The sequence below is a fragment of the Streptomyces sp. NBC_00344 genome (assembly GCF_036088315.1).
In the GTDB taxonomy this organism is placed as follows: domain Bacteria; phylum Actinomycetota; class Actinomycetes; order Streptomycetales; family Streptomycetaceae; genus Streptomyces.
The window spans coordinates 2,768,650-2,883,992 of sequence record NZ_CP107996.1 but is presented as its reverse complement, the minus strand read 5'-3'; the positions used below and the strand labels follow the sequence as shown (position 1 = coordinate 2,883,992).

At 68.9% G+C, this 115,343-nt stretch carries 101 protein-coding genes and 2 pseudogenes (1 of these 103 running past the window's edge); 65 read left to right on the top strand and 38 right to left on the bottom strand.

Annotated elements, in window-relative coordinates:
- From OHS16_RS13030 to ccsB, 6 genes are all read left to right on the top strand, one after another.
- Window positions 1–116, top strand: the final stretch of a protein-coding gene (locus OHS16_RS13030; RefSeq protein WP_328537349.1) for a histidine phosphatase family protein. 592 nt of this gene lie to the left of the window's left edge; the window shows 116 of its 708 coding nt (coding positions 593–708); its start codon lies off the left edge, out of view; the stop codon is at window positions 114–116.
- Between the two features lie 103 nt (window positions 117–219).
- Complete coding sequence (locus tag OHS16_RS13025) at window positions 220–1,470, top strand: hypothetical protein (RefSeq protein ID WP_328537348.1); 1,251 nt, start codon at window positions 220–222, stop codon at window positions 1,468–1,470.
- Window positions 1,471–1,537: 67 nt separating this feature from the next.
- A complete protein-coding gene (locus OHS16_RS13020) occupies window positions 1,538–2,158 on the top strand; it encodes a TlpA family protein disulfide reductase (protein WP_328537347.1) in 621 nt (206 codons plus the stop codon).
- Between the two features lie 7 nt (window positions 2,159–2,165).
- Window positions 2,166–2,936, top strand: coding sequence for a cytochrome c biogenesis CcdA family protein (locus OHS16_RS13015; RefSeq protein ID WP_328540826.1), 771 nt, complete (start codon window positions 2,166–2,168; stop codon window positions 2,934–2,936).
- 5 nt (window positions 2,937–2,941) lie between these two features.
- Window positions 2,942–4,657, top strand: coding sequence for a cytochrome c biogenesis protein ResB (resB, locus tag OHS16_RS13010; protein WP_328537346.1), 1,716 nt, complete (start codon window positions 2,942–2,944; stop codon window positions 4,655–4,657).
- Window positions 4,654–5,736, top strand: coding sequence for a c-type cytochrome biogenesis protein CcsB (ccsB, locus tag OHS16_RS13005; protein WP_328537345.1), 1,083 nt, complete (start codon window positions 4,654–4,656; stop codon window positions 5,734–5,736). Before resB ends, ccsB begins: the two co-directional genes overlap by 4 nt.
- A gap of 171 nt (window positions 5,737–5,907) precedes the next feature.
- Here ccsB and OHS16_RS13000 read toward each other — a convergent pair whose 3' ends face one another.
- Window positions 5,908–6,246 (bottom strand): MerR family transcriptional regulator, encoded by a 339-nt coding sequence (locus OHS16_RS13000; RefSeq protein ID WP_328537344.1) that lies wholly within the window; start codon window positions 6,244–6,246, stop codon window positions 5,908–5,910.
- Between the two features lie 663 nt (window positions 6,247–6,909).
- Between OHS16_RS13000 and OHS16_RS12995 the strand changes: the two genes are divergently transcribed.
- Complete coding sequence (locus tag OHS16_RS12995) at window positions 6,910–7,416, top strand: hypothetical protein (protein ID WP_328537343.1); 507 nt, start codon at window positions 6,910–6,912, stop codon at window positions 7,414–7,416.
- Here OHS16_RS12995 and OHS16_RS12990 read toward each other — a convergent pair.
- The 4 genes from OHS16_RS12990 to OHS16_RS12975 all read right to left on the bottom strand — a co-directional run bounded on the left by OHS16_RS12990 (window position 7,386) and on the right by OHS16_RS12975 (window position 12,066).
- Window positions 7,386–8,975 carry an ABC transporter substrate-binding protein gene (locus tag OHS16_RS12990; RefSeq protein WP_328537342.1) on the bottom strand — a complete coding sequence of 530 codons (1,590 nt, stop codon included), beginning with the start codon at window positions 8,973–8,975 and terminating at the stop codon, window positions 7,386–7,388. The two genes, OHS16_RS12995 and OHS16_RS12990, sit on opposite strands and share 31 nt — an antisense overlap.
- Window positions 8,972–11,038, bottom strand: a complete 2,067-nt coding sequence (locus tag OHS16_RS12985) for a hypothetical protein (RefSeq protein ID WP_328537341.1) — start codon at window positions 11,036–11,038, stop codon at window positions 8,972–8,974. Before OHS16_RS12985 ends, OHS16_RS12990 begins: the two co-directional genes overlap by 4 nt.
- Window positions 11,039–11,230: 192 nt before the next feature.
- Window positions 11,231–11,683: a nucleoside deaminase gene (locus OHS16_RS12980; protein WP_328537340.1), complete on the bottom strand. Its 453-nt coding sequence runs from the start codon at window positions 11,681–11,683 to the stop codon at window positions 11,231–11,233.
- Window positions 11,683–12,066 carry a PLD nuclease N-terminal domain-containing protein gene (locus OHS16_RS12975; protein WP_328537339.1) on the bottom strand — a complete coding sequence of 128 codons (384 nt, stop codon included), beginning with the start codon at window positions 12,064–12,066 and terminating at the stop codon, window positions 11,683–11,685. Before OHS16_RS12975 ends, OHS16_RS12980 begins: the two co-directional genes overlap by 1 nt.
- Before the next feature lie 141 nt (window positions 12,067–12,207).
- Here OHS16_RS12975 and OHS16_RS12970 point away from each other — a divergent pair, with 141 nt between their 5' ends.
- From OHS16_RS12970 to OHS16_RS12960, 3 genes are all read left to right on the top strand, one after another.
- Complete coding sequence (locus OHS16_RS12970; protein WP_328537338.1) at window positions 12,208–13,668, top strand: menaquinone biosynthesis decarboxylase; 1,461 nt, start codon at window positions 12,208–12,210, stop codon at window positions 13,666–13,668.
- Window positions 13,665–14,588: a menaquinone biosynthesis prenyltransferase MqnP gene (gene mqnP, locus OHS16_RS12965; RefSeq protein ID WP_328537337.1), complete on the top strand. Its 924-nt coding sequence runs from the start codon at window positions 13,665–13,667 to the stop codon at window positions 14,586–14,588. The genes OHS16_RS12970 and mqnP overlap by 4 nt, the downstream gene beginning before the upstream one ends.
- Before the next feature lie 117 nt (window positions 14,589–14,705).
- Window positions 14,706–15,401 (top strand): UbiX family flavin prenyltransferase, encoded by a 696-nt coding sequence (locus OHS16_RS12960; RefSeq protein WP_328537336.1) that lies wholly within the window; start codon window positions 14,706–14,708, stop codon window positions 15,399–15,401.
- Between the two features lie 63 nt (window positions 15,402–15,464).
- Here OHS16_RS12960 and OHS16_RS12955 read toward each other — a convergent pair whose 3' ends face one another.
- On the bottom strand, window positions 15,465–15,587 hold the full coding sequence (locus OHS16_RS12955; RefSeq protein WP_328541062.1) for a hypothetical protein: 123 nt from the start codon (window positions 15,585–15,587) through the stop codon (window positions 15,465–15,467).
- A 106-nt stretch (window positions 15,588–15,693) separates the two neighbouring features.
- On the opposite strand from OHS16_RS12955, the gene OHS16_RS12950 reads away from it, so the two are divergent.
- The 5 genes from OHS16_RS12950 to OHS16_RS12930 all read left to right on the top strand — a co-directional run bounded on the left by OHS16_RS12950 (window position 15,694) and on the right by OHS16_RS12930 (window position 19,196).
- On the top strand, window positions 15,694–16,149 hold the full coding sequence (locus tag OHS16_RS12950) for an Lrp/AsnC family transcriptional regulator (RefSeq protein ID WP_328537335.1): 456 nt from the start codon (window positions 15,694–15,696) through the stop codon (window positions 16,147–16,149).
- 94 nt (window positions 16,150–16,243) lie between these two features.
- Window positions 16,244–17,422: an aminofutalosine synthase MqnE gene (gene mqnE, locus OHS16_RS12945; protein ID WP_328537334.1), complete on the top strand. Its 1,179-nt coding sequence runs from the start codon at window positions 16,244–16,246 to the stop codon at window positions 17,420–17,422.
- 96 nt (window positions 17,423–17,518) lie between these two features.
- A complete protein-coding gene (locus tag OHS16_RS12940) occupies window positions 17,519–18,043 on the top strand; it encodes a GNAT family N-acetyltransferase (protein WP_328537333.1) in 525 nt (174 codons plus the stop codon).
- 71 nt (window positions 18,044–18,114) lie between these two features.
- On the top strand, window positions 18,115–18,411 hold the full coding sequence (locus OHS16_RS12935) for a DUF4229 domain-containing protein (protein WP_328537332.1): 297 nt from the start codon (window positions 18,115–18,117) through the stop codon (window positions 18,409–18,411).
- A 140-nt stretch (window positions 18,412–18,551) separates the two neighbouring features.
- The gene (locus tag OHS16_RS12930) at window positions 18,552–19,196 is read left to right on the top strand and encodes a TetR/AcrR family transcriptional regulator (RefSeq protein ID WP_328540825.1); all 645 of its coding nucleotides are present in this window, start codon (window positions 18,552–18,554) and stop codon (window positions 19,194–19,196) included.
- Here OHS16_RS12930 and OHS16_RS12925 read toward each other — a convergent pair.
- Window positions 19,186–20,004 (bottom strand): MaoC family dehydratase, encoded by an 819-nt coding sequence (locus tag OHS16_RS12925; protein ID WP_328537331.1) that lies wholly within the window; start codon window positions 20,002–20,004, stop codon window positions 19,186–19,188. The genes OHS16_RS12930 and OHS16_RS12925 overlap by 11 nt on opposite strands.
- 126 nt (window positions 20,005–20,130) lie before the next feature.
- Entirely contained in the window at window positions 20,131–21,438 is a 1,308-nt protein-coding gene (locus OHS16_RS12920; RefSeq protein ID WP_328537330.1) for a 3-oxoacyl-ACP reductase, read from the bottom strand.
- Window positions 21,439–21,509: 71 nt separating this feature from the next.
- Between OHS16_RS12920 and OHS16_RS12915 the strand changes: the two genes are divergently transcribed.
- Both OHS16_RS12915 and OHS16_RS12910 read left to right on the top strand, forming a co-directional pair.
- Complete coding sequence (locus OHS16_RS12915) at window positions 21,510–22,760, top strand: acetyl-CoA C-acetyltransferase (RefSeq protein ID WP_328537329.1); 1,251 nt, start codon at window positions 21,510–21,512, stop codon at window positions 22,758–22,760.
- A 97-nt stretch (window positions 22,761–22,857) separates the two neighbouring features.
- Entirely contained in the window at window positions 22,858–24,699 is a 1,842-nt protein-coding gene (locus tag OHS16_RS12910) for an AMP-dependent synthetase/ligase (protein WP_328540824.1), read from the top strand.
- A 211-nt stretch (window positions 24,700–24,910) separates the two neighbouring features.
- Here OHS16_RS12910 and OHS16_RS12905 read toward each other — a convergent pair whose 3' ends face one another.
- Window positions 24,911–25,114: a cold-shock protein gene (locus OHS16_RS12905; RefSeq protein WP_003967102.1), complete on the bottom strand. Its 204-nt coding sequence runs from the start codon at window positions 25,112–25,114 to the stop codon at window positions 24,911–24,913.
- A gap of 259 nt (window positions 25,115–25,373) precedes the next feature.
- Here OHS16_RS12905 and OHS16_RS12900 point away from each other — a divergent pair, with 259 nt between their 5' ends.
- The 3 genes from OHS16_RS12900 (at window position 25,374) to OHS16_RS12890 (ending at window position 33,323) form a co-directional block, all read left to right on the top strand.
- Entirely contained in the window at window positions 25,374–26,279 is a 906-nt protein-coding gene (locus OHS16_RS12900) for a menaquinone biosynthetic enzyme MqnA/MqnD family protein (RefSeq protein ID WP_443042608.1), read from the top strand.
- A 185-nt stretch (window positions 26,280–26,464) separates the two neighbouring features.
- Window positions 26,465–28,732 carry a serine/threonine-protein kinase gene (locus tag OHS16_RS12895; protein WP_328537328.1) on the top strand — a complete coding sequence of 756 codons (2,268 nt, stop codon included), beginning with the start codon at window positions 26,465–26,467 and terminating at the stop codon, window positions 28,730–28,732.
- 100 nt (window positions 28,733–28,832) lie between these two features.
- A complete protein-coding gene (locus tag OHS16_RS12890) occupies window positions 28,833–33,323 on the top strand; it encodes an FtsK/SpoIIIE domain-containing protein (RefSeq protein ID WP_328537327.1) in 4,491 nt (1,496 codons plus the stop codon).
- Window positions 33,324–33,432: 109 nt separating this feature from the next.
- Here the strand turns inward: OHS16_RS12890 and OHS16_RS12885 are convergent, their stop codons facing one another.
- The 3 genes from OHS16_RS12885 to OHS16_RS12875 form a co-directional block, all read right to left on the bottom strand.
- Entirely contained in the window at window positions 33,433–33,693 is a 261-nt protein-coding gene (locus OHS16_RS12885) for a WXG100 family type VII secretion target (RefSeq protein ID WP_328537326.1), read from the bottom strand.
- 767 nt (window positions 33,694–34,460) lie between these two features.
- Window positions 34,461–35,876: a hypothetical protein gene (locus tag OHS16_RS12880; protein WP_328537325.1), complete on the bottom strand. Its 1,416-nt coding sequence runs from the start codon at window positions 35,874–35,876 to the stop codon at window positions 34,461–34,463.
- A complete protein-coding gene (locus OHS16_RS12875; protein WP_328537324.1) occupies window positions 35,869–36,198 on the bottom strand; it encodes an SAV_915 family protein in 330 nt (109 codons plus the stop codon). The genes OHS16_RS12880 and OHS16_RS12875 overlap by 8 nt, the downstream gene beginning before the upstream one ends.
- A 122-nt stretch (window positions 36,199–36,320) precedes the next feature.
- On the opposite strand from OHS16_RS12875, the gene OHS16_RS12870 reads away from it, so the two are divergent.
- The 5 genes from OHS16_RS12870 (at window position 36,321) to OHS16_RS12850 (ending at window position 39,996) form a co-directional block, all read left to right on the top strand.
- Complete coding sequence (locus OHS16_RS12870) at window positions 36,321–36,623, top strand: hypothetical protein (RefSeq protein ID WP_328537323.1); 303 nt, start codon at window positions 36,321–36,323, stop codon at window positions 36,621–36,623.
- Between the two features lie 98 nt (window positions 36,624–36,721).
- Entirely contained in the window at window positions 36,722–36,982 is a 261-nt protein-coding gene (locus OHS16_RS12865) for a hypothetical protein (RefSeq protein ID WP_328537322.1), read from the top strand.
- A 42-nt stretch (window positions 36,983–37,024) separates the two neighbouring features.
- Window positions 37,025–37,858 (top strand): hypothetical protein, encoded by an 834-nt coding sequence (locus tag OHS16_RS12860; protein WP_328537321.1) that lies wholly within the window; start codon window positions 37,025–37,027, stop codon window positions 37,856–37,858.
- Between the two features lie 89 nt (window positions 37,859–37,947).
- On the top strand, window positions 37,948–39,417 hold the full coding sequence (locus OHS16_RS12855; RefSeq protein WP_328537320.1) for a PE-PGRS family protein: 1,470 nt from the start codon (window positions 37,948–37,950) through the stop codon (window positions 39,415–39,417).
- A 294-nt stretch (window positions 39,418–39,711) separates the two neighbouring features.
- Window positions 39,712–39,996 (top strand): hypothetical protein, encoded by a 285-nt coding sequence (locus OHS16_RS12850; RefSeq protein ID WP_328537319.1) that lies wholly within the window; start codon window positions 39,712–39,714, stop codon window positions 39,994–39,996.
- Between the two features lie 539 nt (window positions 39,997–40,535).
- Here OHS16_RS12850 and OHS16_RS12845 read toward each other — a convergent pair.
- From OHS16_RS12845 to OHS16_RS12835, 3 genes are all read right to left on the bottom strand, one after another.
- Entirely contained in the window at window positions 40,536–41,966 is a 1,431-nt protein-coding gene (locus tag OHS16_RS12845) for a PE-PGRS family protein (RefSeq protein ID WP_328537318.1), read from the bottom strand.
- Window positions 41,967–42,102: 136 nt separating this feature from the next.
- Window positions 42,103–42,747 (bottom strand): hypothetical protein, encoded by a 645-nt coding sequence (locus OHS16_RS12840; protein ID WP_328537317.1) that lies wholly within the window; start codon window positions 42,745–42,747, stop codon window positions 42,103–42,105.
- A 181-nt stretch (window positions 42,748–42,928) separates the two neighbouring features.
- The gene (locus OHS16_RS12835; protein WP_328537316.1) at window positions 42,929–43,456 is read right to left on the bottom strand and encodes a hypothetical protein; all 528 of its coding nucleotides are present in this window, start codon (window positions 43,454–43,456) and stop codon (window positions 42,929–42,931) included.
- 147 nt (window positions 43,457–43,603) lie between these two features.
- Between OHS16_RS12835 and OHS16_RS12830 the strand changes: the two genes are divergently transcribed.
- Window positions 43,604–44,104, top strand: coding sequence for a hypothetical protein (locus OHS16_RS12830; protein WP_328537315.1), 501 nt, complete (start codon window positions 43,604–43,606; stop codon window positions 44,102–44,104).
- A gap of 31 nt (window positions 44,105–44,135) precedes the next feature.
- Here OHS16_RS12830 and OHS16_RS12825 read toward each other — a convergent pair whose 3' ends face one another.
- The 5 genes from OHS16_RS12825 to OHS16_RS12805 form a co-directional block, all read right to left on the bottom strand.
- Window positions 44,136–45,419: a hypothetical protein gene (locus tag OHS16_RS12825; RefSeq protein WP_328537314.1), complete on the bottom strand. Its 1,284-nt coding sequence runs from the start codon at window positions 45,417–45,419 to the stop codon at window positions 44,136–44,138.
- The gene (locus tag OHS16_RS12820; protein WP_328537313.1) at window positions 45,409–47,631 is read right to left on the bottom strand and encodes a hypothetical protein; all 2,223 of its coding nucleotides are present in this window, start codon (window positions 47,629–47,631) and stop codon (window positions 45,409–45,411) included. The genes OHS16_RS12825 and OHS16_RS12820 overlap by 11 nt, the downstream gene beginning before the upstream one ends.
- A 95-nt stretch (window positions 47,632–47,726) precedes the next feature.
- A complete protein-coding gene (locus OHS16_RS12815; protein WP_328537312.1) occupies window positions 47,727–48,296 on the bottom strand; it encodes a hypothetical protein in 570 nt (189 codons plus the stop codon).
- A 496-nt stretch (window positions 48,297–48,792) separates the two neighbouring features.
- The gene (locus OHS16_RS12810; RefSeq protein WP_443042606.1) at window positions 48,793–49,851 is read right to left on the bottom strand and encodes a hypothetical protein; all 1,059 of its coding nucleotides are present in this window, start codon (window positions 49,849–49,851) and stop codon (window positions 48,793–48,795) included.
- Window positions 49,839–50,495 (bottom strand): hypothetical protein, encoded by a 657-nt coding sequence (locus OHS16_RS12805; RefSeq protein WP_328537310.1) that lies wholly within the window; start codon window positions 50,493–50,495, stop codon window positions 49,839–49,841. The genes OHS16_RS12810 and OHS16_RS12805 overlap by 13 nt, the downstream gene beginning before the upstream one ends.
- Window positions 50,496–51,270: 775 nt before the next feature.
- Between OHS16_RS12805 and OHS16_RS12800 the strand changes: the two genes are divergently transcribed.
- The 9 genes from OHS16_RS12800 (at window position 51,271) to OHS16_RS12760 (ending at window position 57,860) form a co-directional block, all read left to right on the top strand.
- Window positions 51,271–52,002, top strand: coding sequence for a hypothetical protein (locus tag OHS16_RS12800; protein WP_328537309.1), 732 nt, complete (start codon window positions 51,271–51,273; stop codon window positions 52,000–52,002).
- Between the two features lie 30 nt (window positions 52,003–52,032).
- Window positions 52,033–52,860 carry a hypothetical protein gene (locus tag OHS16_RS12795; protein WP_328537308.1) on the top strand — a complete coding sequence of 276 codons (828 nt, stop codon included), beginning with the start codon at window positions 52,033–52,035 and terminating at the stop codon, window positions 52,858–52,860.
- Window positions 52,857–54,167, top strand: a complete 1,311-nt coding sequence (locus OHS16_RS12790) for a CpaF family protein (RefSeq protein ID WP_328537307.1) — start codon at window positions 52,857–52,859, stop codon at window positions 54,165–54,167. Before OHS16_RS12795 ends, OHS16_RS12790 begins: the two co-directional genes overlap by 4 nt.
- Before the next feature lie 10 nt (window positions 54,168–54,177).
- Window positions 54,178–55,164, top strand: coding sequence for a type II secretion system F family protein (locus tag OHS16_RS12785; RefSeq protein ID WP_328537306.1), 987 nt, complete (start codon window positions 54,178–54,180; stop codon window positions 55,162–55,164).
- Entirely contained in the window at window positions 55,161–56,096 is a 936-nt protein-coding gene (locus tag OHS16_RS12780; protein ID WP_328537305.1) for a type II secretion system F family protein, read from the top strand. Before OHS16_RS12785 ends, OHS16_RS12780 begins: the two co-directional genes overlap by 4 nt.
- A 38-nt stretch (window positions 56,097–56,134) precedes the next feature.
- Window positions 56,135–56,380 (top strand): hypothetical protein, encoded by a 246-nt coding sequence (locus OHS16_RS12775; protein WP_328537304.1) that lies wholly within the window; start codon window positions 56,135–56,137, stop codon window positions 56,378–56,380.
- 138 nt (window positions 56,381–56,518) lie between these two features.
- On the top strand, window positions 56,519–56,893 hold the full coding sequence (locus tag OHS16_RS12770; RefSeq protein WP_443042605.1) for a TadE family protein: 375 nt from the start codon (window positions 56,519–56,521) through the stop codon (window positions 56,891–56,893).
- A gap of 89 nt (window positions 56,894–56,982) precedes the next feature.
- On the top strand, window positions 56,983–57,405 hold the full coding sequence (locus OHS16_RS12765; protein ID WP_328540822.1) for a TadE/TadG family type IV pilus assembly protein: 423 nt from the start codon (window positions 56,983–56,985) through the stop codon (window positions 57,403–57,405).
- A complete protein-coding gene (locus tag OHS16_RS12760) occupies window positions 57,402–57,860 on the top strand; it encodes a TadE/TadG family type IV pilus assembly protein (protein WP_328537302.1) in 459 nt (152 codons plus the stop codon). Before OHS16_RS12765 ends, OHS16_RS12760 begins: the two co-directional genes overlap by 4 nt.
- An 83-nt stretch (window positions 57,861–57,943) precedes the next feature.
- Here OHS16_RS12760 and OHS16_RS12755 read toward each other — a convergent pair whose 3' ends face one another.
- Window positions 57,944–58,996, bottom strand: coding sequence for a hypothetical protein (locus OHS16_RS12755; protein ID WP_328537301.1), 1,053 nt, complete (start codon window positions 58,994–58,996; stop codon window positions 57,944–57,946).
- The gene (locus OHS16_RS12750; protein WP_328537300.1) at window positions 58,993–59,637 is read right to left on the bottom strand and encodes a hypothetical protein; all 645 of its coding nucleotides are present in this window, start codon (window positions 59,635–59,637) and stop codon (window positions 58,993–58,995) included. Before OHS16_RS12750 ends, OHS16_RS12755 begins: the two co-directional genes overlap by 4 nt.
- A gap of 375 nt (window positions 59,638–60,012) precedes the next feature.
- Between OHS16_RS12750 and OHS16_RS12745 the strand changes: the two genes are divergently transcribed.
- From OHS16_RS12745 to OHS16_RS12725, 5 genes are all read left to right on the top strand, one after another.
- A complete protein-coding gene (locus tag OHS16_RS12745; protein ID WP_328537299.1) occupies window positions 60,013–62,958 on the top strand; it encodes a LysM peptidoglycan-binding domain-containing protein in 2,946 nt (981 codons plus the stop codon).
- A 154-nt stretch (window positions 62,959–63,112) separates the two neighbouring features.
- Complete coding sequence (mqnC, locus tag OHS16_RS12740; protein ID WP_328537298.1) at window positions 63,113–64,327, top strand: cyclic dehypoxanthinyl futalosine synthase; 1,215 nt, start codon at window positions 63,113–63,115, stop codon at window positions 64,325–64,327.
- A gap of 7 nt (window positions 64,328–64,334) precedes the next feature.
- Window positions 64,335–64,838: an imidazolonepropionase-like domain-containing protein gene (locus OHS16_RS12735; RefSeq protein WP_328537297.1), complete on the top strand. Its 504-nt coding sequence runs from the start codon at window positions 64,335–64,337 to the stop codon at window positions 64,836–64,838.
- A gap of 350 nt (window positions 64,839–65,188) precedes the next feature.
- Window positions 65,189–65,887: a demethylmenaquinone methyltransferase gene (locus OHS16_RS12730; RefSeq protein WP_328537296.1), complete on the top strand. Its 699-nt coding sequence runs from the start codon at window positions 65,189–65,191 to the stop codon at window positions 65,885–65,887.
- 143 nt (window positions 65,888–66,030) lie between these two features.
- Window positions 66,031–66,996, top strand: a complete 966-nt coding sequence (locus OHS16_RS12725; RefSeq protein WP_328537295.1) for a zinc ribbon domain-containing protein — start codon at window positions 66,031–66,033, stop codon at window positions 66,994–66,996.
- Between the two features lie 47 nt (window positions 66,997–67,043).
- Here OHS16_RS12725 and OHS16_RS12720 read toward each other — a convergent pair whose 3' ends face one another.
- Window positions 67,044–67,583 (bottom strand): GNAT family N-acetyltransferase, encoded by a 540-nt coding sequence (locus OHS16_RS12720; RefSeq protein ID WP_328537294.1) that lies wholly within the window; start codon window positions 67,581–67,583, stop codon window positions 67,044–67,046.
- A gap of 50 nt (window positions 67,584–67,633) precedes the next feature.
- Here OHS16_RS12720 and OHS16_RS12715 point away from each other — a divergent pair, with 50 nt between their 5' ends.
- Complete coding sequence (locus OHS16_RS12715; protein ID WP_328537293.1) at window positions 67,634–68,992, top strand: geranylgeranyl reductase family protein; 1,359 nt, start codon at window positions 67,634–67,636, stop codon at window positions 68,990–68,992.
- A gap of 134 nt (window positions 68,993–69,126) precedes the next feature.
- On the opposite strand, the gene OHS16_RS12710 is transcribed toward OHS16_RS12715, so the two are convergent.
- On the bottom strand, window positions 69,127–69,924 hold the full coding sequence (locus OHS16_RS12710; RefSeq protein ID WP_328537292.1) for a C40 family peptidase: 798 nt from the start codon (window positions 69,922–69,924) through the stop codon (window positions 69,127–69,129).
- A gap of 709 nt (window positions 69,925–70,633) precedes the next feature.
- On the opposite strand from OHS16_RS12710, the gene OHS16_RS12705 reads away from it, so the two are divergent.
- From OHS16_RS12705 to OHS16_RS12635, 15 genes and pseudogenes are all read left to right on the top strand, one after another.
- On the top strand, window positions 70,634–70,993 hold the full coding sequence (locus tag OHS16_RS12705; RefSeq protein WP_250299117.1) for an NADH-quinone oxidoreductase subunit A: 360 nt from the start codon (window positions 70,634–70,636) through the stop codon (window positions 70,991–70,993).
- A gap of 19 nt (window positions 70,994–71,012) precedes the next feature.
- Window positions 71,013–71,567 carry a NuoB/complex I 20 kDa subunit family protein gene (locus tag OHS16_RS12700; RefSeq protein WP_328537291.1) on the top strand — a complete coding sequence of 185 codons (555 nt, stop codon included), beginning with the start codon at window positions 71,013–71,015 and terminating at the stop codon, window positions 71,565–71,567.
- A pseudogene (locus OHS16_RS12695) lies at window positions 71,495–72,310 on the top strand (NADH-quinone oxidoreductase subunit C); the annotation flags it as partial. The gene OHS16_RS12700 and the pseudogene OHS16_RS12695, both read left to right, overlap by 73 nt.
- On the top strand, window positions 72,310–73,647 hold the full coding sequence (locus tag OHS16_RS12690; RefSeq protein WP_328537289.1) for an NADH-quinone oxidoreductase subunit D: 1,338 nt from the start codon (window positions 72,310–72,312) through the stop codon (window positions 73,645–73,647). The pseudogene OHS16_RS12695 and the gene OHS16_RS12690, both read left to right, overlap by 1 nt.
- A gap of 26 nt (window positions 73,648–73,673) precedes the next feature.
- The gene (gene nuoE, locus OHS16_RS12685) at window positions 73,674–74,486 is read left to right on the top strand and encodes an NADH-quinone oxidoreductase subunit NuoE (protein ID WP_328540821.1); all 813 of its coding nucleotides are present in this window, start codon (window positions 73,674–73,676) and stop codon (window positions 74,484–74,486) included.
- The gene (gene nuoF, locus OHS16_RS12680) at window positions 74,486–75,877 is read left to right on the top strand and encodes an NADH-quinone oxidoreductase subunit NuoF (RefSeq protein WP_328537288.1); all 1,392 of its coding nucleotides are present in this window, start codon (window positions 74,486–74,488) and stop codon (window positions 75,875–75,877) included. The genes nuoE and nuoF overlap by 1 nt, the downstream gene beginning before the upstream one ends.
- Window positions 75,874–78,444: an NADH-quinone oxidoreductase subunit G gene (locus OHS16_RS12675; RefSeq protein ID WP_328537287.1), complete on the top strand. Its 2,571-nt coding sequence runs from the start codon at window positions 75,874–75,876 to the stop codon at window positions 78,442–78,444. Before nuoF ends, OHS16_RS12675 begins: the two co-directional genes overlap by 4 nt.
- A gap of 32 nt (window positions 78,445–78,476) precedes the next feature.
- Window positions 78,477–79,799 (top strand): NADH-quinone oxidoreductase subunit NuoH, encoded by a 1,323-nt coding sequence (nuoH, locus tag OHS16_RS12670; RefSeq protein WP_328540820.1) that lies wholly within the window; start codon window positions 78,477–78,479, stop codon window positions 79,797–79,799.
- On the top strand, window positions 79,792–80,448 hold the full coding sequence (nuoI, locus tag OHS16_RS12665) for an NADH-quinone oxidoreductase subunit NuoI (RefSeq protein ID WP_328537286.1): 657 nt from the start codon (window positions 79,792–79,794) through the stop codon (window positions 80,446–80,448). The genes nuoH and nuoI overlap by 8 nt, the downstream gene beginning before the upstream one ends.
- The gene (locus tag OHS16_RS12660; RefSeq protein WP_328537285.1) at window positions 80,445–81,326 is read left to right on the top strand and encodes an NADH-quinone oxidoreductase subunit J; all 882 of its coding nucleotides are present in this window, start codon (window positions 80,445–80,447) and stop codon (window positions 81,324–81,326) included. The genes nuoI and OHS16_RS12660 overlap by 4 nt, the downstream gene beginning before the upstream one ends.
- Complete coding sequence (nuoK, locus tag OHS16_RS12655; protein WP_250299134.1) at window positions 81,323–81,622, top strand: NADH-quinone oxidoreductase subunit NuoK; 300 nt, start codon at window positions 81,323–81,325, stop codon at window positions 81,620–81,622. Before OHS16_RS12660 ends, nuoK begins: the two co-directional genes overlap by 4 nt.
- A 14-nt stretch (window positions 81,623–81,636) precedes the next feature.
- Window positions 81,637–83,532: an NADH-quinone oxidoreductase subunit L gene (gene nuoL, locus OHS16_RS12650; RefSeq protein WP_328537284.1), complete on the top strand. Its 1,896-nt coding sequence runs from the start codon at window positions 81,637–81,639 to the stop codon at window positions 83,530–83,532.
- 5 nt (window positions 83,533–83,537) lie between these two features.
- Complete coding sequence (locus tag OHS16_RS12645) at window positions 83,538–85,157, top strand: NADH-quinone oxidoreductase subunit M (RefSeq protein ID WP_328537283.1); 1,620 nt, start codon at window positions 83,538–83,540, stop codon at window positions 85,155–85,157.
- The gene (nuoN, locus tag OHS16_RS12640) at window positions 85,154–86,806 is read left to right on the top strand and encodes an NADH-quinone oxidoreductase subunit NuoN (RefSeq protein ID WP_328537282.1); all 1,653 of its coding nucleotides are present in this window, start codon (window positions 85,154–85,156) and stop codon (window positions 86,804–86,806) included. The genes OHS16_RS12645 and nuoN overlap by 4 nt, the downstream gene beginning before the upstream one ends.
- Window positions 86,807–86,960: 154 nt before the next feature.
- Window positions 86,961–87,314: a VOC family protein gene (locus OHS16_RS12635; protein WP_328537281.1), complete on the top strand. Its 354-nt coding sequence runs from the start codon at window positions 86,961–86,963 to the stop codon at window positions 87,312–87,314.
- Between the two features lie 72 nt (window positions 87,315–87,386).
- Here the strand turns inward: OHS16_RS12635 and OHS16_RS12630 are convergent, their stop codons facing one another.
- The 6 genes from OHS16_RS12630 to OHS16_RS12605 form a co-directional block, all read right to left on the bottom strand.
- Entirely contained in the window at window positions 87,387–90,104 is a 2,718-nt protein-coding gene (locus OHS16_RS12630) for a fumarate reductase/succinate dehydrogenase flavoprotein subunit (RefSeq protein WP_328537280.1), read from the bottom strand.
- Window positions 90,105–90,178: 74 nt separating this feature from the next.
- Complete coding sequence (locus tag OHS16_RS12625; protein ID WP_328537279.1) at window positions 90,179–90,949, bottom strand: ABC transporter ATP-binding protein; 771 nt, start codon at window positions 90,947–90,949, stop codon at window positions 90,179–90,181.
- Window positions 90,950–90,952: 3 nt separating this feature from the next.
- Window positions 90,953–91,888: an ABC transporter permease gene (locus OHS16_RS12620; protein ID WP_328537278.1), complete on the bottom strand. Its 936-nt coding sequence runs from the start codon at window positions 91,886–91,888 to the stop codon at window positions 90,953–90,955.
- Window positions 91,885–93,246, bottom strand: coding sequence for an ABC transporter substrate-binding protein (locus tag OHS16_RS12615; RefSeq protein WP_328537277.1), 1,362 nt, complete (start codon window positions 93,244–93,246; stop codon window positions 91,885–91,887). The genes OHS16_RS12620 and OHS16_RS12615 overlap by 4 nt, the downstream gene beginning before the upstream one ends.
- 15 nt (window positions 93,247–93,261) lie before the next feature.
- Window positions 93,262–93,489, bottom strand: coding sequence for a 4Fe-4S dicluster domain-containing protein (locus tag OHS16_RS12610; RefSeq protein ID WP_328537276.1), 228 nt, complete (start codon window positions 93,487–93,489; stop codon window positions 93,262–93,264).
- 32 nt (window positions 93,490–93,521) lie between these two features.
- Window positions 93,522–94,292 carry a GntR family transcriptional regulator gene (locus OHS16_RS12605; protein ID WP_328537275.1) on the bottom strand — a complete coding sequence of 257 codons (771 nt, stop codon included), beginning with the start codon at window positions 94,290–94,292 and terminating at the stop codon, window positions 93,522–93,524.
- A gap of 256 nt (window positions 94,293–94,548) precedes the next feature.
- Here OHS16_RS12605 and recQ point away from each other — a divergent pair.
- Window positions 94,549–96,423 (top strand): annotated as a pseudogene (gene recQ, locus OHS16_RS12600) (DNA helicase RecQ); the annotation flags it as partial.
- Window positions 96,424–96,546: 123 nt separating this feature from the next.
- Here the strand turns inward: recQ and OHS16_RS12595 are convergent.
- Window positions 96,547–97,188 carry a GOLPH3/VPS74 family protein gene (locus OHS16_RS12595; RefSeq protein ID WP_328537273.1) on the bottom strand — a complete coding sequence of 214 codons (642 nt, stop codon included), beginning with the start codon at window positions 97,186–97,188 and terminating at the stop codon, window positions 96,547–96,549.
- Window positions 97,185–98,411 (bottom strand): fumarylacetoacetase, encoded by a 1,227-nt coding sequence (gene fahA / locus OHS16_RS12590; protein WP_328537272.1) that lies wholly within the window; start codon window positions 98,409–98,411, stop codon window positions 97,185–97,187. Before fahA ends, OHS16_RS12595 begins: the two co-directional genes overlap by 4 nt.
- A 176-nt stretch (window positions 98,412–98,587) precedes the next feature.
- Between fahA and OHS16_RS12585 the strand changes: the two genes are divergently transcribed.
- On the top strand, window positions 98,588–99,844 hold the full coding sequence (locus OHS16_RS12585) for a carboxylate--amine ligase (RefSeq protein ID WP_328537271.1): 1,257 nt from the start codon (window positions 98,588–98,590) through the stop codon (window positions 99,842–99,844).
- Window positions 99,845–99,883: 39 nt separating this feature from the next.
- On the top strand, window positions 99,884–101,083 hold the full coding sequence (locus tag OHS16_RS12580; protein WP_328537270.1) for an FAD-dependent oxidoreductase: 1,200 nt from the start codon (window positions 99,884–99,886) through the stop codon (window positions 101,081–101,083).
- 24 nt (window positions 101,084–101,107) lie between these two features.
- On the opposite strand, the gene OHS16_RS12575 is transcribed toward OHS16_RS12580, so the two are convergent.
- Window positions 101,108–103,117 carry a CocE/NonD family hydrolase gene (locus OHS16_RS12575; protein WP_328537269.1) on the bottom strand — a complete coding sequence of 670 codons (2,010 nt, stop codon included), beginning with the start codon at window positions 103,115–103,117 and terminating at the stop codon, window positions 101,108–101,110.
- Window positions 103,118–103,294: 177 nt separating this feature from the next.
- Between OHS16_RS12575 and OHS16_RS12570 the strand changes: the two genes are divergently transcribed.
- The 5 genes from OHS16_RS12570 to OHS16_RS12550 all read left to right on the top strand — a co-directional run bounded on the left by OHS16_RS12570 (window position 103,295) and on the right by OHS16_RS12550 (window position 108,628).
- Complete coding sequence (locus OHS16_RS12570) at window positions 103,295–104,305, top strand: polyprenyl synthetase family protein (RefSeq protein WP_328537268.1); 1,011 nt, start codon at window positions 103,295–103,297, stop codon at window positions 104,303–104,305.
- A 399-nt stretch (window positions 104,306–104,704) separates the two neighbouring features.
- On the top strand, window positions 104,705–105,925 hold the full coding sequence (locus tag OHS16_RS12565) for a LolA family protein (protein ID WP_328537267.1): 1,221 nt from the start codon (window positions 104,705–104,707) through the stop codon (window positions 105,923–105,925).
- Window positions 105,926–106,045: 120 nt separating this feature from the next.
- Window positions 106,046–107,014 (top strand): ABC transporter ATP-binding protein, encoded by a 969-nt coding sequence (locus OHS16_RS12560; protein ID WP_328537266.1) that lies wholly within the window; start codon window positions 106,046–106,048, stop codon window positions 107,012–107,014.
- Complete coding sequence (locus OHS16_RS12555) at window positions 107,001–107,885, top strand: ABC transporter permease (RefSeq protein WP_328537265.1); 885 nt, start codon at window positions 107,001–107,003, stop codon at window positions 107,883–107,885. The genes OHS16_RS12560 and OHS16_RS12555 overlap by 14 nt, the downstream gene beginning before the upstream one ends.
- 161 nt (window positions 107,886–108,046) lie before the next feature.
- Complete coding sequence (locus tag OHS16_RS12550; protein ID WP_328537264.1) at window positions 108,047–108,628, top strand: TetR/AcrR family transcriptional regulator; 582 nt, start codon at window positions 108,047–108,049, stop codon at window positions 108,626–108,628.
- A gap of 1 nt (window position 108,629) precedes the next feature.
- On the opposite strand, the gene rarD is transcribed toward OHS16_RS12550, so the two are convergent.
- Together rarD and OHS16_RS12540 are read right to left on the bottom strand one after the other, a co-directional pair.
- On the bottom strand, window positions 108,630–109,685 hold the full coding sequence (gene rarD, locus OHS16_RS12545) for an EamA family transporter RarD (protein WP_328537263.1): 1,056 nt from the start codon (window positions 109,683–109,685) through the stop codon (window positions 108,630–108,632).
- A 131-nt stretch (window positions 109,686–109,816) separates the two neighbouring features.
- On the bottom strand, window positions 109,817–110,671 hold the full coding sequence (locus tag OHS16_RS12540; protein WP_328537262.1) for an SDR family oxidoreductase: 855 nt from the start codon (window positions 110,669–110,671) through the stop codon (window positions 109,817–109,819).
- 107 nt (window positions 110,672–110,778) lie between these two features.
- On the opposite strand from OHS16_RS12540, the gene OHS16_RS12535 reads away from it, so the two are divergent.
- Complete coding sequence (locus OHS16_RS12535) at window positions 110,779–111,153, top strand: winged helix-turn-helix transcriptional regulator (protein WP_328537261.1); 375 nt, start codon at window positions 110,779–110,781, stop codon at window positions 111,151–111,153.
- A gap of 68 nt (window positions 111,154–111,221) precedes the next feature.
- Here OHS16_RS12535 and OHS16_RS12530 read toward each other — a convergent pair whose 3' ends face one another.
- The 3 genes from OHS16_RS12530 to OHS16_RS12520 all read right to left on the bottom strand — a co-directional run bounded on the left by OHS16_RS12530 (window position 111,222) and on the right by OHS16_RS12520 (window position 115,164).
- A complete protein-coding gene (locus OHS16_RS12530; RefSeq protein ID WP_328537260.1) occupies window positions 111,222–112,271 on the bottom strand; it encodes a 2-oxoacid:ferredoxin oxidoreductase subunit beta in 1,050 nt (349 codons plus the stop codon).
- Window positions 112,264–114,219 (bottom strand): 2-oxoacid:acceptor oxidoreductase subunit alpha, encoded by a 1,956-nt coding sequence (locus OHS16_RS12525; protein ID WP_328537259.1) that lies wholly within the window; start codon window positions 114,217–114,219, stop codon window positions 112,264–112,266. The genes OHS16_RS12530 and OHS16_RS12525 overlap by 8 nt, the downstream gene beginning before the upstream one ends.
- Before the next feature lie 285 nt (window positions 114,220–114,504).
- Window positions 114,505–115,164, bottom strand: a complete 660-nt coding sequence (locus tag OHS16_RS12520) for a response regulator transcription factor (RefSeq protein WP_328540819.1) — start codon at window positions 115,162–115,164, stop codon at window positions 114,505–114,507.
- Window positions 115,165–115,343 lie beyond the last annotated feature (179 nt).

Sequence of the window (115,343 nt, the reverse complement as noted above, 5' to 3'; positions counted from 1 at the left end):
AGGGTGACCGGATCGTTTCCGTCGGTTACTCGGAACCGGCAAGGGACCTCGTGCCGTCACACCTTCTGGCAGGTGCGAAGCCTGTCAAGGGCAAAGCGAAGGCTTTTGGTGCATAGGGTGAAATATTACGCCAGTTAGCCGGAACCAACGTGTTAATCACACCATCTGACTTGTTGGCCGCTTGTATGAGCGGTAGCCAACGAACGGATGGGTGGCGCAATGCGCAACATGAGCCGGAGGAGCTTGCTGGGACTTGGAGCCGGAGCGGCGGCAGCGGCGGGACTTGCGGGCTGCGGCTCCGGGTCCGCCGGCAAGGCCGGTACCGCGCACAACACGAAGGACAAGGGCAACCAGGGCGCCGGCGCCGGCCCCGACAAGTCCAGGCCGGTCCGGCTCATCGGGGACGGGTCCACCGCCGACACCGGTCCGCAGCCGCATCAGCCGGCCAAGCCGGTCCCGATGCAGCCCGGTGAGACCCCTCCGCAGTTCGTGATCTTCTCCTGGGACGGTGCCGGCGAGGTCGGCAACGGACTCTTCCCCCGGTTCCTCCAGCTCGCCAAGGAACACAACGCGGGGATGACCTTCTTCCTCTCCGGCCTCTATCTGCTGCCGGAGTCGAAGAAGACGCTCTACCACCCCCCGAACAATGGCGTCGGCGCCTCGGCCATCGGCTACCTCAGCGATGAGCACATCAAGGCGACGATGAAGTACACCCGGCAGGCCTGGCTCGAGGGCCATGAGATCGGAACGCATTTCAACGGCCATTTCTGCGGCACCACTTCGGGCTCCGTCAAGTACTGGTCCGCGGCCGACTGGCAGAGCGAGATCGACCAGGCCGTCTCCTTCGTCACCGAGTGGCGCACGAACACCGGCTGGCAGGACGAGGACCCGCTGCCCTTCGACTACCGCAAGGAACTCGCCGGCAGCCGTACGCCCTGTCTGCTGGGCCAGGACAATCTGCTGCCGACCGCGGCGAAGCTCGGCTGGCGCTACGACGCGAGCTCGCCCGGTGGCCGGCAGACCTGGCCGGTCAAGCGCGGCGGGCTGTGGGACCTGCCGCTCCAGCAGATTCCGTTCCCGGGCCACAGCTTCGAAGTCCTTTCGATGGACTACAACATGCTGGCCAATCAGTCGAAGAATTCGACGAAGGGTATGACCTCGCATTACGCCTATTGGCGCGCACAGGCAGCCGGCTCGTATTTCTCCGGATTCCAGCGCGCCTATGAGACGAATCGCGCCCCGATGTACATCGGGAACCACTTCGAGGAGTGGAACGGCGGCATTTACATGGATGCCGTGGAGGAAGCACTGAAGAAGATCGCTGGTCACCCCGGTGTAAGGCTGGTCTCCTTCAGGCAGTTCTGCGACTGGCTCGATGTACAGGATCCCGCGGTGCTCGCCAAGCTGCGCACGCTCGATGTCGGGGAGAGCCCGGCCGGCGGGTGGAACAGTTTCCTTAGGGCGGCTTGACAACGGGCGTTCCGGGCAGTGAGGGGGGTGGCCAAGATCCGTGAAACGGGCATGCGAAACTTTTCACATGGCTCTTACCCGCCCCCTCCTCCGCAGCAGCCGGATCCGACGCGTCGCCCAGCTGGGCACAGCCGTCGTCGCCTGCGGGCTTGTCCTGTCGGCGTGCGACTCCGGGCAAAAGGTGAGCAGCTCCAAGGACTCCCGGTATGTGACCAGTTCCAGCGGAATCGTCACGGTGGCCAAGAGCAGCCGGCAGGCGGCCCCTGACGTGTCGGGCACCACTGTCGACGGCAAGAAGCTCGATGTGGGGACGGCCGACAAGGGCAAGATCGTCGTACTGAACGTCTGGGGTTCCTGGTGCCCGCCCTGCCGCGATGAGACCCCTCATCTGGTGAAGGTCGCCAAGGCCCTGAAGGCCAGGGGTGTGGAGTTCGTCGGAATCAATACGCGTGACGCCTCGCGTGGCCCGGCAAAGGCATTCGAAAGCGATTACGACGTTCCGTATCCGAGCCTCTACGACCCGACCGGAAAGCTTCTTCTGCGTTTCCCCAAGGGCAACGTGAATCCGCAGACCGTTCCCTCGACCGTCGTTGTCGACCGCGACGGGAAGATCGCCGCGCGGAGGACCGGCGGTGTCGACGAGGAGATGCTGCACAAGATGATCGACCCGCTGATCGCGGAGAGGTGATCCGGTGATCGCCTTCGCCGCCGCGGCCGCCGTCTCCGGCCAGAACGACACGGTCCTCGACGGAGCGCTGCTGGTCGCCCTGCCGATCGCCGTGCTCGGCGGGCTGGTCTCCTTCTTCTCGCCGTGCGTGCTGCCGCTGGTGCCCGGCTATCTGAGTTACGTCACCGGGGTGAGCGGCTCCGATCTCGCCCAGGCCAGACGCGGACGGATGGCCGCGGGCGCCAGTCTCTTCATCCTCGGGTTCACCGCCGTCTTCGTCTCCGGCGGTGCGCTCTTCGGCTACTTCGGCTCCACACTCCAGGAGTACCGGGACACCATCAGCAAGGTGCTCGGCGTCCTGATGATCCTGCTCGGGCTGTTCTTCATGGGGCTGATGCCCTGGCTGACCCAGCGCGAGTTCCGGCTGCACAAACGGCCGGTGACCGGCCTTGCCGGCGCTCCGCTGCTCGGCGCGCTGTTCGGTGTCGGCTGGACGCCCTGCCTGGGCCCGACGCTCACCTCGGTGAACGCCCTCGCCCTGGAGCAGGCGACCGCCGGCCGCGGGGCCATACTGACGGTCGCGTACTGCCTCGGTCTCGGGCTGCCGTTCGTGCTGGCGGCCGTGGCGTTCCGCAAGGCGCTCGGTGCGTTCGGCTGGGTCAAGCAGCACTACGCCTGGGTGATGCGTATCGGCGGGATCATGATGATCGCGACCGGGGTGCTGCTGGTCACCGGTGCGTGGGACCACATCATCCAGGCGATGCAGGGCTGGACAAGCGGCTTCACGGTGGGGATCTGAGTTCCATGAGCAAGACCGAAACGACGGACGCCGGGAACACGGCCGCAGCCGAGAACGCCGAGAACGAGGCCGATCTCGGAGCCGCCGGGTCCCAGTTGTCCACCGCTCCCAGGGAGGAGCCGGCGGCCGGCCTCCCCGCCATGGGCGTGATCGGGTGGGCCCGATGGTTCTGGCGGCAGCTGACCTCGATGCGGATCGCGCTGCTGCTCCTTCTGTTGCTGTCGCTCGGCGCCATCCCCGGTTCGCTGATCCCGCAGGCCAGCAAGGACCAGGGCAAGGTCGACGACTTCAAGGCCAAGCACGATGTGGTCGCGCCGGTCTACGACAAGCTCGGCCTCTTCCATGTCTTCAGCTCGGTGTGGTTCTCCGCGATCTACATCCTGCTCTTCATCTCCCTCATCGGCTGCATCGTGCCGCGCACCTGGCAGTTCGTCGGCCAGCTGCGCGGGCGGCCGCCGGGCGCGCCCAAGCGGCTGACCCGGCTGCCCGCGTACACGACCTGGCGTACGGACTCCGAGCCGGAGGCCGTACGGGAGGCCGCGCTGGCGATGCTCAGGAAGCGCCGCTTCCGTGCGCACGTCACGGGCGACGCCGTCGCATCCGAGAAGGGCTTCCTGCGCGAGACCGGGAACCTGCTCTTCCACATCGCGCTGATCGTGCTGCTGGTCTCCTTCGCCACCGGGCAGCTGTGGAAGTCCGAGGGCGGCAAGCTGATCGTCCAGGGTGACGGCTTCTCCAACACGCTCACCCAGTACGACGACTTCACACCCGGCACGCTCTTCGACACCGACAGCCTCGCCCCGTTCAGCTTCACCCTGGACAAGTTCGTCGGGACGTACGAGCACAGCGGCCCCAACCGCGGTACCCCGCGGCGGTACGAGGCGCAGGTCACGTACTCCGAAGGTGCCGACGGCAAGGAGAAGAAGGACGTCATCAAGGTCAACGAGCCGCTCGAGGTCGACGGCTCGAAGGTCTATCTGATCTCGCACGGCTACGCCCCCGTCGTCTCCGTCAAGGACGGGCGCGGCAAGGAGGTGTACCGCGACGCGGTGCCGATGCTGCCGCTCGACTCCAACGCCACATCGACCGGTGCGATCAAGGTCATGGACGGCTACCGGGACGCCAAGGGCAAGAAGGAGCAGCTCGGCTTCAACGCGCTGTTCGTGCCGACGTACGCCGGCAAGGGCAAGGGCAACATGTTCTCCACCTACCCGGGCCTGGACTTCCCGGTGATGGCGTTGTCCGGTCTGCACGGCGACCTCGGGGTCAATGCCGGGTTCCCGCAGAGCGTGTACCAGCTGAACTCCAAGCACATGACGCCGTTCAAAAACAGCTCGGGCCAGAAGCTCGCGAAGCTGCTGCTGCCCGGCGAGACGATGAAGCTGCCGAACGGCGCGGGGTCCATCCAGTTCGTCGGCGTCAAGCAGTGGGCCAGCTTCCAGATCTCGCACCAGCCCGGCAACGGCTTCGCGCTGGCCGGTGCGCTGACGGCCATCGCCGGCCTCGCCGGATCGCTGTTCATCCAGCGCCGGCGGGTCTGGGTCCGAGCCGTGCGAGGAGAGGACGGGGTCACCGTCGTCGAGATGGCGGGGCTGGGGCGGAGCGAGTCCGCGAAGCTCCCCGAGGAGCTGGCCGACCTCGCCGCAACGCTTCATTCCATGGCGCCGTCGGCGCCTGATTCCGCAGCAACCGCAGAAACTGCCGAAGGGGCCGAGAAGTGAATCTCGCCGCCGCAACCAATGAGAACCTGGCGCACATCAGCAATGTGCTCGTCTATTCGTCGATGGCCGTCTACACCCTGGCCTTCTTCGCGCACATCGCGGAGTGGACCTTCGGCGCACGCAGCAAGGTGGGGCGTACCGCTGCCGCGCTGACGTCCACCGTCGCCGCGGCGCCCGCCCCGGTGGTCCAGGTGAGGAAGCAGGGCGGGGGCACCGGCGTACTGGACCGGCCGAAGATCATCACCCGGTCGGCGGTCGGCTCCCGTGACGTCCCCGACGGCCCCGGCGCGGCCGGCGGCACCGAGAAGGGCGACCTCTACGGGCGGATGGCGATCTCGCTGACCGTTCTGGGCTTCCTGATCGAGGCGGGCGGTGTGGTCGCCCGCGCCACATCGGTGCAGCGGGCCCCGTGGGGCAACATGTACGAGTTCTCGCTGACCTTCTCCACGGTCGCGGTCGCGGCGTACCTGATCCTGCTGGTCCTGGGCAAGAACGTCCGCTGGATCGGCCTCGCCCTGGTCACCACGGTGCTGCTCGACCTCGGGGTCGCCACCACGGTGCTCTACACCAAGAGCGACCAGCTCGTCCCCGCACTGCACTCGTACTGGCTGTGGATCCACGTCTCGACCGCGATCATCTGCGGTGCGATGTTCTACATGGGCGCGGTCGGCACGCTGCTGTACCTCTTCAGGGACAACTACGAGGCGAAGCTGGCCCGTGGCGAGGAGCCCGGCGCCTTCGCCGAATCCGTGCTCTCCCGGCTGCCGTCTGCGGCCTCGCTCGACAAGTTCTCGTACCGCATCAATGCCGCGGTCTTCCCGCTCTGGACGTTCACGATCATCGCGGGTGCGATCTGGGCGGGAGACGCCTGGGGCCGCTACTGGGGCTGGGACCCCAAGGAGACCTGGTCGTTCATCACCTGGGTCGTCTACGCCTGCTATCTGCACGCCCGCGCGACGGCGGGATGGAAGGGCCGCAAGGCCGCCTACCTGGCTCTCTTCGCCTTCGGCTGCTGGATCTGGAACTACTACGGCGTCAACATCTTCATCTCGGGCAAGCACTCGTACGCGGGAGTCTGATCACCGGTGGTACGGGTGGACCGGCGGCTTCGGCCGCCGGTCCTTCGCGTTGTGGACCGAGCTCCGGTCCTGGCGTCACGGTGGCCACCCGGGCGGGGTGGGCGGGGCCGCGCGTGGCGGCCCTGCCGGCCACCGGGCGGTGGCCGGCGCATCAGATCAGCGGCAGGAGATTCAGGCGTCGGCCCCGTCGCGGGAATCGGCGCTGGGGCGGCGCAGCTCTTCGTTGATGCGCAGGGCTTCTTCGAGCTGATCCTCAAGGATGACAATGCGGCACGCGGCGTCGACGGGCGTGCCCTGGTCGACGAGCTCGCGGGCGCGAGCGGCGATCTTCAGCTGGTAACGCGAATAGCGGCGGTGTCCGCCCCCCGAGCGCAGCGGGGTGATGAGGCGGGCCTCGCCGATGGCCCGCAGGAAGGCGGGGGTGGTGCCGATTATTTCCGCGGCACGGCCCATCGTGTAGGCGGGGTAGTCGTCGTCGTCGAGACGACCGAGGGAGCTTTCTGCGGTCATTTGCACCTCTGGTAGGGGAACGCATCGAGGGGCCCTGGTGCCGTACGGCACCAGGGCCCCGAGGGATTGAACACCACCTTCCGGCTTACTGCTCTGCCGGACTTCTCTTTCCGCACCGTCTCCCGGATGAGGGGTGAGTGTGCGGGGATCGCGGATGCGTGACCGTGGGACCACCTTTCGTTCCGGGGCCTGCGGTACCCGGGCGGATCTGCGTTCCGGCCCGGGCGATCCTGATGGCGTCTGCCTCCTTCTTTCTCTGCTGGTCGAACTGCCGGCCACTGCGGGCCTGCGTTTCTGCCGACGGCCCCTGGTGGGCCGCCAGGCCCGGCAGTCAGCGAGGGGACCCCGAGAGCCTTCCGGCCCCGCCACTCCACTGCCGTGCCACAACACAGGCTTTCTGCGTGCGCGGCATTCGTCTGCCGTGCCTTTTTCGATCTCTTGGCTACGAACACGACACTAACCCTGTGGAGCCCGCATGTCTACTCTCGTCAGGACAGATTTCTTGTGAGGAGAAGTGCTGGGCTTCTGTAGTCCACGCCACCCGGAAAGCTGCACCGCGGTGCACTGCCCGGGGAGGGCCGGGGACGGGGGCTGATCCGACACGCCTCGGCGCAGTCCTCCGCTTCCGGTGCGGAACCGGGCGCTCCGGGTGAGGCTGGTTGCATGAGCAAGGCGATCGCGCAGGGCACGAGCACCAGCCACGGGGACACCCTTGTCCTGCGATTCGCCCTGTATCTGCCCCACGGCGTGGAGAAGGTGTGGGGCGCCGTGGCCACCCCGGTGGGGCTGCCGGGGTGGCTCGCAGCCGTGGACGTCTTCGAATCGCGGCTCGGCGGCCGCATCGCGCTGCGCCGGCCCGGTGATCCCGCGGCCTCCGGAATCGTCACGGCCTGGGACGTCGGGCACGTCGCCGAGTACACCGTTTCGGTGCACGGCCGGATCCGGTTCCATCTGGAGTCGGTGGGGCCCGAAGCCAGTGTGGTGCGGTTCACCAACGAGCGCGCCGTGGCCCGGGAGCTCCGGCCCGATCTGCTCGCCTGCTGGCACCAGCGCTTCGAGTTCCTCCACGACGCGCTCGACGGCAACCCGAGGGACTGGTCGGTCCCGGGCCGCGAGCGCCGGCGGGAACTGCGTGAGCTCTACGAGTCGGTGTGCGTCAGGCAGTCCTGATCCGGCAGCTTCTTCGTCGGCCAGGCGATCTTCACGAAGACCGGGGAGCCGTCCTTGCCGAGCTTCACTATCGGCACGGCCTTGTCGTACGGATTCCCGTACTTGTCCAGGCAGATCCATCCGCTCACACCGTTCACCCGGTGGGTCCTGCCCTGGACGTAACGCCACTGGGAGCCCACCTGGGAGAGCGTCGGAAGCTTCCCGTCGGCCGCTGTCCTGATGCCCTGCACGGCGGTCGCCATGGCGTCGTACGCCACGATCGCCTGCCCGTCCGTGAGCGGCTTGCCGTCCGCCGCTCCGATGGGCCCGACCTTGGAGCCCGCGGCCTTGACGATCAGGTCGTGGAAGGGCTTGAAGGTGGTCTCGTCCCCGCCGGTCGCCGGGGGATGGACGTCCTTGCCGCCGCTCCGTGCCTTCACGGCCTGCCAGGCGTCGGGGTGTGCGAGAGCGGCGTACCGGACGGTGACCGTGCTCTTTCCGTTCCTGCTGTCGAACGCGGACCTGTCCAGCTTTGTGTCGCGGCTCAGATAGGAGCCCTCGTCCCCGGTGATGACGGTCATCGGCCGGTCGTTGCACCTCAGCCTGCCCAGCTGGTTCACGAACTGCCTGAGCTGGGTGTGCCGTCCGGCGAAGTAGACCGTGTCGGTGCTCCGCATGTCGTCGCAGACCAGAGCGGCGATCTTCGCGAGGGGGACCGCGGTGTCACCCTCCTGGGAACGGTCGGCGGGCGAGGTGAAGGACTGCGAGTCGTTGGGGGTGCCCTTCAGCATCCGGACGAAGGCCTTCTTGAGGGTGGTGATGTAGTTGTCGTCGGTGCCGTCGTCGTACACCAGGACGGCCTTCTCGGGGGCGACCGCGGAGTAACCGGCCAGCGCGGCGGCCTCGTCGGTGTTGGTCGGAGAAACCCGCGCGAGACCGGGGAACGGATTGCCCGGGCCGTTCGCGAGGTCATCGGCGCTGATCGTGGAGCCCACCACCGGGATGTGGTGACCTGTCAGCTCCCTCACCGCGGCCTTGGTGGCCCTGTCGCTGGTGGCCACACCGGAGACCGCGCGCAGCCGGTCGGGATCGCCGGTCATCCGCTCGAGCCGGCGGACCACGTCGTCGGCGTGTGCGTTGCCCGTGCCGCTGTTGGCGAGCACCAGACGTATCTTCGGCAGCCGGCCGTCGGTGGGATCCTCATTGGCCCGGTACTGCTCCAGGAAGGCTCCCTGCACATCGTGCAGCACCTTGTCCTGCATGGAACCGTCGGCCGTGGTCAGTGGCAGCAGCAGAGCGACCGTCGCGTACTTCGTCCCGGCGACCCGCTTGTTCTCGCGCTGGATGGCTCGCGCCACATCGGTCAGCGCGGGCATCCCGAAGTCGTACCCCTCACCGTTGACGCCGATGCACTCGGCGCCCTTCTCAGGACGGTCGACCCCCTTGGCGCAGTGCAGATCCGGGGTGTAGAGCGCATACCCGGCCACGCCCGCCGCGGCGAGCAGAACCAGCACCACCACCGAGGTCACGATCCTGCGCAGCGCGGTGTACCAGAAGAATTCACGGAACCAGTCGATCACGGTGCGTTGCTCCCCGAGTTGCTTGTGATCCGGTCCGGGCTGCGCCACTCCCTTGCTGCGAGCGGCCAGGTGCGTGAGGCGTGCCAGAACACTTCGTTGCCGGTGGGATGCAGCGCCGAGAGCTGCCCCAGCTCGTCGCCCATCTTTTCGGCCACATCCAGGTCGGGCTGTGCGAGCAGGTCGGTCAACTGCCAGACGCAGTACAGCAGTCGGCGAATCCGCAGATGAACGATCCGGTCAGCGCCGTCCGGCGCGGGCTGGACGGCGTCGGTCCTGCCGAGTGCCACGGCGCGCCGCTCGTCGGGTGTGTCGAAGAGCGGGGCCGACGCGATGAAGCGCAGCTCTTCGAGCCACGCAGCGGCATCGGCCGCCGGAAAGGTGTCGCGCAGATGCGTCACGGCGTTCTCGGTGGTGCCGAGCGCCAGTTCATGGTGGAGCCGCCGCCGGTCCCCGGCCGGATAGTGGTCGCGCATCGTCTCCTGGACATCACGCCAGTCGCCCTGGCGCAGCCTGTGCAGCAGCAGGGTGCGCAGGAACGGGTCGCCGATGAAGTGGTCGGGCGCGGCGGGCCAGTGCTCATCGGCCAGCAGGTCGCGCATCGGCAGTACGCCGGCCCTGCCGCCGTCGTGGTCCAGCCGGGCCGCGGCGAGCGCCTCGGCGTCCTCCGTTCCGTGCGCCGCGGCCAGCACCGCGAGCCGGTCGAACCGGGCGGCATGCACCAGGCTGTTCAGCAGCTCGGTCGCCACCGGCCTCCCGGGCTCGTCCTCGCGCAGCACGACCGGCATCGAAAGCAGTGCGCCGGGGGTGAGACCTCCTGGACCACCGCTGACCGGCGGGGTGGGACCTGCGGCCCTGACCGCCTGACCCGCGGTCTTCGTCAGCAGGGCCGCCCCCAGCGGGCGCCCGCCGGTGAGCCGGTGGATGGAGCGGGCGAGCAGCGGGGGTGTACGCATCTGCGGATCCTCGCGGTCGAGCATCTGCCGTACGTGCTCCGGTGTCAGCGTCGTGAGCTGCACCGCGAGTGCGCCCGCCGCGATGTCCGTGGAGCGGGTCCAGGGGGTGGTGTGGGTGACTTCGGGGAGAGCGCAGCGGTGGGCCGTCCGCAGCGCCGGATGGTCGTGACCCCGCAGTGCGCCGACGATGACGACCGGGTCGAGCCGGCCCGCCGCACGGTCACGCAGCACCGGCTCGATCAGCCGACGGCCCAGCGGGGCCTGGACGTTGTCCAGCAGCACCAGGGGCCTGCCGACGCGGCGGAGTCTGCCCATACCCTGGTAGGCGGCTCTCAGATCGGCGCGCAGCGCGCCGACGAGATGGCGCTCGGCAAGTGTACGGGCGTCGGTGTCGCGCTCCCGGTGGAACTGCAGAGCCAGCAGATTCAGGCCCCGCTTGGCCTGTCCTCCGGCTCCGGGATAGTCCCCGTACCAGTTGGCCGCGGTGCGCTGACCGCGGTTGAACAGATCCTCGAGCAGCGACTCCACGGTGGTCTCCACCACCACATCCAGGCCGGGCGCCCCCGCCGCCCACAGCGAGGCGAACTTCGCGGTGATCTTCACCAGCCAGCCCCGGCTGAGGCTCCGGAGCCGTGATCCCGACTCGACGAGCAGGCCGAGCCGTAATGCCTCGTCGTGGACCTGCTGCCGGTTGTTGGGGTCCCACCCGGTGGATGCGATGGCCATCAACCCGGCTGCCAGGCGCGGGAATTCGATGGCGCCCGCGCCACGCACCGCGGGGCCCAGCTGCTCTCCGAGGGTGGACAGCGCCTCGGTGACGGGCGACCAGAAGGGCGCGCGGGGGTCGGTGGACGGGATTCCCGCGAAGCCGGCATGCTCACAGTCGATCAGCGCGACGGGTGTACGGCCGCGGTAGTGGGTGCGGAGCTGCTTGAGCGCCACGGTCTTGCCCATGCCGCGACCGCCGGTGAGCACGACCACCGGCAGATCGTCCCGCCGGCCGCCGAACTCCTCGAGGGTGGTCTGCTGGAAACCGCTGGGCGGCAGCCCGATGAGCCGTGGAGCGAGCCCGTCGAGCAGTGCATCGCGTCCGAACAGCTCCCTGTCCACAACATCTCCTGCCACGCGGCGCGGCAGCTGTCGCTGCATCAACATCAGCTTAGCTAGGGGGTGTTGATACAGGTGCGGACAATCCGTGGCGAGAATTGGATCGTCTCAATCGCGTCGAAGCGGCTGAAACGTGTCGGCTTGATGGTGCGGGTGGCGCGGCCCGGGCGGCACGTGGCCCTGTACGCCTCCGGCTCACTCGTCGCCGATGTCCTCGTTCCACAGCTCCGGACTGCGCGCGATGAACCCGCGCATCAGATCGGCGCACCCGGCGTCCTCCAGCACCAGGATCTCCACCCCGTGCCCGGCCAGCCACTCGTGCCCGCCGTGGAAGGTGGCTGCCTCGCCGATCACCACCCGGGAGATACCGAACTGCCGGACGAGCCCGCTGCAGTACCAGCAGGGCGAGAGCGTGGTGACCATGGTGGTGCCCCGGTAGGACCGCTGCCGCCCGGCCGCGCGGAATGCCGCCGTCTCGGCGTGCATCGACGGATCGCCGTCCTGGACCCGCCGGTTGCGCCCGCGGCCGAGGAGCTCGCCGCGGGCACCGTACAGCGCGGCGCCGATCGGGATCCCGCCCTCGGCCAGACCCGCGCGGGCTTCCACGACGGCGGTGGCAAGCCACTGCTCCGCCAGGGCGCGCTCCATCAGGCCTCGTCCTCGCTGCGGCGTCGCAGTTCGTCCTCGCGGCGGCGCAGATCCGCCTCCCAGTCCCTGAGCATGGTCTCGTCCTTGGTGTTCTCTTCCCTGAGGGTCCTGAGGAACTCGGGGTTGTCGTCCGGCGCCGTCCAGGTGGTCCGCTGGTTCCGGTGCCACTGCGACGGGGCCGAACCCCGGCCGGCGCCGCGCCGGTTGCGGCCGGCCACCAGCCAGGCGACCGGCCCGACCAGTACCTCGCCGAAGAGCAGGATGATGATGACCCACACCACCTTCGGCAGGCCGCGGACCTCTTCCTCAGGGGTGTTCAGGCAGTCGATGAAGGCGTAGATCCAGAGCGCCAGGACCAGCAGAAACGGCAGATACCTGAGCATGGTCGAACGTTCCCCCCGGGGGCGGTGACGGGGCGCGCGGGCGCGCCCGATGACGCGCACAGGTTAGCGGTCGGGCGCCTCCCAGGTGTGAGGACAAGGCTCCCGGCCGGTCCTCCGCGCGAGGATGACAGACTGGACGGCATGGCTTACGACGATCTTCGCTCGCTGCTCAGGGCGCTGGAGCGCGACGGCGACCTCAAGCGCATCAAGGCAGAAGTCGACCCCTACCTCGAGGTCGGGGAGATCGTCGACCGCGTCAACAAGGCCGGCGGCCCCGCGCTGCTCTTCGAAAACGTCAAGGGGTCCTCGATGCCCCTGGCGATGAATGTCTTCGGCACCGACCGCCGGCTGCTCAAGGCGCTCGGCCTGACGTCATACGACGAGATCAGTGGCCGGATCGGCGGCCTGCTCAGGCCGGAACTGCCGCAGGGCTTCGTCGGCGTACGGGAAGCCTTCGGCAAGCTGGGCACGATGGTGCACGTACCGCCGAAGAAGGTGAAGTCCGATGCCGCCCCCGTCCACGAGGTGGTCCTCACCGGCGACGACGTGGACCTGGACCGGCTCCCGGCCCTCTTCACCTGGCCGGAGGACGGCGGCTCCTTCTTCAATCTGGGCCTCACGCACACCAAGCACCCGGAGACCGGGATCCGCAACCTCGGCCTCTACCGTCTCCAGCGTCACGACAAGCGCACCGTCGGCATGCACTGGCAGATCCACAAGGACAGCCGCAACCACTACGCGGTGGCGGCCGCCAGGGGCGAGCGGCTGCCGGTGGCCATCGCCTTCGGGGCGCCTCCCGCGGTGACCTATGCCTCCACCGCCCCGCTTCCCGAGGACATCGACGAGTACCTCTTCGCCGGCTTCGTGCAGGGCAAGCGGATCGAGATGGTCGACTGCAAGACGGTCCCGCTCCAGGTCCCCGCCCAGGCAGAGGTCGTGATCGAGGGCTGGCTCGAACCCGGCAGGACCCTCCCCGAGGGCCCCTTCGGCGATCACACCGGCTTCTACACGCCGCAGGAACCATTCCCCGCGCTCACGATCGACTGCGTCACCATGCGGGAACGCCCGCTGCTCCAGTCGATCGTCGTCGGCCGTCCGCCGACGGAGGACGGCCCGCTGGGCCGTGCCACGGAACGTTTCTTCCTGCCGTTGCTCAAGATCATCATTCCGGACATCGTGGACTACCACCTCCCCGAGTCGGGCGGCTTCCACAACTGCGCGATCGTCTCGATCGACAAGAAGTACCCGAAGCACGCCCAGAAGGTGATGCACGCCGTCTGGGGCGCTCACATGATGTCGCTGACCAAATTGATCGTGGTCGTGGACGCCGACTGCGATGTGCACGATCTGCACGAGGTCTCCTGGCGGGCCCTCGGCAACACGGACTACGCGCGCGACCTCACGGTCGCCGAGGGGCCCGTCGACCATCTGGACCATGCCTCCTACCAGCAGTTCTGGGGCGGCAAGGCAGGGATCGACGCAACCGGGAAATGGCCCGAGGAGGGCTACACGCGGGACGGCGGCTGGCCGCAGATGGTCGAGTCGGACCCGCGGACGGCGGCGAAGGTCGACCGCCGTTGGAAGGAGTACGGGCTTTCGTGAGCGCCGATTCAGTAACGCCGGATCTCTTCGGACCCCAACCCGCACCACCGGGCAAGGTCAAGGCCTTTCTGCGGCTGGTGATGATCGAGCACTCGGTCTTCGCGCTGCCCTTCGCCTACATCGCCGCGCTGACCGCGATGTACCGGCTCGACGGCAACATCCATTGGGGGCGGCTGCTCCTGGTCACTCTCGCCATGGTCGGGCTGCGTACCTTCGCGATGGCCTGCAACCGGATCATCGACCGTGAGATCGACGCCCGGAACCCGCGTACCGCGACCCGGGAGCTGGTGACCGGTGCGGTCTCGGTGCGGTCGGCGTGGACCGGGGCGCTGGTTGCCGTGGTGGTCTTCCTGGGTGCCGCGGCCGCGCTGAACATGCTCTGTCTGGCGCTGGCCCCCATCGCGGTGATCCCGATGGTGGTCTATCCGTACGGGAAGCGGTTCACCAACTTCCCGCACGCCATCCTCGGTCTGGCGCAGGCGATCGGGCCGGTCGGTGCCTGGATCGCCATCACCGGCGCGTGGTCGTGGGACGCGGTCATCCTCGGTCTCGCGGTCGGCGTCTGGATCGGCGGCTTCGACCTGATCTTCGGCTGCCAGGACGTCCAGGCGGACCGCGCGCACGGTGTGCTGTCCGTGCCGGCCCGTTTCGGTATCCCGGCGGCGCTGTACGGTGCCCGCGCCTGCCATGCGGTGACGACCGCGCTGCTGGTCTGGTACGCGCTGGCTACCGGCGCCGGAGCGTTCTTCTGGATCGGCCTGGTGATCGTCGCGGCGGCCTTCGTCTACGAGCACAACGTCGTGAAGCCGCACGATCTGTCCCGGCTGAACCGGGCCTTCTTCTCGGTCAACGGATTCATCGGGATCGCGCTGTTCGTGTGCGCCCTGCTGGACCTGCTGGTGCGGGGACTGACCGTCTGAGCGCGGACCTGCCCGGGACGTGCGACGGCCGCGGAGCCGGGCACCGGGCGGGTGCCGTCCGCGGCCGGGCCAACCTGGCTCCCTGCCGGTCCGGGGCCGCCGGATAGGCTCGGATACGTGGAGCACGGACACGTACACAGTCAGCAGCCCCGGCGACCCTGGGTCGTCGGAGTCTCGGGCGCGTCCGGCACGCCGTACGCGGCAGCGGTGCTGCGCGGCCTGCTGGACGCGGGCGAGGACGTGGACCTGGTGGTCAGCAGGGCCTCGCGGCTGACGCTCCTCGACGAGACCGGGATCGCCTTCAGGGACGCGCACTGGGAGACGGACCTGCGGACCTGGCTCGCCAGGGGCGCGGACGGGAAGCCGGGAACCTTCACGGTCGGCGGCGAACGCGTGCGAGGCGCGGTGCGGCACTGGGCCGCCGGGGATCTGGCTGCCGGACCCTCGTCCGGCTCGTATCCCGTCAAGGGCATGCTGATCGTGCCGGCGTCCACGGCGTGTGTGGCCGGAGTGGCGCTGGGGCTCTCGAAGGATCTGCTGCAGCGGGCGGCGAGCGTGACGCTCAAGGAGCGGCGCCGGCTGGTGGTCGCGGTGCGGGAGACCCCGCTGAACGCGTCGACGCTCAGGCATCTGGTGACCCTGGACGAGGCGGGCGCTGTGGTGCTGCCCGCCTCTCCGGCGTTCTACGCGGGAGCGACGCATATCCAGGATCTGGTGGATTTCGTCGCGGGGCGGGTGCTGGACGCGGCGGGGGTGCCGCATCAGCTGTACCGCCGCTGGAAGGGGGAGCTTGGTGGCTCCCGTACGGACTAGTGACGCCCCGGGTGGTGGCCCGGGGCTGATGCTGCCTGCCGCAGCGCCGGCGGACCGGCCGGGTCAGCGCTTCTTGGCGTGGCGCCCGGTGCGGCGCTCGGCGGGCGCGGGCCGGTGGTCACGCGAACGGTTGGCCAGGTCCTGCAGCTCACGCATGCGGGCGTAGGCCATCTCGATCGTGTACACGGTGAAATCCACTCCTGATGAAAGATTCGCAGGGTTTTTTCCCTGCACGCCTTAGATTCTACACTTAGACTCGCGTTATCGCTGAATAATGGAAGGCTTCATCCCTATGGACGCGGTGGACAGGCAGCTCATCCAGGCGCTTCGAGAGAACGGCCGGGCCTCCTACGCCGAGCTCGGCAGGCTCGTGGGGCTCTCCGGCCCCAGCGTCACCGACCGCATCAACAGGCTCGAGACGGCCGGAGTCATCACGGGCTACCGCGCCACCGTCGATGCGAAGTCGCTCGGCCTCGGGGTGACCGCACTCATCGGCATCTCGCTCTCCGACGCAGCGGACCACGAGGACGTGGCACACCGGCTGAAGGACCTCGCCGAGATCGAGGACGCCTGGTTCATCGCGGGCGACGACTCGTACATGCTCAAGGTCAGGGTCGGTGACGTGGACGGCCTGGAGCGCACGATCCGGCGGCTCAGCGGCACCAAGGGCGTCTCGCGGACCCGCACCACCATCGTGCTCTCGACCAAGTGGGAGAACCGGGTGGGCGACCTGCCGGACGAAGGGTGACGCGTGGCGTCACAGGGGGTCCCCCCGCCCGGCGGGCGGGGGCGGCGTACGGTTGGCTGGGTTTGTACGTACTGAATTGGGAGGCGGCCGCCACATGACTGCATCTGTCGACGATGTCGGCTTCAAGCGCGAGCTTGAGCAGAAGGTCAGGGCCGGTGAGCGGCTGAGCCGTGAGGACGGGATCGCCCTCTACGAGAGTGACGACCTGGCCTGGCTGGGCGGTCTGGCCCATGAGGTGCGTACCCGCAAGAACGGTGACGTCGTTCACTTCAACGTCAACCGCCACCTCAACATGACCAATGTGTGCACCGCCTCGTGCGCCTACTGCTCGTTCCAGCGCAAGCCGGGCGAGAAGGACGCGTACACGATGCGCATCGAGGAGGCCGTCCGCCTCGCCCAGGCGATGGAGGGCGAGAACCTCACCGAGCTGCACATCGTCAACGGGCTGCACCCGACGCTGCCGTGGCGCTACTACCCCCGTTCGCTCAGCGCGCTCAAGGAGGCCCTCCCGCAGGTCGCGCTGAAGGCGTTCACCGCCACCGAGATCCATCACTTCGAGACGATCTCCGGGCTCACCGCGTCCGAGATCCTCGACGAACTGATCGAGGCCGGTCTGGAGTCGCTCACCGGTGGCGGCGCCGAGATCTTCGACTGGGAGGTCCGGCAGCACATCGTCGATCACCGGACCCACTGGGAGGACTGGTCGCGCATCCACCGCCTCGCGCACGAGAAGGGTCTGAAGACCCCGGCGACGATGCTGTACGGCCACATCGAGGAGCCGCGCCACCGGGTGGACCATGTGCTGCGGCTGCGTGAGCTGCAGGACGAGACCGGTGGTTTCCAGGTCTTCATCCCGCTGCGCTACCAGCACGACTTCGTGGACATGAAGGACGGCAAGGTCCGCAACAGGCTTCAGGCGCGGACGACGATGGCGACCGGCGCCGAGGCGCTGAAGACCTTCGCGGTCTCGCGGCTGCTCTTCGACAACGTCCCGCACGTCAAGGTCTTCTGGGTGATGCACGGTGTGCAGACATCGCAGCTCGCCCTGCAGCACGGCGCCGACGACATGGACGGCTCGGTCGTCGAGTACAAGATCACGCATGACGCCGACAACTACGGGACGCCGAACAAACTGGGCCGCGAGGACCTGCTCGAGCTGATCCGCGACGCGGGCTTCCGCCCGGTCGAGCGCAACACGCGCTACGAGATCATCCGCGAGTACGAGGGCCCGGACGCGGACCGCAGGGAATCGCCTCAGCTGATGCGCTTCTGAGGCCGCCGCCGGGGATCCCCGGCGCAGGCCCCCGGCACGCAGCCGGTCCGGAGCCCCGGTCACCGCCGGGGCTCCGCCCCTTTCTACGCTGGATTCATGAGCCTCACGTTTCAGCTCGACCCGCCGATGGACCCGGCCCTGCGGGACGGTGTCGTCGCGCTCTGGACAGATGTGACGAACGCGGGCGGCGCCGTCGGCTTCATACCGCCGGTCACGCCGGACGACGTACGCCCCGAGCTGGTCAAGCACCTGGCGTCGATGGCCGATGGCCGTACCCGGCTGCTGGTCGGACGGGAGGACGACGGCACGGTCGCGGCGACCGCTTTCCTGATGCACAACACCCACCGCCTGATGCGGCACTGGCTCTGGCTGTACACGGTGATGGTCCACCCGTCCCACCAGGGCAAGGGCTACGGCCGCGATCTGATGGCCGCCGCGGCCGGTGCGGCCCGTTCGATCGGCGGTATCGAGGCGGTCCGGCTGACCTGCCGGGGCGGCACCGGCGTGGACCGCTTCTACGCGTCCTGCGGTTACAAGGAAGTGGGCCGGGTGCCCGACGCGATCCGCGTCGCCCCAGGTGACGACCGGGACGACATCACGATGCTGCTCCCGCTGAGCTGATCACAAGTGGGGCGTGCTTCACTTGTCGGACAGGATCCGATGCCGAGCACACGAAGAGAAAGGCCTCAGCCGTGTCTGTAGCCAAGCCGGGCGCCACGATTCGTTACACCGCGATGCGGATCGGCATCTTCATGGGGTCCCTCGTCTTTGTCGCACTGCTCATCCACTTCGGTGTGCTGCCCAAGGGCCTCGGCGGATCCAACTTCATCTGGACCATCCTGCTCGCGCTGGTGATCTCCGCCCCGCTCAGCTTCGTGCTGCTGCGCAACCAGCGGGATCAGATGTCCCAGCAGCTGGTCGGCAGGGTCGACCGCGCGAAGGCCAAGCTGGAGGCCAGCCGTACCCAGGAGGACGGCATCACCCAGTAGGTCCGGTCGCACACTTCGCGCCACCGTCCCGGCTCCGTGCGAACGGCATGGGCGGGAGCCGTACTCTTGCCGATGAGTACGACCGACCGGCGGAAGGGACCTCTCAGGTGGGTGCAGTCAAGGCAGCCAAGGCCAAACGGATGCCTCGCGCCGTACGTGAGCAGCAGATGCTGGATGCTGCTGTGCGGACCTTCGGGCAGCGTGGCTACCGGGCCGCCTCGATGGACGAGATCGCCGAACTGGCCGGTGTGTCCAAGCCCTTGGTCTACCTGTACCTGAACTCCAAGGAAGACCTCTTCACCGCCTGCATCCGGCGTGAGGCCCAGTCGCTGGTCGACGCGGTGCAGGCCGGTGTCGAGTCCGGAGTGCCGGCCGACCAGCAACTCTGGCACGGACTCAGGGCGTTCTTCGAGCACACCGCGGGGCACCCCGACGGCTGGAATGTGCTGCACCGGCAGGCGCGCACGCACGGTGAGCCGTTCGCGGCCGAAGTGGGCGTCATGCGCGAGGAGATCACGAAGTTCGTGACCGGTCTGATCGGTGAAGCGGCCCGTGAGGCGCACCACGACCCGGCCCTGCCGGACCGCGACGTGGCCGGCCTCGCCCAGGCCCTGGTCGGCGCCGCGGAGTCGCTGGCCGGCTGGGCGAACGACACCCCTGGCGTTTCGGCCAAGGAGGCGGCGGGGACGCTGATGAACTTCGCGTGGGCCGGCCTGGAGAACCTGATGAACGGCGAGCGCTGGTCGCCGTCCCTCCGCCGCGGAGCGCCGGCCGCTACCCGCTGATCTCTCCGCTCAGATGGATCCGGTCCTTGCTGCGCAGCTGGAACGCGCCGCCTCCAGCCGCATGGGTGACCGTGCAGGGAAGCAGCACCGGCGCCCTGAACTCGGCTCGTGCACGGGCCGGTTGACCGCCGGTGTCGGCCTCGGCCAGGCAGCGGGCGAAGGTCCACATCCCGTGAGCGACCGTGCGGGGAAACCCGAAGAGCTTCGCGCCGAGCGGATGCAGATGAATGGGGTTCCGGTCGCCGGACGCGGCCGCGTACCTCCGGCCGAGGTCGCCGGGCAGTGACCACACGGCGGTGGCAGGCAGCAGCCCGGTGTCGCGGGCCGGTGGCCGTGTCCCGGCGTCGCCCACCCGGTGGCGGGCCAGATAGCCGCTCCGTGATTCCCACACCGTCTCCCCTTCCAGCCGGGCCTCGGTCACGATCGTCACCTCGGTCCCGCGCCGGTGCGCGGCCAGCCCCTTCGCGTAGACGGTGAGTTCCAGCGGGTCCGTCGGGTGCAGCCGCCGGTGGGCCTCGATGTCGATCCAGGTGTGCACCAGTCCCGGCAGCGGCAGCGGGAAGCCCCGGCCGGCCATCAGCCGCATGGCCAGCGGGAAGCCGAGCACGTGCGGATAGGCGAGGGGGAGCGGGTCGGTCGTGGGGCAGCCGCAGACCTCCGCGTAGGCGGCCAGGCGCGCCGGGTCGGCCGGGGCCGCGGGTGCGGTCAGGCGGGTCGCGGGGAGCGCCGATTCGGGGGTCGGACGGCGGCGGAGCGGAGAGGCGAGGGCCGCGCGGGCAAGAGTGAGCGGGAGCGGGCTGTGGGGCATGGGTGCCTCCTGGGGTAGGGCGGGTGAGCCGGCGGCCGGGGGATTCACACCCGGTTCCGGGCGGGCCCGAGCCGGGCGGGATCGAGCCGGCCGGGTCGGAGGGGGGTGGGGGGCGTACGGCCCCGGTCACGCCCCCAGCAGGCTCTGTCCGCACACCCGCACCACCTGTCCCCGGACCCCGCCCGACGCGGGATTCGCGAACCACGCCGTGGTCTCGGCCACGTCCACCGGGAGGCCGCCCTGTCCCAGCGAGTTCATCCGCCGGCCCGCCTCCCGGATGAACAACGGCACGGCAGCCGTCATCTTCGTCTCGATGAAGCCGGGAGCCACGGCGTTGACGGTGATGCCCTGATCGGCGAGCCGGGTGGCCAGGACCCGTACCAGCCCGATGATCCCCGCCTTGCTCGCCGCGTAGTTGGTCTGGCCGGTGTTTCCGGCGATACCGGCGATGGATGCCGTGGCGATGATCCGCCCGCCCGCCCGCAGAGCGCCCGACTCCAGCAGCGTGTCGGTGGTCCGCAGGACGCTGTCCAGATTGACGTCGAGCACACTCGCCCAGCGGTCCGCCGGCATGTTGGCGAGGCGGCGGTCGCGGGTGATGCCCGCGTTGTGGACCAGGACGTCCAGGCCGTCGGGGAACGCCTCGGCCATGCGGTCTGCGGCATCTGCGGCCGTGATGTCCATGGGGAGTGCGGTCGCGCCGATACGGGCCGCGGTTCCGGCCAGTTCGTCGCCCGACTGGGGGACGTCCAGGCAGAAGACCTGGGCGCCGTCCCGTGCCAGCGTCGCGGCGACCGAGGCGCCGATACCGCGTGCGGACCCGGTGACCAGCGCGTTGCGTCCGGCGAGCGGGAGGTCCCAGGTCTCCGGGGAGGCCGGTTCGACATCCGCGATCTCGATGACCTGGCCGCTGACGTAGGCGGACTTCGGCGACAGCAGAAAGCGCAGGGTCGACTCGGCCGCGCGCGCCGACGCCGACCGGACCAGCTGTACCGTGCGGCCCCGCCCGACCTCTTTGCCCAGCGACCGTACGAAGCCCTCCAACGCCTGCTGCGCCGCGGCCTGATGGTGGTCCTCCACGGAGAGCGGCGAACCGAGCACCACGAACCGGCCGCCGGACGCCACCGACCGTACGACGGGGTGCAGCGCGGCATGGACATCCGCGAGCCCGCTCACCGTCGTCACCCCGGTCGCGTCCAGCACCACGCCGGCGGGCCGTTCGGCCTTCCCGGCGATCTCGTGACCGGTGCGGCCCAGCAGGCCGGCAAGCCCGGAGAGCGGTGTGCCGCCCGCCGTCAGATGGAGCAACGGGCCGTCGAGGGAGGGGTGTTCGACCGACCATCGGCGCAGTTCAGCGGGTTGCGGGAGGCCGAGCCTGCTGGTCAGGAAACGGCCGGGTGCTGTGCTCGTGAAGTGCAGATAGCGATCGGCCATTGTCCGGACTCCCTGTGGCATCGTAGATTTACTCTTGAGTAAGGTTACTCAAGGGTCAGGAGTTGGTCGAGATGATGCCGCTCAAAGTCGCTGTGATCGGCGGCAGTCGTATCCCCTTCGCGCGCTCCGACGGCCCGTACGCCACCGCGTCCAATCAGGACATGCTGGCTGCGGCACTGGACGGACTGGTCGGGCGGTTCGCTCTGGAGGGCGAGCGGATCGGGGAGTTCGTCGCGGGCGCCGTGCTCAAGCACAGCCGCGATTTCAACCTCGCACGGGAGACGGTCCTGGGCTCACGCCTGGACCCCCGGACCCCGGCGTACGACATCCAGCAGGCCTGCGGGACGGGCCTCCAGGCGGTCATCGCCACCGCCAACAAGATCGCCCTCGGCGCGATCGACTCCGCGATCGCCGGCGGCTCCGACACCGCGAGCGACGCCCCGCTCGGCGTCAACGACCAGCTCAGGCGGATTCTCCTGGAGGCCCGCCGGGCGAAGACCACCGCAGGGCGGCTCCGGGCACTCGGCCGGGTGCGTCCCCGGCATCTGGTGCCGGACATCCCGCGCAACGCCGAACCGCGTACCGGACTCTCGATGGGCGAGCACGCGGCGGTCTCCGCCCGCGAGTGGGGGGTGAGCCGCGAGGCGCAGGACGCACTGGCCGCCGCCAGTCACCAGCACCTGGCCGCGGCCTATGAGCGCGGCTTCCTGCGGGACCTGGTGGTGCCCTTCCGCGGGCTTCATCGCGACCAGAACCTCCGACCGGGATCCACTGCCGGGAAACTCGCCGCGCTGAAACCGGTGTTCGGCGTCGAGCACGCGAACGCGACAATGACAGCGGGCAATTCGACCCCGCTGACCGACGGCGCGGCCACCGTGCTGCTGGCGAGCGAGGAGTGGGCGCAGGAACGCGGACTCCGGCCGCTCGCCTACCTGACCCTGTACGAGGCCGCGGCGGTGGACTACGTCCACGGCGACGACGGGCTGCTGATGGCCCCCGCCCACGCCGTGCCGCGGATGCTGGAGCGCGCAGGTCTCACCATCGGCGACTTCGACCTCTTCGAGATCCACGAGGCCTTCGCGTCCCAGGTGCTGGCCACCCTCGCCGCCTGGGAGAAACAGGGCCTTGCCCCGGTCGACCGCGCGAAGCTCAATGTCGCGGGCTCCTCGCTCGCGACCGGTCACCCCTTCGCCGCCACCGGCGCCAGGATCGTCGCCACGCTCGCCCAGCTGCTGGCGGAGCGGGACGCCCCGGGGCGGGGCCTGATCTCGATCTGCGCGGCGGGCGGTCTGGGAGTGACCGCGGTGCTGGAACGACCCTGACCCCGCGGTGCACCACGGCCGCGTACGACGACATGAGGAGCCGCAAGTGACCGTGTCAGTGCAGCAGGTTGAACCGCACAAGCGGTGGGTGGACGGAATGGTGCGGGAAGTGTCCGTACCGCCGCTGGTACCCCCCGTCGAGCACGGATCGCTGGCCGACATCCCTTTCGACAACGCCCATCAGGCCCCCGATGAGCCGGTGATCAGCAGGAAGCGGCCGGACGACAGCTGGCAGGACGTCTCCGCCCTGGAGTTCGCCGCCGATGTCCAGGCCGTGGCGAAAGGACTGATCGCCGAGGGCCTGCAGCCCGGCGACCGTGTCGCGATCATGGCACGCACCACCTACGAGTGGACCCTGCTGGACTTCGCCGCCTGGGCGGCGGGCCTGGTCACCGTGCCCATCTACCCGACGTCCTCCGCGTTCCAGGCCCGCTGGATACTCCAGGACTCGGGTGCGGTCGCCTGCGCCGTGGAGAACAAGGAACAGGCGCGGATCATCAGCTCGGAGCGCCGTCAGCTTCCGGGGCTGGCCCAACTGTGGGAGTTCGACACCGGCGCGATCGGCGTGCTGAAGGACGCCGGGCGGCACGTACCGGACCAGGTGGTCGCGGACCGGCGGGCCGGTCTCTCGCCCTCCCATGTCGCGACGCTCATCTACACCTCGGGCACCACGGGGCGGCCCAAGGGCTGTGTCCTCACCCACGGCAACTTCTTCGCCGAGGTGGACAACGCGATCGAGCTGCTGCACCCGGTGTTCAAGTCGGTGAGCAAGGACCCGGCGTCCACCCTGCTCTTCCTGCCGCTCTCCCATGTCTTCGGCCGGATGGTCGCGATCGGCTGTCTGCGGGCCCGGGTACGCCTGGGCCACGCCCCCAGCATCGCCACCGATGATCTGCTCGCCGATCTCGCCGGCTTCCGGCCGACGTTCCTGCTGGCGATCCCGTACGTGCTGGAGAAGGTCTACAACACCGGCCGGGCGACCGCCGAGAAGATGGGCCGGGCCTCGTCCTTCGACCGGGCGGCCAGGATCGCCCAGCGTTACGGACAGGCCCTTGAGGCCGTCGAGCACGGCACGGGCCGCGGCCCCGGCGTGGGCCTGCGGCTGGCCCACGCGCTGTACGACCCGCTGGTCTACCGGCGGATCCGGGCGGCACTCGGCGGCAGGGTGAAGTACGCGATCTGCGGCGGTTCCCCGCTCGGTCACCGCCTCGCGGCGTTCTACGCCGGCGCCGGCATCCAGATCTTCGAGGGGTACGGCCTCACCGAGACCACCGCGGCGGCGACCGTCACGCCCCCGTTGAAGCCGCGGCTCGGCACGGTGGGCTGGCCGCTGCCAGGCACCGCGGTCCGTATCGCGGAGGACGGCGAGGTGCTGCTCAGCGGTGGCCAGGTGTTCAGCGGCTACTGGGACGCGCAGCACGACGCGGCTGCCAGGCCGGTACCCGACCGGTGGTTCCCGACCGGGGATGTGGGCGCGCTGGACGGGGACGGCTATCTGACGATCACCGGACGCAAGAAGGACCTGATCATCACCTCCGCCGGCAAGAACGTCGCGCCGGCCCCCCTTGAGGACTGGCTGCGGGCGCATCCGCTGGTGGGGCAGTGCATGGTGATCGGCGACAACCGCTCGTACATCACGGCACTGATCACCCTGGAACCCGACGGGCTCGCCCACTGGCGCCGGATGCGGAACAAGACGGACCTCTCGATGCGCAGACTCGTGGAGGACGAGGACCTGCTGGCCGCCCTCCAGCGTGCCGTGGACGAGGCCAACCGGCTGGTCTCACGGGCCGAGTCCATCCGCAGGTTCACCGTCCTGCCGGTGGAGTTCACGGAGGAGAGCGGGCATCTGACGCCTTCGCTGAAGCTGAAGCGGGCGGCGATCGAGAAGGACTTCGCTGCGGAGATCGAAGGGCTCTACGACCGCAGGACCCGCTGAGGACCCTCCCGAGGACCGAGCGCTGCGTCCCGGGCCGGGGCCGTCACGGGACCGTGGGCGGTCACCCGGCCACGGGCCGTTACGGGGCAAGGGTGCGGCCGCCCGGGCCGGCCGGCCCGTCACAAGGCAGGAGCCCGCTCCGCACGAAAACGTGCGGAGCGGGCTCCTTGGGTGGTGCTATTCCCGACCGCGATCCGATCGGCCCGGGCAACTAGGCCGGGGTGACGTTCTCCGCCTGCGGACCCTTCGGGCCCTGCGTGACGTCGAAGTTCACGACCTGGTTCTCCTCGAGTGAGCGGAAACCAGACGCGTTGATCGCGGAGTAGTGGACGAAGACATCCGGGCCGCCGCCGTCCTGGGCGATGAAGCCGAAGCCCTTTTCAGCGTTGAACCACTTGACGGTTCCGGTAGCCATAAGCCCTCCTTGGGCCAAAGGGTTGCCCTGCTCCAGAACCTGCTAAGAAGTCTGAAAACTACAAAAGCCTGCGGGTCACATGCTCCGCAGGCTCTGTACTGCAAGGGAAACCAAACTGCAACTTGCGGCGAGCCTAGCATGGGCTCGCGCGCCCGCGGTAGAGGTGAAGATCACTTCACCGGGACGTTTGCCGAGCGGCTCGCGGGCCGCCGGGCGACCCTGAGTTCTTCACCGTACAAGGCAGGTCTAGCCTCACGATGTGGACAATTCATACGCCGAAAATTCCGCCGCCCCCGTCACCGGGACCGCCGCCGAAGCCGACCACCGTCGCAGCAGGCCCCGGGTCGGACACATCCAGTTCCTGAACTGTCTGCCCCTCTACTGGGGGCTGGCCAGGACCGGAACGCTGATCGACCTCGAGCTGACCAAGGACACCCCGGAGAAGCTCAGCGAACAGCTGATCCGCGGCGAGCTCGACATCGCGCCCGTCACCCTTGTCGAGTTCCTCAAGAACGCCGACGACCTGGTGGCCTTCCCCGACCTCGCGGTCGGCTGCGACGGCCCTGTCATGTCCTGCGTGATCGTCTCCAAGAAGCCGCTGGACCAGCTCGACGGAGCACGAGTGGCCCTCGGTTCCACCTCGCGGACCTCCGTACGCCTGGCCCAGCTGCTGCTCGCCGAACGGCACGGCGTCACGCCCGACTACTACCAGTGCCCGCCCGACCTCCGGGTGATGATGCTGGAGGCCGACGCCGCCGTCCTGATCGGGGACGCCGCGCTGCGCGCGAATCTGCACGACGCCCCCAAGCTGGGCCTCGAGGTGCACGACCTGGGCCAGATGTGGAAGGAGTGGACCGGGCTGCCGTTCGTCTTCGCGGTGTGGGCCGCGCGCAAGGAGTACGTGGCCCGGGAGCCCGAGGTCGTCAGGGCGGTGCACGAGGCGTTCCTGTCCTCCCGTGACGTGTCGCTCGAGGAGGTCGCCAAGGTCGCCGAACAGGCCTCCCACTGGGAGGTCTTCGACGCGGCGCTGCTGGAGCGCTACTTCACCACCCTGGACTTCCGTTTCGGAGCGGACCAGCTCGAAGGCGTCCGTGAATTCGCCCGCCGGGTCGGCGACACCACGGGCTTCCCCGCCGATGTGAACGTCGAACTGCTCACTCCCTGAAGCCGGTTGCCACCCGGCCCGGGTACCCGGGGCCCGAGTACTCCGGGCCTGCGTGCTCCGCCTGTCGGGTGAGCGCCTGCGGGGGCGGCCGTCGTGGTCCCGCGGCGTGCCGGCGGAACCGGTTCTCTACTGTGGCGTAGTCAACGTGCACACGTCAGCAAAGCACCAGTGGGGGATTGTCAGTTATGGACCCGTTGCAGCCGGATGATCCGCAGACGCTGGGAAACTACCGGCTGTTGGGGCAGCTCGGAGCCGGCGGCATGGGCCGGGTCTATCTGGCACGCTCCCCCGGCGGGCGCACCGTCGCGGTGAAGGTGGTGCGCCAGGACCTCGCCGCCGACCCGGCGTTCCGGCAGCGGTTCCGGCACGAGGTCGAGATAGCCAAGGCGGTCTCGGGCCGCCACACCGCTCCCGTCGTCGACGCCGACCCGGAAGCGCCGCTGCCCTGGCTGGCGACGGCGTACGTCCTCGGCCCGGACCTCACCGATGTGGTCGCGGCCCACGGAGCACTGCCCGAGCACACGGTGCGCGCGCTCGGTGCGGGCCTGGCTGCGGCGCTGCAGGAAATCCACGGGGCCGGTCTGATCCATCGCGACCTCAAGCCGTCCAACGTCCTCCTCGCCGCCGACGGCCCCCGCGTCATCGACTTCGGCATCGCACGAGCGGTGGACGGAAGTCGTATGACGCAGAACGGAGTTGTGGTCGGCTCGCCCGGTTACATGCCCCCGGAGCAGGCGCTCGGCCGGGATGTCGGGGTGTCGGGAGACGTCTTCTCGCTGGGCGCCGTCCTGGCCTTCGCGGCCACCGGGCGCAATGTCTTCGGCGATGCGGTCGCCCCGGCGGCCATGCTCTACCAGGTGGTCCACACGGAGCCCGATCTGACCGGTACGCCCCAGATGCTGACCGGCCTGATCCGCGCCTGCCTGGCCAAGGACCCGGCGCACCGCCCGACCCCGGCGGAGATCCTCCGGTCACTGACCCCCGGGGACAACGGCGCCGTCCTCGCCGACTGGCTGCCATCGGCGGTCTCGTCGACGATCGCCACCCATGCCTCGCGGATACTGGACCTGGAGACGCCTGCGGGGGGCAACGTCCCGGTGCCGGCGGACGCGGCGCCCCCAGCGACTCCTGGCGCCAACCCCGCCTTCCCGGCCGCCGCGACTTTCCCGACCGCGGCCTCCCAGGGCTTCGGTCCGGTCCCGACGGTCCTGGACAATCCGGGCGCCACCGGCGCGCCCGCGGCCCCCTCCCGCCGTCGTTTCCTCGGCATCGCGGCCGGCGGCGTCGTCGGCGTCGGGCTGCTGGGGGGCGGAGCGGCGTGGATGGCCGGCCCCGGCGGCAAGGCCGCGGACGACAAGGCCCGGCAGAACACGCAGGCCGGTACGGGCCGGGGCGGAGACACGTTCACCACCCCGCCTCCCGGCACAGCACCGCAGGTGCTCTGGCACACACCGGTCTCGGTGGACACCATCAGCCCCGACCAGCGGCTCCTGGTCCATGACGGCACGCTGCTGATCAGCGGCGACCCGTTGATCGCGTACAACGCCGGGACCGGCAAACCGGTGTGGACCCGGCCCGGCGTGGCCCCGCCGGGCTCACCGCTGGCAGCCGCCGGGGGAAAGCTCTTCCTGCTCAGCACGGAGTACGACGGCGACGTCATCGGCCTCGACCTGAAGAGCGGCAATGAAGCCTGGCGCAGCCGTCTGGGCAAGGCGATGACGGCCTCCGCCGTCATCGCCGCCGATGAGCGGAACGTCTATGTGGTGGCCTCCGTCAACGACGGCAGGATCCGTGACGGGCTGACCGCGGTGGCCGCGATCAGCCACCGGACAGGCAAGGTGATCTGGAAGCAGACCCGCGACAAGGGGACCGACGACTACGACGTCATGGGCACCGCCGTGGCGGGGCGGCTCGTCTACACGGACTCCAACGACAACCTCACCGTGCGCGAGACCGGGAAGGGCAGGCAGCTCTGGTCCCGGAAGATCGGTGGCGACCTCGAATGGACTCCCGAGGTGCACGGCGGGCTTGTCTTCGTCCCGGGGGAGACCCTGCTCGCGGTCGACGTCGAATCCGGCCACAACCGGTGGACGCTGCCTGCCAACGGCCGTCGCGGCTTCAAGGAACCGAGAGTCGTCGGCGAGGTGCTCTACGCCGCCGACTACGAACAGGGTCTCTGGGCCATCAATCCCAGGAGTGGCAAGAAGGTATGGCTCTGTGAGGAGACCGGAGCGCGAAGCGCTCCGACGGAGTACGCCCGCGTCGGGCAGACCCTCTACGGTGCGTCGTACAACGACGACGGCGGGATCTTCGCCCTCGATCCGAGGACCGGTAAGTCCCGCTGGACTTACAACGACAACAAGGGCACCGAGGAGCAGTGGCACATCGCCGTGTCGGGGCAGCGGTTGCTGGCCACCCACGGCGGCGAGATCTACGCCCTCCCGGCAGTCTGAAGGGCGAGGGGCGCCTGTTCCGGCCCGCGTTCGCACCCATTAGCCTCAGTGCATCCATGGACGATGTGGCCAGCGCGGGCCGGCAGGGAGGAAGACGAGCATGCGAGTGCTGGTGACCGTCGTGCGGGAGGGGGAAGAGCCCCAGGACGTACTGGTCAATACGGATGATGCGGCCACCGCGGGGGACCTCGCGGAGGTACTCGCGGCCACCCGGCAGGGACCACAGCAGCCCGGCTACGGCCCCGGGCACGCCGTGATGCCGTCCGTTGTCGTCCCCATGCCGGGGACCACCCTGGACCCGCGGTTCAGCTACGGCAACCAACCCGTCCAGGGTCCCACCCTCTGGGCCGACGGACACCGCTGCGACCCGCGTACACCGGTGGCGTCCGTACTGCGTGACGGCATACGGATCTCCGTGGACGACTCGATCGGCCCGCTGCTGCGCCGCGGTGAACCTCTCGGCCGCTACGAACTCCGGGTGGCCGCCGGGTCTGCCTCCGGGCGGGTCGTCCGGCTTGCCGCCGGAACCGCCACCATCGGGTCCGCGCCCACCTGCACACTTGCCGTCGCCGACCCCCAACTGCCTCCGGTGGCAGCGCGGCTGGCGATCGACGTGCAGGGCAGAGCGACCCTCGCTCCACAGCCCGGCGCCGCCGTCCAGCTCGACGACGTACCGGTCGGCGCGGAGCAGCCCTGGCCGCTCGGCGGGGTCGCCCGCATCGGGGACTCCCTCTTCATACTCGACGAGGCCGGCGAACCGGACGCCCATCTCTCCGACACCGGTGAGGGCGGGCTCGCCTACAACAGGCCCCCGCGCCTCTCACCGCTCCGGCCGCGCCCGCGACTTGTCGTGCCCGCACCCCCGTCGAAGAGCGAACGCGCCCGCTTCCAGATGATCGCCGCGCTGATGCCGATGGCTTTCGGCCTCGCGATGTACTTCGTCACCAAGCAGATCTACATGCTGATGTTCTGCCTGATGAGCCCGGTGATGATGCTCGGCCAATGGCTGAGCGACAACCGTGAGGGCAAGAAGAAGAACAAGACATCGGTCAAGCAGTACAAGAAGGACGTCGCCGCCCACGAGGCCGATCTGCTCAGAGTGGCCAAGGAGGAGCAGCGCAGGCTGCGCACCGGGAACCCGGACCCGGCCGAGATCCTGCTCTTCGCCACCGGACCCCGCCGCCGGCTCTGGGAGCGCAGGCTCACCGATCCGGACGTACTGAAGCTGCGGATCGGAGTGGGCAGTCTGCCCGCCGACATCGAACTCGTCATGGGACGCGGATCGCAGTTCGACGACGAAGGACCCGAGCCGCCGAGGCTCCCCGACGTACCGATCACGCTGCCCTTCCCCGAACTGGGCGTGGTGGGCATCTCGGGCGACCGCCCGCGTACCCTCTCCACCGCCCGCTGGCTCGCGGTGCAGGCCGCCGTGCTGCACAGCCCCCGTGAACTGACCCTGGTCGTCCTCTCCTCCGCGCGGGATGCCGCCGTCGAATGGGACTGGGCGCACTGGATCCCGCACACCGCGCCCCAGCAGGGCCAGGACTGTGTCGCGCTGGTCGGCTCCGACTCCGAGGCCATCGCCCGCCGGGTCAACGAACTGATCAATGAACTCACCAGGCGGCAGGCAACACGGGAGAACCAGGGGCGGATGGCGGGCTCGCTCACCCCCGACCCGCACATCCTGGTGGTACTCGACGGCGCACGGCTGCTGCGCAGGATGCCCGGTGTCCCGCAACTCCTCCAGGAGGGGCCCGCGCTGGGCATCTTCGCGCTCTGCATCGACGAGGACGAACGGCTGCTCCCCGAGGAGTGCCGCGCGGTGGTGTGCTGGACGCCCGATTCCCCCTCCCGCGTGCGGCTGCTCGGCTCCGGCCTGGAAGCGGTCGGAGAGGTCCTGGCCGACCAGGTCGCCAACGACTGGTGCGAGCTGCTCGCCCGCTCCCTGGCACCCGTACGGGACGTCAGCCGCGACGACGCCGACAGCGCACTGCCCACGGCGGCCCGGCTGCTGCACCTGATCGGCATGCCGGATCCGACGGGCTCCGACATCGAGCGGGTGTGGAAGGCCGGAGGCTCCACGACCGCGGCGCCCATCGGGATCGCCGCCGACGGCCCCTTCGTGCTCGACATCCGGCGCGACGGACCGCACGCGCTCGTGGCCGGCACCACCGGCGCCGGTAAGTCCGAACTGCTGCAGACGATCATCGCCTCGCTGGCGGTGGCCAACCGCCCGGACGCCCTCAACTACGTACTGATCGACTACAAGGGCGGCAGCGCCTTCATGGACTGCGCCCGGCTGCCGCACACCGTCGGCATGGTCAGCGACCTCGACGCCCATCTGACGGAACGGGCTCTGGCCTCCCTCGCCGCCGAACTGCACCGCCGTGAGGAGATCCTCTTCAACACCGGCACCAAGGACATCGAGGACTACAACGACACCCGCAAGCTCCGTCCGGAGCTCGAGCCGATGCCCCGACTCGTTCTGGTCATCGACGAGTTCGCCTCGCTGGTCGCCGAACTGCCCGACTTCATCGCCGGGCTCGTCGACATCGCCAGGCGGGGACGTTCGCTCGGTGTGCACCTGGTCCTCGCCACCCAGCGCCCCGCCGGTGTGGTCAGCGCGGACATCCGCGCCAACACCAACCTCCGTATCGCGCTGCGGGTGACCGACGGCGCCGAGTCCCAGGACGTCATCGACGCCATGGACGCCGGCGCCATCGCCAAGTCCACGCCGGGCCGGGCCTTTGTGCGCTCCGGCGCCCAGTCCCTCGTCGGCGTCCAGTCCGCCCGGATCGGTGGCCGGCGCCCGGCGACCGGCGGCAGCGGCCCGAAGGCCACCCTGGCGCCGCTCACCTGGCCGATGTACAGCCGCCCCGCGCCCAGGGCTGCCGAGGCGGACGACGACGGCACCATGGTCACCGACCTCGCCGTTCTGGTCGACGCGATCCGCGCGGGCTCGGAGACCATGGGCTTCCCCGCGCCCCGCAGCCCCTGGCTGCCCCCGCTGTCGGAGCACGTCACCATCGACGAACTGGCCGAGTTCGACGACCCGTCGGCCACCTACAGCGATGTGGCCCCGATCGGCTACGGCCTCACCGACCTGCCCGCCCAGCAGGCCCGCAAGCCGCTTGCCGTCGACCTGGTGCACGGCGAGCACACCCTGCTGATCGGTGGCGCCAGGTGCGGCCGCTCCACGGCGCTGCGTACCCTCGGCGGCGCCATCGTCCGGCAGACCTCACCCTTCGACGTGCACGTCTACGCCATCGACTGCGGCTCCAACGCACTGCTGCCGCTGGTCCGGCTGCCGCATGTCGGCGCCGTGGTCAACCGCGACGAGCCGGACCGGGTACGCCGGCTTCTCGACCGCCTGCTCGCCGAGATCGCCCGGCGCCAGCAGATGCTCGCCATGGAGGGCGCCTCCAGCGCGGCCGAACAGCGGGCCGGCGCCGCGCCCGAGGACCGGCTGCCGTGGATGGTGCTGCTGCTCGACGGCTGGGAAGGGTTCGTCTCCACCTTCGAGAACTACAACTACGGCCAGCTGATCGAGCAGCTGCAGCGGATCTTCCGCGAGGGCTCGGCCGTCGGCCTCAAGGTCGTGATGACCGCAGACCGCTCCGGGCTGAGCGGCAACGTCGCTTCCGCGTTCGCCGACCGGCTGGTCCTGCGGTTCGCCGACGTCAACGACTACTCGATGGCGGGGTTGCAGACCCGCGAGGTCCCCAAGGACATGCCACCGGGCCGCGCACTGCGGATCACCGACAACGGCGTCGAGGAGACCCAGATCGCCCTGCTCGACGCCGATCCGGCGGGCCAGGCCCAGGTGCGCAGGCTCCGGGAGATCGCGGAAGCCGCCCAGACCCACTACGGCCGGATCCCCGTCGGCCGCGGCCCGATGCGGGTCGACGCCCTTCCGGCCCGCATCACCGCGGAACACGCCATGGCCCTTGACCCGACGCCGGCACCACGGTCGCCGCTCTGGGCACTGCTGGGCGTCGGCGGGGACGAACTGTCCCCGATGGGCGTCGACCTGCAGGAGTCCGGCCCGGGCTTCGTGATCGCCGGACCGCCCAAGTCCGGCCGCTCCAACGCTCTGGTGGTCGCCACCGAATCACTGCTGCGGGCGGGCACCCCGGTCGTCCTCATCACCCCGCGCCGCTCACCGCTCCGCGATCTCGAGGGACGCGACGGCGTGCTGGGCGTACTGAACGGGGAGAGCCGGGAGGACGACCTCGATGAGTTGCTGGAGCAAGCGGAGGGACGCCCGTACGTGGTCGTCGTCGACGATGCGGAACTCCTCTACGACGGCAACCTCGACGAGGCCCTGGAGAACGTCATCCGCAAGGGCGCGGACGGCGACCACGGCCTGATCGCGGCCGGAACCACGGACTCGCTCGCCTCGCAGTACCGGGGCTTCGTCCCCGAGGCCCGCAAGTCCCGCAACGGGATCCTGCTCACCCCGCAGACCCCTCAGGAGGGCGAACTCTTCAACGTCCGCCTGCCGTCCAACAGCGCCGCGGGCCCGGCGGGCAGCGGCCTGCTGATCGCCGGCGGAACGCTCACGCCGATCCAGGGCGCGTTGCGCGGCTGACGCCTCGGAGATGCCGCGCCTCCCGTACATCCCGTACGGCACAACGCGCCGGGGCGGCCACCTTGTTCAGGTGGCCGCCCCGGCGGTCGTTACACGCAGCTGATCGGGATCAGGTGGCGCGCTCGATGTTGTCCGCGCTGGTGGACGCCGACTTGCTGGCGTCGTGCAGCGTGTCGACCCACTTCTCGAAGGTCGGACGGACGCCCTCCCAGTCGCTGCGGAAGCGGTCGGCCTTCGGGCCCTTCCAGTAGCCATGGCTGCTGGACGTGGCCGTGTTCAGGTTCTTGATCAGAGTCTGAAGGTCGGTCGACTTGTGCGCAAAGAGCTTGGCCAAGTCCCGAAGCTGATGAAGATCTGCACCGCGATCCATCGCGATCCTCCCCGTGTTGTAGAGGTAAACGGACTATCCGTTTGCAACAGTGGACGCTACCGCACCGCGGGGAGTTCCCGTAAAGCCCCTTCAGTCTTTGGATTGGCGGGAGTTGGCACTCACGGCTTGACGAGCGACATGGGTGGTTCATCCGGGTTCGGCGGACTTGGGGTGGGTGTGGGCGGGCCGTAGGTGCGGAGGATGTGACGGCGGCGGAGGATGAGGGCGGCGGTGCCGCACCCGAAGAGGAGGACCATCGCCAGGCTGCAGACGACCGCGATATTCACGTAGGGCGGGTCGTTAAGCCAACTTTGGGCGACTACTTGCGATGGATCGCTTGGATCGTACGTGACATCGACGTGGTCGCCTGGTTTGACGTAGCGCGCCACTCTAGAGGCATCGTACAACTTGGTATGCACAGTTCCGATGGTGGAATTAAATTGAACTTGCACGCTCTTCGTGTAACTATTTAAGCCCGTAACCTCTGCGGAAGTCGCCACGCCATTCGCGCGAAGTTTGTTCACAACTGAATGTGGTGGAATCCAGAGGGTGGCCAACAAGCAACAGCCCAACACGGCCATGCTGAAGACAGCCAGGATGAAGCGTCGCCTGGGAAGCGGCGGGCGAAGCCCGCGTAAGCCCTGATCGGTAGACTCTTTGGCATGAAGAATATGCCGTGGAAGTGCCCACCGAGGTGATCTCTCGTTCTTCTTTGCCATTTCAGCTCGATCCTATGACAACCAATTAGCGACGGAGGCCAGCGTCCGTCATCGCGTCACTGTGTCATTCAACTCGTGGACAGCCCTCACACCCGATGGTGTGTCCTTCAGGACATAAGAAATCGCGTATCCGGCAACGAAGCCTCCGGCGATGCCAGCCGCGATCCCCCAACCAACAGGCCCTCCCATGACGGCTACGCCTGCGACACCCATCCACGTCCCCGCCGCCCCCGCCGCCATCCCACCCACATTCGCCGCGACAGCCACATCCGTATCGGTCCCATGCTTGATATCCCAAGCCGTGGCCCCAACAGTCAGCAACGTGCCTACGAGCGGCGCCTTCCCGCCCACGCGCAGAATCCCGCCGAATGCGCCCAGCTCTCCGGGCGGCTGAAGGCTCGGCACCGTGCGGACGAGCCAGCCCGTGGCGTCTCCCACCGATGCCTCCATCAGCCTGGACAACGACCCGAGACCGTACTGGCCGAACAGCCGTTCCGATTCCATGGCCGCCGCCTTGGCCGCTCTACCGGTGTGACCGGTCGCTTTTGACAGTCGCCGTTTGGCTGCCTTCCCGATGGCAGCGACCCGTTCCCGGTAGAGCTGTTGCGCATCGCGGGCGAACTCCGTGGCCTCCTCACGGTAATGATCGGAGAGCTGGATCTGCACCCCGATCACTCCGGCCAGCAACCCGACGTCGTCGGACCAGGTGTCCGCAGGGTCGAGCAGCTTCGCCGAGGCCCTCTTCAGGTGCCACCAACCGCGATCCCAGAGTTCAGGCGTGTCCCCTTGCATCAGGGCCCGGTTGAAGAATGCACCCGGATCGTTTGCACCGATGGGGCCATGAAAGAGCGAAAGCGTCTGCTTGAACCCCGGCGCGGGCGAATCCGCCATGGCCGCCGTGGTGAACGCCTGGCCGAAGACTTTCGCATCCGACTCTGCCGAACCGGCAGCAGCCGCCATGATCACGGACGGAAGGCTCTTCGCCAGCTTCGGGTCCATCTGCGCATAGAACGCAGAAGTGAAGTCCGGATCTCCGTGATGGGCGGCCAGAGTCGCCGCGATCCGGTGAAACTCCCTCCCGCCAGGACCACGCGCAAGCCGCCCGGCCTGGTCGGCGTCGTCCGCGAGGGCCTCCCCCTCCGCCCGGGCCGACGCCATGCTCATCACGGGCTCGGGAAGGCGCACCATCGCGTGTCGTTCCCCGGCGCCGGCCCGATGGTGTGGTCTGTCGTCCTCCATCGCCGAGGCCAGCGCATGGCGCCGTCGCAGCATGGGGAGTTCGTCGTCGACCCAGCCGGCGATCTTCGCGATCTCGGTGAGATGCCTGGTGTCGAGTCCGCACTTCTGAAAGCGGCCGTAGTACGACGCCCTTCCGCCGTGCAACACCTTGCTGCTGCCGACCAGCGCGTCGATGCTCCGCTGGAGGTTCGCGGGGTTGATGCCGGAAAAGTTCGGATCAACCATTTGAGTGATCTCCTTCGGCGCCACGGGCCAGTTGAGCATCGACCAGGACGGCTCGTGCGCCGGAACCCTCGAGGGCCTGATCCAACTCCTCGACCGGCACCGTCACCCACGGCTGATCCACGCCCAGCGCGGCGGTCAGAAGGTCGGCAGCAGTGAATGCCAGCGCGATCAGCCGTTCCTGACCACTGTCGGTGGCCACGGGCACAAGCATGACGTCGATCGTGCTTTCGATCATGGGTTTCCCATTCCTATCCTGCGAAATGGGGCCCATCGTCGGCAGCAGCAGGGCTTCGGGCGTGGTGTGCGCTTCATCGGCGTGCATCACATCAGGCTATGAGGAAAGGCTCATCGCAAGATGTCCTCGTGTGTGCAACCAACGGCCTGGGTCCCGGAGTTGGTAAGGTCCGTGCCCCCTGTGCCCGTACATAGAGGAGAGGTGAGGGCGTGGAGGAATCTCCAGCGAAAGTCCCCAACCCCCGCAAGGCAGATCTCGAAAAGCTTCGCGGAGACCTGGCCAAGGAAATCGAAGCACTCGGAAAGGCACTGAAAAAGCCTGCCGAGGATTTCGGGGGTGACGAGGTCTGGGTGGGCAGGAATGCCCGGGCCTGGCACCGCGAACTTGCCGGGCGGCACAAGAGACTCGGCGAACAGGTGGGGGCCCTGCTGCCGTTGATCGAGGCCGCCATCAAAAGCGAGCCGGAAAGGGTCAGCGCGAGTGAGGCGCGGGCCCACCAGCGGGGAGGATGAGAGTGATATCACTCCTGGTCGGCGCGACCCCTTGAGGATCCCCGGTGCGCTCCGTCTATGCTTGGTGGCCGGTTCGTTTGACAGCGGGGGAGGCTGCTATGGGAAATCCGGACATCCAGGACCTTAATTCGCGTGCCGCATCTCTGAGATCACTGGCCGACCACATCGAATCGCTGGTGGATCCGCCACACACCCAGAGCACCCAGACGATGAAGACATGGGCCGGTCCGAACGCGGACGACGTGCGCGGCAAGCTGAAGAGCTGGCGCACAAAGTGCTCCACGGTCGCCAAGACGCTCCGTGTCGAGGCACACAAGGCCTCGCAGGAGGCCAAGGATCTGCAACACCCCAAGAAGTGAGCCGTGCGCCCGTTCTTGGGCCCGGGGGAGGAAACGACAGAGATGCCTTCGTACGACAGTTCCCGAGGCCGTCTGAGGCTGGCCGACCGCCACATCGGAGTCTTCGCGCATCTGCTGGACGGTGAGACCCCACCGGACGAGCTGTGGCCGTCCCTGGTGGAGCTGCAGCAGATCGGCCTGGTCGGCGAGGAGGGAGAACTCGCCCCGCTGATGCGCGACTTGCTCGGCGCGCTGGCCGAGCCCATGGTCATGATCACCGTGGAGGTCACCGGCGAACACGGCCCGGTCAACCACGGAGTCATCGTCGGTCAGAACGCGGTCATCTCGCATGACGGCTGGCCGGGTGAGGAAGAGTCCGAGTACGTCCCGCTGGAGCCGAGCACCCTGGTCTGGGAGCTGGCCCGGAAGGTCAATCTCCGCAGCGGCGAAAGCGAAGAGCCGGCGGTCGACCGGATCGAGACGACGATGGGCGCCCTCGACGCGGCGTTCGTCGCGCTCGGCGAGGGCGACGGGGTGGATGAGGAAGCGACCAACGACCTTGTCCGTAAGGCCCTGGTCGAAGCGGACAGCAACCTCAAGGACCTCGAACTCACCCAGTTCGCCAAGCTCGTTCTTGCCATCAACTCCACCTGGCGCATCACCACTGCCTGGGACGGCAAACACGATGATGAACGCGCCGCCATGGTCCGCGCTCTCGCCGTCTGGGACTGCGGCAATCGCGGCTACTGGATCCGCGAGAAGCCCGAGGAGCCGATCCTGCCCGGCCAGGTCACGCCGGAGAGCGTCCTGGTGCTGGTGAAGTCCAACGCCGGCGAACTCTGGGAGAAGGTCGCCGACCTCCTGCCGGACAAGGCGGATCTGATCGACGAGGCTTAGCTCTGACCTGCCCATGAGAGTTTTACTGTGCTCTTCGGTGCGGGGCACATGAGGTTTCGTGAGTCACGAAGTGACGAGGCGGTTGCAATATGAGAGTCGTAGACCCTGACGATCTGGACCAACTCGCCACACTCCTGGATGGCCGGCGTGGCGTACTGGAAAATGTCGATGAGGCATTCGCTCGGGCTTCCAGACTTGGAGTCACCGACAACGTGGCCGCGCTCAAACCGATGCGGTCATGGGCACATAGGACGGCTCCGGATCTCCGAAGGCGCGCTGCTATAGGTCGTCTTGAGAACGGGGACCATGAGGCGGGGCTCACGTGGGCAGGGTTCGGAGCCAAGGACATCGCGGAAGCAGCTCTTTTGTTTACTGCTCCCGACGTCTTGTTGTTGGCCAATTTCATGGCGTCGAGCGATGATACTAGAGTGGTTGCTTTCCGGCGTAAGAAAAATGAATCCATCGATGATTGGGTGGATCGCCTGCGTGCACATGCCTTGGCTTCGATACCCGGCCTCGGATCCCACGAGAAGAAAATACAACAAACCCTAGGGATCTACGGTGACATCACCGGGGCGCTTTCTCACGGCGGGGCAGCGATATATCGAGGTCATGCCATAACGAGAATCCTGATTGGGAATTCAATTGGGCGCGGGTGGCTCAAGCCTGGAGGGCTCTGGGCTTCCAGGAATCTGAGGGCATTGTCGCGAAGGTACTCGTGGCTGCCCTCGCAGGTGGGCAGGTGGAGTGCTGAACTGGCGGACTGGAATCCGGCGATACGTTCCATTGCCTACCCAGGTAGCTGGCTTCCCAGCAGTCTCAGCGCTCTGGGTTCCGGAAGCAGAGTATACACCGACGCAAATAGAATTCCGTTTGTAAGTACCTTTATCGGCCGCCAGATCGGTGCAGGGTTCGATTGCATTAGGCGCAGTCGGTTCATGACATCGTCGATCATGTTTGACATGACGGGAAATAAAGTAGTCGACTTCCTTGTCGGGTCCGATCGACTCGCCTCCATGTACGGCGGCCTGACGCATTCGGGTGCGATCCCAGCCCGTGCCGCTCAAGCCAGCCTGTGGAAGATCGGGAAAGGCGTATACCAGGATTCTCGATTGTTTTCACGGAACCGGCTGGGCTCCCTGGGTGAGGCATTCAAGGTGGTGGGGAAAGCGGGTGGATTCCTCCGTGCGACTGGGGTGGTCGGGGGAATTTTTTCCACTGCCTACAGTGGTGTGAATCTATATAAGCAGGGAAACCCTGACCAGCACTTTGGGAGCAGAGAGGAAGGGGGTAGGTACATAGCAGATTGGGCAGAATTGGGGTTTAATGCATCTTCCACCATGGCGGTGATCGCACCAAATCAATACACCGTGGGCGCTACGGTAGTGACCGGAGCGACATGGGTCGGCGCCAAGGCCGTAGAGCATTGGGACGACATCGCAAGAGGCGCCCGCGCGACACGTCAGTGGATCAAGAATGAGAACCCCGAGGTGGAGTCCGAACTAGCTTCTGGGGCGCATGCGATAGCCAAAGTCATAAATCCCATGAATGCTATATGAGAGGCCCTTGTGAACTCTTTTGATTTCGATCTTGAGCCTGTTGAGGAAGATGACGGTTACGGGTGTCGTGGGCGCATCGGACCGTTCGGGGATGTGAACATATTTCGCCCTGTAGGGCGACTTGCGCAAGAGTCCCAGAGGCAAGTAATCCTACGTGGCGTCCAGTTCCCCGAGGCCTTGTTCAGCGGCGGTGCCAAAGGGGCGCCGTCTTTGAACGGCGGTTGGCTGCGTGTGGATGGCAGTGTGGTCGGCTTGGACTTGAAGGTGAACGGGGTGCGGAAAGGAGCGCGGTGGTTGGAGATCGCGCACCGTGAACGTTTTTACACTTACTCTTCTGTGAATAGAAAGTCCCAGCTCCGCAGAGAGGGGGCCGTCATTTCGATCGGGCATTGGAAGCATGTACCCAAGAGTGGGGTGACGAAGGCCGGTTGTGCGGAAGGCGAGGTCGATGCAGTGGACCTTGCGATCGCGCTTGTATTGGAGGAAGTGGACACTTCTGCGCTGTCGAGTGTCGGTGCACAGCTCTTGGCGCCGTGGGGACTGCTGTTCGGGCGGCAACGCGACGGGGGCTCGGCATGACATCGAGGAATCCCTTGATGACCGCTCTTCAGGTGCCCAAAGATGCACGCTTCACCTCGTCTCCAGTGCTGTGTTACGCCGTGTGCCTGCGAGTGGACGGCGACCCAGGTGACGGGCATGGACGACGCCGCCGGAGTGGAGAAGGCCGAGGGGGCATCTGCGGATCCTGAGCCCTCGCGGATGGCGCGGCACCGCTGGCCACCGCAGACATGGCGCCGCCTATACCTGCAGGGTGTTCCGCGCCGACGCAGCCAAGTACGCGACGTACTCCGTGGTCGATCCTGCGGGTTGTGACAGGCCGAGCCGGGTTGGTCAGCGCGTGATTCCGGTCCAGGATCCGCAAGGATGGCTTGAGCCCGTACTGGGCAGCAGGGTGAACGGCCTGGGCTCCGGCACGGCATGGACCTGGTCGACCGGATCTGCACATGCAGCCCGGACGCCATCGTCACGAGGGGCGTAGGAAGGCGAGCCTCGCCCGGAATGGAGGCCCCGCCCGAATCAGGGGAGGCCGCGCCGGCCTTCGCCGCCGCGGCCCCGCGTCAGAACCAGCTCATCGGATTCGCATGCTTGGCAAGACTCTTCGCCCCGTCAGCGATTCCGTCCCCGATGTCCGATGCCTTGTCACCGACCCAGTCGGCGGCCTTCCCCGCGCCCTTGGTGATGTCGTCCCAGTGCTCGACGATCTTCGCGCCGCCGTAGACGACACCGAAGCCAATAGCAAGGCCGATGGTGACTGGGTTGGGGGCGATCATGGCTGCGGTCATCGAGGCGTTGAAGCCGACCTCCGCGACGTCCGCGACGTAGCCGGCGCCCTTCTTCTTGAAGGCTTCGACGGGATTGCCCTGGGCGATCACGTTCGCTGCGCTGAACCCTGTGGCAGCGACGCTGCCGACGATGCCCACACCCCTGAGCGCACCGGAGACCTTGCTGGCGCCCGCAAGTCCCTTTGTCAGTGATGCGGTCCGGCTGAAGTTGAGGTCGCGCGCCTTCGAGAAGATGTTGGCGGAGACCTTGAACAGGTTGGCGTTGCCTGCCCGTCCCACAACCTGACCAGAGTGGGTCAGGCCTCCGTACCGCGTGGCCAGGGAATCCGAGCCCACCAGGAAGTTGATGGCCCTGTTGACCGAGACGCCCTTCCAGACGGGCGACTTCATGATGGACAGGCCGCGTACTGCGTCGTAGCCCTTGCCCGTCCAGTCAGCGACCACGCCCTTCGTGCCAGGGATTTTCTGTGCCCACTGACTGAGCTTGCCGGGGAACCAGCTGCCCGGGGCGCCGAGCGAGCGGATCTTCGGGGTGTACGCGACGATCTTGTTGCCGGACCACTTGAGCAGACGGTTGTTGCGGCCTGCGAGCACGGTGCCGATACGGTTCTTCCAGGGCATGAGTACGCCCTGCTTGAGGGAGTTGCCGACCAGGACCTTGGTCAGCGCGGTCCCTTGCATGGTCACAACGGCTGTGGTGCCGCCGACTGACTTCCAGTCGCCGTACAGGTCCATGATGCTGACAATGGTCGCCGCGTGCGGCTCGAGTCCGGGTATCTGCTCCAGCGCGTGGGTCTTTATTCGGCTGATCCAGTCGTTCAGGGACTCGTTGGACTTCCTCTTGAAGACCGATGCTTTGGGATCCTTGCTGGCCGCGACCGAGTTGGCGAGCAGGATCTCGTCCGGCGTAAGCCCCTTGCCTTTGTGGTCTTTGAGGTATTTGTCCAATTCCTTCGGCGAGAATCCCGCCCAGCGCATGCCGGCCTCGGGGTCGCCGCTCTCGAGCCGGGCGATGGAGGCTCGCTTGCGGAGGTCCGGCCCGGCGTCCGAGGTCCATGAACGCAGCGGCTTGAGGGAAGTCAGGTGGCCGGACACTCCGAGTTTTGATGCCCGGGTGAACGCTTCGTCCAATTTGTCCTGTGTGCCGCCCCTGCCGTCTAGGAGCTTGGCTAGCTGATCCAGATCGTCTGGATTGGCCATCCTCATGATCTCTGTCCCCCTCATGCCTTTTGGCATTCCAGACGCGGGACCAGCCCGCACCGGTTTCAGAATACGCAAGGTATTCGCTCGTATGGAGCGACGGGGACGGGTGAGGAGATGGGCAGCGGCCCGACACGCGGGGTCAGTTGTCCCCGATGAGCGCGAAGGCGAAGGCCAGTCGGCGATCCACCCAGTCGGCCCGGACGTTGACTTTGGTGCTGCCCTCCGACGTGATGACGATGTCGTCACCGGATCGCCACTCGAGTGACCGGTACTTAGTGGGCGAATCGCCTTCGCCCGGATTGAGCATGTCGTCGAATACACCGGAAACGAACCGGCCCGCCGCCCGGCCCGCCACCTCCTTGGCGCTGCCGCTGGCCAGTTCGTTGCGCCCGACGATCTCGGGGTGGCCCGGCTGATCGATGCGCCAAGTGTGCTTGAAGGGTCGCTTGGGCGGTACGCGCCGCAGGGTGCCGATGACTTGGTCCTGGGCATCGCGCACCACATGGTGCCGCTCACCGTCGAGCTCCTGCGGTGTCTCGACGTAGCAGAGCAGACGCTGCTGGTCGACGTCTTCGTACAGCGTCAGCGCCGGGGCGGATGGCAAGGAGTGCTTCTCCGACGTGGCCACATAGGCGCAGGGGGCCAGGACACACATGTCCTTATCGCCCTGCGGTACACGTACGGCGCGGGGACCGAACCCGGAACGTGTGCGCTTAGCCGTCTTCGGGCGCTCGACGGAACCGATTACGAACTCATGGACCGACGCCCATGCGACGGGCTCCACGGGTGGCTCCTCAGCCACCTTCTTTCTACCGAACGCCACTCCTGCCTCCCAGGCCGATCCGATGAACGGGACTGCTCGACCCTAACCTCTGCCCTGTCGGCCGGAACGGCCCCGTGTCGGGGACAACTCGCGGTCCGCGGCGTACAGGGGCCTGCGGATCCGAATCTGCCAGGGCCGACTGTCAGAACTGCCCCGTCCCCGCAGTCGCGTCGGCCAATGCCTTGAGGAAGGCACTCCGGTCGCGGGTGGCGATGGTGAGTTGCTCGCCCTGCCGGGTGGAGATCACCACGCTGTCCATGCCCATGGGGACGGACCAGCCGCCACCCACCAGGCGCGGCGCCCCGCGATCGGCAGCCCGGAGACCAGGAACCGGCGCGTCGATGGTGCCCGCCGACGACGCGTAGCGCTGCATCGGTGTGGGGTTCGCGCCCTGCAGTGCGGTGTGCACGGAGACCGGGTCCACGTCGCCGAGCGGGATGCGTTCGCGGCCGACCCGGAGGATTTCCTGGTGGATCCGGATCCGGTGGTAGATCACCTTGGAGATCGGGATGGCCAGACAGGGCAGCAGGATCAGCAGGAAGAGCGCCGACAGGCCGAACCAGAGGCCGATCTCGTCCGGGAAGGTGTCCGGAGCCATGGCGGCGATACCCGCCAGGTAGAGCGCGATGCAGATGGCCGACCAGGTTTTGGGCGCCTTCTCTATGTACATGATGTCCGGACTCGCCTCGACGGTTGACGGCTTGGAGAACCCAGACGCTATCTCCTGCGCTGCCGCGTGACCACACCGCCCGTTACGGTCGGACAGGTCCGTACGCACGGGACCCGGTAACGAGTGGGCAGGCGGGGGAGAGTCGGCATGGCGAAGAAGAAGTCGTCACTGAAGAACAGGGTGGCGCGGTGCGGGGTCGGCAGAGGCGGGGGGATGAACGTTGCGGCGCTGCTGCCCGAGGCGCCCAGGCTCTCGATCGGAGAGGTGTGCTGGAAGCTGCTTCGGCCGGGCGGGCATCTGGAGGTCGCGGATGCTCCTGAGCTGACCGGGCGTCTGTTCCGGACCTTCACCTCGTCTGAGGCGACCGGTTGGGTCGTTGGCGCGCTGGCCTGTGATCTGGCATACGGCAGCAGCGAAGAGAACGACCTGATGGACGACCCGAAACTCCGATCGCTGGAGAACGACGTGATCGAGGCACTCGGCCCGGACGCGCACTGGTACAGCAACGGGGACCACCCACTGCCGATGTTCCGCTCTCCCGGCGATGGCAGGTCCTGGCACTCGGTCACGGATGCGACATTCGACTTGTTGCTTGCCGTCCGGGGCAACGGCTTGGACCTGGTCCTCTACACCGCCCAGGAGGACTGATCGCCGGGTGGTCGGTGGGCAGCCCATCCGCCTATGGCCTCCGTGCCCCCCGTGAGAACTCCCCCCGCCCCACCCGCGCCGCCATTCCGTCCTCGTCGGACCGCACCAGTGATCCGTACCCCGTGGCCGCCCAGACGCTCCGGTCCGCCGGGATCTCGAAGTACGGGATCTCGGGGCCGCCTCGCGACTCCGCAGCGGTGAGCACCTCCGGCGCGCGCCGGGTGCGCACCGCTCGGTCGCAGGCGTCGCAGGCCGCCACGTTCAGCCGGTCGCGGCGGCCCAGGGGGCGCCAGTCGATACGGCGGGTCGCCCGGCCGTGGAGGGGGTTGAAGAAGCAGAGCGGGTGCGCGGAGAGGGAGCGCCCCGCCAGGGCGTCACGGCCTTCGGTGACCAGGGCCAGGACGCCGGCCAGGTCGGGCAGTCCGCGGGCCGCGTCCAGGACCTTGCCGGCCGCGGCGTACGCGTCCAGGGCGCGCGGCAGGCCGGGCAGGGAATCCGGGGCGGTCCGGGCCGCCTCGCCGAGTGCGATGACCTCGGCGTCCGCCTGCCTGCGCAGGGCTCGTTCGTCGGCGGACCGGGCGGCCGCGAACACCGCCTTCGGGAAGGCGAAGGGCGAACCCGGCGCGTGGCGGCGGGTGCGGCGGCGTACGAACACCAGCAGGCCGCCCGCGAGTCCGAGCGCGGCCACCGCGGCGACGGCGATCACCAGCCAGGGGGCGCCGCCGTTCTTCGGCTTGTGGGCCGGTTCCGGCGCGGAACCGCCCGGGTCGGCGGTCGCGTCCTTGTACACCTGGGTCCCGTTGCCCTGCTTGACCAGTTCGATCGCCTTGGCGACCTGATCGGCCAGCCCCGCGTCCTTCATGTCGTCGAGGAAACCGACCGCCGAAACGGCGTCCCGCGTCTGATGCGTGTCGCCCGGCCACTCCCGGCCGCTCAGATAGCCGGTGTCCGCGGATGTGGTGATCAGGATGAGGTCGCGCCCACCCAGATGGTCGCGCACGACCGCCTGGAGGTTGTCGGCCTCGCCGTTGAAGCTGTCCCCCTTGACCAGCGGTACCAGCACCACCTTGATCGGCAGCCCGGTCTCGGCGATCTGCGCGACGAGCCGTTTCTGCCGGGCGGGCGGTACGGAACCGGCGTACCCGGGGTCGACGTACACCGGCGACGTGCGCAGCTTCGCCGCGATGGCCGCCCCGGGGCCGGGCTGATCCGCAGCGGCCGGGTGCACCGGAAGCAGGACCAGAGCCAGCGCCGACAGTACGGCGGTGAGCGGGGCGGCGAGGGTGTGCTTGAGGCCCCCGGGGTTACTGGACACCGGCGTACTCCCTTACGGCGTCGAGAAGGTGGGTGATTCCGTTACGTGCGGCGGGCAGCGGCCCCGTCGCCTCCTCGTAGGCCGTGCGCTCGCCGCGCACCGCCCCCGGCAGCGTGAGGCGAAGAGTGCCGGGTGTGCCCGGTTGTCCGGCGGACGCGGACGCTGTGCCGCACCGTTCGCACACCGGGATGCTGCGGCGCCTGCTCCGCCCCCGTACCTCGTACCGCACCTCGTGCTTACGGCCGGTGGGACCGTGCAGGGGGTTGAGCGAGCAGCAGGCGTCGACGACGGCACCGGTCGCGAGCGCGGCCCGGCCTGCACGGGCCAGCACGATGGCAGCGGCCAGTTCCGGCGGGCCGGCGTCGTCGCCGATCCGGCCGTCGGGTTCGCGGTCGACGAGCAGGGTCGCAGCGTCCAGGCAGTCCCAGGCCCGGGTGCGGACCATATCGGGGACGCTTTCCGGGATTGACGCGAACTCGCTTCCGAGGAGAGTGATTTCGCTTCGCGCGGTCCGGCGCAGATAGGTACCGGAGGGATCGGCCGGAGCGTCGTAGGTGCCGGGAGCGGCGGCGGAGCGGAGGGTGTGCCGTCTCGATCGAAGTGCGATGAGACCGCCGGTGGCGCTGATGACGGCGACGGCGACACCGAAGGCCGCCGCTCCCGCAAGCAGGCCGACGAAGACGCCGGGCCAGAAGTCGCTGCGGAAGAACAGCGGGTGCAGAGTGTTGTCCTCGACGGGATCCGGTGCTTCTTCGGCGCCGGGACCGGAATGGTGCGGCCCGGACGTGCGGGGTGTCTTGTCCAGGAGCGTCATCAGCTGGTCGAGGCGGGCGCCGAGCCGGAAGTCGGAAGCACCGGAGTCGTCGTGGTCGGAGCGGATGGAGGCGGGCAGGCCGAAGGACAACCGGCTGTCATCGAGACGGAGTCCGTAGTTCTCGACGGCGATATCGCCGCGCAGCGGGTCAGCGACGATGTAGACGCCGTCCTTGCCCACCTTCTGGTGGAGCGCCGAGCTGAAGATCCCGGCGTTGTCGCCGGACTCGTCGTCGGAGAGCTGCGGGACCACCGCGAGGTAGACCGGCCCGGTATTCGCCCTGAACGTGCCCATACGTTTGCGCAGTTCGGACTGCTCGGCCGTGTCGAGCGGCCGCGGGCTTTCCGGGTCGGTGTACAGCGGGTCCTGCCGCAGCCCGGCGGCGACCCGGTCGACGCGCGCGGACATGTCGGCGGCGGTGGGCGGGGGCGCCGCGCTGGATGTCGTCTGGTCGAAGGTGTGCAGGGTGACCAGGACGACCACGACCGCAGCCACCAGGGCGCACGCCGCGTCCATCAGCCGTGGCACCAGCCTCCGCACGGAGCGCGCAGACGCCTGGGCGGCGGGGGCCTTGGCCTGCTTCGGGACCTTGGCGAGCCCGACAGGCCGCCCGGACGACCCGGGCGGCTCCGCGCGGCGGCGGAGCCTGCGCCGTACGTAGGGCGGGAGCAGCAGAATCAGCAGCGGGATCCCGGTCAGCAGAATGCCGGTGAGGAACGACTGGTTGTCCCGATCGGTGGGCCCGATGTAGAGCGCCGCCGGCTCACGGGAACTGCCATCCTCTCCGCTGTATGTCTTCCGCGCCTTCTCCGCCCGCTGCGCCGCCTCGGTGCTCCCCTCGGCGATCACCTCGGTGAAGCGCTGAAAGCTGAGCAGCGGCCCGGCGTCGTAGGGGAGTTCGTAGAGAGCCACGGTGGACGCGTCGTCCGCGGGGGCCCGGACCCCGTAAGCCGTTGCCGCCGCGACCCCCATGTCGTCGACGAGCACGTAGAGGCCGTCCCGGCCGAGCCGGTCGTGCACGGCGCCGAGCAGCGAGCCCCCTCCGCCGAGCTGCCGGGGAAGCACCAGGACGTACGTGGGGACCCCGGTTCTGCGTGCGGCCTTCACGAACTCGGGGGCGATGGAGCGGGGGATGTCCCGGGGGAGCTGGTCGGTCACGTAGACCGGGTCGGTGCGCAGGAGTCCGGCGAGGTGAGCGGCCTGGGAGGCGGGGAAGGTGTCGTCCTGGGCGGAGGCGGGCGCGGTGTAGTCCCGGGCGGAGGCCGGACCCGAGGGGGCCAGCAGAGCGATCGTCAGGGCCAGCAGCGCGAACACGGCGCGCACTGCGCCATGCCGGATACTTCCCTGGGCCGTGCGCGGCGTGACGGCCGGCTCAACACCTGTGTTCCGTTCCCTCATTCAGCGAACTCTAGCGACACGGGCGTTCCGGCGGTAAGAGGGGTGAATGGGAAAGGGGCGGACAGATAGGTGATTACTGACGCTGCCCCGGCCGCTCACCGCTGCCGGATGCCCGGCTGCCCGCTCGTGGACGGCTGGTCAGCAGGCCGCGGATCGCGGGGGTTCCGGTAGCCGCTGACTGTCGCCCAGACGATGCAGACCAGGGCGACGGCCGTGCTGCCGCCTGCCAGCCACTCCTCGAAGACCGCGAATCCCGAAGGCACGAGGTTGCGGCGCAGTGCGTCGATCAGCCCGTCGTGGAGCAGGTAGGCCGTCGCCTGCGCGGCAACCAGGGTGGCGAGCACGGATGTCAGGACGAACGCGTTCCGGGCGCGCAGCCAGGCGCCGACCAGTGCACCCACGATCAGCGCTGCCGGTGCGGTCGGGCCGGTCACCAACCTGCTGTCGTACCTGATCAGCTTGGCGGCCAGCCAGGCGCTGAGTACGGTCCCGATCACCGCGACGACGACAACGGCAGCACCGCGCCAGACGGCTCCTGCAGGGCGTCGCTCGGGCCAGGAGGGGGGCTGTTCGTCCGGGGGAGGCAGTTCGGCCGCATCGCTCGGCGGCATCGGCTCGGTGGGCGGCGTCGGTTCGGTGGGTGGGAACGGGTCGGTGGATGGCACAGAGCATGACTCCTGAGGAGAAGGGGTGCCCGGGGGAGGGGGCGTAGTGCGGATCGCCGGCTCGCGGCTCCGCGCCAGGGCGCTCCCGTGTCCCTTACGGGCGCCGGGCAGTCAGTAAACCCCCACCCCCAGTCGGGGTAGGGCGCGAGCCGGGGCGCAGGACGGTCGGCACTCCACGATCCGGCGGCAACGTGACGGCGTGACGGGACCGGCCACGGCTTTGTGGACTGCGTACGGGCACTCAGGATTTCACCGCGGCCAGGGCGAGGCCGGCTACCACGGATACGGCTTGCCGTGGGAGATCTACGCGGTGCCCGGGGTTCTCGGACTGATCGCAGTGGTGGGCTTCGCCGGACCGGCGCTGAGGCGAGGGCGGCGTTGCGGTCCAGCTCTGAGGGGATCGGACTGGCCTGCGTGAGAGCACTTCGCCCGCCGCCGCACCGGTTATGACAAGGAGCCGTGGTGCGGTGGCGGGGAGCGCGGGCCGCCGTGATGGTCAGCGGTTGACGGCTTGAATCTCGTCGACGGTTACGTCCTGGGTGGTGCCGAAGGTTCCGGTGGGAAGGGTTCCGCCGGCGCCACCGGTACCGGTCCAGTTGATCTTCCAGGTGATGGTGGCTTTCAGCTTGTACGGTCCGTTGTTTCCCGAGGCGCGGAGATAAGTGAGGCCGCAGGGCGGAGTTTTGTCGGCGTCACCGTTGGCGTACGGGGTGCCGATGGAGCCGTCGCCGTTGATGGCGCATTCGCCGGAGGCGGGGTAGAGCTCGGCGTCGGCGGTGCCGGGCTCGATTTTCAGTGAGACCGGGGTGGCCGTGGTCGTGGCCGAGATATTCAGGACGGGTACGGAGGCTGTGACGGAGACGGGCTTGAAGTCGCCTTTGTCGAGCCAGGCCCAGGTCGGGAGGTTCACCTTGGTGGCGCCGCCCGGGGCGAGGGTGACTTTGGTGTCCGGGACTCGGATCTCGGCGTAGGCGAGCTGCGAAAGGATTTCGGGGGTGATGGCCTGCGGCACGTCAGCCGGGGGCGGGTCGCCCTTGTCCACCCAGAAAGGGGGTTTGTCGCAGGCCAGTGCGCCTGGTTCTCCGATACGCGTGTCGTCCACGTAGGAGTCCCACCAGTAGCCCTTGCCTGTTTTCGCCTTGTTGAAGTCCTTGTAGTCGCCGTCTTTCGCGTCGCCGTCTGCGTAGTGCTTGCGCTGTTTGGCGTCCCATTCGTAGCCGGTGGACTCGGCTCCCCAGATGGGTTCGAGATAGGCCTTGAGCTGGGCAGGGGTGTACTTGGGCGCGTACCAGCAGGGAGGCGGGGTCCAGTTGCCCTGAGGAGCGATCGGCCCGGCATGTGACCCCTGGCCATTGTTGCTTTTGTCGTAGACCACACCGGCACTGGCTGAGAGATTGCCGTTCCCGTCGGTCTTGCCGGAGGTATTCTTTTTGGGCGGAGGTGGAGGGGCCTGGTTGTGTGAACCGTCGGCCAGCGCCGGCGGGGTGTTCAACAGGAGGATGGCGGCCCCGGCGACACATAGCGCCAAAGTCCGTGGTCGATTTAGGGCTGGCACTTCGAGTTCCCCCTCAAGCTGATCATTTTTGTGGTGACCCAGACACCGAGTTCATTCTTCCGCAACGCAGTGTTGTAGAGGATGTAGCTATTTTTCGTGACGGAAGTCTTTTCGATTTTCTGCGACTTGATGTGGATATCGAATGCTTTGCCCTGATCCTCGCAGTATACGAAGGTAGCGGTCCCGTCCTTAGCGACCCGCACGTCCGCACCGTAAAAGCGAAACTTCCCCGTCATTCGCATCTTGTCGTCGACGTATTCTTGTACATACTTCTGCGTTGCAACTGACACCTCCCCCTCTGAGTAGAAGCGGTAGGCCTTGTCCAAGGGATTTTGATTGACCAGGGCGAGGTCGGTGGCCTTGATGAATTGCTCGCCGTCGGACAGGACTGCGTCCTTGTCCTTGTCGCCGGTCTTCGGCCATTGGAAGGTGTAGGAGAGGTCCGACGGCAACTCGATCTTCGGACGGCCAGGGGCCGTGGAAGCCGACGCGCTGGGCGAGGCCGACTTGGAAGCCCCCGTGTCCGCGCCCGCGATCTTGTCCGAGTCCTTGGACTTGCTGTCACCGCCCCCGCCGCATGCGGTCAGGAGGAGGGCCGCTGCGGTCGCGAGTGCGGCGGCAACGGGCAAAGATCGGCGGTTCACGGGCGACTCCCGGTGGGGCGGTTGCGGACTATAGGTAATTGACGCTATCCGGGCGGTACTTGGTTTCACCAGAGCGAATTCGTCACTCGGGGCAGGACCGGTGTGACGTTTCGGGCGAAATGGCATGCGTGAGGCGAGGGTGGCTGGAGTTCAGCGGCTGGTGGTGAGGCCGTGCGAAGGTGCGGCTGCTGGCCGGCGCTCCGAAGGTTCCGGCTTGGTCACGCTTGGTTCATGTTTCATCTATCTCTCGCGCCGACGGACTTCGGAGCGTCTCGGGCGAGCGGTCGTCGGTCCCGCATGGCTTGCCGCCCCGGCTAACGCCTTCGCCGGGTCGAGCGTGGCGTTCGTCGGGTCTCGCCCGCCCTCCAGCGGACGGTCCGCGGTCGCAGTTGTGAGGGTGATGCGTGCACCGAGAGCTGTCCGGATTTGCGGGTGCATCGTCAACTCCCGTGCCACGTATGGGTTGTAGGGCCGCGATCCGCGAATCTCCTTGAAGCCTTGGCGGGTGCAACCGATACGTTCCAGCGATCATGCGGCATCGGGGAAATATCGTGAAGCTTTCGACGCTCCCCAAGGCCCGCCGTTTCTGACCGTTTTGGTCGGATCTTGATGAGCGGGGTGAGGTTCGCGATCCTTATCTCGTCTTGAGGCGCTTATGTGCTGCTGCTACGGTGCGATGACTTGACAGCCTCCGGTGGCCTGGGAATCGGAACCGGATAAATGGCGGCGAAGTCGACTCGCTTATGTCGCAGAGAAACATTCGGGGAGCAGCGGCGTGAAGGTCCAGGAGCGCACGGGCGCGGGTAACCACAGGGGTCCCTCACCACAGTCGTCGGGTGAGCGGCTTCCATCGGTGACACGTGAGCGCAAACCAGCACTTGCCGCGCTCGCCGTGCTGCTGATTCTGGTGGGTGCGCTGGGCGCGACGGTGCTGGTGCTGCGAGCCGGGAACCGTGTCGAGGTCGTGAAACTGAAGAAGGACCACGACATCCAGGCGGGTGAGAGCCTGACCGACTCGGACGTCGAGTCGGTCATGGTCGCTGATGACGCCGGCATCAACTACGTCCCGTGGAAGCAGCTGGACACCCTCGAGAGGCTGCAGGCGAAGAACAACCTGGTGGGCGGCAGCGTGCTCATCGGTGACATGTTCGCCGCGAAATCGGGCACCCCCGCGGGCAAGGCCGTGGTCGGCCTTTCCCTCAAGGAGGGCCAGTACCCCGACGCCATCAAGGCCGGCGACATCGTCACCGCCTACCGCGTGGGCGACAAGACCTCCGGCAGCAGCGGCAGCAGCAGTGGCGGCAACACGCAGACCGGTGGCTCCGGCGGAGCCGTCATCGTCGAGCGGGCCACGGTCAATGCGGCCGACAAGCCCGAATCCGGCACGATCAGCAGCGGGAACCGTTCGGTCACCCTGACCGTCAATGGTTCCGACGCAGCTGCCCTTACTCAGGCCGCCGCCAACGGCGAAGTTGCCCTGGTGCTCGTCCCTGCCAACAACGGCTGACCCCAGAGCCCATAGAGGAACGCAGAAGACATGGCGCTCATCGCCCTCGCCGCAGACAAGGGTTCGCCCGGAGTCACCACGGCCGCCCTTGCCCTCGCCGCTGTCTGGCCCCGGCGGGCGCTGCTCGCCGAAGCCGACCCGGCGGGCGGGGATCTCGTCTACCGCACCACCGGTGCCAACGGCGGGCCGCTCAACCCCAATACCGGTCTGCTCTCCATCGCGGCCGCTGCCCGCCGCGGGCTCGCGGCCGATCAGCTCTGGGACCACGCACAGCCCATGTCGGGCGGTCTTGAACTGCTCGTCGGGCTCGGGTCTGCCGAGCAGGCCGCCGGGCTCGCCGGGGTGTGGCCCACCCTCGGGCACGCCTTCGCGACGCTGGGGGAGTCCCCGCACGCGCCTGCCGATGTGATCGCCGACTGCGGTCGCATCGCCGGTGGGTCGCCGGCGATCGACCTGATGCCGCAGGCCAGCCTCGTACTGCTGGTTTCCCGCGCCGAGCCCGAGCACATCGCCCGGGTACGGGACCGGGCCGCCGCGCTCTCCGCCCAACTGCACGGCGGACAGCGGGGGCTGTCGCAGCTGGCCACCCCGCTCATCGGAGTGCTGCTGGTCGTCGAGGCCGGTGCGTCCGCGAAGCTCGCGCACCAGGTGAACGACATGCTGGTCGCCGCGCAGACCGGTGCCCGGGTCATCGGGACGCTCGCGCACGACACGGCGGGCGCGGGACTGCTGTCCGGGCGGGGCCGTGGACGGCTCGACAAGTCGTTGCTGATCCGCAGCGCCCGTAAGGTCGCCGCCGACGTGTACCAGCAGTTCGGCGCGGCCTGGTCGCAGCCGAACGCCGGGGCAGGTCGATGAGCAGCGTCGTCGACCACAGCCTGGTCAAGCGGTTCCGGCAGGACGCCGGTGACCGTATCGCGGAACAGCGCCGTGTCGACCAGGTCAGCAACACGCCGCCGATGTCCGGGGAGGACGAGCGGCAGTACGCGCGCGCCGTCATAGCCCAGATACTCGAGGAGTACGCGCGCGCCGAGATCAACGCCGGGCGCACGCCGTTCGACGCGGAGACCGAGGAGCAGTACGCGGCCGCGGTGCACGCGGCGCTCTTCGGCGTCGGGCGGCTCCAGCCGCTGCTGGACGACCCCGAGGTCGAGAACATCGACATCAATGGCTGCGACCAGGTCTTCGTCGGATACTCCGACGGGCGTGAGGCGCGCGTCGACCCGGTCGCCGAGACGGATGAGGAGCTCGTCGAGCTCATCCAGGTGCTCGGCGCGTACTCGGGTCTCTCGTCGCGGCCTTTCGACTCCGCCAACCCGCAGCTCGACCTCCGGCTGCCCGACGGTTCCCGTCTGTCCGCGGTCATGGAAGTGGCGCGGCGACCCGCGCTCTCCATCCGTCGTGCCCGGATGGGCAAGGTGTTCGTGGCCGACCTCGTCGGGAACGGAACGCTGACGCCGGAGCTGGCGCACTTCCTGGCCTGCGCGGTGCGGGCCCGTAAGAACATCATGATCGCCGGGGCCACCAACGCAGGTAAGACCACGCTCCTGCGGGCCCTCGCCAACGAGATTCCGCCGGTGGAGCGTCTGGTCACGGTGGAGCGGGCACTGGAGCTGGGGCTCGACCAGTTCCCCGAACTGCACCCCAACGTGGTGGCGTTCGAGGAGCGGCTGCCCAACTCCGAGGGACTCGGACAGATCTCGATGGGCGAGCTGGTCCGCCGTTCGCTTCGTATGAACCCCTCCCGGGTCATCGTCGGTGAGGTGCTCGGCGACGAGATCGTGACGATGCTGAACGCGATGTCGCAGGGTAACGACGGCTCGCTCTCCACGATCCACGCCAACAGCTCAAGCGAGGTCTTCAACCGTATTTCCACCTATGCGCTCCAGGCCACCGAACGGCTGCCCATCGAGGCCAGTCAGATGCTCATCGCCGGAGCCGTCAATTTCGTCGTCTTCGTCCAGCGCCGCAACAACTTCGAGAGCGGCGGCCGCCTTCAGCGTGCGGTCACCTCGGTCCGTGAGGTGAACGGCGTGGACGGGCGCGTGCTCTCCAGTGAGGTCTTCGCCGAGACGCCCGACGGGCGCGTCGTGCCGCACGCCCCGGTGGCGTGTCTCGATGACCTTGCCGCACACGGCTATCGGCCTTCCGGGGTCTGGGGGTGAAGGAGACCGTATGAATGGCATCTCCTCGTTGGGCGGGTTCTTCGATCCGCAGCTTCTCTACGCACTGGGGTGCGGTGTCGCTGCGGGCGGTGGTCTCGCCCTGCTGATCCTCGCCATCCGTGGCATCGAACCGAAGCCGGGCCATGTGAAGGCGCAGCGCGGGCAGCGCCAGCGGGAACTCATACAGTTCATCGGCCGGCGCGGTTCCATCGCGGTCGGCGTCGGACTCGTCGTGCTGTTGCTGACGCGCTGGACCGTGGCCGGTGTCGCCGCCGGGCTGCTGGTCTTCTTCTGGGACCGTCTCTTCGGCGGCGCCGCGCAGGAGAAGGCCGCGATGCGCCGGGTCGAGGCGCTGGCCGGCTGGACCGAGTCGCTCCGTGACACCATCGCGGGCGCGGTCGGTCTTGAGCAGGCCATCCCGGCTTCGGCCCGTGCCGCGGCTCCGGCACTGCGCGGCCACCTGGACGCGCTGGTCGACCGGCTGCGGGCGCGGATGCCGCTGCCCGAGGCGCTCCAGCATCTTGCCGACGAGATCGACGACGCGTCCGCCGACATCATCGTCGCCGCGCTCATCCTCAACGCCAAGCTGCGCGGCCCCGGTCTGCGCCAGGTGCTCGGCGCGCTCGCCAAGTCGGCGCGCGAGGAGATCGACATGCGGCACCGGGTGATGGCGCAGCGTTCGTCGACCCGGCGAAGCGTGCAGATCGTCGTAGTCGTCTCGGTGGCGTTCGTGCTCGGACTCGCCGTCTTCAACCGGTCGTTCGTCGAGCCCTACGGGACTGCGGTGGGGCAAGTCGTACTGGCCGGTGTGTGCGGCCTGTTCGCGCTCGGCTTCTGGTGGCTGCGCAAGCTGTCGGTGATCGAGACGCCGGAGCGGTTCCTCGTCCGTGACGAGCCCGAGGTCCGGTTCGTACGGCCCGAGCCGGCTCCGCAGCCGGGCGGCCACCCGGCACCGCAGGCCTCGCCGTTCAACACCGGCCAGGGGGCGCCGCGATGATCGACATTCTTACCGCACCCGTACTGATCGGGGCCGTACTCGGCCTCGGCGTCTTCGCCCTTGTACGGGCTTTGTCGCGTACGAAGCGTTCCGCCGTGTCGCAGGTGCAGCGCATCGACGCGCTGCGGGCCGCCGGCTCCGGGTACGAGAGGCCGGGCGGCCAGTCCGGCGAGCACGACGACGGACGCCTGGGCTCGCTGCGGGCCCAGGTGGGCCTGCGGATCGCCGAGCTGTACATCCAGCAGGGGTGGGAGCAGCGCTCGCTCCGCTCCGACCTGGCGGTCCTGGACCGCAGCTGGGAACGGTTCCTGGCCACCAAGGTGCTGCTCGGTGTGTCCGGTCTGGTCTTCGGCCCGATGCTCTTCGCCATCGGCTGGGCCATCGGGTTCGGCAGCGGCCCGATCATCCCGGTCTGGCTGGCGCTGGCCTTCGGGTTGCTCTTCTTCTTCCTGCCGGATCTCGAGGTCCGGCGGGACGCGGCGGCCAAGCGCAAGGACCTGCGACGCGTCATCGGCGCCTATCTCGACCTGGTCTCGATGAACCTCGCCGGTGGCCGCGGTCTGCCCGAGGCGCTGATGGCGGCCGCCGAGGTGAGTGACGGGTGGGCGCTGCGCCGGATCCGTAACGCGCTCGCCGACGCCCGCATCACCGGCACCAGCCAGTGGCTCGCTCTTGGCCGGCTGGGCGAGGAACTCGGCATCGAGGAACTGAAGGACCTGTCGTCGTCGCTGGCACTGGTCGCCGACGACGGGGCGAAGGTCCGTGAGTCGCTCGCCTCCAGGGCCGAGACGATGCGGCACCGCGAAATGGCCGAGATCGAGGGGGCGGCGGGCGAGAAGTCGCAGTCGATGCTTGTTGCCCAGCTGCTCCTGTGTGCCGGCTTCCTGGTCTTCCTGATCTACCCGGCCGCGATGCGCGTCTTCCAGGTCTGATCCCGCCCCATCTGCTTCTCCTGAGAGGAATACACACCATGTTCGGTCGCCGCTTCAGTCACCCGACTGTCGACTTCCTGATTACGTTTCTGCAGGCGCGCGTCGAGCGTGCCCGTTCCGAGGACACCGACCGCGGCGCTTCCGCCGTGGAGTGGGTCATCATCTCCGCGGTCGTCGTGGCGATCGTCGGTGTGGTCGCCGCGATCATCAACGCCGCGCTGAGCGACGGCGCCAACAAGGTCGGCGACTGCATCAAGGGCGCCACCGCGAGCGGCACCTGCTGATTCGCGCAACCGGGTCCATCGCCGGGCCCGACCGTGTTCACCCGAGTCCGAGTCACTGAACGGGTATTGGTGCGTCAGAGGATCAGAGCGTTCGTACGCCGCAGGGTGGAGGCTGCCTCCGCCCGCGGCGACTCCGGCATGACCGCGATCGAATTCGTCTTCCTGACGCCGGTCCTGTTCTTCATGATCTTCGCGACGGTGCAGTTCGCGTTGTACTTCTTCGCCGACCATGTGGCTCAGGCCGCCGCCCAGGCGGGTGCGCGCAAGGCGCGGGCCGAGGCGGACGCGAACCCGGGCGGATGGCGCGGGGACGCCGGCGACGTGGTGCAGAGTTACATCCACCAGCTCGGCTCCAAGCTGGTGCTGCACCCGGACGTGACCATGCTCAACCCCGACGCCGACACTGTCGGCGTGGAGATCGCCGCGAAGGTGCCGAGTGTCTTCCCCGGGCTCGACCTCACGGTGCACGCACAGTCGCGGGGGCCGGTCGAGCGGTTCGTGGAGGACAAGTGACGGGGGCGGACGGGGGCAGGCGGGCCGGGTCGGCCGGGCAGGCCCTACGACGGACGGTGCCTGTACTGGCGGCGCGTGCGGGGGACCTCCTGCGCACCGGAAGAGTACGCGGACGCCTGAACGGCGGGGGCGACCAGGGGATATCGACCATTGAGGTGGTCATCCTCGCCCCCATCATGCTGCTCTTCATTCTGGTCCTGGTGGGCTTCGGGCAGTTGGTCGACGGCCGTGGCGCGGTCGACAGCGCGGCGCGTGACGCCGCCCGCGCGGGGTCGATCCAGAAGGACGGGCCTGTCGCCATGGCCGAAGCCCGCAGGGCGGCCGAGGCCGACCTCACCGATGTCTGCTCGGGGCCGGTGACGGTGAGCGCCAAGGGCTTCGTCAAGGGCGGATTCTTCACCGTCGATGTGAGCTGTCAGATCCGCGGCCTCGCGATGTTGGGCCTGGACATCCCCACCACCCTGAAGGGGCACTCCACCTCGCCGATCGACCCGTACCGGAGGACGCAGTGAGCGCACTGACCGGATGGATCGAAGCCCGTCGGGCCGGTCTCGACGACCGCGGCTCGGGTGCCGGCGCCGTCATCATCTTCGCGTTCCTGTTCCTCTCGCTGGCCGCCTTCGTCGTCGACGGCGGGCTGTCGATCTCGCAGCGCGAACGCGCCGCGGACATCGCGGAACAGGCGGCGCGGTACGCGGCGCAGGACGTCGACCTGGAAGCCCTCTACCGGAATCAGGGCGGCGCAGCGCCGATCAACTACCAGAACTGTGATGCCCGGGTGCGTGCCTTCGCCGTGGAGATGGGGATGTCAGGACCGGACATCGCCGGATCGCACTGCACGGCTGCCAACGCCCAGCGGGTCGAGGTGACGGTCCAGCTCACGTATGAGCCGATCCTGACCGGCATGTTCTACAGCAGCTCGATCACGGTGCACGGTTCGTCGGTCGCTGAGTCCGTCACCGGCTGAGCTGTTTTCCTCGGGTGTCCGGGGCTGTCGGACCAGTAGCTCGTGGACCACGGCCACGCCGGCGGGCCGGGGGCACCTCGCGCTCAGCGGTTGATGGCCTGGATCTCCTGGACGTTCATGTCCTGGGTGGTCTCGAAGGTGCCGTCGGGCAGGTCGCCGCGTGCGCCGCCGGATCCCCGCCAGGAGATCTTCCACGTGATCGAGGCCTTGAGCCGGTACGGGGTGCCGTTCGTCGCGTGCAGGTAGTCGATCCCGCAGGGCGGGGTCTGTTCGGCGTCGCCCGTCTTGTACGGGGTGCCGATCGAGCCGTCCTTGTTGAACGCGCAGGTGCCTGACGCGGGGAAGGTGTCGGCGTCAGCGGTGCCGGGGTCGAGGTGGAGGCTCACCGGCTTGGCGGTGGTCTCGGCCCAGAGGTCGGTGTGGGGGAGCGCGGCGCGGACGACGACGTCCTTGAAAGTGCCCTTGTCCAGCCAGATCCAGGTGGGGAGATTGACTGTGGACTTGGCTTCCGGCTTGAGTTCGATGTCGGTCTCGGGGACCTTGACCTGGTTGTAGGCGTAGTCGGCGAGCATCTTGGGTGTGGGGGTGTGCGGGACCTTCGGCACGCTGTGGCCGTCCTGCCAGAACATGATGCGGCCGCAGTCCCAGGAGTCGTGCGCCGAGTCGTCCGGGGCTACGCTGCGCCAGAAGTAGCCGTCCTTGCCGGTGTTGTAGTTCTTGTAACCGGCTGCGGTGGACTGGCTGTCGTCCATATTGGTCTCGGTTTTGCCGTCCTTGTAGTGGTCGGTCCAGAGTTTCGTGCCGTACCACGACTCATGGATGCCGACATCTCCGTCACCGCCGGACGACGTGACGAAGTCCTTCAGGCCCTCGGGCGTGAAGACAGGCTCGTACCAGCAGGCCGGGGGCTTCCAGTTGGGGTCGATCGACGCGAGACTGCCGGTCCTGCCCTTGCTGCCGCCCTTGGGGTACGAGATCACGATCTGCGAGTGCTTGGCGGAGGCGCTGATATTTCCGTGGCTGTCGGAGCCGCCCTTCGTGCCTCCGCCACCGATGGCGTGCGCAGGACCCGAGGTAACGGCTATCGCTGCGAACGAGGTGACGGCAACGGCCGCCATCGTGGGCAATGGCTTCATGAAGAGCACCCGCCCCTCTTCGATTCGACGGAAACGGTCTGCCACACACCCTTTGCGCTCTTCTGAAGGGTGGATGTGTAGAACACCTCGGGATCCGTACCGGGGGGATTGCCCTCGGTCTTCCCGGTCTTGCGGTTCTTCGACGACGCCTTGCTCTCGTCCATGCAGTAACTGAGCGTTGCGCGGGTCCTGTTGCTTCCGAGCAGGTCGGCCTTGGCGTCAAAGACAGGTGCCTTGCCGATGACCGTCAGATTCTTGTCGGTGTACGTCCTGATCCATTTCCGGTCCTGGGAAAGGCCTGACGCGGTGTCGTAGAACGTGAGGTAGCCGGCGTCGGGATTGTTCGCGGTGATCGCCGCATACCCTGCTCTGACCTGCTCCTTGCCGTCATTGAGTACGGCCTGCTCATCCGGGTCGCCGCTGGTCCAGCCCTGAAAGATCAACTGGAAGGAATTCGGGATAGTGATCTTCGGCCGGGCGGTGTCCGGTGATGTGGAGACGGACGCCGAGGGGCTCTTGGAGGCGTCGCCCGCGCCCTTGATCTTGTCCGACGAGGAATTGTCGTTGCCGCCACAAGCGGTCAGCAACAGGGCCGCGCATGCGGTGAGCGTGGCGGCGGTGATCGGAGCGCAGCGAGCCACTGTTGTTCTCCCCCGGGATTCGGCAATCGTACGGTCAGGCGTTCCTGTCAACGGGCAGGAGAGAACGAAAATACCAGTCGGATGTAAAGGACAGCAGGGGACGATCTGGGGGTCGCGTGCAATGTGTGCGAGGTGTGACACGGCCGTAATGAATGTGTCGCGCCGCATGTATGGCACGGAACCGCGAAGCGGCTGAGCGCGTGACGAACTGTGTGACGGGCGGAAGGTGGGACGTGAGCCAACAGAGCGCCCATACAGGGCGTCTCGTGCCCGTCGAACCCTGTCTCTGCTTCGACACCGTCCGTACCATCTCAGTAGGCTCAGCACACCCCCGACATCGCCCGACACCCGCTCCCTCCACACAGGACACCCGCCATGGCGCGCACCAATCCCGGCTCGACGGGCGGCCCGACCAATCGGACGCCGCAACCTCTGCCCCGCCGGCGTACCGCCGGTGACATCGGCAAGGCGTTTTTCGCGTTTCTCGCGCTCGCCGGGCTGCTGCTCGCCGTGCCACTGGCGCTGTCGACCCAGGGCTGGCCGCTGCCGCACAGCATGCCGTCCGTCGACATGGTGCAGCAGCAGATCACGGTCGACACCTTCGTCAACATCCTGGTGGTCGTGGTCTGGCTGGCCTGGGCGCAGTTCGCCGCGTGTGTGCTGGTCGAGATAAAGGCGGCGGTCTCCGGGGTCGGGATGCCCTCGCACATTCCCGGTGCGGGGCCGAGCCAGATGCTGGCCAGGCAGCTGATCGCAGCGCTGCTCCTCGTGAGCGCCACCGCCGCGAGCTTCGCACCCGGGATCTCGCAGTTGGGGCAGTCGCTGGAGTCGACGCACAAGCCGACCGTGGCCGCCGCCCAGCAGGCTCCCGGGATCGGCTCGGTGCAGCAGGCGCAGGCGGCGATGGCCCAGCAGGCCGAGGCGCAGGCGGAACAGGCGAGTGTGCACACCGGCCCCAGCGCCGACGGGGCGACGAAGTTCTACCGGATCAATCCGCCCGAGGGCCGGCACCACGACTCGCTGTGGGAGATTGCCCAGCGGCATCTCGGGGACGGGCGCCGGTACAAGGAGATCTACCAGCTCAACAAGGACCGGACGCAGCCGGACGGTACCAAGCTGTCCGAGGCCAGCCTGATCCGGCCCGGTTGGATCATGGAGATGCCGGCCGACGCGCACGGCGGTGACGTCGTGGAGATGCCCGACCAGGCGCCGAAGATCTCCGAGTCGCTCCAGCAGCAGATCTCCGAGTACGCCAAGTCCGGGGACCACAAGCAGCAGCCGGCGCAGCAACAGGGCGGCAACCGGGTGGACAACCCCACCGCACAGATCTCGGTCCCCGAGCAGCGGCTCCCGAACGCGCCGCTCCCGAACGCGCCGCTCGGGGACTCCGGCGCGGTCGCCGAGGCGCCGTCGCAGGGCTCGGACATGGCGTTCGCGCTGTCCACCGCGCTGATCGGCGCTCCGCTGCTCGCCGCCGGTGTGCTCGGCGCGCTTGGACGGCGCCGCCGGATGGCGCTGTGGCAGTCGGCGATGACCGCGGTGGCCGGGCGGCGCGGCATGGAGCCGCCGGTGCCCACCGGTGACGAGGCCGATGTCCACGACGCGCTGCTCGTCGGGGCCGACCCCGAGGCCGTGCACTTCCTGGACCTGGGACTCCGTGGCCTCTCCGCCTCCCTCGCGACCGAGAACCGTGCCCTGCCGGTCGTCTACGCGGCGTGGCTGACCGATGGCGACCTGCACCTCCAGCTGGCGCAGCCTGCCGGGCAGCCGCCCGCGCCGTGGGAGCAGGGCCAGGACCAGACGTTCTGGAGGCTCGAGCGGTCGGCGGTGTCGGCGTACGAGGGGATCGACCAGGAGACCGCGGCAGCGCCGTACCCGGGTCTTGTCAGTCTCGGGACCCGTGATGACGCGCGGCTGTTGCTGAATCTGGAGGCGGTGCCCGGCATGGTCGCGCTCGGCGGTCCGGCGGTTCAGCGTGCCGCCGTGCTGTCCTCGGTCGCGGCCGAGCTGGCGACCAATGGGTGGTCGGACCGGATGACGGTGACCGTGGTGGGCTTCGGCGCCGAGCTGAGTCCGCTGGCGCCGACCCGGCTGCGTCATCTGGGATCGGTGGACGAACTGATCGAGACGCTCGGTGCGGAGATCGGGCAGCGTCGTACGGCGCTCGGTGCGGCGGGCCATGACTCGGTGCTCACCGGGCGGATGGGACCGGCGCAGCAGACCCGCTGGGCGCCCCACCTGGTGCTGGTCGCCGACCAGCCGACCGCCGGCGAAGCCACCGCGCTGGCCGAACTGACCTCCGACTCGGGAAGGCTGGGCATCGGCTGCCTGATCGGTACCGATCAGGGTGAGCAACTCCCCGGTGCCACCTGGGACTTGGAGATCACTCAGGAAGGCGCGCTGCTGGCCCCGCTGCTCGGCCTGGAACTCGCCGCGCAGCTGCTCCCGCAGGCGCAGCACGAGGCCGTGGTACGGCTCTTCGCCGACGCGGATCCGCAGGGCGACGGGCCTGAGCCGGCCCGTCCCTTCCTGGTCGACATCACCGAGCAGGGACGCCCCGCGGTGTACGCGAGGCTGGTCGGCCCCTACGAGATCATCGGCCTCGAGACGCCGGACAGCGAGCGCAGTGTGCTGCTGCACGAGGCGCTGGCGCTGCTGCTGCTGCACCGTGAGGGGGTGCATCCCCGGGTTCTGGCCTCGGCGATGTGGCCGCGGGGTGTCACGCCGGAGGTGTGCGACGCACTGATCGAGCGGCTGCGGGTGTGGCTCGGCACGGACGAGGACGGCTCGGCCCGGCTCCGTACGGATGTGACCGGGCGGCTCACCCTTGCTCCTTCGGTCGTGTCCGACCTGGATGTGCTGCGCTCGCTCCATCACGAGGCGACGGAGGGGCGTGGCGCCCGTCGTGCCTCGGTGCGGGAGCGGCTGCTGACCGATGCGCTCGGGCTGGTGCGCGGGCCGTTGCTGGCCGACCGTACGGAGGGCCGCTACACCTGGCTGGCCCACGAGATCATCGACACCCAGCTGCCTTTGCTGGTGGCCGATGTGGCGCTCGCGCTGTCCGCGCACCATCTGGAGCAGGAGCAGCCGGAGAAGGCGATCGCCGCCCTGAACGCGGCGGTTGCGGGGTCGTCGGCGGACGAGCGGCTGTGGAACGAACTGCTGCGGGCGACCCATGCGACGGCTGACGAGTCGAGGCTGCGTGAGCTGGCGGCTGACCTGGCGGCGCGCAGCGGGGCCCGTGGGCTGCCGCCGCGGACCGAGGCCCTGCTGGACGAGCTGCTGCCCGGGTGGCGTGCAGAGGTCTCAGCGGCGGGGTGATGACCCGGGGCAGGCGCCGGGCCGCACCCGACGGCCGGCGCCTCCGCCCGCCCGCCATGGGCGGACAACGGGGCAAAGGGGGCGCGGCCAGTTGCTCGCGGGCCTGGCGTAGGCTGGCTCGGTCGTCAGTAGCCCCTTGGGAAGGACCCGCCCGGTGACCGAGAACGCCGACCTTACGTCTGTAAATGTCGCAGCCGTCCTCGACCGTGCCGCCGCCGGTGGGCGCATTACCCCCGAGGAAGCGCTCGTCCTGTACCGGTCGGCGCCGCTGCACGCGCTGGGCTCCGCGGCCGACGCGGTGCGCCGACGTCGTTACGCCGGCACCGAGCACATCGCCACGTACATCATCGAGCGCAACATCAACTACACGAACGTCTGCGTGACGGCGTGCAAGTTCTGTGCCTTCTACGCCGCGCCCAAGGACACCGCGAAGGGCTGGACCCGCGACCTCGACGACATCCTGCGCCGCTGCGCGGAGACCGTGGAACTCGGCGGTACGCAGATCATGTTCCAGGGCGGACACCACCCGGACTTCGGGGTGGAGTACTACGAGGAGCACTTCTCGGCGATCAAGAAGGCGTTCCCGCAGCTGGTCATCCATTCGCTGGGCGCATCCGAGGTCGAGCACATGGCGCGGATCTCCGAGGTCTCGGTGGAAGAGGCCATCACGCGGATCCACGCCGCCGGGCTCGACTCCTTCGCCGGTGCCGGCGCCGAGCTGCTGCCGGAGCGGCCGCGCAAGGCGATCGCCCCGCTCAAGGAGTCGGGTGAGCGCTGGCTGGAGATCATGGAGGCGGCTCACCGGCTGGGCGTGGAGTCGACGTCCACGATGCTGATGGGCACCGGCGAGACCAATGCCGAGCGGATCGAGCACCTGCGGATGATCCGTGACGTGCAGGACAGGACGGGCGGCTTCCGCGCGTTCATCCCGTACACCTACCAGCCGGAGAACAACCATCTGAAGGGCCGTACCCAGGCCACGCTCTTCGAGTACCTGCGGATGATCGCCATCGCCCGTCTCTTCCTGGACAACGTGGCGCACATCCAGGGCTCCTGGCTGACCACCGGCAAGGAGGTCGGCCAGCTGTCGCTGCACTACGGTGCCGACGACCTGGGTTCGATCATGCTGGAGGAGAACGTGGTCTCGTCTGCGGGTGCCAGGCACCGGTCGAACCGGATGGAGATCATCGACCTCATCCGCAAGTCCGGCCGGGTCCCCGCCCAGCGGACCACGACCTATGAGCACATCGTCGTCCACGACGACCCGGCGAACGACCCGGTCGACGACCGTGTCGTCTCGCACATCTCCTCCACCGCGATCGAGGGCGGCACCGCCCACCCCGAACTGAAGCTGCTCGACGCCAACTGAGGCTCCGTTGATCACCCTTCACCGGGCGCGCACGTGTGCGGTCGTCGTCGACGGCGACCGCGTCGCGGCCCTCGGCCCTTACGAGGAACTGGCCGCGGTGTACGGCGGGCAGGCCCGGCTCCGGGAGTGGGACGGGACGCTGACACCAGGCCGGTACGAACCGGACGCGCCCGCGCTGCTCGAAGCCGCCTACTGGCCCGACCCCCGTGAGGACCTCGGCTGCGAACCTCTCACGGGCGGGACGCTGGCGGCGCTCGCGATGACCGACGTGCGCTGGGGCGCGAGCGCCCGGCGCGGACTGCAGCGGCTGCTGGCTGCGGGAACGACCGCGGTCGCCGGCCCGTTCGCCCGCCCCTCTGTCCGTACCGCTGTCGAGCGTTCCGGTCTGCCGGTCCTTCCCGCACCGCGGCCGCTGACCGTCTCCGGGCGCGCCGACTTCGCGGTACTGGGGGATGACAGCGCCTGCCTGGTGACCTGCATCGGCGGCCGGCTGCTGTACCGGGCGCGCTGACAACCCGCGGGCAGGGGCCGGGCAGCACCGAACGCAGACCCGGGCCGGTGGGACCCAGGGGGTGCCAAAATACGCGAACACTCCCGGGCGACAGCTTCGAGGCTCGGGCGGAACCCCGCGATCAGGTGCCCAGGGGGGCACGGCAGTAGGCCCGGGGCCCGGCCCGGACGGCATTTTCGGGGCGGGGTCCGGGCGCGACGCCCCAGCCGTCGGCGTACGCCTCGACGATCAGCAGTCCCCGACCGTGCCGCGGCGGACCCGAGCGCCCGCGACGGGCCGCCGCGGACGTCGTTCCGGCCCGGCCGCCACCCTGTGGCCGCGGGCGGGGACCCGCACGACACAATGGGAGGGTGACCCGAGCATCCCTGGACAAGCAGCCGCATGAAGTCGCCTCGATGTTCGACGACGTGGCGGCGAACTACGACCTCACCAATGATGTGCTCTCTCTCGGGCAGGCGCGGCTGTGGCGCAAGGAGGTCGCCAAGGCCGTCGACGCCCGGCCCGCGCAGAGGATCCTCGACCTCGCCGCGGGGACCGCGACGTCCTCACTGCCCTTCGCCGCGACCGGCGCGTACGTCGTGCCCTGCGACTTCTCGATCGGCATGCTCAGGGTCGGCAAGGTGCGTCATCCGCATCTGCCGCTGACCGCGGGCGACGCGACGAAGCTGCCCTTCCGCGACGACGTCTTCGACGCCGTGACGATCTCCTTCGGGCTGCGCAACGTCCAGGAGACGGACGCCGCGCTGCGTGAGCTGTACCGGGTCACCAAGCCCGGCGGCCGGGTGGTGATCTGCGAGTTCTCGCAGCCGACCTGGGCCCCGTTCCGCACCGTCTACACCGAGTACCTGATGCGCGCGTTGCCGCCGGTGGCCACCGCGGTGTCGTCCAACCCGGACGCGTACGTCTACCTCGCCGAGTCCATCCGCGCCTGGCCCGACCAGCCGGCGCTCGCGGCCCGTCTTCAGCAGGCCGGCTGGGCGGATGTCGCCTGGCGCAATCTGACCGGCGGTGTGGTGGCACTGCACAGGGGATTCAAGCGGACCGACTGATCCCGGTGCCGCTCCGGCACCGAGGGCAACTGTCCGCATCCGTACGGTGATTCACGGGAACCGCGGCAGAAGAAGATGTGTCCGTTTCCTTATACGGAGCTTACGGTCACTGATTTCTCCTTCTGGCATCCCGGAGCGTCCCCATGCCGTCGTACTGCCCGGACTGCGGAGCCGCGTCCCCGGACGAGGCCCGGTTCTGCATGTCCTGCGGATGTGAGCGTCAGCTCGCGCCGCCCGGCCACCCGCCCACGGTCGTGGTGCATCCGCCCCCGCCGCCTCCCGGACACGCCCTGGGCCCGGCCGCGCCGTCGCCCCCGGGCCGGTTCCCCGGCCGGGCCTTCCGCGGCGACCGGGCCGTTGCGGGCAGCGGGAGGGCCGGTCCGGACTCCGCGGCGCCGGGCGCCGGGAGGCGCCGGGCGCTCGTCTGGTCGGCCACGCTGGCCGCCGCGGTGCTCGTCGGCGGTGGCGCCACCGCAGGGGCGCTGCTGCTCCAGGGCAGCCACGGGAAGCAGGAGAACACCGCGGGGCAGGACGACAGCCGGGCGGCCGCGAGCCCGGAACCCGCACCGTCCCGGCCCGCCGCAGCCCCGGCAACCTCCGACGTCACCCCGGAGGTCCCGCAGACCGACACGCCGCCCGTGTCCGATGTCCCGGTCGTCCCCGAGGGCTACCGCGCGGTCATCGACCCGGCCGGATTCTCGTTCGCCGTCCCCGGCCTCTGGAGCCGGACCGGCGAGAAGAACCACCAGACCGAGTACGCCGGACGCACCGGCATGGCGAAGCTTCTCGTCGGCGTCACCGCGAACGTGCCGTACACGTCGTACGAGAACTTCCGGAGCATCGAGCGGACGGCCAGGGCCAACCAGGAGGACTACCGCAGGATCCGGCTGGCGAGGAACATCTTCCGGGGCCGGCCAGGCGCCATCTGGGAGTACACCTACGCCGACAGGGACACCGGCGGGACCATCCACTCGATCGACCAGAGTTATATCGACGCCGGCGGCACCGAGTACGCGATCTACACCACCGACCACGACACGCAGTGGCAGCAGGCCAGGGAACGGTTCGACACCGCGCTCTCGACCTGGGCCGTCCCCGGCATGGACTAGGCCGGAGGTGAGGAGCAGAGGGGCGGACGGGACTTCTTCCTTACGGACTAGGGCCGGGCGCCGACGCCGCCGGGGGCCCGGAGGTCGAGCCGGAAGCAGTACGCCGTCACCTTCGACACCGGGGTCGTGTAGGTCTCCGCGTGCTCCATGCCGAGCCGCCTGGTGACCGCGATCGACCGCGCGTTGCGGGAATCGACCATCGCGACCACCCGCTCGGTGCCTGCCGCCCGTACCCGTTCCAGCGTGGCGTGGGCGGCGGCGGTGGCGTAACCGCGCCCCCAGTGGGCCCGCCCGAGCCGCCAGCCGATCTCGATCTCGCCCACGGGGCCGAAGGACTCGTGCGGCCACGGCTGTGCGCCGGTGAAGCCGATGACTGATTCGTCCTCGTCGAGCATCGTCCAGAAACAGAAGCCGTGCTCGGCGTCGTGTCTGCGCTGCCGCGCCGTCAACTCCTCGTAGACCGACAGCTCGGCAGGGGCCCCGCCATGGAATTCCATGACGTCGGGGTCGGCGAATACCTGATGCCAGGCATAGGCGTCCTCCTCGGTGGGGACGCGCAGCCGGACGGCAGGCAGAGGCTTGTTCACTTGGGGCTCACCCTTCAGCGGATCGATCAGGACGCCCCCATAGACTGCACTTGTCCAGCGCCGTTCGGACAGTACTTGCAAGGTGCCGTTCGGCACGTGAAACCGAGTCTTCGGGAGATCCCGCCGTGACCGAGCCCCTCTCCGGGAACACCGCAGATGTGATCGTCGTCGGTGCGGGCCCGGCCGGCTCCACGACCGCGTACTACCTGGCGAAAGCCGGACTTGATGTCCTGCTGCTGGAGAAGACCGCGTTTCCGCGTGAGAAGGTCTGCGGCGACGGGCTGACCCCGCGTGCCACCAAACAGCTGGTGTCGATGGGGATCGACATCTCCGAAGAGGCGGGCTGGCTGCGGAACAAGGGCCTGCGGATCATCGCGGGCGGTGTCCGCCTCCAGCTGGACTGGCCGGAACTCGCCTCCTACCCGGACTACGGACTCGTTCGCAAGCGCGACGACTTCGACGAGCAGCTGGCCCGTCAGGCCCAGAAAGCCGGCGCACGGCTGCACGAGCGCTGCAACGTCGGCGCACCGATCACCGACGAGCGCACCGGCCGGATCACCGGCGTGCACGCCAAGATGGGTGAGGAGAAGGCCCCGGTCACCTTCCACGCCCCGCTGGTGGTCGCGGCCGACGGCAACTCCACCCGGCTCTCGATCGGGATGGGGCTGCACCGGCGCGAGGACCGCCCGATGGGCATCGCGGTCCGTACGTACTTCACCTCACCCCGTCACGACGACGACTACCTGGAGTCCTGGCTCGAACTCTGGGACCGGCGGGGCGCCCAGGACCGGCTGCTCCCCGGCTACGGCTGGATCTTCGGTATGGGCGACGGCACATCCAATGTCGGCCTCGGCATCCTCGACTCGTCGTCCGCCTTCAAGGAACTCGACTGGCGCGAGGTGCTGAAGGCATGGTGCGCGTCGATGCCCGAGGACTGGGGCTACACCCCGGACAACATGACGATGCCGATCCGGGGCGCGGCGCTGCCGATGGCCTTCAACCGCCAGCCGCACTACACCAAGGGTCTGCTGCTCGTCGGTGACGCGGCGGGGATGGTCAACCCGTTCAACGGTGAAGGCATCGCCTACGCCATGGAGTCGGGCCAGATCGCCGCGGACGTGATCGTCCAGGCGAGCGCCAGGGCGACCCCCGCCCAGCGTGAACTGGCGCTGCACAGCTACCCCAAGATCCTCAAGGACACCTACGGCGGCTACTACACGCTGGGCCGCGCCTTCGTGAAGCTGATCGGCAACCCGAAGGTCATGAAGATCGCCGCTCAGCGCGGTCTCACCCACCCCATGCTGATGAAGTTCGCCCTGAAGATGCTCGCGAACCTCACGGACCCGTCGGGCGGGGACGCGATGGACCGAGTCATCAACGGCCTCTCGAAGGTCGCTCCGAAGGCCTGACAGCCGTTCTGAGAGCCCCGGGGCCCCGCGGGCCCTGTGCCGGACGCAACGAAGGGCCGCCGTCCCCGAGCGGGGGAACGGCGGCCCTTCGTCGTATGTCAGTAATAAGGGTGAATCGGGCTGTTCGGCGTAAATCAGAGAACGCGGACCGCGCCGGTCGGCTGGTCGTAGCTCAGCGGGTGCTCGACCACGCCGGTGCTCGGGTTCTGCGCGCCGACGAACTGGCCGCCGCCGACGTAGATCGCCACGTGGTACGCGCTGCCCGCGCTGCCCCAGTACAGGATGTCGCCGGGCTGCAGGTTGTCCAGCGACACCTGGGTGCCCGCGGTCGACTGGCCCTGGGAGACGCGCGGCAGGTCGACGCCGATGGACTTGTACGCGGCCTGGACGAGGCCGGAGCAGTCCCACGAGCTCGATCCGGTGCCGCCCATGACGTAGGCGTCGCCGATGTGCGACTGCACGAAGCTCACGATCGAGGCGGCGGAACCGGTCGCCTGCGACGTGCTGGAGCTGCTGGAGGACACCGCGCTCAGCGTGGTGCGGGCGGCGGAACGCGAAGCGCGCTCGGCAGCGGCGGCCTTGGCCTTCGCCTTGGCGGCGGCTTCGGCCTTCTTCTTGGCCTCTGCCTTGTGGACTGCCTCGGCCTTGGCCTTTTTGGCAGCCTTCGCCGCGTCCTTGGCCGCGGCGTCCTGCTGAGCCTGCTGCTGGAGGTCGGCAGCGGCCTGCTCGGTGGCGGAGGCAACCTGCTCGGCGCTGAGCGTGGGCATCTGGATGGTCGTCTCGGCCACCGGCTCAGCGGCGTTTGCCGGGACTGCGGCGCCTGCCACTGCGATGGTGCTGAGAACGCCACCGGCAACTCCGGCCCGGAGCGCTGTCTTGGTGGCGCTCCGGCGGGGCTTCCGGTGGCTGGGTATGTGAGCGGTGTGGGACATGAGAACTACCGCTATCAGGCATGCGCGGTTCCCTTCAACAAACGTGTGTTGCGCCACAGTTACGAATGGAAGGCCCAATTCCGGTTATTCGAGGCCCTTATTGACGCCCAAACGGGCAATACGGGCACAGGCGATCATGGTTGTGATCACGGTCTTTCAGGAATACGCCCGAATTGCCCGACGCCTACCATCCGTTCACGAGGTTGGCCAAGCCCTGTTTTTCCGGCGGGGCGTCCGAGTGAGGCAGGTCACTCGGTGATGACCGGTCACATCGCCGCCCGCTCGTGAATGAGCGCACTTGTCCACTTCGGCCTCCCGGCTCCACCCGGACGGGTGCGCGGCAGGCACCTATCACCCGTCGCCGTTCCACCGCCAATTTGCGTACCCAGGTCCTGACTTGATAGTGGCGCACGGCTCCGACCAGCGACGACACCACCAGATGTCACGTCTCGTGACCGCCCGGGCGCTTCGCGTATGAAGATCACCGCTCATCCGACTTCATGATCGTTCGTCAGGTGGTGGAGATCACAAAGCCGCAGTCGTACCCCGTGTCGCAGATCACAGACCGTCGGGCATAGGATGCGCAGCAGTCGGGCTTGTGACCTGCTTCACATATTCGCGATCTTCGTCCGGACGACGGGGGAGCGAGGCGGACGAGCCGGCCCGGCGCGGTCCACACGGTCAAGGACGACTGGAAGGAGCGAGGAGCGTGAATGCCTACGCGCCCATCCTCGTGCTCGGCGCCCTCGGGGCAGGGTTTGCGATCTTCTCCGTGGTCATGGCCACGCTAATCGGCCCCAAGCGCTACAACCGGGCGAAGCTCGAGGCGTACGAGTGCGGTATCGAACCCACACCCACGCCGGCCGGAGGCGGCCGCTTCCCCATCAAGTACTACCTGACGGCGATGCTCTTCATCGTCTTCGACATCGAGATCGTCTTCCTCTACCCCTGGGCGGTCACCTTCGACTCCCTGGGGCTTTTCGGGCTCGTGGAGATGCTGCTCTTCGTGCTCACCGTCTTCGTCGCCTACGCGTATGTGTGGCGGCGCGGCGGTCTGGAATGGGACTGAGGGGCTGAGGGGCACACCAATGGGACTCGAAGAGAAGCTGCCGAGCGGCTTTCTGCTGACCACCGTCGAACAGGCCGCCGGCTGGGTGCGGAAGTCCTCCGTCTTCCCGGCCACCTTCGGCCTCGCCTGCTGCGCCATCGAGATGATGACGACAGGGGCGGGCCGGTACGACCTGGCGCGCTTCGGCATGGAGGTCTTCCGCGGATCGCCGCGGCAGGCGGATCTGATGATCGTGGCCGGCCGGGTGAGCCAGAAGATGGCACCCGTGCTGCGGCAGGTCTATGACCAGATGCCGAACCCCAAGTGGGTGATCTCCATGGGAGTTTGCGCATCGTCGGGTGGAATGTTCAACAATTACGCGATTGTGCAGGGTGTGGACCACATCGTCCCGGTCGATATCTATCTGCCCGGTTGTCCGCCACGTCCCGAGATGCTGATCGACGCCATCCTCAAGCTCCACCAGAAGATCCAGGGCTCCAAGCTCGGGGTCAACCAGGTCGAAGCGGCCCGCGAGGCGGAGGAGGCGGCCCTCAAGGCGCTCCCGACGATCGAGATGAAGGGGCTGCTGCGGTGAGCGACGACCACGAGCGGCACGAAGACAACGGCGCGGTCCCCGCCCCCCGCGACGACACGGGCGAGGTCATCGGCGTACGCACCGGAATGTTCGGCGCCCGCAACGGCGGGGACACCAGCGGGTACGGCGGTCTCGTGAGGACCGTGGCGATGCCCGGCCGCACGAACCGGCCGTACGGGGGCCCGGGCGGCTCGGACGCGCACGGCTGGTTCGACGAGGTGGCCGACGAGCTGGAGGGAGCCCTGGAAGAACAGGGCATCGTCCCCGGCAACGCCATCGAGAAGACGGTCGTCGACCGCGCCGAACTCACCTTCCACATCGACCGCGAGCACCTGGTGACCGTGGCGCGCACCCTGCGTGACGACCCCGCGCTGCGCTTCGAGCTGTGCACCGGCGTGAGCGGGGTCCACTTCGCCAATGACAAGGGCCGCGAGCTGCACGCCGTCTACCATCTGCGCTCGATCACGCACGGCCGGCTGATCCGTCTGGAGGTCAGCGCGCCGGACGCGGATCCTCATGTCCCGTCCCTGGTCGAGGTCTATCCGACCAACGACTGGCACGAGCGCGAGACATACGACTTCTTCGGCCTGATCTTCGACGGCCACCCCGCCCTCACCCGGATCATGATGCCGGACGACTGGCAGGGCTTCCCGCAGCGCAAGGACTACCCCCTGGGCGGTATCGCCGTCGAGTACAAGGGCGCCCAGATCCCGGCTCCGGACCAGCGGAGGTCGTACAACTGATGTCCACTCCACATGCTTCCGCCTCACACGCTTCGGCCCGCGAGACGACCGAGGGGACTGTATATACAGTCACCGGCGGCGACTGGGACGAAGTCGTCCAGTCCGCCGCCGAGGCCGACGACGAGCGCATCGTCGTCAACATGGGCCCGCAGCACCCGTCCACGCACGGGGTGCTCCGGCTGATCCTGGAGATCGAGGGCGAGACCGTCACCGAGGCCCGCTGCGGCATCGGCTACCTCCACACCGGTATCGAGAAGAACCTCGAGTTCCGGAACTGGACGCAGGGCACCACCTTCGTCACGCGCATGGATTATCTGACGCCCTTCTTCAACGAGACGGCGTACTGCCTGGGTGTCGAGAAGCTGCTCGGCATCGAGGAGCAGATCCCCGACCGGGCGTCGGTCGTCCGCGTGATGCTGATGGAGCTCAACCGGCTCTCCTCGCACCTGGTGGCCATCGCCACCGGAGGCATGGAGCTGGGCGCGACGACGATCATGATCTATGGCTTCCGTGATCGTGAACTCATTCTCGATCTCTTCGAGCTGATCACCGGGCTGCGGATGAACCACGCGTTCGTCCGGCCCGGCGGACTGGCCCAGGACCTGCCCCCCGGCGCGGTGGACCAGGTGCGCGAGTTCGTGAAGACCATGCGCAAGAACCTGCCGGAATACGACAAACTCGCCACCGGCAACCCCATCTTCAAGGCACGGATGCAGGGCGTCGGCCATCTCGACCTGGCCGGCTGCATGGCACTCGGTGCCACAGGCCCGATCCTGCGCTCCGCGGGACTGCCGCACGACCTGCGCAAGACCGACCCGTACTGCGGCTACGAGAACTACGACTTCGAGGTCCCGACCGCGGACACCTGCGACTCCTACGGCCGTTTCCTGATCCGCATCGAGGAGATGCGGCAGTCGCTGCGCATCGTCGAGCAGTGCCTGGACCGGCTGGAGCCGGGCCCGGTCATGGTCGCCGACAAGAAGATCGCCTGGCCCGCGCAGCTCGCGATGGGCCCGGACGGGCTCGGCAATTCGCTCGACCACATCAAGAAGATCATGGGCACCTCCATGGAGGCCCTGATCCACCACTTCAAGCTGGTGACCGAGGGCTTCCGGGTCCCGGCCGGTCAGGTGTACGCCGCAGTGGAGTCGCCCAAGGGCGAGCTCGGCGTCCATGTGGTCTCGGACGGGGGCACCCGCCCCTACCGGGTCCACTACCGCGACCCCTCGTTCACCAATCTGCAGGCCATGGCGGCGATGTGCGAAGGCGGCCAGGTCGCCGACGTCATCGTCGCTGTCGCGTCCATCGACCCCGTGATGGGAGGCGTTGACCGGTGACGGACGTCGCTCCGACGAGCCTCGGTATGCCCCAACTCCCCGCTCCCGACTACCCGGCCGACGTACGCGCCAGGCTCGAAGCGGATGCGAAGGAGGTGATCGCCCGCTACCCGGACAGCAGGTCGGCCCTGCTGCCGCTGCTGCACCTGGTGCAGGCCGAGGAGGGTTACGTCACCCGCACCGGCGTCCGCTTCTGCGCCGATGTCCTGGGCCTGACCACCGCCGAGGTCACCGCGGTCTCCACCTTCTACTCCATGTACCGGCGCAAGCCGAGCGGCGACTACCAGGTCGGTGTCTGCACCAACACGCTGTGTGCGGTGATGGGCGGGGACGCCATCTACTCCGCGCTGCGTGAGCACCTCGACGTCGGCGACGGGGAGACCACCGAGGACGGCAAGGTCACCCTGGAGCACATCGAGTGCAACGCGGCCTGCGACTTCGCGCCGGTGGTGATGGTCAACTGGGAGTTCTTCGACAACCAGACCGTCGACTCCGCCAGGCAGCTGGTCGACGACCTGAGGGCCGGAGAGCAGGTCGCCCCCACTCGCGGCGCGCCGCTCTGCACCTACCAGGAGACCGCGCGCATCCTGGCGGGCTTCCCCGACGAGCGCCCTGGAGCGGTCGGAGCCACCGGCGGTGCGGGAGCGCCCTCGCTGGTCGGACTGCGGCTCGCCAAGGGCGAGACGTCGCAGCCGCGGGTCGTGTCCCCGCGCGGTGAGTCCGTCAAGGACGCACCCCAGCCCGGATCCGAGCACCTCAGCTCGCACGACGCACCGCAGAAGACTTCGGCGTCCGACCCGGAACACCCGGCCGGACCCGTGGCTGAGGAGGGGGAGTGATGACCTTGGCAACCGAGTTCAGCGGCGGTGGGAACGGCGAGGGCGGAGGCAACCACGTGAGCACCCCCGAGAAGCTGCTCACGCCGGTCCTCTCGGCCTTCTGGGACCAGCCGGATTCCTGGACCCTGGAGACGTACAAGCGGCACGACGGATACGAGGGCCTGAAGAAGGCGCTCGCCATGGCGCCCGACGACCTCATCGCGTATGTGAAGGACTCGGGTCTGCGCGGTCGTGGCGGTGCGGGGTTCCCCACCGGAATGAAATGGCAGTTCATTCCGCAGGGCGACGGAAAGCCGCACTACCTGGTCGTCAACGCGGACGAGTCGGAGCCCGGGACCTGCAAGGACATCCCGCTTCTCTTCGCCAATCCGCACTCCCTCATCGAGGGGATCGTGATCGCCTGCTATGCGATCAGGTCCTCGCACGCCTTCATCTATCTGCGGGGCGAGGTCGTCCCCGTGCTCAGGCGGCTGCACGAGGCCGTGCGTGAGGCCTACGAGGCGGGCTACCTCGGCAGGGACGTGCTGGGCAGCGGACTCGACCTCGACATCACCGTGCACGCCGGAGCCGGCGCGTATATCTGCGGTGAGGAGACCGCCCTGCTCGATTCCCTGGAGGGCCGCCGCGGCCAGCCAAGACTCCGGCCTCCCTTTCCCGCCGTCGCCGGGCTCTACGCATGTCCCACTGTGGTCAACAACGTGGAATCCATCGCGTCGGTTCCCGCGATCCTGCACCGGGGCAAGGACTGGTTCAAATCCATGGGGAGCGAGAAGTCCCCCGGCTTCACGCTCTATTCACTGAGCGGGCACGTCACGAGTCCGGGCCAGTACGAGGCGCCCCTCGGCATCACGCTGCGCCAGCTCCTCGACATGAGCGGCGGCATCAGGCAGGGCCACCGGCTCAAGTTCTGGACCCCGGGCGGTTCGTCGACCCCGATGTTCACCGACGAACACCTCGACGTCCCACTGGACTACGAGGGAGTGGGCGCGGCCGGATCGATGCTGGGGACCAAGGCCCTGCAGTGCTTCGACGAGACCACCTGTGTGGTGCGGGCGGTCACCCGCTGGACCGAGTTCTACGCCCATGAGTCGTGCGGCAAGTGCACCCCCTGCCGTGAAGGCACCTACTGGCTGGTCCAGCTGCTCCGGGACATCGAGGCCGGCAAGGCCGAGATGGCCGACCTGGACAAGATCAACGACATCGCCGACAACATCAACGGCAAGTCCTTCTGCGCACTCGGCGACGGCGCGGCCTCGCCGATCTTCTCCTCGCTCGCGTACTTCCGCGCGGAGTACGAGGAGCACATCACCGGCAAGGGCTGCCCCTTCGACCCCGCCAAGTCGACCGTGTGGGCCGACGAGCCCACCCGAAACACGGAGGTGAACGCATGACAGTGACCACCAACAGCGCTCCCTCCGGGGGCGGCGAGGCGGCAGTGCCGCCGGAGGACCTGGTGTCGCTGACCATCGACGGCATCGCGATCTCGGTCCCCAAGGGGACCCTGGTCATCCGCGCCGCCGAACTGCTCGGCATCGAGATCCCGCGCTTCTGCGACCACCCTCTCCTCGACCCGGCCGGCGCCTGCCGCCAGTGCATCGTCGAGGTCGAGGGCCAGCGCAAGCCGATGGCCTCCTGCACCATCACCTGCACCGACGGCATGGTCGTCAAATCGCAGCTCACCTCGCCGGTCGCCACGAAGGCGCAGGTGGGGGTGATGGAGCTGCTGCTGATCAACCACCCGCTGGACTGCCCGGTCTGCGACAAGGGCGGCGAGTGCCCGCTGCAGAACCAGGCGATGTCGCACGGCGCAGCGGACTCCCGCTTCGACGGCAGGAAGCGGACGTTCGAGAAGCCGGTACCGATCTCCACCCAGGTGCTGCTCGACCGTGAGCGGTGTGTGCTCTGCGCCCGCTGTACGCGCTTCTCCAACCAGATCGCGGGCGACCCGATGATCGAGCTGCTCGAGCGCGGCGCGCTCCAGCAGGTCGGAACCGGTGAGGGTGACCCCTTCGAGTCGTACTTCTCCGGCAACACCATCCAGATCTGCCCGGTCGGCGCGCTGACATCGGCTGCCTACCGCTTCCGGTCCCGCCCCTTCGACCTGGTGTCGTCGCCCTCTGTCTGCGAGCACTGCGCCGGCGGCTGCGCGAGCCGCACCGACCACCGGCGCGGCAAGGTCATGAGGCGGCTCGCCGCCAACGACCCCGAGGTCAACGAGGAGTGGATGTGCGACAAGGGACGCTTCGGCTTCCGTTACGCACAGCGCCCCGACCGGCTGACCACACCACTGGTCCGTAACGATGACGGCGTCCTGGAGCCGGCGAGCTGGCCTGAGGCGCTGCGGAAGGCGGCCGGCGGACTGGCGGCCGCGCGGGGCCGGGCCGGGGTGCTGACCGGTGGCCGGCTCACCGTCGAGGACGCCTACGCCTACGCCAAGTTCGCGCGCACCGCCCTCGACACCAACGACGTCGACTTCCGCGCCCGGGTGCACTCCGCCGAGGAGGCCGACTTCCTGGCCGCCCGGGTGGCGGGCCGCGGCAGGGACCTCGACGGCAGCGGCGTCACCAACATCTCGCTGGAGAAGGCCCCGGCCGTACTCCTCGTCGGATTCGAGTCCGAGGAGGAGGCCCCCGGGGTCTTCCTGCGGCTGCGCAAGGCGCACCGCAAGCACGGCCAGCGCACCTTCTCGCTCGCCTCGCACGCGACGCGTGGTCTGGAGAAGGCGGGCGGTGTACTGCTCCCCGCAGCGCCGGGTACCGAGACCGAGTGGCTCGACGCCATCGCGGGCGGGGTGGGGCTCGACGCCGAAGGACAGCAGGCCGCCGAAGCGCTCCGCACCGAAGGCGCGGTGATCATCGTCGGAGAGCGCCTGGCGTCCGTTCCCGGTTCCCTGACCGCAGTCGTGAGGACCGCTGCGGCCACCGGCGCCGAGCTGGTCTGGATCCCCCGGCGGGCAGGCGAGCGCGGGGCCATCGAGGCCGGTGCGATCCCCGTGCTGCTGCCCGGCGGCCGCCCCGCGACAGATCCGCGCGCCCGCGAAGAGGTGGCCGCACTCTGGGGCGTACGGGAACTCCCGCACCGCTTCGGACGCGACACCGGCCAGATCGTCGAGGCCGCGGCCACCGGCGAACTGGGCGCCCTGCTCGTCGCCGGAGTGGAGACCGCGGACCTGCCCGACCCGGCCAGGGCGCGTGAGGCGCTCGACAAGGTCGGCTTCCTGGTCTCGCTCGAGCTGCGGCCCAGCGAGGTCACCGAGCGGGCCGATGTGGTCTTCCCGGTGGCCGCGGTCACCGAGAAGACGGGCACCTTCCTCAACTGGGAGGGCCGGGCCAGGCCGTTCGAGGCGGCGCTGAAGCCGGAACAGATGACCCGAACCCTCGCGCCCGCCGACTCCCGGGTGCTGCACATGCTCGCCGAAGCCCTCGCCGACGCTGGCGGCGTCGGCGGACCGGGGCGGTTCGGGCTGCCGGACATCACGTCCGTACGCAGGGAGATGGACCGGCTCGGCGCCTGGACCGGACAGCACGCGGACAACCCGTCGCCCAGTTCGCCGCTCCGGGCCGGCAGGGGAGGCCCGGGCGAACCGTCGCCCGCGCTGCCCCGCCCGGCCGAGGGCGAGGCTGTTCTCGCGGGACACCGGCTGCTGCTCGACCAGGGTCTGCTCCAGCAGGGCGACGAAGCCCTGGCCGGCACCAGGCATGCGGCGGTCGCCAGGCTCTCGGCGGCAACCGCGGCCGAGACCGGCGTCAAGGACGGCGATGTACTCGCGGTCACCGGCTCCCGCGGGTCGGTCCGGCTCCCGCTCCAGGTCACCGATATGCCGGACCGGGTGGTCTGGCTGCCGCTGAACTCGACGGGCGGCGGCGTCATCAGCGACACCGGAGCCCGTCCTGGCGAACTGGTGCGGATCTCCGCCGCACCTGCCGCAGCCGCGGCCACGACGGAGGTGGAGGCGTGACGAACTACTACCTCGCAGCCGAGGACCTGTCGATGTTCGGACGGGACCCCTGGTGGCTCGTCGTCATCAAGGCCGTCTTCTGCTTCGCCTTCCTGATGATCACCGTGCTCTTCTCCATCGTGTGGGAGCGCAAGGTGGTCGCCTGGATGCAGCTGCGCATCGGGCCCAACCGGCACGGCCCCTGGGGCATGCTCCAGTCGCTGGCCGACGGCATCAAGCTGATGCTGAAGGAAGACCTGATCGTCAAACGGGCCGACAAGGTCGTCTACGTCCTCGCGCCGATCGTCGCAGCGATCCCCGCCTTCATGGCCATCGCGGTGATTCCCTTCGGTCCCTCGGGCAACGAGGTGTCGATCTTCGGCCACCGTACGACGATGCAGCTCACCGACCTGCCGATCGCGATGCTCTACATCCTCGCGGTCGCTTCGGTGGGCATCTACGGCATCGTGCTGGCGGGCTGGTCGTCCGGCTCGACCTATCCGCTGCTCGGCGGTCTGCGGTCCTGCGCGCAGATGATCAGCTACGAGATCGCGATGGGAGCGGCCTTCGCCTCGGTCTTCCTCTACTCCGGGTCGATGTCGACCTCGGCGATCGTCGACGCCCAGAAGGACCGCTGGTTCATCGTCCTGCTGCCGGTCTCCTTCATCATCTACATCGTCACGATGATCGGTGAGACCAACCGTGCACCCTTCGACATGCCGGAGTCCGAGGGAGACCTGGTCGGCGGCTTCAACACCGAGTACTCGTCGATCAAGTTCGCGATGTTCATGCTGGCCGAGTACGTCAACATGGTCACCGTCTCGGCGGTCTCCGCGACGCTCTTCCTCGGCGGCTGGCGGGCCCCGGCGCCGATCTCGACGTACTGGGAGGGCGCGAACCACGGCTGGTGGCCGATGCTCTGGTTCGTGATCAAGGTCCAGCTGCTGCTGTTCGGCTTCATCTGGCTGCGCGGCACGCTGCCCCGCGTCCGCTACGACCAGCTGATGAAGCTGGGCTGGAAGGTCCTGATCCCGGTCTCGGTGGTCTGGCTGATGCTGGTCGCGACCGTACGGGCGCTGCGGAACGAGAACTACGACTTCACCTCGGTGGTGCTGTACGTGGCCGGGGCCGTCGTGGCGATCCTGCTGCTCTCCTTCGTGTACGACATCTTCCGCGACAAGCGGGAGAAGGCGGCGGCCGAAGAGGACCGTCCCGAGGCCGAGTTCGACCCGATGGCGGGCGGATTCCCCGTACCGCCCCTGCCCGGGCAGACCCTTCCGCCGGTACCGCGGCGGCGCTCCCGCTCCGAGCGGGAGCTGATTGTCAGTGGTGGCGTGGACACTGTGAGTGACGGAAAGGAGGCTGACGATGCCTGACCGCTCTTCCGACGGGGACACCCCCAAGACCCCGTGGCTGAACCCGGTGGCCGGCTTCGGCGTGACCTTCAAGGCCATGTTCAAGAAGCGGCTGACCGAGCAGTACCCGGAGCAGGAGAAGACCACGGCGCCGCGCTTCCACGGGCGGCACCAGCTCAACCGGCATCCGGACGGCCTGGAGAAATGCATCGGGTGCGAGCTCTGCGCCTGGGCCTGTCCGGCGGACGCGATCTACGTGGAGGGCGAGGACAACACCGAGGAGGAGCGTTACTCCCCGGGCGAACGCTACGGCCGCGTTTATCAGATCAACTACGCCCGGTGCATCCTCTGCGGACTCTGCATCGAGGCATGCCCGACCAGGGCGCTCACGATGACCAACGAGTTCGAGCTGGCCGACACCAGCCGGGCCAACCTGATCTACACCAAGGAGCAGCTGCTCGCCGGGCTCGAGGAAGGCATGGTCGAGTCGCCGCACTCGATCTTCCCCGGCACCGACGAACAGGATTACTACCGGGGCCTGGTGACCGAGGCCGCGCCCGGCACGGTCCGCCAGGTCGCGGTCTCCAAGGGCGAGTCGCCCGGCCGGGAGCAGTCCGCGTCCGCGCGGTCCGAAGGAAGCGCTCAGGCAGGAGAGGGGGCGGAGCGGTGAACACCCTTACCTCCACCGGTGAGGCCTTCCAGTTCTGGGTGCTCGGCACGGTCGCGGTGATCGGCGCACTCTCCACCGTGCTGATGAAGAAGGCCGTGCACAGCGCGCTGAGCCTCGCCGGGACCATGATCATCCTGGCGGTCTTCTATCTCGCCAACGGCGCCTACTTCCTCGGCGTCGTCCAGATCGTCGTCTACACCGGCGCGATCATGATGCTGTTCCTCTTCGTGGTCATGCTGGTCGGTGTCACGGCCGCGGACTCGCTCACCGAGACCATCAAGGGGCAGCGCTGGCTGGCGCTGGCCTGTGGACTCGGCTTCGGGATCCTGCTGATCGCGGGCATCGGCAACGCCTCGCTCTCCCACTTCACCGGACTGGGTCAGGCCAACGCCGGCGGCAATGTGGAGGGGCTCGCGGCCCTCATCTTCACCAAGTACGTCTTCGCCTTCGAGATCACCGGTGCTCTGCTGATCACCTCGGCGGTCGGCGCGATGGTGCTCACCCACCGGGAGCGCACCGAGCGGGCGAAGACCCAGCGCGAGCTGGCCGCGGAGCGGGTGCGCGGAAAGCAGCTGCCGCCGCTGCCCGCTCCCGGTGTCTACGCCCGGCACAACGCGGTGGACGTCGCGGGACTTCTCCCCGACGGCACACCGGCCGAGCTCACCGTCATGCAGACGCTGCGCCAGCGCGGTCAGATCCGTGATGTGTCCAGCGAGGCCCTGGCCGATCTCAGGGCCCTGGAGAAGCGGTCGGAGGAGCGGCTCGGCCGGGATGCGGGACACGGCCACGACGTCGAACTCGCCGGCGACCGTGACTCCGCGTACGACCGGGACCACGGTCACGACCGCGGCCGTGACGAAGAGGAGGCGACGAAGTGAATCCGGTCAACTATCTGTATCTCGCCTCGCTGTTGTTCACCATCGGCGCGGCCGGGGTGCTGATCAGGCGGAACGCCATTGTGGTCTTCATGTGCGTGGAGCTGATGCTCAACGCCTGCAACCTGGCGTTCGTCGCCTTCTCCCGTATGCACGGCAATCTCGACGGCCAGGTCATCGCCTTCTTCACGATGGTCGTTGCCGCCGCCGAGGTCGTGGTCGGGCTCGCGATCATCGTGTCGCTCTTCCGTTCCCGCCACTCGGCCTCGGTCGACGACGCCAGCCTGATGAAGCTGTAAGGGGTCGCTGAACAGTGGAGAACCTGATTGCGCTGCTGATTGCAGCGCCTTTGCTCGGAGCGGTCGTCCTGCTCTGCGGTGGGCGGCGGTTCGACCGCATCGGCCACTGGCTCGGCACGCTGTTCGCCGGCGCGTCGTTCGTGATCGCCGCGATCCTCTTCGCGGACATGCTCGGCAAGAACGCCGACGACCGGGCCCTGCACCAGTACTTGTTCAGCTGGGTTCCGGTGGCCGGCTTCAAGGCCGATGCCGCCTTCCAGCTCGACCAGCTGTCGATGACCTTCGTGCTGCTGATCTCCGGTGTGGGCACGCTGATCCACATCTACTCGATCGGCTACATGGAGCACGACGAGCGGCGCCGCCGCTTCTTCGGCTATCTCAACCTCTTCCTCGCGGCCATGCTGCTGCTGGTCCTCGCCGACAACTACCTGCTGCTCTACGTCGGCTGGGAGGGCGTCGGTCTCGCGTCCTACCTGCTGATCGGTTTCTGGCAGCACAAGCCGAGTGCCGCGACGGCCGCCAAGAAGGCGTTCATCGTCAACCGGGTCGGCGACATGGGGCTGTCCATCGCGATCATGCTGATGTTCACCACCTTCGGCACCTTCGCCTTCGGGCCAGTGCTGCACTCGGCGGGGGATGCCTCACAGGGCAAGCTCACCGCAATCGGGCTGATGCTGCTGCTGGCCGCCTGCGGAAAGTCCGCACAGGTGCCGCTGCAGTCCTGGCTCGGTGACGCGATGGAGGGCCCGACCCCGGTCTCGGCCCTGATCCACGCGGCGACGATGGTGACCGCGGGCGTGTATCTGATCACCCGGTCCGGAGCGATCTTCAACGCCGCACCCGACGCACAGACCGCGGTGGTCGTGGTCGGAGCCGTGACGCTGCTCTTCGGTGCGATCGTCGGTTGCGCGAAGGACGACATCAAGAAGGCCCTGGCCGGTTCCACCATGTCGCAGATCGGCTACATGGTGCTGGCCGCCGGCCTCGGCCCGATCGGCTACGCCTTCGCGATCATGCACCTGGTCACCCACGGCTTCTTCAAGGCCGGGCTCTTCCTCGGTGCCGGTTCGGTCATGCACGGCATGAACGACGAAGTGGACATGCGGAAGTTCGGCGGGCTGCGGAAGTACATGCCGGTGACGTTCGTGACCTTCGGACTCGGCTATCTGGCCATCATCGGCTTCCCCGGCCTGTCCGGCTTCTTCTCCAAGGACAAGATCATCGAGGCGGCCTTCGCCAAGGGCGGTACCGAGGGCTGGATCCTCGGCGGCGCGGCTCTGCTGGGCGCCGGGATCACCGCGTTCTACATGACCCGGGTCATGCTGATGACGTTCTTCGGCGAGAAGCGCTGGGAGGCCGACGCGGAAGGCAACCAGCCGCACCCGCACGAGTCTCCCAGGTCGATGACCATCCCCATGATCATCCTGGCCTTCGGTTCGGTCTTCGCCGGTGGGTTCTTCAGCATCGGCGACCGCTTCGTGCACTGGCTCGAGCCCATCACCGGGCACTCCGAGGGCGATTCGCCGGTCAGCGCCGGCACGGTCACCGGAGCCACCATGGTGGTCCTGGTGATCGGTGTCGCCATCGCCTGGCTGGTCTACGGCCGCAAACCGGTGCCCGCGACCGCTCCGCGCGGCTCGCTGCTCACCCGGGCGGCCCGGCGCGATCTCCTCCAGGACGACTTCAACCACGTGGTCCTGGTCCGCGGAGGCGAGCACCTCACCCGGTCGCTGGTCTATCTCGACCACACGCTGGTCGACGGCGTCGTCAACGGCACGGCCGCCTCGTTCGGCGGGCTCTCCGGCCGGCTGCGCAAGCTGCAGAACGGCTACGCCCGCAGTTACGCGGTCTCGATGTTCGGCGGCGCAGTGATTCTCGTCGCCGCGACCCTGCTGATGAGGGCGGTCTGATCACGATGTCCTTTCCTCTACTGACGGCAACGGCCGCGCTCCCGGCGGTCGGCGCGATCGCCACCGCCGCGGTCCCGGCCGCCCGGCGCACCGCCGCGAAGTGGCTCGCGCTGCTGGTCTCGCTCGGCACGATGGCGCTGGCCGCCATCCAGCTCGTACGGTTCGAACCGGGCGGCGACAGGTACCAGCTCACCGAATCGCACGCCTGGATCAAGGACTTCGGAGTGCGGTACGAGCTGGGGGTGGACGGCATCGGGCTGGCCATGCTCGCGCTGACCGCCCTGCTCGTCCCGTTCGTGATCCTGGCGGGCTGGCACGACGCCGACCCTTCCCCGGACTCTCCACTCCGTTCGAGCGAGAAAGGCGCCAACGGCGCCCGGCCGTACCGGTGGCGGCCGACGCAGGGCTTCTTCGCCCTGATCCTGGCCGTCGAGGCCATGGTGATCCTCTCCTTCGAGGCCACCGACGTCTTCCTCTTCTATGTCCTCTTCGAAGCGATGCTCATCCCGCTGTACTTCCTCATCGGAGGCTTCGGGGACCGGGCGCACGCCGGCGGCGACGAGGCAGCGGCGACCCAGCGCTCCTACGCGGCAGTGAAGTTCCTGCTCTACAACCTGGTCGGCGGTCTGCTGATGCTGGCCGCGGTCATCGGCCTGTACGTGGTCGCGGGGAACTTCTCGCTCCAGGAGATCGTCGCGGCACGGGCCAACGGCTCGCTGCACATGGCGACATCCACCGAGCGCTGGCTCTTCCTCGGCTTCTTCTTCGCGTTCGCGGTGAAGGCGCCGCTCTGGCCGCTGCACACCTGGCTGCCGAACGCCATGGGCGAGTCCACCGCGCCGGTCGCCGTACTGATCACCGCGGTCGTCGACAAGGTCGGCACCTTCGCGATGCTGCGCTTCTGCCTCCAGCTCTTCCCGGAGGCGAGCAAGTGGGCGACCCCGGTGATCCTGGTCCTGGCCCTGATCAGCATCATCTACGGTGCGCTCCTCGCGGTCGGCCAGCGGGACATCAAGCGGCTGATCGCCTATGCGTCGATCTCGCACTTCGGCTTCATCGTCCTGGGCATCTTCGCGATGACCACCCAGGGCCAGTCGGGCGCGACGCTCTACATGGTCAACCACGGGATCTCGACCGCTGCCCTGATGCTGGTGGCGGGCTTCCTGATCTCGCGCCGCGGCTCGCGGCTGATCAGCGACTTCGGCGGGGTGCAGAAGGTGGCCCCGGTGCTCGCCGGGACCTTTCTGATCGGCGGCCTCGCCACCCTGTCGCTGCCCGGGCTCGCCCCGTTCGTCAGTGAGTTCCTCGTCCTGGTCGGCGCGTTCAGTGCCTACCCGGTCGCCGGGATCGTCGCGACCCTCGGCATCGTGCTGGCCGCGCTCTATGTCCTGGTGCTCTACCAGCGGACGATGACCGGACCGGTCAAGGCCGCCGTGGAGGGCATGGCCGATCTCAAGGTCCGTGAGCTGGTCGTGGTGCTGCCGCTGATCGCCCTGCTGGTCTTCCTCGGTGTCTATCCCAAGCCGCTGACGGAGATCGTCAATCCGGCCGTGAAGCACACCATGTCCGATGTCCAGAAGAAGGACCCCCGTCCTTCCGTGCCCGCAGTGGAGGCCGCGAAGTGAGCGCAACAGCTGTCCACAGCCTGTGGACAATGGGGGCGGCCAACCCCATTGCCAAGATCCCGGCTCCGCACATCGAGTACGCGCAGCTCTCGCCGACGCTGATCGTCCTGGGCGCCGCGCTGCTGGGTGTTCTGGTCGAGGCATTCGTGCCGCGCAAGAGCCGTTACTACGCCCAGGTGTTCCTGACGGTGGTGGCGATCGCCGCGTCCTTCGCAGCGGTCGTCGCTCTCGCGGCCGGCGGCTACGGCTCCACCAAGGCGCACATCGCGGCGATGGGGGCCGTGGCGGTCGACGGACCCGCGCTGTTTCTGCAGGGCACCATCCTGCTGGCGTCGCTGGTGGCGGTCTTCACCTTCGCCGAGCGCAGGCTCGACCCCGAGGCGCACGGAAGCCGCGTCGACTCGTTCGCCGCGCAGGCCGCTTCCGTTCCGGGCAGCACGAGCGAACAGAACGCGGTCAGGGCGGGCTTCACCACCACCGAGGTGTTCCCGCTGGCCCTCTTCGCGATCGGCGGCATGCTGGTCTTCCCGGCGGCCAACGACCTGCTGACGCTCTTCGTGGCGCTGGAGGTCTTCTCCCTCCCGCTCTACCTGCTGTGTGCGGTGGCCCGCCGCAAGCGGCTGATGTCGCAGGAGGCCGCGGTGAAGTACTTCCTGCTGGGGGCGTTCTCGTCGGCCTTCCTGCTCTTCGGGATCGCGCTGCTGTACGGCTACGCAGGTTCGGTCTCCTACGCGCGGATCGCCGATGTCGTCGACGGCACGGTCCAGAACATCGACCCGGCACTCGCCTCCACCATGGGCAACGACGCGCTGCTGCTCATCGGCGGGGCGATGATTCTCATGGGACTGCTCTTCAAGGTCGGCGCGGTGCCGTTCCACATGTGGACCCCGGATGTCTACCAGGGCGCCCCGACGCCGGTCACCGGCTTCATGGCGGCGGCCACCAAGGTGGCCGCTTTCGGCGCCCTGCTGCGGCTCCTGTACGTGGTACTGCCCGGGATGCGCTGGGACTGGCGGCCAGTCATGTGGGCCGTCGCGATCATCACGATGCTCGGTGGTGCGATCGTCGCCATCACCCAGACCGACATCAAGCGGCTGCTGGCCTACTCCTCGATCGCACACGCCGGGTTCATCCTGGCCGGTGTCATCGCGACCACCCCGGACGGCATCAGCTCGGTGCTCTTCTATCTGGCCGCGTACTCCTTCGTGACGATCGGCGCGTTCGCGGTGGTCACGCTGGTGCGGGACGCCGGCGGCGAGGCGACCCACCTGTCCAAGTGGGCCGGGCTCGGGCGCCGTTCACCGCTGGTGGCCGCGGTCTTCGCGGTCTTTCTGCTCGCCTTCGCGGGTATCCCGCTGACCAGTGGCTTCAGCGGGAAGTTCGCGGTGTTCAAGGCGGCGGCCGACGGCGGGGCCGGCGCTCTTGTCGTGGTCGGTGTGATCTCTTCAGCCATCGCCGCGTTCTTCTACATTCGGGTCATCGTGCTGATGTTCTTCAGCGAGCCGAAGGCCGACGGCCCTACCGTCGCCGTCCCCTCGCCGCTGACCATGACCACGATCGGGATGGGCGTAGCGGTCACTCTGGTGCTCGGCGTCGCGCCGCAGTACTTCCTGGATCTGGCCGGCCAGGCGAGCGTGTTCGTGCGGTAACCACCGCAGGCGGCCGCCTCCCGGCCGCACTTGGCTTCGGCGGACGCCGGGCGGGCTGGATCCTTCAAGCCCGCCCGGCGTTCTGTGTGTGCGGCACGATGGAGACGGGGTGTGGTGCCACCCCATCCGGTTGTTGTCCTGGCAAGATGACAGCATGGAACGTGTGCTCGGAATCGGCGGATACTTCATGCGGGCTGCAGACCCCGCGGTCCTGAGCGCGTGGTATCGCGATCGCCTGGGGTTGGACGCCGACGACCACGGTCTGTGGCGTCAGGGATCCGGGCCGACGGTGTTCGCCACGTTCGAGTCCGAGTCCGACTACTTCGGGTCCCGTGCCCAGCAGACCATGCTCAACTTCCGGGTCCGAGACCTGGATGCGATGCTCGCGCAACTGCGCGCCTCAGGAGCGGACGTGGCCGAAGAGACGCAGGACATGGAGGGTGTCGGGCGATTCGGCTGGGTTACCGATCCTGAGGGCAATCGGGTCGAGCTGTGGCAGCCCGCCTGACCGCGGTCATGCAGGCGGTGAGGTGCTGGTGGCCCATCAGGTTGTCGAGGTGTGCGTCCTGCTCAGCCCGCGTCAGACCGTGGCGGCACGGCCCGCGTACGCGCGGACGTCCGCGTCCGGGTCGTCGACGGCCGTGGCCAGCGCCGCCCCCGCCTCGTCCGTGGTGTGCCTGAGCAGGGCGATTACGGCCGCCTTGCGGACATCGGCGTTGTGGTCACGCAGAGCCCTGGCGAGTGCAGGCACCGCCGGCCCCGAGGCGGCCGAGGACAGGCCGGCGGCCGCGCCGGCCCGTACCTGCCATGCGGGGTCGCTCAGCGCGTCGCGGGCGGCTTCGGCCAGCGGGGCCGGGCAGCCCGTTGCGGCCAGGGACGCGAAGGCGGCGGCGCGGACCAGCACGTCGGGGTCGCGGGTCAGCGGTTCCAGACGGTGCGGTCCCGCGGCGGTCGCGCCGAGCCCCTTGGCGACGCCCACTCGCACCTCGCGGGACGGGTCGCCGGCGGCTCCCGCCAGGACGTCGACCGCGTCCACCGAGACCAGCGCCCGTACCGCCTCGATACGCACGTCGATGACCGGGTCCGCCAGCGCGGCGGCGAAGAGCGCGGTGTCACCCAGCCGCAGGGCGCGCAGGACATCCAGCGAGGTGGCGCGCACCCGGGGGTCGTCGCTGCCGGTGGCCGAGATCAGAGACGTGCCCAACTCGGCGTCCGGGGGCAGCACTTCGACCAGTTCCAGCAGAGAAGCCGCGGCCGCCGCACGCACGGTCGCGTCCTCGTCGGTGAGCGTGACGGCGAGCGCGGGCCCGGCGCCGGCCGGGACGGTCTCGGTGACCGTGGCCACGGCGGCTGCCCGGACCGCCGGATCGGGATCGGTCAGATAGGTCAGCAGATCGTCGAGTCCGGGCTCCTCATCGGCCAGTGCGTGCAGTTCGAGGATCCGGGGGGAATGCGAGCCGGCGGTGGCTCCCGGTCCGGGTACCGGAGAGACCGGCAGGGCGAGATCCCCGGAACCCGTCGGGGCCGGCTCGCGGGTTCCGGCTGTGGCGACGGGCAGCGGATGGACCTCGCCGATGAACCGGACCGCGCCGCCGGCCGGGGCGTACTCATCGACCGGCACCAGATAGGGCTCGACCGGTCGTGCGGTGAACTCCATCGCCCCGGTGGCCGACTTGCGCAGGTCGAGGTGGTGCAGCCACTCCTCGTCGTCGCGCTCCGGATGGTCCGTACGCTCGTGGTAGAGCCCCCAGCGGGACTCCGTACGGGCCAGTGACGAACGGGCCGCCATCTCCGCGCAGTCCCGGATGAAGGTGACCTCGGCGCACCGCATCAGTTCGTGCGGTGTCCGGGCGCCCATCTCCGCGATGTCCGACCGCATCCGCTCGAAGGTCTCGACGGCGAGCGAGAGCCGGGCACCGGACTTGGGCGGGGCGACGTAGTCGTTCACGAAGCGGCGCAGTTTGTACTCCACCTGGGGCTGCGGAGGCCCGTCCGGGGTGCGCAGCGGCCGGTAGATCAAATCGTGTGCCGCACGCAGCTGGTCCTGCGGAAGTTCACCCTCGTACACCCGGTGCCGGGCGGCGTCCGCGCCCGCCAGATCGCCGAAGACGAAGGCGCCGATCATGTAGTTGTGCGGAACGCAGGCCAGGTCCCCAGCGGCGTAGAGACCGGGAACGGTGGTCCTGGCGTGCGCGTCGACCCGTACCCCGGAGGCCGAATGGCCGCCGCAGAGGCCGATCTCCGAGATGTGCATCTCGATGTCGTGGGTGCGGTAGTCGTGGCCGCGGTTGGCATGGAAGGTGCCGCGGGTGGGACGTTCGGTGGAGTGCAGGATCGATTCCAGGGCGGACACGGACTCCTCGGGCAGATGGCTGAGCTTGAGGTAGACCGGGCCGCGGTCGCTCGCCACCTCCGCGGCGAACTCGGACATCATCTGCCCCGACCAGTAGTCGGAGTCCACGAACCGCTCGCCGTGCCGGTTGACCTGGTAGCCGCCGAAGGGGTTGGCGACATACGCGCAGGCCGGGCCGTTGTAGTCCTTGATCAGCGGATTGATCTGGAAGCACTCGATGCCGGTGAGCTCGGCGCCCGCGTGGTACGCCATGGCATAGCCGTCGCCCGCGTTGGTGGGGTTCTCGTACGTCCCGTAGAGGTAGCCGGAGGCGGGCAGTCCGAGGCGGCCGCAGGGCCCGGTGGCCAGGATGACGGCTCCGGCCCGTACCGGAACGAACTGCCCGGTACGCGTGTTGAAGGCCGCGGCGCCGATGGCCCGGCCGTCGTCCCCGGTCAGTACCCGCACCGGCATGATCCGGTTCTCGATCCGGATCCGTTCACGCATCTCCCGCCGCCGCAGCTGCCGGTACAGGACCTTTTTGACGTCCTTGCCCTCCGGCATGGGCAGCACGTAGGAACCCGAGCGGTGCACCTGGCGCACGGCGTACTCGCCGTGCTCGTCCTTCTCGAATTTCACACCGTAGGACTCCAGGCGCTGCACCATCGCGAAGCCGCGCGTGGCCGTCTGCCGGACGGTGGACTGGTCGACGATGCCGTCGTTGGCACGGGTGATCTCGGCGACGTAGTCGTCGGGCTCGGCCCGGCCGGGGATCACGGCGTTGTTGACACCGTCCATGCCCATGGCCAGTGCGCCCGAGTGGCGTACGTGCGCCTTCTCCAGGAGCAGTACCCGGGCTCCCTGTTCGGCCGCGGTGAGCGCGGCCATGGTGCCGGCCGTGCCGCCGCCGATGACGAGTACGTCGCAGGACAGCTCCTCGGCGTCGGCGAGTGCGGGGATCTGCATGGTGAGGTGCCTCTCAGGTGCCGGATCCATCGCCGGGCCGGATGCCCCGGTCAGCCGGCGGATCAGGTGGCGGGTCAGGTGCCGAGGGAGTCGAGAACGGTGCGGCGCAGGGCAAGGGTGGCGCTCGCGTCATGCGCGCCGCGGTCGCGTGGGGCCGGCACGTCGAGTACGCGGCCGGCGCCCAGGAGAGCGATCCGGTCACCGAGGAAGACGGCCTCGTCCACGTCGTGGGTGACGAAGACGACGGTCGCCCCGGTGCCGCCGAGCACATCGACCAGCAGCTGCTGCATGCCGGCCCTGGTCTGCGCGTCGAGCGCGCCGAACGGTTCGTCCATGAGCACGGCGCGCGGCTCTCCGGCCAGCGCACGGGCGAGCTGGACACGTTGGCGCTGGCCGCCGGACACCCGGTGCGGCAGGTACGCGGCGCGGTCGCAGAGCCCGACCCGTTCCAGCCACCGGCCGGCTCGCTCGCGGCGTTCCGGGCGCTTCAGTCCCCGGATGGCGAGCGGCAGTTCGACGTTGGCGCGCAGGGAGCGCCAGGGCAGCAGCGCGTCCTCCTGGAAGACCAGGGCGCGGTCGGCCGATGTCCCGGTGACCGGACGGCCGTCCTGGGTGACATCCCCGCCGAGCGGGGGGAGCAGCCCGGCGAGGGTGCGCAGCAGGGTGGATTTGCCGCAGCCGGACGGGCCCACGACTGTCAGGATCTCGCCCGGCCGGATGTCGAGGGTGACGCTGTCGATGACGAGGGCCCCTGGACGCCCCAGGGCCACGGCGTCCAGGGCCAGACGCGCGCCGCGAGGTGCGGCCCCGGCGGGGGAGAGGACGGTTTCCGGTGAGGTGGTCATGGGTCACGCCTCCTTGTCGACGAGGGTGCGGGTGTCCCGGCCGGTGCGCGGTACCTGTCGGCCGGCCGCGGTCCTTCCGGCCGTGGTCTCCCCGGCCGGTTCGCCGTCCCGGGGTCCCGGGGGCGGAGCCGCCGGACCCGTCGCCCGTACGGTGCGCGCAGCCGGCGCCGCTGCCACGGACTCCGTCCGCGGCAGCCACCGGGTCAGCCGCCGGCCCAGCTGTTCGACCGCGGTCGATGTCAGCCAGCCCAGCAGGCCGATGCTCGCCATGCCGACGAAGACACCGGGGTAGTCGACCACGGTGTAGTCCTGCCAGGTCCGGTAGCCGACCCCGTACTCACCGGAGATCATTTCCGCCGAGATCACACAGATCCATGAGACGCCGATCCCGACGGAGAGTCCGCTGAAGATGCCGGGGAGCGCCCCGGGCAGCACCACGGAGACCAGCACCCGGCCGCGGCCGCCGCCCATGGTCAGGACGGCTTCCTCCCAGACGGGTGTCAGGGCGCGTACCGCATGGCGGGTGGAGACCATGACGGGGAAGAACGCCGCGGTGAAGGTGATGAAGACGATGCCCTGCTCGTTGCTCGGGAAGAGCAGGATGGCCACCGGAACCAGGGCGATGGCGGGAATGGGGCGCAGCACTTCGAGTACCGGTCCGAGCAGGTCGGCGGCGGTACGGGAGCGGGCGACCGCAGTCCCGACCGCGACACCCGCGACCGCCGCGAGGGCGAAGCCGATGACGATCCGGGTGAGGCTGTCCGTGAGATCCGTCCAGTAGGTGCCGCTGGACAGCCGGTGCCCGAACTCCCTCGCGACGTCCACCACGGTCGGGAACTGCTCGAAGCGCAGCCACAGATTGATGTGCAGTCCGGTCAGCAGCTGCCACACCCCCAGCGCCACCAGCAGTGACAGGGCGCGCAGCGCATGGTGCCTCATGACGTGGCCTTCGCCCGGGCGGTTGCGTAGGAGATCTGCCGGGCGCCCGGATGGGCCGTGACGTAGGCCCGTGCGGTGGCCGCCGTGACGAACGGCTTCAGCCCGGCGCCGTCCCGCACCCACACCGCGTGGTCGGCGTACCAGAGAGTGCCGGTGGTCGCGTCGGGGACATAGACGGCGCGGACCCGGCCGCCCTGCCCCGCCGCGTAGTGGAGCGCCCGGGCCGGGGACGTGAAGGCCCTGGTCCTGTCGGCGCCCTTGAGCCACACCTCGCTCCGCGGAGCCGGGGCGGTGACGGCGAGCTGCTTGGCGTATCCGGCGCCGTACGCCGCCTTCACATAGCGGTCGTCGACGAATCCGTCGACGTCCACGTCACCGACCAGTTTCTCGGCCTTCAGGATCGAGACGTCCTTCTTCAGCGCGGAGACCAGCCGCGGCTTGAGTGTCGGATCGAAGGACGCGATGCCGTTCGCGCCGTTGTAGAGATAGACCGCTTCGGCGGGCAGGCCGGTCGCTGACGCGACCTTCTCCGCCGCCTGCACGGGGTGTTCGTGCAGATAGCCGGTCGCGGTGATCTGGGCGCGCAGAAAGGCCTTCAGTACGGCGGGGCGCTTCTTCGCGAAGTCCTCGCGGGCGGTCACCCCGTGGAAGGTCGGCAGATTGAGCGCAGCCCCGTCGTACAGCGCGGTCGCCTTGTGCTGGAACGCCAGCTGGCCCGGCCAGGCGACGAACTGCGAGAGCGCGTCCACGCTGCCCGACTGGAGCGCGGACGCCCCGACGGCCGGCTGCTGATTGAGCTTGTGGATGTCCTTCTCGGAGTCGATGCCCTCCCGCTGGAGCGCCCTCACGAGCGTGCCGTCAGCAGCGGAACCGATGCTGGTGGAGACCTTCTTGCCGCGCAGGTCCGCCAGCGAGGTGAGCGTGGAGCCGGGCTCGGTGACGATGGTGTTGAGGCCGCCGCGCAGGTTGTAGCCGGTGACCGAGACCAGCCGGGTCGGCCGGCGCAGCTGGGTGCCGCGAGCCGCGTTGATCAGCAGCGGGAAGTCGCCCATCGACCCGATGTCGATCTTCCCCGCCGTCATCTGGGCGGTGATCGGCGCGCCCGTCGCATAGTCCTGCCACTTCACCTTGTACCTGATGCCGTCGCGTGCGCCCAGTGCCGCCAGCTCCTTCTCGAAGGAGCCGAGGGAACGCAGCAGGGTCCCCGCGGTCACGGTGTTGATGGTCTTGGACTGGTACCCGACGGTGACGGTCACCGTGCCGTCGCCGGCGTTCGCCTCACCGCCGCAGCCCGCGACCAGCGGCAGGCCCATGGCGGTGGCCAGCAGAGGGATCAACGCAATCGCTTTACGTCGCATGGGGGTTCGCGCCTTTCACCGGAGCAGATAGGGCATGTTGACCGTGACCGCGCCGGTGGGACAGCGGGCGGCGCACGGGCCGCAGTACCAGCACTCGTCCACGTGCATGTAGGCCTTGCCGCTGTCGGGGTTGATCGCCAGGGAGTCGAGCGGGCACATCTCGACGCAGAGGGTGCAGCCGTCGATGCACTTCGAGTCGTCGATGGTCACGGGCACGTCGGCGCGCTGGGGGGCCAGAGGCACAGCTGTCTCCAGGAAGTGAGGTACGGGGGTGGTCAGCGGGCGCGGTGCAGCAGCCCGCTCATGGAGATCCGGTCGCCGCGGAAGCGGATGAACTCGAGGTCGACGGGCCTGCCGTCGGAGAGATGGGTGAGCCGTTCCAGCATCAGCACGGCAGCGCCACGCGGAGCCTGGAGCACGGCGGCGGAGTGCGCGTCGGCGTTGACGGCCTCAAGGGTGATCTCGGCGGTGCCCAGCGGCTGCCCGCTGAGGCTCTCGAGGAGCCGGAACACATCCGTGTTCTCCAGGTCGCAGCCCAGCAGTCGGCTCCCGATGTCCATCGGGACGTAGGTGAGGTCGAGGGAGAGCGGCAGTCCGTTCAGCCGCCGCAGCCGCTCGATGTACAGCACATCGGTGTGCTGGGGGATCCGCAGCCGTCCGGCGACGGGAGCGGGGGCGGGCACCGGACAGACCGTGCGCACCTCGTTGGTGACCTGCCCCTGCTCGTACAGGGTCTCGGCGAGCCCCTGCAGTCTGTTCAGGCCGTGGGAGTACTTCTCGCAGACCACGACGGTGCCGACACCCGGCTGCCGCTCGATGAGCTGCTCCGCGCGGAGCAGGTCGAGCGCCTGCCTGACGGTGTTGCGCGACATCCGGTAGTCGGTGCCGATCGCGTCCTCGTGGGGCAGTACGCCACCGGAGAACACACCGGTGAGCACCTGGCGGCGCAGCAGGTCGGCGAGCTGCCGTGCCTGGTCGGCACGGAGCCGTCGCCGCCGCGCGGCGGCGACCGGCGCGGTGTGCTCACGGGTGCGTTCGGCTGGCATGCGGTGGACCATACCGACGGTTGGTGGCGACTGGTGTTGCGGCAGTGTTGCGCCACCGGGCGGCCCTGCGGCGGCGGGCCTGACCTGGTCTTTTCCCTGGGCCTGTGGCAGATCTGCCACCACGGCGTCTCATTTCGCGTCTCACTGGGTGAGCTGTCCGGGGGCCGGGGCGTCCGGGGATGTCAGTGCGGGACCCTATCGTGGCTGGAGTGACCAGCAGCACGGGCAAGGGACGAGCACGACAGGGGACGGCGCGATGAGCGGGAGCGGCGAGGCGGTGGCGGAGCGAGCGCAGGGCGAAGCCCTGAAGACCCTGCACCGGGTTTTCGGCTACGACGCCTTCCGCGGCCGGCAGGAAGAGATCATCGGGCAGGTGGTGGACGGCGGTGACGCGGTCGTCCTGATGCCCACCGGCGGCGGGAAGTCCCTCTGCTACCAGATCCCCGCGCTGGTCCGGCCGGGCACGGGGGTGGTGATCTCACCGCTGATCGCGCTGATGCAGGACCAGGTGGACGCGCTGCGCGCGCTGGGGGTGCGGGCCGGCTTTCTCAACTCCACCCAGGATTTCGACGAGCGGCGCACGGTGGAGGCCGAGCTGCTCGCGGGCGAGCTGGATCTGCTCTATCTGGCGCCGGAGCGGCTGCGGGTGGAGGCCACCGTGGCACTGCTCGGCCGGGCCGAGATCTCCCTGTTCGCGGTGGACGAGGCGCACTGTGTGGCGCAGTGGGGCCATGACTTCCGGCCGGACTACCTGGCCCTCTCGATGCTCGGCGAACGCTGGCCCGGCGTACCGCGGATCGCCCTCACGGCCACGGCCACTCAGGCCACTCACGAGGAGATCACCCAGCGGCTCGGGATGAGCGGTGCCCGGCACTTCGTGGCGGGTTTCGACCGCCCCAACATCCAGTACCGGATCGTGCCGAAGAACGACCCGAAGAAGCAGCTCCTCGCCTTCCTCAAGGAAGAACACCCCGGGGACGCCGGGATCGTCTACTGCCTCTCGCGGGCCTCGGTGGAGCGCACCGCCCAGTTCCTCTGCAGCCACGGCATCGAGGCTGTTCCGTATCACGCCGGCCTGGACGCGGGCACCCGCGCCGTTCATCAGTCCCGGTTCCTGCGGGAGGAGGGACTGGTGGTCGTGGCGACGATCGCCTTCGGGATGGGCATCGACAAGCCCGACGTCCGGTTCGTCGCCCACCTCGATCTGCCCAAGTCCGTGGAGGGCTACTACCAGGAGACGGGCCGCGCCGGGCGGGACGGGCTGCCGTCCACGGCCTGGATGACCTACGGGCTTCAGGACGTGGTCCAGCAGCGGAAGATGATCCAGGGCTCGGACGGCGACGAGTCCTTCCGGCGGCGGGCCGCCGCGCATCTCGACTCGATGCTCGCCCTGTGCGAGACGGCCGACTGCCGCCGCGCCCGGCTCCTCCAGTACTTCGGGCAGGATCCGGAGACCCCTGCCTGCGGCAACTGCGACACCTGCCTCAGCCCGCCCGAGACCTGGGACGGGACGGTGGCCGCACAGAAGGTGCTCTCCACGGTGGTACGGCTGGAGCGCGAACGCAGGCAGAAGTTCGGCGCCGGCCAGATCATCGACATCCTGCTCGGCCGCAGGACGGCCAAGGTCATTCAGTTCGACCATGACCAGCTCTCGGTCTTCGGCATCGGCGACGACCTGTCGGACGTCCAGTGGCGGGGCGTGGTCAGGCAGTTGCTCGCGCAGGGTCTGCTGGCTGTCGAGGGCGAGTACGGCACGCTGGTGCTGACCGGGGCCAGCGGCTCGGTGCTGGCCCGTGAGCAGGAGGTCCGGCTGCGCAAGGAGCCCGAGAGGGCCGCGGTGGCGAGGACCGCCAAGGGTGAGAAGAAGGCGCGGGTGGCCGCCGATCTGCCCGACGAGGCGGTACCGGTGTTCGACGCTCTGCGGGCATGGCGGGCGGGGCAGGCCAAGGAGCAGGGCGTACCGGCGTATGTGATCTTCCATGATGCGACGCTCCGGGAGATCGCCACGGTGCGGCCGGGCTCGCTCTCCGAACTGGGCACGATCGCGGGGCTGGGCGAGAAGAAACTGGCCACCTACGGGCAGGACGTACTGGACGTACTGGCCGGTCCGGACGACGCCGAACCTCCGGCCTGAGCGGAGCGTTCCCCGCCCCGCCCCGCCCCGCCCCGCCCCGGACCGGCCGCCCGGACCACCGCGCCCCGCCCCGTCCGCGGCCATGGGCGGGAGCGGGAGCCGCGGGAAGCGGAGACCGGATCAGCCGCCGCTCCGGTTGGCCTTGTCCTGTCTGACGTTGCGGTACACCGCGTTGGGCGCCCACTCCGCGTGCATGGCCTCACGCATCGCCGCCCGTGACGCCCTTCCGCCCTGTGCGATCGTCCGCCCCAGACCGATGGCCGCCGCGAATCCGGCCAGCAGCCGGCTCCGGCGGTCCGGGAAGCCGCCGGCTTCCGCCGCCGCGAAGCGGGAGCGGACCTGGGGTGACCAGTTCTCCGGGCCGGCCGGGTGGCGGACGTACGGGAACACGCCCAGGAAGCGGTGTACCTCGCGGCGCAGGACGCCGTACTTCACCAGGTGGTCCAGATACAGGCCCGCCACCTGCCGGCCGGTGCGCCGGATCCATCCCCGGCAGCCGAAGCCGCCGGCGGACCCGCGCTTGTCCGGGGCCGGCAGGGACGCCATGATCTGAGCGAGCAGCGGATCGGGCGGCGCGAGCGGCTTGATCACCTGCACCCGGTCGCGTGACGCGGAGATCCGGCCCTGGAGTTCGAGCTCGGCCAGGACCGCCCCGGCCATCGCGTACCGGAGGTAGCGGTCGCTGCAGTACGGCTTGCCCCGCTGCGGGTCCAGCGCGAGCAGCAACAGCTCTTCGGGCAGGGTCGGTTCCGCCCGGCTCATGGTGCGGGCACGATCCTTCCGGACACGTCGCCGAGGCCGACCCTGGTGCCGTCGGGGCCCGGCGCCCAGGCCGTCATGGTGACCTCGTCACCGTCCTCCAGGAAGGTCCGCTTGCCCTCGGGGAGGCCGAGCGGTTCGGTGCCGTTCCAGGTGAGTTCGAGAAGGGAGCCGCGCTGGTCCGCTGCCGGTCCGCTGACCGTGCCCGAGCCGAAGAGGTCACCGGTACGCAGCGAGGCCCCGTTGACCGTCGTATGGGCCAGCATCTGGGCGGCCGTCCAGTACATGCCGGAGAAGGGCGGCGCCGAGACCTGGTGCCCGTTGACCGACACCGAGATGCGCAGATCGAAACCGCCCGGCTCCTCGGCCGATGCGTCGTCGAGGTAGGGCAGCAGCGGGAACTCACGGGCCGGCGGGGCTGTTCTCGCCGCGTCCAGGGCCTCCAGCGGGGTCACCCAGGCGGAGACCGAGGTGGCGAAGGACTTGCCGAGGAAGGGGCCGAGCGGAACGTACTCCCAGGCCTGGATGTCGCGCGCCGACCAGTCGTTGAGGAGTTGCAGGCCGAAGACGTGTTCACGGAAGTCGGCCAGCGTGACCGGGGTGCCCCTGCGGGACGGGACGCCGACGACGAAACCGACCTCCGACTCGATGTCGAGCTTGACCGAGGGACCGAAGACCGGCGCCGGGTCCGACGGCGCCTTGCGCTGGCCCGAGGGGCGCACGACATCCGTGCCGGAGACGACGACGGTGCCCGAGCGGCCGTGGTAACCGATCGGCAGATGCTTCCAGTTGGGGGTCAGCGCCTCCGAGTCCGGGCGGAAGATCCTGCCGACGTTCGTCGCGTGGTGCTCGCTCGCGTAGAAGTCGACGTAGTCGGCGACCTCGTAGGGGAGGTGCAGCGTGACGGCCGACAGCGGGTGCAGCAGTGGCTCGATGTCCGCGCGGTGCGCCGGGACGGTGACCCAGGCGGTCAGCGCGCGCCGTACGTCGCGCCAGGCCGTTCGGCCCGCCGCGAGCAGCGGGTTGAGGGAGGGGTGCGCCAGCAGTCTGCTGTACGGCGACCCCAGCGCGACTGCCGCCGCGCCCGCGTCCAGTACGTGATCGCCTATGCGTACACCCACCCGGCGCCGGCCGGGCTCTTCCCGGGTGGAGAAGACCCCGTAGGGCAGATTGTGCGGACCGAAGGGATCGCCTTCGGGAAGGTCGAGCGGGCTCTGCTCGGGCATCGGGTGCTGCCTCGCTTTCGGGTCTTGGTAGGGACACGTTACGTGGACTGCGGCTGCACCGTCAGTACCTAAAGAGTTCGTAATGTCCTGAAATTTCTAGGCGGAATGGGTCATTCCCCCCTTAGTTTCCCTCTGGGGAACGGCCGGGAGCGGGGACCTGGCCCTAGGGGGGACATGTGGCGAGCCGCAGGACTTCGTTCACGGCCGACCGGGACGTACCCGGTCTGATCGTGAAGATCGGCAACTACCCACTGCACCACGGCGGTGTCGGCGCGATCCGCAGTCTCGGAAGACTCGGGGTCCCGATGTACGCCGTCACCGAGGACCGCTGGACGCCCGCCGCGCAGTCCCGCTATCTGCAAAGGGCGTTCGTCTGGCCGACCACCGGAACGGAGGACCCCGAGCGGCTGGTCGACGGTCTGCTGGGGATCGGGCGTCTGATCGGCCGGCCGACCGTGCTGATTCCGACCGACGAAGAGGCCGCTGTCCTGATCGCCGAGCACCGTGCCGCGCTCTGCGGGCCCTTTCTCTTCCCGCGGGTGGCACCGGAGTTACCCAGGCGGCTGGCCAGCAAGCGCGGGCTGCACGAGCTGTGCGTGGAGCACGGGGTCGCGTCGCCGGCCGCCGCCTTCCCCGACTCGTACGCCGACGTCGAGGACTTCGCCGCGCACGCGCTCTTCCCGGTCGTCGCCAAGAACCGCGAGGCGTTCGTCCGCAGGAGCCGGCCCGCCGTCATCGGCACCACCCGCGTCCCGGACGCGGAATCCCTGCTCGCCCTCGCCCGGCGCTGGGGTGACCGGCCGGGAGTGATCCTCCAGGAGTACCTGCCGCGGGAGGAGGCGGAGGACTGGATCGTGCACGCCTACTTCGGCGCGGATGCCGAGCCGCTGGCGCTGTACACCGGGGTCAAGGTGCGGTCCTGGCCTCCGCACGCCGGGATGACGGCCCGCGCGTACGTGGTGGACAACCCCGAACTGGCGCGGATCGCGGCCCAGTTCGTGAAGGAGATCGGTTTCAGCGGGATCGCCGACCTCGATCTCCGCTACGACCGGCGCGACGGGCAGTACAAACTCCTCGACTTCAACCCGAGGATGGGCGCCCAGTTCCGGCTCTTCGAGAACGCGGCCGGCGTCGATGTCGTACGGGCGCAGCATCTTCATCTGACGGGGCGTCCGGTGCCGGGGGGCGGGCAGCGGACCGGTCACCGCTATGTCGTCGAGCACATCGATCTGCCCGCACTGGCCGCATACCGCCACAGCGGCTACACCACCCCGCACGCGCCCGCCCGGGCGAACGGCACCGAACTGGCCTGGCTGGCCGGGGACGATCTCCGGCCGCTGCTCGCCATGCTGGCGCGGCTCACGGTGCCGGGTGCCAGGCATCTGTACCAGCTCTGGCGCAGCACCACCCGCGGTGGCGCCGCGGTCAAGTAACGGGCCGGCCGGCCCGGCACCCTGGGGAGGGGACTGCTCATGATTCGTCCGGTGGCTGTCATCGGGGCGGGGCCTTACGGGCTGTCCGCCGCCGCCCATCTGATGTGGCGCGGCGTCCCGGTCCGGGTCTTCGGCTCGGCCATGGCGAGCTGGCGGGAGCGGATGCCCGCCGGAATGCTGCTGAAGTCGACCCCGGTCGCTTCCAGTATCGACGCACCGCAGCCGGGACACCGGCTGGTCGACTTCTGCGCGGACACCGGGACCACCCGCTACGAGTCGGACTGGGACCTGATCCGGGTGGAGGACTTCGCCGCGTACGGCGACTGGTTCGCGGCCCGGCTGCTGCCCGGCGTTGAGGACGTCAGGGTGGTGTCAGTGGACCGGACCCCCAGCGGGTCCTTCGAGCTGAAGCTGGACTCGGGGGAGGTGTTCGAGGCCCGAGCGGTGGTGGTCGCCACCGGGCTGTCGGGGCTGGCCCGGATGCCGTATGCGATGGACCGCCTCGCCGCGGACCCGACGGCGGGCGGCCTGGTCTCGCACACCTCCCACCACCGCGATCTGACCCGTTTCGCCGGGCAGGACGTCGTGGTCGTCGGCGCCGGTCAGTCCGCACTGGAGAACGCCGTGCTGATGGCGGAGGCAGGCGCGTCGTCGGTCCGGATCGTGGCCAGGACGCGGGGCGCGGTGGCCTTCGGTGACGCCCCCGACCGTCAGCCGCGGCTTGCTCCCGTCACCCCCTTCGGCAATGCCTGGTCGCTCTGGGCGCTGTCGAACCATGCCACCCGTGTCCGCCATCTGCCCGCACCGGCCAGGCACTATCTGGTCCGGCGGGTACTCGGACCGCTGGGCGCGTGGTGGCTGCGGGACCGCTTCACCGGGCGGGTCCGGGTCACCGAGGGGCGGCGCGTGGTCCGCGCGCGGGCTCGGGGAGGCAGGCCGGTGCTGACGCTCAGCGGCGGGGGCGGTGTCTCGGCGGAGCTGACGGCGGATCATGTGATGGCGGCGACCGGCTACCGGATGGACGTGGCGGCGCTCGGCTTCCTGGGCAGCGGACTGCGGGCGGCGCTGGTGACAAGCCGTGGCGCGCCGGTGCTGGACGGGGGATACGGCTCTTCGGTGCCGGGGCTGCACTTCACCGGGATCCAGGCGGCTTCGTCGTTCGGGCCCCTGATGCGGTTCGTGGTGGGCACCGAGTACGCGTCGCCCCGGCTTGCCGCGGCGTTGTCCGGGCGCGGGTGACCGGGGGCCCCGCGCCCCGCTCGCTCATCCCGCGGTCCGCGGAATCCGTTTCTCCCATGACCGCCTGAACACCACGTCGGCGCCCTCCCGGCACACCACTTCGTTCTTCGTGATGAAGTCGTACGCGTCGCAGCTGATGCCGGAGTGGGTCTCGACCCGCACGTCCCAGCCCGTCTCCGGCCGGTGCAGCCGCACCGCCCAGTCCGAGTGGGCGCGTGCGGACAGCGGGTCCGACTCGTTGATCGTGTAGGTGTCCTGCACGTCCTCGGTGTATTCCAGGCCGTCCGGATAGATCCTGGTGCCTCCGTAGCCAGGGTCGACCTCCAGCCGCCAGGTGCCTTCCGCCACGTCCCGCACGACCCGCCGGCCGGGCCGGTCGCCGTGCGGCTCGGGGACGATCACGCCCAGCGGCTCGGCCTCTTCGGGCTCGTCGAAGGTGATGTGGTCGTCGGTGGTGCGCGCGCGTACCGGCAGTTCGAGGGTGGAGGCCGCCGGGTCGAGGGTCCAGCCCCTGGCCGTGTCCGGCTGGGGCCAGATCCACGGCCAGTAGGCGGAGGAGACCGCGAGCCGGATGCGGTGGCCCGGCGGGAAGGTGTGGCCGATGCCGTTCAGTTCGAAGGCCAGCACCTCGGTGGTGCCCGGCTCCCAGGCGTCCGCGCGGGACCGGTCCTGGCGGGCCGAGAAGTTGAGCGCGCCTCGGGTGACCAGGGTGGACGAACCGTCGGGCGCCACATCGCAGAGGCGTGCGGCCACCTGGCCCGTGTGGACGCCGCAGGTCACCGTGAGATGGACCGACGGGCGGCCCAGGATCTCGATCGGGGTCTGGCGGACCGGGAATTCGAAGCAGACGGACTTCGCGTCCTCGTCCCGCTGGTCCGGCGGCAGATCGGAATCGTTGCCGTACGGGTAGAACCGTCCGGCGTCCAGGCCGGTGTGCTGGGGGGAGTTGACCACCATCGGGTCGCCCTGAAGCCCGTAGGAGACCGGGGTGACGTTCGGGGAGGGCCAGGACGGCTCGCCGACCCAGCGGCCGGGCAGCTCCCGGTAGGTGGTGGCCGGAGGGTGCGACCGGCTGATCCAGCAGCGGAGCATGGGTTCCGCCATGACCCCGGAATCCTGGTCCTTCAGGTGGTGGTCCCACCAGCGCAGGGTCTCCTGAAGAAAGCCGATCGCCGGGCCCGGCGGCAGACCCCGGTCCGGATACTGATGCGACCAGGGGCCGATCAGGCCCCTGACCAGAGCCGGGTCCAGCCGCTCCACCAGTCGCAGGACCGCGTCCCGGTAGGGATCGTGCCAGCCGCCCACCGCGAGGACAGGGGTCCTGACCGCCGAGTAGTCCTCACAGATGCTGCCGTGCTTCCAGTAGGCGTCGCGCGTCTGGTGGGCGAGCCAGGTGTGGATGAAGGGATCGACGGCTTCGAGCCGGTTCAGCCACATGTCCCGCCAGACGGACCCGACCTGGGCCGGGTCCGGCGGCCGCGACACATGGGTGAGCATGGCCGCGGCCCAGGCGTGCATGTCGACGGCCAGCACCGAACCGCCCATGTAGTGGACGTCATTGTCGAAGCGGTCGTCGGAGGAACAGACCGTGACGACCGCCTTCAGCGGCTCCGGTGCGAGGGCCGCGATCTGCAGCGAATTGAAGCCGCCCCAGCAGATCCCGAACATGCCGACCCGGCCGGTGCACCAGGGTTGCTCCGCGAGCCACTCCACCACCGCGACCCCGTCGGCGAGCTCCTGCGCGTCGTACTCGTCCCCCGCGAGACCTGTGGAGTTGCCGTGGCCGCGCACGTCCACCCGTACGGAGGCGTACCCGTGTCCCGCGTACCAGGGGTGCCGCTGGCAGTCCTGCGGGGCGGTCCAGTCACTGAGCCGGTACGGCAGATATTCGAGCAGCGCGGGGACCGGCTCATCGGTGAGCGGGCGCCAGATTCTCGCGTACAGCTGGGTGCCGTCCGTCAGGGGGATCCAGACGTCCTCACGACGCGTCTCGTAAGGGAAGTCGATCCGGAGCCGGACCTCTGTTCCTGACAAATGAAATACTCCACTTCAAATCTACTTGTTTCGAACATACCGGTCACCCTCGGTATGTGCCCGCCATGGGCGGGCAGGCGCTCACGGTGATCGAAAGCCGACCGGATACGCTGACTTGAGTGCGGACAACGACACATCGACAATCCGTGTGATCGTCAGCAGACAGGAGATCCCCTCGTGACCGTCGTCGGGCCGTTCGGGCTGAGCGTGCGGGACCAGGCACTTGAGGCCGATGTCCAGGCGGGATTGGCGGCTGTCGAGGCCGGATTGCTCGACGCCACCAAGAGCGAGGTCCCCTTCATCACCGAAGCCGCGCAGCATCTGGTGCACGCCGGGGGCAAACGCTTCCGCCCGCTGATCGTGATGCTTGCCGCGCAGTTCGGGGACCCCTACGCCCCCGGAGTGGTCCCCTCCGCCGTGGTGGTCGAACTGACCCATCTGGCGACGCTCTACCACGACGACGTGATGGACGAGGCCGACGTGCGGCGCGGGGTGGACAGCGCCAATGCCCGCTGGGACAACTCCGTCGCGGTCCTGACAGGTGACTTCCTCTTCGCCCGGGCCTCGCACATCCTGGCCGATCTGGGCCCCGAGGCGGTCCGGATCCAGGCCGAGGCGTTCGAACGCCTGGTGACCGGACAGATCCTCGAGACCGCGGGGCCCCAGGACGGCCGGGACCCCGTCGCGCACTACCTGGACGTGATCGCGGGCAAGACCGGGTCGCTGGTCGCCGTTTCGGGGCGGTTCGGCGCGATGATGTCCGGCGCCGACGAGGGGGTCGTGGACATCCTCACCCAGTACGGTGAGCGGCTCGGTACGGCGTTCCAGCTGGCCGACGACGTGCTGGACATCGCGAGCGACAGCCACGAGTCGGGCAAGACCCCGGGCACGGACCTGCGTGAGGGCATCCCGACGCTGCCGGTACTGCATCTGCGCGCCCTGGCCGCCGCGCACGGCAAGCCGGATGACCTGGCCCTGGTCGAGCTTCTCGACGGAGACCTGAGCGACGACGCCCGGTGCGCCGAGGCGCTGCGTCTGATGCGGGCCCACCCGGCGCTGGAGCAGGCCCGCAGGGACACCGTGCGGTACGCGGAGGAAGCCCGGGCCTCGCTGGCGCCGCTGAAGAAGTGCTACGCGAAGGCAGCGCTCGAGGAACTGTGCGGTGCCGTTGTGCACCGCGTGGGCTGACGGACCGGCACCGCACGGCGGGCGGTCGCCCGCCGTGCGGACCCGAACCGGAGGCGGGCCGCCGACGCGTACGGCACATACCCGTGCGATGCGGTGACGGCCTGGCCGGCGCCGTCCGCCGGCTCCCCCGAGTGGCACCGTCCGCTCTCACCCGGTTGTACGGATCCGTCGCCGCGAGCGCTCAGCGCCCGGAGGCGTCCCCTACGGGACGGGGGAACACCCGCGTTCGGTTGTCATACCGGAGCAGTACGCGGAGTTGATCCCGGGGGCTGACGCGTACTGCCGCCTGTTTTGGTGAGATGGAGAGCACCACACCCCACCGATTCGGGTGAGAATGGCGGCGCGGGGTGGACGAAGGCAACCGGACGGATCGCCGCCGACCACGGAGGTAGGGCACACATGGCACCGAACGACAGCGCACAGGACACCGAAGAGGCCACGGACCTTTCGGCGGGCCGCCGGAAGGCGGCGCGCTATCTCGTCCCGGCCGCGGTGGCGGGGGTGGCGGCGGTGACGATCGGTCTCGTACCGGCGCTCGCCAGCTCGGGCGACCCCAGTCTACCGAAGATCACCGCGCAGCAGCTCATCGAGAAGATCGCCGCGTCGGACACCCAGCAGCTGTCCGGCACCGTCAAGGTCAACACCGACCTGGGCCTTCCCTCGCTCGGTGGAATGACCGGTTCGTTCCTGTCCGGCAGGAGCGGCGGGGGCAAGGGCGGGGAGAGCGCATCGCCCGACAGCAAGCTGATGGAGCTCGCGTCCGGCTCGCACACCCTGCGCGTGGCGGCCGACGGCCCCGACAAGCAGCGGGTGTCCATCCTGGACCCGGCCGCCGAGTACAGCCTGATCCACAACGGGCAGCAGACCTGGGCCTACGACAGCAAGTCGAACCAGGTCTACCACTCCAGGGAATCGGGCAGGACCGCGCACAGTGCGCCGAAGAGCGGCGCCGGCAAGCTCCCGGCCACACCGAAGGCGCTCGCCGACGAGGCCCTGAAGGCTGCCGGGCCGACGACCTCGGTGAGCGTCGACGGCACGTCGCAGGTGGCCGGCCGGGACGCGTATCAGCTGCTCATCAAGCCGAAGCAGTCCGGTTCGACGATCGGTTCGATCCGGGTCGCGGTGGACGCGAAGACCGGTACCCCGTTGAAGTTCACGCTCACCCCCAGCGGTGGTGGCAAGGCCGCGATCGATGCGGGCTTCACCAGGGTCGACTTCGGGAAGCCGGCGGCCTCCGCCTTCACCTTCACACCGCCGAAGGGCGCGAAGGTCACGGAGGGCGACGCGCGGAAGGCACCTGAGGGCAACCGGAATCCCGCTGAGCGGGGCGGCTTCGACGGCCTGAACGTCATCGGCAAGAACTGGACTTCGGTGGCCCGGCTCGACACGGGCAGCGGCCAGGGAATCGGTGGCGCAGCGGACGCCGCGGGCAAGGGCAAAGGCGCTGCTGGAGCGCAGCAGTTCCTGGACTCGCTCGGAGACAAGGTGAGCGGGAAGTTCGGTTCGGGGATGATCTTCCACACCCGGCTGGTGAACGCGCTGCTCACGGATGACGGGCAGGTGTTCGTGGGCGCGGTGGACAAGGGGACCCTGGTACGGGCCGCCGACTCGGCGAAGTAGACGGGTGCGGGGGCCGTGGCAGGGCCGGTGCGCTCCGCCGCCCGGCCGCGCCCCGGCCCCCGCTCATGGCACGGCACTAGCCTGGTCGGCACCGGCCACGCCCAACGACGGGGGACCGCCATGCCGACCGCCACCACCACCGCAACGACGGCCACCGCGGAAGCCGTCATCGAAACCCGCGCCCTCACCAAACGCTTCCGCGGCGGCCGGCTCGCCGTCGACCATCTCGATCTGACGGTGCCCCGCGGCAGTGTCTTCGGTTTTCTGGGACCCAATGGTTCCGGCAAGACCACGACCATCCGCATGCTGATGGGGCTCATCGAGCCGACATCGGGCTCCGCCCGTCTCCTCGGCCACCCCATGCCCCGGGCCGCCCGCACCGTGCTGCCCAGGGTCGGTGCGCTCATCGAGGGACCGGCGCTCTACGGCTTCCTCTCGGGGCGCGACAACCTCGTCCGCTACGACTGCGCCGACCCGGAAGCCGACCCGCGTACCCGGCGGGACCGGGTGGAGACCGCGCTCGAACGCGTCGGGCTGGGGCCGGCCGCGGCGAGGAAGGCCAGGGCGTACTCGCTCGGGATGAAACAGCGGCTCGGTCTCGCCGCCGCACTGCTCCAGCCGCGCGGACTGCTGGTCCTCGACGAACCGACGAACGGGCTCGATCCGCAGGGCATGCGGGAGATCCGGACCCTGGTCAAGGAACTGGCGGGTGACGGCACCACGGTGTTTCTCTCCTCGCATCTCCTCGACGAGATCGAGCAGGTCTGCACCCATGTGGCCGTGATGGCCGGTGGCCGGCTGATCACCCAGGGGCCGGTGGGCGATCTCGCGGCCCGTGGGCGGCTCGCCGTCGCCACACCGGACCCCGGCGATGCGGCCAGGGTGCTCAAGGGATTGGGTGTCGTCGACGTGGTCGTCGCCGAGAACCGGGTCACCGGTGAACTTCCCTCCGCCGAGACCGATCTGGCGGATCTGAACGCCGCCCTCGTGCGGGCGGACGTTCGCGTCAGGGCCTTCGGCGTCGAGCGGGCCTCCCTGGAGGAAGCCTTCGTGGCACTCACCGGGGAGGGATTCGATGTCGCAGGCTGAAGCCGGGGTACTGACCCCCGTCGCCGCGGCCGGGCTGCGCCGGTTCGCGGGTCTCTTCCGGTCGGAGCTGGCCATCACCTTCCGGCGGTGGCGCACGCTGGCCCTGCTCGGGGTGCTGGCCGCGGTGCCGCTGCTCATCGGCATCGCCGTGAAGTGGCAGACCGGTGACGGCTCGCAGGCCCGCGACAGCAGCGGAGAGGGCCCCGCCTTTCTCACCCAGATCACCGGCAACGGCCTGTTCCTGGTGTTCGCGGCCCTTGCCGCGACCCTCCCGGTCTTCCTCCCGATGGCGGTGGCGGTCGTGGCGGGCGACGCCGTCGCGGGTGAGGCCGGCACCGGAACGCTGCGCTATCTGCTGGTCGCACCGGCCGGCAGGACCCGGCTGCTGTGCGCCAAGTACACCTCGGCCATGGTCTTCTGCCTGGCCGCCACCCTGGTCGTGGCGGGTTCGGCGCTGCTGGCGGGCGTGGCGCTCTTCCCGGTGGGGGAGGTCACCACGATCTCCGGTACGCAGATCTCCTTCGCCCAGGGTCTGGGCCGCGCGGCGCTCATCGCGGCCGTCGTGGCCGCCTCACTCCTCGGGGTGGCCGCGATCGGCCTGTTCATCTCCACACTCACCGACAGCGGTGTCGCGGCGATGGCGGCGACGGTCGGTCTGGTGATCGCCGTGCAGATCGTGGACACCATTCCGCAACTGCACGCGGTGCACCCCTATCTCTTCCCGCACTACTGGCTGTCCTTCGCGGATCTGCTGCGCGCGCCGGTCTACTGGGACGAGGTGGTCAGGAATCTCGGATTGCAAGCGCTGTACGCGGTGGTGTTCGGCTCTGCGGCCTGGGCCCGGTTCACGGCGAAGGACATCGTCGCGTGAGGGGCGGGGAGGGAGGGCACGTGTCATGCCGAGAAGCCGTCCCCCGACGCGGCTCGACACGACACGTACCGTTTCCCCGGCGATCATTGTCGGTCGTCCATCTTCCGCTGTCAATACGCTACGTATCGTCCGCCCCAGAGCTTCGTGCATAGACTTCTGAGGTGACCCTCACTCCCAATCCCGCGCGCCGTAGCGAGAAGTCCCAGCAGGCGATCCTCGCGGCAGCCCTCGCTCTCTGCGCGGAACGGGGATACGCCCGGGTCACGATCGAGGCGATCGCGGCGCGCGCCGGGGTGAGCAAGAAGACCATCTACCGATGGTGGCCCTCCAAGGGCGCGTTGCTGCTGGAGGCCGTCGACAACGCTGTCATCCGGACCAAACCGTTCCCTGACACCGGGGATCTGGCTGCCGATCTGCAGACCCAGATGAACGCCGTGGTGCGCCTGCTGGCGTATCCGCCGCTGGGGCCGGCGTATGCCGGGATCCTCACCGAGCTCCAGTACGACGACGAGCTGGCCAGGACCGTGCAGGACAACTTCATCGCGCCGCGCCTCGAGACGGCCACGATCCGGCTGCGCAGCGCCCAGGCGCAGGGCGTGCTGCCCGCCGACGCCGATCTGCCCATGGCGATCGAGCTGCTGTACGGGCCGCTCTACTACCGCCACACCCTGCGCAGGACGCCGCACGACCCGGAGAGGATCGCGCAGTTGGTCGCCCACGTGCTGAGGGCGCTGGGCGGCTGACTCAGGAGTCCCGGTCGGTACCGGTCGGTGTCGTGGTGATGGGCGAGCCGTCGGGGACCGGGATGTCCGACGGGGGTCCGGTCAGGGCGGGTCCCGCGAGGGCGGGGTCGGTGGCCGCGGATCCGGAGCCCGCGGTGGCCGTGAGCCGGGCCTCGGCCCGCAGACGTACCGCCTGCGCCCTCGTTCTGCGGGCGTTCCGCAGCGCGTCCCAGGTCAGTACCGTCAGCGCCAGCCAGACCAGCGCGAAGCCGGCCCATCGCTCCGGGGGCATCGCCTCATGGAAGTACACGATGCCCAGGCCGAACTGGAAGACCGGTGCCAGGTACTGGAGCAACCCCAGGGTGGAGAGCGGCACCCGGATCGCGGCCGCGCCGAAGAGCACCAGCGGGATCGCGGTGACCAGGCCGGTGGAGGCGAGCAGGGCCCCGTGCGAGGGGGTGCCGAAGGTGGCCCGGCCGTTCGCGGTGAGGAAGAGCAGATAGCCGAGGGCGGGGAGGAACTGGACGGCCGTCTCGGCCGCGAGCGATTCCAGGCCGCCGAGGTTCACCTTCTTCTTCACCAGCCCGTAGGTCGCGAAGGAGAAGGCCAGCATCAGCGAGATCCAGGGCGGCTTGCCGTATCCGACGGCGAGGACCGCTACCGCTGCGACGCCGGTGCCGACCGCCGCCCACTGCGCGGGGCGCAGTCGCTCGCCGAGCAGCAGGACGCCCATGGCGATGGTGACCAGGGGGTTGATGAAGTAGCCGAGGGACGCCTCGACCACCTGGCCGTTGTTGACCGCCCAGATGTAGCCGCCCCAGTTGATGCTGATGACCACCGCTGCGACGGCCACGAGTCCCAGCCGGCGGGGGGTGCGGATCAGCTCGCCGATCCAGGCCCAGCGACGCATCACCAGCAGCGCGATCAGGACGACACCCAGTGACCACACCATCCGGTGGGCGAGGATCTCCATGGCGCCCGACGGCTTGAGCAGCGGCCAGAAAATCGGGACGAGCCCCCACAGGACGTAGGCGACAACGCCGTTCAGGAAGCCTGCCCGCTCATTGGTCCCCTTCACGGGCCCCCCTCTGAAGTCGTCCGGCAACCAGTCGAAGGTAGCGGCAGGAGGGCCCGGCTGTCATGTCCGTACCGCTATACGGTCATGACATACGAGAGCGGTCGTGAGGTCGGCAGGAGGCGGTCGCGATATCAGCCGATGGCCGCCGCGATCGTGGTGGCGATGGGGGTGCTGGGGCGGCCGGTGAGCCGGGCGAGATCGCCGCTCGTGCCGGCCAGCAGGCCGCGCCCGATGGCGGCGTCGACGTCCACCAGTACCGCGGCGAAGGCCTCGGGCAGGCCCGCGCCGACCAGGATCTCCTGGTGTGCGGCGGCCGGGACGTCGCGGTAGGTGATCTCCTTGCCGGACGCCCTGGAGACCTCGGCCGCGTATTCGGCGAAGGACCAGGCCCGGTCGCCGCTCAGTTCGTATGTCCTGCCCAGATGTCCGTCGGTGACGAGGACGGTGGCCGCGGCAGCCGCGTAGTCGGCCCGGGCGGCCGAGGCGACGCGGCCCTCGCCCGCGCTGGCCACGACCGCGCCGTGCTCGAGCACCGGGGCGAGATTGGCGGTGTAGTTCTCGCTGTACCAGCCGTTGCGCAGGAAGGTGTGCGGGAGTCCGGAGTCGAGGATCAGCTGCTCGGTCACCTTGTGTTCGGCGGCCAGCTGGAAGTCGGCGTCCGGGCCGCCCAGGACACCGGTGTACGCGAGCTGGGCGACACCGGCCGCCTTGGCCGCGTCGATCACCGCGGTGTGCTGCGGGACGCGCCGGCCGACTTCGCTGGCCGAGATCAGCAGGACCCGGTCACCGGCGTGGAAGACGCCGGCCAGCGTGGCCGGCTCGTCGTAGTCGGCGATCCGCACCTCGATGCCGCGTGCCGCCAGATCCGCCGCCTTCTCCTTGTTGCGGACGACGGCGGCGATGCGGTCGGCGGGGACCTTGGTGAGCAGCTCGTCGATGACGAGACGGCCGAGGGCTCCGGTGGCTCCGGTGACGACGATGGCCATGGGCTCTTCTCCTTTGGTGCGTTTTATGGTGGTCGATGCGCTCTGGAACCCACCGTAAAGCTAGCGCTAACCAAATGAAAGTACCCACTTTGAAGTAAGGTACTGGTATGGCCGTAAGCAACGCGAAGCCCGACGTCAACCGCCCGATGTGTCCCTCGCGTCTGGTGCTGGAGCACGTCACCAGCCGCTGGGGTGTGCTGGTGCTCGCCGCTCTGCTGGAGCGCTCGTACCGCTTCAGCGAGCTGCGCCGAGAGGTGGGCGGGGTGAGCGAGAAGATGCTTGCGCAGACGCTGCGCACGCTGGAGCGTGACGGTTTTGTGCACCGAGACGCCAAGCCGGTGATCCCGCCACGGGTGGACTACACCCTGACCCCGCTGGGCCGGGAGGCCGCCGAGCAGGTGTGGGGGCTGGCGCGCTGGACCGAGCGGCGGCTCGACGAGGTGTTCACGGCGCGCGAGGCGTACGACGGGGCCCGGCCCTGACCGACGGACGCGGAACAGCGTCTGACGGAACAGGGCCGGGCCCCGGTCGGGTGATGCCGTTTCGCAGGTCAGCCCGCGACCGTCCAGGTGTCACTGCCGGCGAGCAGCGCCCCGAGGTCGCCCTTGCCCTTCTGCTCCACCGCGCTCTCCAGCTGGTCGGACATCAGGGTGTCGTAGACCGGCCGGTCGGCATCGCGGAAGACGCCGATCGGTGTGTGATGCAGGGTGTCCGGGTCGGCGAGGCGCGAGAGTGCGAAGGCAGTGGTCGGTGACGTGGCGTGCGCGTCATGGACCAGGATGTGCGACTCGTTCTCCGGGGTGACCGTGACGACCTCCAGATCGCCGGTGGAGTGATTCCGCACGACACCCTTCGACCGGTCGGCGCCGAATCGGATCGGCTGCCCGTGTTCGAGGCGGATGACGGCCTCTTCGGCCTGTTCCTTGTCCTTCAGTACCTCGAAGGCGCCGTCGTTGAAGATGTTGCAGTTCTGGTAGATCTCCACCAGTGCCGTGCCCGGGTGGTCGGCCGCCGCGCGCAGCACGCTGGTGAGGTGCTTGCGGTCGGAGTCGACGGTGCGGGCGACGAAGGACGCCTCGGCGCCGATGGCCAGCGAGACCGGGTTGAACGGGGAGTCCAGGGAGCCCATCGGGGTGGACTTGGTGATCTTGCCGACCTCGGACGTGGGGGAGTACTGCCCCTTGGTCAGGCCGTAGATCCTGTTGTTGAACAGCAGGATCTTCAGATTGACGTTACGTCGCAGGGCGTGGATGAGGTGGTTGCCCCCGATGGACAGGGCGTCGCCGTCCCCGGTGACCACCCAGACACTCAGGTCCCGCCTGGACGAGGCGAGGCCGGTCGCGATGGCCGGGGCACGGCCGTGGATGGAATGCATCCCGTAGGTGTTCATGTAGTACGGGAAGCGCGATGAGCAGCCGATTCCGGAGACGAAGACGATGTTCTCCTTCGCCAGGCCGAGATCGGGCATGAAGCCCTGAACGGCGGCGAGAACCGCGTAGTCGCCGCAGCCGGGGCACCAGCGCACTTCCTGGTCGGACTTGAAGTCCTTCATGGACTGCTTGGCCTCGGCCTTGGGCACCAGCTTCAGGGACTCAGGCATCGTTGGCCTCCTTGAGAGCCGTGGCAAGCTGCTCGGCCTTGAACGGCATTCCGTTGACCTGGTTGTACGAGATGGCGTCCACCAGGTACTTCGCCCGGATCAGGATGGCGAGCTGACCGAGGTTCATCTCGGGCACCACGACCTTGTCGTACCGCGCGAGCACGTCCCCGAGATTGCGCGGGAAGGGGTTGAGGTGGCGCAGATGGGCCTGCGCGATCGGGATTCCGTCGGCGCGCAGCCGGCGGACGGCCGCGGTGATCGGGCCGTAGGTGGAACCCCAGCCGAGGACCAGGGTCCTGGCGCCGTCGGGGTCGTCGACCTCGACGTCGGGGACCAGTACCCCGTCGATCTTGGCCTGGCGGGTGCGGACCATGAAGTCGTGGTTGGCCGGGTCGTAGGAGATGTTGCCCGTGCCGTCCTGCTTCTCGATGCCGCCGATCCGGTGCTCGAGACCCGGTGTTCCGGGCACCGCCCAGGGGCGCGCGAGCGTGTGGGGATCACGCTTGTACGGCCAGAAGACCTCGGTGCCGTCGGCCAGCTCGTGATTGGGGCCGCTCGCGAACTGCACGCGCAGGTCCGGGAGTTCGTCCACCTCGGGGATTCGCCAGGGCTCGGAGCCGTTGGCGAGGTAGCCGTCGGAGAGCAGAAAGACCGGTGTCCGGTAGGTGAGCGCGATCCTGGCGGCGTCGATGGCGGCGTCGAAACAGTCGGCGGGTGTCCTCGGTGCGACGACCGGCACGGGTGCCTCGCCGTTGCGTCCGTACATCGCCTGGAGCAGATCCGCCTGCTCGGTCTTGGTGGGCAGGCCGGTGGAGGGCCCGCCGCGCTGGATGTCGATGATCAGCAGCGGCAGCTCGAGCGACACCGCGAGCCCGATGGTCTCCGACTTGAGCGCCACACCGGGGCCCGACGTGGTGGTCACCGCCAGCGAACCGCCGAACGCGGCACCGAGCGCGGCGCCGATGCCGGCGATCTCGTCCTCGGCCTGGAACGTCCGCACACCGAAGTTCTTGTGCTTCGACAGCTCGTGGAGGATGTCGGATGCCGGGGTGATCGGGTAGGAGCCGAGGTAGAGCGGCAGATCAGCCTGCCGGCCCGCGGCGATCAGGCCGTAGGAGAGGGCGAGATTCCCGGAGATGTTGCGGTAGGTCCCGGTGGGGAACGCGGCCGATGCGGGCTCGACCTCGTAGCTGACCGCGAAGTCCTCGGTGGTCTCACCGAAATTCCATCCGGCCCGGAAGGCCGCGACGTTCGCCTCGGCGATCTGCGGCTTCTTGGCGAACTTGGTCCGCAGGAAGCTCTCGGTGCCCTCGGTGGGCCGGTGGTACATCCAGGAGAGCAACCCCAGCGCGAACATGTTCTTGGACCGTTCGGCCTCCTTGCGGGAGAGCCCGAACTCCTTCAGTGCCTCGATCGTCAGCGTCGTCAGCGGCACCGGGTGGATCTGGTACGCCTCGAGCGAGCCGTCCTCCAGCGGGCTGACCTCGTAGCCGACCTTGGCCATCGGGCGCTTGGTGAACTCATCCGTGTTCACGATGATGTCCGCACCCCGCGGCACATCCGCGATGTTCGCCTTCAGGGCCGCCGGGTTCATCGCGACCAGCACGTTCGGCGCGTCACCCGGCGTGAGGATGTCGTGGTCCGCGAAGTGCAGCTGGAACGAGGAAACGCCCGGCAGGGTGCCGGCAGGGGCGCGGATCTCGGCCGGGAAGTTCGGCAGGGTGGAGAGATCGTTGCCGAACGACGCGGTTTCCGAGGTGAACCGGTCCCCGGTGAGCTGCATCCCGTCACCTGAGTCCCCGGCGAACCGGATGATCACCCGGTTGAGCCGGCGGACCTCTTTGGCTTGGGGATTCTGACTGTCCAGCAGAGGGGCGCGCTGTTCCCCGACCATGGCCTCATCGGCTCCGTCGGCACGCTCGGCTGGGCTACTGACCTGGCTGGTCACTGAACTGGACCTCCCTCGAGGCGGCTGCTCGGATGTGCCCGGCCGGCCGGGCACACCGCGCACCACCCTACGTCGGTAAGGGTGGCCTTCCCCGGAAGGCTCATATGCTGGACGCCCGGTTGAGACGTCCCACTGCCCTGTTCTGCCACGGTTAAATCGCCCCTCGGCTCTTCCCCGGCCACGCGTGCCGACACCGCTCGATCGTCCTTGGAGGCAGGACTCTCGCACGGTCACCTCGAGTACCGGACGACCGCCCGGCCCGGGATCTGACGGGCAGTCAGCTCGTCAGGACCTCAGATAAGTCAGCACCGCGAGGACCCTGCGGTGATCTCCGTCACTGGGTGACAGGCCGAGCTTCAGGAAGATATTGCTGACGTGCTTCTCGACCGCGCCGTCGCTGACCACCAGCTGTTTGGCGACCGCCGAATTCGTCCGGCCCTCCGCCATCAGGCCGAGTACCTCGCGCTCGCGCGGTGTCAGCCCGGCGAGTACGTCCTGCTTGCGGCTGCGGCCCAGCAGCTGCGCCACCACCTCGGGGTCGAGAGCCGTCCCGCCCTGGGCCACCCGTACCACGGCGTCCACGAACTCCCTGACCTCGGCGACCCGGTCCTTCAGCAGGTAGCCCACGCCCCTGCTCGAGCCGGCGAGCAGCTCGGTCGCGTACTGCTCCTCGACGTACTGCGAGAGGACCAGCACTCCGATCCCGGGATGGTCCCTGCGCAGCTGGACCGCGGCCCGGACCCCCTCGTCGGTGTGGGTCGGCGGCATCCGGACGTCCGCGACCACCACATCGGGCGGGATCTCCTGCGCCGCGAGATCCCCGACCGTTTTGATCAGCGCTTCCGCATCCCCGACGCCGGCGACGACGTCATGACCGAGATCGGTCAGCAGCCGGGTCAGGCCCTCCCTGAGCAGCACTGAATCCTCGGCGATGACCACTCGCACTCTGTCCTCCACGACGCTGAAGCCCCCGTTGTCGATAGTTCCCGCCCTGTCCTGACAGCATCCCAGCATCGGAAGCCGTATGGGCCGTGACGAGGACAGTGACCGGATCGGTCACGCCCGCAGAGGCGGGCGGATCATCCGGTCCGAAGGGGCGCACAGGGGCGCTTCCGGGGACGGGA

Coding starts and splice junctions, on each gene's coding strand:
- OHS16_RS12625 (WP_328537279.1), bottom strand. CDS start 90,949: ATGACCACCTCACCGGAAACCGTCCTCTCCCCCGCCGGGGCCGCACCT.
- OHS16_RS12895 (WP_328537328.1), top strand. CDS start 26,465: ATGGACCCGTTGCAGCCGGATGATCCGCAGACGCTGGGAAACTACCGG.
- OHS16_RS12700 (WP_328537291.1), top strand. CDS start 71,013: ATGGGACTCGAAGAGAAGCTGCCGAGCGGCTTTCTGCTGACCACCGTC.
- OHS16_RS12905 (WP_003967102.1), bottom strand. CDS start 25,114: ATGGCTACCGGAACCGTCAAGTGGTTCAACGCTGAAAAGGGCTTCGGC.
- mqnE (WP_328537334.1), top strand. CDS start 16,244: ATGACTGCATCTGTCGACGATGTCGGCTTCAAGCGCGAGCTTGAGCAG.
- OHS16_RS12775 (WP_328537304.1), top strand. CDS start 56,135: ATGTTCGGTCGCCGCTTCAGTCACCCGACTGTCGACTTCCTGATTACG.
- OHS16_RS12920 (WP_328537330.1), bottom strand. CDS start 21,438: ATGGCCGATCGCTATCTGCACTTCACGAGCACAGCACCCGGCCGTTTC.
- OHS16_RS13000 (WP_328537344.1), bottom strand. CDS start 6,246: ATGACCGCAGAAAGCTCCCTCGGTCGTCTCGACGACGACGACTACCCC.
- OHS16_RS12885 (WP_328537326.1), bottom strand. CDS start 33,693: ATGGATCGCGGTGCAGATCTTCATCAGCTTCGGGACTTGGCCAAGCTC.
- OHS16_RS12875 (WP_328537324.1), bottom strand. CDS start 36,198: ATGCACGCCGATGAAGCGCACACCACGCCCGAAGCCCTGCTGCTGCCG.
- OHS16_RS12605 (WP_328537275.1), bottom strand. CDS start 94,292: ATGCCAGCCGAACGCACCCGTGAGCACACCGCGCCGGTCGCCGCCGCG.
- nuoE (WP_328540821.1), top strand. CDS start 73,674: ATGCCCCAACTCCCCGCTCCCGACTACCCGGCCGACGTACGCGCCAGG.
- OHS16_RS12540 (WP_328537262.1), bottom strand. CDS start 110,671: ATGGCCATCGTCGTCACCGGAGCCACCGGAGCCCTCGGCCGTCTCGTC.
- OHS16_RS12675 (WP_328537287.1), top strand. CDS start 75,874: ATGACAGTGACCACCAACAGCGCTCCCTCCGGGGGCGGCGAGGCGGCA.
- OHS16_RS12615 (WP_328537277.1), bottom strand. CDS start 93,246: ATGCGACGTAAAGCGATTGCGTTGATCCCTCTGCTGGCCACCGCCATG.
- OHS16_RS12830 (WP_328537315.1), top strand. CDS start 43,604: ATGGCGAAGAAGAAGTCGTCACTGAAGAACAGGGTGGCGCGGTGCGGG.
- OHS16_RS12865 (WP_328537322.1), top strand. CDS start 36,722: ATGGGAAATCCGGACATCCAGGACCTTAATTCGCGTGCCGCATCTCTG.
- OHS16_RS12745 (WP_328537299.1), top strand. CDS start 60,013: ATGGCGCGCACCAATCCCGGCTCGACGGGCGGCCCGACCAATCGGACG.
- OHS16_RS12535 (WP_328537261.1), top strand. CDS start 110,779: ATGGCCGTAAGCAACGCGAAGCCCGACGTCAACCGCCCGATGTGTCCC.
- OHS16_RS12785 (WP_328537306.1), top strand. CDS start 54,178: ATGAATGGCATCTCCTCGTTGGGCGGGTTCTTCGATCCGCAGCTTCTC.
- OHS16_RS12860 (WP_328537321.1), top strand. CDS start 37,025: ATGCCTTCGTACGACAGTTCCCGAGGCCGTCTGAGGCTGGCCGACCGC.
- OHS16_RS12635 (WP_328537281.1), top strand. CDS start 86,961: ATGGAACGTGTGCTCGGAATCGGCGGATACTTCATGCGGGCTGCAGAC.
- OHS16_RS12855 (WP_328537320.1), top strand. CDS start 37,948: ATGAGAGTCGTAGACCCTGACGATCTGGACCAACTCGCCACACTCCTG.
- OHS16_RS12560 (WP_328537266.1), top strand. CDS start 106,046: ATGCCGACCGCCACCACCACCGCAACGACGGCCACCGCGGAAGCCGTC.
- OHS16_RS12725 (WP_328537295.1), top strand. CDS start 66,031: ATGCCGTCGTACTGCCCGGACTGCGGAGCCGCGTCCCCGGACGAGGCC.
- OHS16_RS12595 (WP_328537273.1), bottom strand. CDS start 97,188: ATGAGCCGGGCGGAACCGACCCTGCCCGAAGAGCTGTTGCTGCTCGCG.
- OHS16_RS12580 (WP_328537270.1), top strand. CDS start 99,884: ATGATTCGTCCGGTGGCTGTCATCGGGGCGGGGCCTTACGGGCTGTCC.
- OHS16_RS12890 (WP_328537327.1), top strand. CDS start 28,833: ATGCGAGTGCTGGTGACCGTCGTGCGGGAGGGGGAAGAGCCCCAGGAC.
- nuoI (WP_328537286.1), top strand. CDS start 79,792: ATGCCTGACCGCTCTTCCGACGGGGACACCCCCAAGACCCCGTGGCTG.
- OHS16_RS12555 (WP_328537265.1), top strand. CDS start 107,001: ATGTCGCAGGCTGAAGCCGGGGTACTGACCCCCGTCGCCGCGGCCGGG.
- nuoF (WP_328537288.1), top strand. CDS start 74,486: ATGACCTTGGCAACCGAGTTCAGCGGCGGTGGGAACGGCGAGGGCGGA.
- OHS16_RS12710 (WP_328537292.1), bottom strand. CDS start 69,924: ATGTCCCACACCGCTCACATACCCAGCCACCGGAAGCCCCGCCGGAGC.
- OHS16_RS12915 (WP_328537329.1), top strand. CDS start 21,510: ATGATGCCGCTCAAAGTCGCTGTGATCGGCGGCAGTCGTATCCCCTTC.
- resB (WP_328537346.1), top strand. CDS start 2,942: ATGAGCAAGACCGAAACGACGGACGCCGGGAACACGGCCGCAGCCGAG.
- OHS16_RS12880 (WP_328537325.1), bottom strand. CDS start 35,876: ATGGTTGATCCGAACTTTTCCGGCATCAACCCCGCGAACCTCCAGCGG.
- fahA (WP_328537272.1), bottom strand. CDS start 98,411: ATGCCCGAGCAGAGCCCGCTCGACCTTCCCGAAGGCGATCCCTTCGGT.
- OHS16_RS12780 (WP_328537305.1), top strand. CDS start 55,161: ATGATCGACATTCTTACCGCACCCGTACTGATCGGGGCCGTACTCGGC.
- OHS16_RS12770 (WP_443042605.1), top strand. CDS start 56,519: ATGACCGCGATCGAATTCGTCTTCCTGACGCCGGTCCTGTTCTTCATG.
- OHS16_RS12790 (WP_328537307.1), top strand. CDS start 52,857: ATGAGCAGCGTCGTCGACCACAGCCTGGTCAAGCGGTTCCGGCAGGAC.
- OHS16_RS12690 (WP_328537289.1), top strand. CDS start 72,310: ATGTCCACTCCACATGCTTCCGCCTCACACGCTTCGGCCCGCGAGACG.
- nuoH (WP_328540820.1), top strand. CDS start 78,477: ATGTTCGGACGGGACCCCTGGTGGCTCGTCGTCATCAAGGCCGTCTTC.
- OHS16_RS12630 (WP_328537280.1), bottom strand. CDS start 90,104: ATGCAGATCCCCGCACTCGCCGACGCCGAGGAGCTGTCCTGCGACGTA.
- OHS16_RS12995 (WP_328537343.1), top strand. CDS start 6,910: ATGAGCAAGGCGATCGCGCAGGGCACGAGCACCAGCCACGGGGACACC.
- OHS16_RS12970 (WP_328537338.1), top strand. CDS start 12,208: ATGGCTTACGACGATCTTCGCTCGCTGCTCAGGGCGCTGGAGCGCGAC.
- OHS16_RS12755 (WP_328537301.1), bottom strand. CDS start 58,996: ATGAAGCCATTGCCCACGATGGCGGCCGTTGCCGTCACCTCGTTCGCA.
- OHS16_RS12925 (WP_328537331.1), bottom strand. CDS start 20,004: ATGCCCCACAGCCCGCTCCCGCTCACTCTTGCCCGCGCGGCCCTCGCC.
- OHS16_RS12845 (WP_328537318.1), bottom strand. CDS start 41,966: ATGAGGATGGCCAATCCAGACGATCTGGATCAGCTAGCCAAGCTCCTA.
- OHS16_RS12530 (WP_328537260.1), bottom strand. CDS start 112,271: ATGCCTGAGTCCCTGAAGCTGGTGCCCAAGGCCGAGGCCAAGCAGTCC.
- OHS16_RS12835 (WP_328537316.1), bottom strand. CDS start 43,456: ATGTACATAGAGAAGGCGCCCAAAACCTGGTCGGCCATCTGCATCGCG.
- OHS16_RS13020 (WP_328537347.1), top strand. CDS start 1,538: ATGGCTCTTACCCGCCCCCTCCTCCGCAGCAGCCGGATCCGACGCGTC.
- OHS16_RS12620 (WP_328537278.1), bottom strand. CDS start 91,888: ATGAGGCACCATGCGCTGCGCGCCCTGTCACTGCTGGTGGCGCTGGGG.
- OHS16_RS12975 (WP_328537339.1), bottom strand. CDS start 12,066: ATGCTCAGGTATCTGCCGTTTCTGCTGGTCCTGGCGCTCTGGATCTAC.
- OHS16_RS12910 (WP_328540824.1), top strand. CDS start 22,858: ATGGTGCGGGAAGTGTCCGTACCGCCGCTGGTACCCCCCGTCGAGCAC.
- OHS16_RS12950 (WP_328537335.1), top strand. CDS start 15,694: ATGGACGCGGTGGACAGGCAGCTCATCCAGGCGCTTCGAGAGAACGGC.
- OHS16_RS12980 (WP_328537340.1), bottom strand. CDS start 11,683: ATGGAGCGCGCCCTGGCGGAGCAGTGGCTTGCCACCGCCGTCGTGGAA.
- OHS16_RS12795 (WP_328537308.1), top strand. CDS start 52,033: ATGGCGCTCATCGCCCTCGCCGCAGACAAGGGTTCGCCCGGAGTCACC.
- OHS16_RS12565 (WP_328537267.1), top strand. CDS start 104,705: ATGGCACCGAACGACAGCGCACAGGACACCGAAGAGGCCACGGACCTT.
- OHS16_RS12930 (WP_328540825.1), top strand. CDS start 18,552: ATGCCTCGCGCCGTACGTGAGCAGCAGATGCTGGATGCTGCTGTGCGG.
- OHS16_RS12940 (WP_328537333.1), top strand. CDS start 17,519: ATGAGCCTCACGTTTCAGCTCGACCCGCCGATGGACCCGGCCCTGCGG.
- OHS16_RS13025 (WP_328537348.1), top strand. CDS start 220: ATGCGCAACATGAGCCGGAGGAGCTTGCTGGGACTTGGAGCCGGAGCG.
- OHS16_RS12645 (WP_328537283.1), top strand. CDS start 83,538: ATGTCCTTTCCTCTACTGACGGCAACGGCCGCGCTCCCGGCGGTCGGC.
- OHS16_RS12820 (WP_328537313.1), bottom strand. CDS start 47,631: ATGAGGGAACGGAACACAGGTGTTGAGCCGGCCGTCACGCCGCGCACG.